The following is a 113,618-nucleotide window of genomic DNA, read 5'->3' on the forward strand; positions in this document are numbered from 1 at the left end:
CGGGCAGAACACTTGCAACCGTGGCTGCATGAGTACAACTGGCATCGTCCTCATGCAAGTCTGGGCTATAAGCCCCCCATCAGTCGTCTTCAATCTGTGAACAACCTGGTGGGTTTACACAGCTAGCTATCTCTCTTGTTTCTCAGGGCCGGATTGAATATTCGCTTGATGGAAGCCGGACTGTTCGCCAGCTTGGCCGTGGGGCGGCGGGGACGCCTGACCAGTTCGCCGCCACAGTTGGGGCAAGTCAGTTGCAGATAGTGCTCGCTGCAATCGGCGCAGAAGGTGCACTCGAAAGAGCAGATATAGGCAAGCCCGGTGTCGGCGGGCAGGTCCTTGTCACAACATTCACAGTTGGGCCTGAGTTCGAGCATGGTGGTTGGCCTCAGTGGCAGCGGAAGAAGGTGAGCGGCTCAGTCGACGATAAAGAGCCTGGCACCCTGCTCGGTGAAGGATCTATGGGGCTCGGCGTTGTCGGCCACCTGATAGCTCATACCAGGTGTCAGGGTGAAAACCCGGCCATCCTGCAGCTCTGTGTGCAGCTCCCCCTCAAGGCAGAGCAGGACGTGGCCCTTGCTGCACCAGTGATCCGCCAGGTAGCCAGCAGAATATTCCACCATCCGAACCCGCAGCGCACCAAAGGTTTGGGTATGCCAACGGGCAACGCCGGTTTCCCCCTTGTGCTCGGTCGGCGCTATATCGGCCCAGCGGGTCGTGCAAAACGGCAGATCTTTGATTTCCATCACAACTCCATTTGTCGAAAAAACGGGGATCCCAAGGACGACTCGCTTGCCCCCACAGAAGGCATCGCCATGCCAGCCGTTGACCGCGGCATCTCGGGCAAGCGGGCCCTCTCTCGAGCGTCTTATACTGCCATCAAACCCACCCCTGTGGCATGCCCCGTCTGGTATCTTGATGGGCCATTAACGCTTGAGGCTCCCCATCACCTGCATTTCGCAGCGGTGGCAGTCAAAGCGCAGGCGGAAGGTATCTTTACCCATCTTGAGCTCCAGCGGCTCGGCCTTGAGACCGGGCACCTCTTTCGGGCAGAGGTTCTGGCTGTAGCGGATGCAGTGCTTGGTGATCATCAGCACCACTTCTCCCTCCTCCTTGTTCGCCTCATAGGCGGGGGCGATGCGCTCCACCCCGTGCTCGCGGAAGAACTGCTCGGCGGCACTGTTCAGCACATTGCCAAGGTAGGAGAGGCGGTGCTGGGGATAGCTGACATCCCGCAGGGCGATGCGCCGCTCGGGCCTCTGGTAGCTGGCAAGACGAGCCTCTTCCAGCGCGGCTATGCCGTCCCGACGAAGACCGTTGAGCATCGACGCGGCGATGAATAGCGGGTAAGTGAATGCCAACTCAATCTTGCGCGCCACAAACAAGGTATTGCCGAGCTTGCCAAGCTGGTCGCGCGCTTGTTGCAGCGCCCACTCCGGATTGTCGGCAAGCTGTTTGTCGCAGGGAAGCCGGACGGTGGCGCTGATGCCCTGCTCATCGGTGAGATCGAGCCGGATCCCTTCGTCGCACTCAGAGAGCTGCATATCGACCCGGATACGGCGATCCGCGCTCGCCTTCTCCAGCATCTTGCTGAACGCCTGATCGTGATTGCGGTAGATTTCTGTGCCCACTTTCAGACCAGGAATGGACTCGGAGAAGAGTAACTGCTTACGTCCTGCTCTCTCTTCCACCTTGTTGAGGCGCATACCCACCAGCTCCTTGTTCGGCTTGAAGAAGCCGAGACCGTCGCCGTTGTTGAGAGTGACCTGCTTGCCGTCTATCTCGATACCGTCACGAGTCACCTTGGTGACTCGCCCCAGCGGCTCGCCCACGTATTTCGGACTTTGGGTGGAATCGATCCCCTGTTGGCGACCATGGAGGAAATAGTCGGTAGCGCCACGGTTGAAGCTCTTTTTCGGATCCGGCTCGAAGCTGTAGCTGCAACGACCCGCCGAGGCGGCCACCAGATCGGAGCGGCTATCGAGAATGGCGTCGAGCTTCTTGCGATACCAGGCGGTGACGTTCTTGACATAATCGAGCCCCTTGAGGCGCCCCTCAATCTTGAAGGAGCGAATGCCTGCCGCGATCAGCGCCTCCAGATTGTCGGTCTGATCCATGTCCTTGAGCGACAACAGGTGACTGTCGGCCACCAGCACTTCCCCATCGGGCTTTTGCAGCGAACAGGGCAGCCGGCAGAGCTGGGCACACTCGCCACGATTGGCGCTGCGGCCGGTGCGGGCATGGCTGATATTGCACTGGCCGCTGTAAGAGACACAGAGCGCGCCGTGGATAAAGAACTCCAGCTGTACATTGGTCGCTGCGCTTATCTCGCGGATCTGCGCAAGGGACAGTTCGCGCGCCAACACCACCTGAGAGAAGCCCACATCCTGCAGAAACTTCACCTTCTGTGGCGTTCGGTTGTCGGTCTGGGTACTGGCATGGAGCGCTATGGGCGGCAGATCGAGCGCCAGCAGCCCCATGTCCTGCACGATAAGTGCATCGGCCCCCGCTTGGTAGATCTGGTGGGTCAGGCGCCGGGCCTGCTCCAGTTCGTGATCGTGCAGCAAGGTGTTGAAGGCGACAAAGACCTGGGCGCCGAAACGGTGGGCATGGCGCGCCAGCACTTCGATATCATCGAGGGAGTTGCCCGCCGCGCTGCGGGCACCAAAGGCAGGGCCGCCTATATAGACGGCATCGGCGCCATGGTTGATCGCTTCGATGCCGTAGGCGAGATTCTTGGCCGGAGCCAGCAGTTCTAGGCGCTTCGGTGTGTGGTGATGAGTCTGTGGATGCATGGTCTCTGAATCTATCGGCAGACAGAAAATGCCCGTCACTCTAGGCCAGTCACCCTGGATTTGCCTTGATCCCGCTTAAGATCACCGCGAAATACAGGATTGAACGTCTGGCGCTCGCAGTACCGCCTGTGGAGCCGGGAATTCGTTCAGCGGCCCTGCCCTCATGGCACGAGCCGCTGACAAGCGAACCTCAGAGCACCACTTTGAGCGCCAGCCCCAGCAGCACCAGACCACTCACCTTGTCGATGACAACGGACTTGGCCTTGAGCCAGGCCAGCACTGGGCCGCGAGAGAGTACCAGCGCCACCAGCACGTACCAGACAGCATCTATGCCGCCTGCGGTGAGCATCATGATCCCCCCCTCGTTCCAGCCAGTGTCGGCCCGCACAAACTGGCTGAACAGGGCGATAAAGAAGATGGCGAGCTGGGGGTTGAGAAAGGCCACCATAAAGCCTTCGAATGCCCCCTGACGGCCACGCAGTTGATGAACCACCTCCTCGGTCTTGGCACTGACGGGCTTGGCAAGCAACGCCTTGATGCCGAGCCAGGCGAGAAACGCGGCGCCGCCGTAGCGGATCAGATCAAACAGCAGCGGCGTCTGGGTGATCAACACCGACAGCCCCAGCGCAGTAATGAGCGCATAGATCCCCACCCCAATGCCGTGACCGAGGGCGGTCGCCACCCCGTGCCCCTGCCCACCCTGCACAGTGTTGCGAATGATCAACGCCAGACTCGGCCCCGGGCTGATGGCCCCCATTACACAGATCGCGGCCAGTGCCAGCCAACTCGTCAATTCCATACCCTTTCCTTGTCTGCACGCTGAATGTAAATACCTGGGCTCAGGGTAAGGGGCAGCTTGTTATGCCAGAAGTGAAAGTTGTGAATAGATTCCATAGCCAATGGCTATAGTCTGGTACAACTGACTGGGCTAGCGGGCACGAACCAGCAGCTTGCGGCTCTCGGCAATGGTGCGCTGCAGGTGCTCCCGCAAGAAGGGGTAAGCCAGCTCGCGAAACCACTTGTGGGCAGGATCCTGATGATGGCGCTGATGCCACAGCAGATGATACTGCTGGGATCGAGTCGCAAATGGCAGATCCTGAAAGGTGAGCCCGTGCTCGCGGGAGAGCTGCCAGGCAATATGGGCAGGCGTCGTCATCAGGCAATCGGTGCGCAGCAACACCTCCACCGCAGCCTGAAAGAAAGGTACACGGGCAAACCAGCGCCGAAGCAGCCCCTGCGGCGCCAGCACCTGCTCTACCGGGCTGTCCTTGTCTCCGCCGCCACTCACCTGCAGATGGGGCCAGGCGAGATACTCATCCAGGCCTAGAGGATTGCCCGCCAACGGGTGGTGGCTGCCCATCAACACCACCAGCCGATCTTCTCCCTGATGCAGACCACGGATCTGCTCCGGCACCAGATCCGTGATAGTGGAAACCAGATCCAGCTCGGATTGCCACAACTGTGGCAGCTGGCGCTTGTCCCACAGACTGTATTCCAGCGCAGCCAGGGGCGCTTCCCTGGCCAGCGCCGCACAGATATCCGGCAGAATATGCTGGGCCACGTAATCGGACGAGGCGAGTCTGAATACCCGCTCGCAGCGGCCAGGGTCAAACCCGGGCGCCTCATAGAGCCGCTCCAGTGCACAGAGGGAGTCAGACAGCTGAGCCGCCAGCGTCTCGGCCCTGGGCGTCAGCAACCAGCGTTGCCCTTCACGCACCAGCAGTTCATCACCAAACTCGTTGCGCAACTGGCCGAGCTGCTTGCTGATGGAAGGCTGGCTCAGGTGCAGCAGCTCCGCCGCCCGGCTGATGTTGCGGGTCTCCAGCAACACCTTGAGGGTCGGCAACAGGTTGAGATTGGCTTTGTGCAAGGGGTGACCCCATCCATGGTGGAAAGCCCTATCTTAGGGCAGAGGCGTCTTTCGTTTTAAGCAAAATTTCCCGCTATTTTCGGCCACAGACGCCACCTGTCGAGCCGCCTTGCAGCCAGATGACCACTCAGGTAACCCTTCAGATAACGATGACCACAAGATGACAGTGGTTGTCTCGTGCGGCATAATTGCGCGATTTTCCGCCCGCGGGCGATCCACTTTGAGAAGCGGTAACAAGATGAAATACGCCAATATCACCGGTTGGGGCAAATGTCTGCCTCCCTCTGTGCTGACCAACGATGACCTCAGCACCATCATGGATACGTCGGATGAGTGGATCTATCCGCGTACCGGTATCAAGGCCCGCCGGATCTCCCATGTCAGCACCTCGGATCTCGCCACCCTGGCCGGTCGCCGCGCCCTCGCCTGTGCCGGTCTCGACGCCAGCGATCTCGATGGCATCATACTGGCCACAGCCACCCCGGATAATCTGCTGCCGAGCGCCGCCTCTGCGGTGCAGAAGAAGCTCGGCGCCGTCAACGCCGCCGTGTTCGACCTCAACGCCGCCTGTACCGGTTTCGTCTACTCCCTCTCCGTCGCCACCTCTCTGGTACAAACCGGCATGATGAAGAAGGTGCTGGTGATCGGCGCCGAGCGCCTGACCTATCTGCTGGACTGGGCACGCCGGGACACTGCCGTGCTGTTTGGCGATGGCGCAGGTGCCGTAGTGATCGAAGCAAGCGAGCAGGAGTGCGGCCTTATCGCCAACAAGCTCGGCTGTGACAGCGAAGCGCGGGAAATACTGCACGTCCCGAACTTTGGTACCGATCGAGTGCGTTTTGCCGATGTCGATGGCCTCTTCACCTTCAACTTCGAAGGACCAGAGATCTTCAAACGCGCCGTGCGCGGCATGGGAGAAGCTACCAGCTCAGTGCTGGCTCAAGCTGGCATAGACCCTGAACAGGTCGATCTCATAGTGCCGCACCAGGCCAACATCCGCATCATCGAGACTCTGGCCAAGCGCATGAATGCCCCCATGGAAAAGGTGATGGTCAACATCGAAAACTACGGCAATACCTCCGCCGCTACCGTGCCCATCGCCCTGTGCGAAGCGCTGGAGCAAGGCCGCGTCAAGCCGAACTCCTATCTGCTCACCGCCGCCTTCGGTGCCGGTCTGACCTGGGGCGCCGCCATCATCAAATGGGGCGATCGCGTCACTCCTGTCGGCCAATGCGATGCCGAACTGCCCCCATGCGACAAGAGTGCGCTGGAGCTGATTGCCCACGCCGTCGAAGGCTGCCAGAAGGCCCACGCCAACCAGGCCTGATCCTCATCGGGAGCCTGATCATCAGGCTCCTCTCTTCTCCCTTTACCACCTTCCCACTCGTTAGATCATCACCACGCTACCGCATCCATATTCCAGTTTTCTCAGTACTCCCCCCCGAATAAGACCAATTCGCAACCAAGTACTTTTTTTGCGCTAACCTTACTGAGCCATTTGTAACTATGGGTTCAGGCGCAGCTCATCCTTCTTGTCACCAGCGGGAGAGCGGCGGGTTCCCATCTCAACTCACGTGCAGGGATGAGTTCGCGTATGACAGATCACAAGACGGCAGAGACCACTGCATTCTGGGACCCGGTGAGCTGGGCATCTTGCCTGGGCATAGGCCTGCTCAGCACCCTCTTGCTGGTGCTGGCCGGCAGCCCCCTGCCTTATCTGCTTGCCAACGGCGCGCTGGCGCTGGGCGCCGCCGTGTGGAACTCACACCACTATCACAACAAGCAGGAGTCAGGACCCCACGAAGAGGAGCAGGCTCATACCTGGTCAGCAGCCCAGCTCAACCACTCCATCATCGGACTCGAGCAGGTGTGTGAAAAGGCCGTCCCCATCTGGTCACAACAGATTGAAAACTCTCGGCTGCAAACCGAAGAGGCCATGATCGATTTGACCCAGCGCTTTGCGGGGCTCACCACCAAACTGGAAGAGGCAGTAGCCGCCTCACACGATGCTGCCGGGGATCTGGGGGGGGCAAAGTCGGCAGGCATGGCCGCCGTACTCGCCGAGAGTCAGGCCCAGCTCAATCAGGTGCTCACCATCATGCATTCGGCGCAGGCCAATCGCGACGCCATGCTGGCAGAGATCAAGACCCTTACCGCCTACACCATAGAACTCAATACCATGGCGCTCGACGTGGCCAAAATAGCCTCCCAGACCAACTTGCTGGCGCTCAATGCCGCCATCGAAGCCGCGCGGGCTGGTGAGGCAGGTCGTGGTTTTGCCGTGGTGGCCGACGAAGTTCGCACCCTCTCACGCCTCTCCAGCGAGACGGCCCAAAAGATGACGGACAAGGTCGACACCATCAACACAGGTATCGGCCGCGCCTTCCAGATAGCAGAAAGCGCCGCCGCACGAGACCAAGCCGCGGTCAGCGACTCTGAACGCGCCATCGAGCAAGTACTGGAGCGCTTTCGTATGGCTACCACCAGCCTGTCGGAATCAGCCGTCTTGCTGCAGAGCGAGAGCGCAGGGATCCACAGGGAGATCTCCGATGTCATAGTGTCGTTACAGTTCCAGGATAGGGTCAGTCAAATACTCAACCACGTACGCCAGAACATGGACAGTCTCTATGACCACCTGGTTTCTTCCCGCAACCGGCCCCATCAATCCGGCCCCCTCCAGATCGATGCAGACAGCTGGCTGGCTGAGATGGAGCTCTCCTATGCCACCGATGAACAACGCAATATTCACCACGGCCGCCGCCAAGCCACTGTGGTCAACGCATCCAGCAATACAGACGTCACTTTTTTCTAGGAGAAAACTATGCCCAAAACAGTCCTGATCGTGGATGACTCGGCAACTATTCGCCAAGTGGTCGGCATGACACTCAAGGGAGCCGGATACGAGGTGATGGAAGCCTGCGATGGCAAGGATGCCCTCAGAAAACTCGACGGCAAGAAGATCAATCTCATCATCAGTGACGTCAACATGCCGAACATGGACGGCATCAGCTTCGTCAAGGAGGCCAAGAAACTGGCCAGCTACAAGTTCACCCCCGTCATCATGCTGACCACTGAATCCCAGGACAGCAAGAAGCAGGAGGGGCAAGCAGCCGGGGCCAAAGCCTGGGTGGTCAAGCCGTTCCAGCCAGACCAGATGCTGGCGGCTGTCGCCAAGCTCATCATGCCCTGAGCCTGGAGGCGACCATGCCGCTGCACATAGAGACGGGTGAGCACAAAACCCTGGTCAAAGTATCGGGGGAGATGACCATCTATACCGCCGCCGAACTCAAACAGGCGCTCACACCCCTGCTCTACCGCCAGCAGGCGCTGGAGCTGGATCTTTCTGGGGTATCCGAGATGGATAGCGCCGGACTGCAACTGCTGCTGGCCGCCAAGAAAACGATGCAGCAAGGGGGTTATCCGCTGCATCTGGTCATGCACAGCCATGCGGTGCTTGATGCGCTGGAGCTGTGCCAGCTGGCTGCTTTCTTTGGCGATCCCACCCTTATTCCCCGCGCAGATCACGCCTAGGCAGTCCCAGTGACAAGGAGGCATTCGTGAGCATCAATCTTGATCAGGCCCTGCAAACCTATATAGCCGAGGCACGCGAACTGCTGGAAGAGATGGAATCTTCCCTGCTGGCCCTGGAAAACGACCCGGAGAACAGCGAGCTGATCGGTGCCATCTTTCGGGCGGCACATACCATCAAGGGCTCCGCTGGCCTGTTCGGCTTGCAGCCCATCGTCAGCTTTACCCACATAGTCGAGGATCTGCTCGATCAGGTGCGCAATCAGCAACTAGGGATCACGACTGCGCTCATCAAGGATCTGCTGGAGAGCCGGGATCATATCGAGCGACTGGTCTATCTGGTTGCAGAGCTAGGGTCGGCGCCAGGGGACGATGAACTGGCGCAAGACGCTCAGCTGAGGCTTAATTTGGCTCGGCATCAAACTGCCAGCCAGAGCCAGCTGCCGGAGCGCACTGCGTCAACCCCCCCGGACCCGGTCAGCAAGGAGGAGGGGCACACCAGCGCCACTTCCCTGTGGCACATCTCCCTGCGCTTTGGCCCGGATGTGCTGCGTAACGGCATGGATCCCACCTCATTTTTGCGTTATCTCGGCACCATGGGCACCCTCTGCGCCATCGAAACCCTCCACGATGCCCTGCCCGACTGGGAACATTTTGATCCGGAAACCTGCTACCTCGGCTATGAACTCGATGTCGATACCCAGGCTGACAAGAGCACCCTGAGCGATGTGTTTGAATTCGTACGTGACGACTGCCGCATCACCATATTACCCCCGCATAGCAAGATTGCTGAATACATAGACCTCATCAATGAATTGCCGGAAGACAACGACATGCTGGGGCAACTGCTGGTCAAGACAGGAGCGTTGACGGCAAGCGAACTGGCTCTGGGCCTGCAAACTCAGCATGACGACCAGCGAACAGAGAACAGCAAGCTGGGAGAGATACTGGTCGCTCAGGGTGCAGTCGACGGAGTCGTGGTGGACGCGGCGCTCAAGAAACAGAACCAGAACAAGGAGAACAAAAACAAGGAGGGACGCTACGTTCGGGTACACGCCGACAAACTGGATGAGCTGATCAATCTGGTCGGCGAACTGGTGGTCGCCAGCTCGGGGGCCAGCCTGCTGGCACAGCGCTCGCGGGACAGCCAGCTGCAGGAGGCCAACTCCACCATCGCCATGCTGGTTGAAGAGATCCGGGACGGGGCCTTGCACCTGCGCATGGTGCCCATCGGCGACACCTTCAACCGCTTCCAGCGGGTCGTGCGGGATGTCAGTCACGAGCTGAACAAGGACATTGCGCTGGTCATCACGGGCGGAGATACCGAGCTCGACAAGTCAGTGGTGGAAAAAATAGGCGATCCCCTGATGCATCTGGTTCGCAACTCCATGGATCACGGCATAGAGTCGGCCGAGCAGCGCCTCGCAGCCGGCAAACCGGCAAGAGGCACCTTGACCCTCAACGCCTATCACGACTCCGGCAGCATCGTCATCGAGATCCTGGACGACGGTGCCGGACTCAACAAGGCAAGGATCCTGCAAAAGGCGCAGGAGCGGGGGCTGGTGACCGCCGGCACAACATTGACGGATCAGGAGATCTATCAGCTCATCTTCGAGGCTGGCTTCTCAACCGCCGAGGCCGTTACCAACCTCTCGGGCCGGGGCGTCGGGATGGACGTGGTCAAACGCAACATCACGGCCCTGCGCGGCAGCGTCGAGCTGGACAGCAAGCCGGGACAAGGCACCCGGGTTCAAATCAGACTGCCACTGACTTTGGCCATCATCGACGGCTTCCTGGTTCGAGTCAGCACCACCCATTACGTCATCCCGCTCGACATGGTGATCGAATGCGTGGAGCTGACCCAGAGTGCACTGGCTGACACCCAGGGACGCAACTACATCAATCTGCGTGGCGAGGTGCTGCCATTTGTCCGGCTTCAGCACTACTTCGACGTCGAGGGGGCAAGAGGACGCAGGGAAAACATCGTCGTCGTCAGTCACGGCGGCAAGAAGTCCGGGCTGGTGGTCGACGAGCTGCTGGGGGAGTTCCAGACCGTCATCAAGCCGCTCGGCAAGCTGTTTCAACGCCTGCAGGGAATCAGTGGCTCCACCATTTTGGGGGGGGGCGAGGTCGCCCTGATCCTGGACATCCCCTCCCTCATTCAACATGCCATCGATCAGGAGCTGGGTCAGCTGAGCCAGTACGCCATTCCTCGCATGCAAACCCAACCAAGAGCCAATTAACGCCAGGAGCCAGTCATGTTCAAAAACTCCACCATTAAAATGCGCCTCACCATCTTGCTCTGCCTGTTATGCGTGCTGCTGCTGGCGGTGGGCGGGCTGGGACTTTACAACATGCAGAGCAGCAATCAGGGCCTGCAGAGGGTGTATAACGACCGGGTGGTGCCGCTCAAGCAGTTGAAAACCATCTCCGACAATTACGCCGTTGCCATCATAGACAACGTCAACAAGGCCAATGCGGGTCTCACCAGTGCCGAAGAGGCGCTGCAACATATCCAGCAGGCCCAGCAGCAGATCAAGCAGGAGTGGCAGCACTATCAGTCCACCGAATTAACGGGTGCAGAACAGAAACTGTCAGCAGAGGCGGGCAACCTGTTCAGCGCGGCGGATCGCGATATCGCCCAGCTGGAGCAATTTCTTTCGACCCAACGCGGTGTCATCACAGGTACGCTCAATGACTTTGACGGCAAACTTTATGGCTCCATCGACCCCATCGGCAACAAGATAACCGAGCTGGTCAACCTGCAACTGGATGTCGCCAAATCCGAATATGAGCAGGCCCAATCCTGGTATGACACCATGCTGCTCACCATGATGGGGGTGATAACAGCAGGCATAGTGGCAGCGGCCTGGTTTGGCATCGTCCTCATCCGCAGCATTATTGCCCCCATCAATCAGGCGCTGCAGGTAGCCAACCACCTGGCAGAAGGCAATCTGGATGTCACCATCACCATTGGTGCCCATGATGAAGCAGGCCAACTGCTGATGGCCATGCAGAACATGGTCAACAAGCTGACCTCTCTCATCAATGACATTGAAACCCTGGTCACAGCGGCCGTCGAGAAGGGGGATTTCAGCTACAAGATAGCGCTGGACAACCGGCAGGGGTACATCAAGCGCCTGTCCGAATTGCTGAACCAGTTGTCCAATGTTACTGACACCAGCCTCAAGGATGTGATGCGCATCGCCACCGCCCTGTCTCAGGGAGACCTGACCCAGAAAATTGAGCAACCCTACCCGGGCATTTTTGGTCAGACCAAGGATGGCCTCAACAGCACCATAGACGCCTTGACCGCCATTATTGAAGAGGTGCGCAACGCCGCCGACAACCTCACCAACGCCTCCAATCAGGTCAGTACCACGGCCCAATCCCTGAGCCAGGCCACCAGCGAACAGGCCGCAAGCGTCGAGGAGACCAGCGCCTCCATCGAACAGATGAGTGCCAGCATCAACCAGAATACCGACAACGCCAAGGTCACTGACAACATGGCGAGCGGCGCCGTGCTTGAAGCCACCGAAGGGGGTCGCTCGGTACAACAAACCGTGGCGGCAATGCAACAGATCGCCCGCAAGGTGAGCATCATCGATGACATCGCCTACCAGACCAATCTGCTGGCACTCAATGCCGCCATTGAGGCTGCACGGGCCGGTGAACACGGCAAGGGATTTGCCGTGGTGGCCGCCGAGGTGCGTAAACTGGCCGAACGCAGCCAGATAGCGGCGCAGGAGATAGGCGAGCTTTCTTCCAGCAGCGTCGATACCGCGGAAAAGGCAGGTAGCCTGCTCGACAAGATAGTGCCTTCCATTCGCAAGACATCCGATCTGGTGCAGGAGATCAATGCGGCATCCGGCGAACAGGCCAGCGCCGCCAACCAGATCAGCATGGCCATGAGTCAACTTAACCAGGTGACCCAGCAGAACGCGGCCAGCAGCGAAGAACTCGCCGCCACCGCCGAGGAGATGAGCTCCCAGGCCAACGAGCTGCAGCAAACCATGGATTTCTTCTCGCTGGCAAACCTGGCCAAGCCCTCAAAGCCGAGTGACAACTCGCATAGAGGCTCGGCCCCCAGAGGCAAGTTTGTCATGCCTGCCCAACACCCGCTGCACGGCAACACGGCGCCGCAACCCCTGGTTGACGAAGCCGACTTTGTCCGCTTTTAATCGGAGAGACCCATGAGCATGTCAACCGAAGTGGCCGCGCCCCCCAGCACACTGGCCCATGACAATCAGGGCGACGCCCAATACCTGACATTCCTGATCAATGGCGAGATGTTTGCCATCAATATTCTCGGGGTCAAAGAGATCATCGAGTACGGCAACATCACTCCTATCCCCATGATGCCAAGCTTCATCCGGGGCGTGATCAACCTCAGGGGAGCTGTGGTATCAGTGGTGGATCTCAATGCCCGCTTTGGCAACGCACCCTCCAGCATCACTCGCCGCAGCTGCATCGTCATCATCGAAGGAATACACCCGGATGACTCGGAGCATGGCAATCAGGACATAGGCGTCGTGGTGGATTCGGTATCTGAGGTGCTGACCATTCCCTGCGACAAGATAGAGCCGCCCCCCAGCTTCGGAGCTCACATCCGGGCCGACTTCATCAGCGGCATGGGCAAGGTGAATGGAAAGTTCGTCATTCTCATCAATACCGAGAAGGTGCTCTCCATCGACGAAATGGCACAACTCAGCGAACTGACCCAGCAGCAGGAACGGCAGTTGGAGCACAGAGTGCAAACCCCTTAAGCAGGGTATTAAAAACAGCAAGGGTGACGCTCACACCACACAGCAATGGCATGTCGCACAAGGATAAGGCTCATGACTCAATCATTCTTTGGCAATCTCTTCGGCAACGGCAGCGCGCATGCCTTGCTGCAAACAGAACTGACCCAGCTGATAGGCGCCACACGCACCCTGCAGCAAGGGATAGCGCAGGGTGACCTGCCAACCCAGCTTGAACCGGGCACACTCAGCGGCCCACTGCGGGAGCTCTGTCAGGAGTTCAATGCCGTGATCACGCTGCTGGGGCAGCGGCTCAGCAGCAGCCTCACTACCATCAGTGACAATCAGGCGCGCTATGACGAGAACCTGCGAGTACGCAAGGCGCTGGATGGCGCCTCGACCAATGTGATGATCGCCGATAACAACCTCGACATCGTCTACATGAATGAAGCCGTGCTCGCCATGCTGGGGCAGGCGGAATCCGACATCCGCAAGGATCTGCCCAACTTCGACACCAGACAACTGATGGGCAAGAACATAGATACCTTTCACAAGGATCCGTCCCACCAGCGCAGCATGCTGGCCAAGCTGGACAAGACATACCGCGCGCAGATCTCGGTCGGTGGCCGCATCTTCTCCCTCATTGCCAACCCTGTCTTCAACGACAGCGGGGAGCGACTCGGTTCAGTGGTGGAGTGGGCCGACCGGACCAAGGAGATCGCCATCGAAAACGAGGTGAAAGCGGCAAACACTGCGGCCAAGCTCGCCGCCGCCGAAAGCCTGCGGGTCAAGAAGGCGCTCGATGGTGCCAGCACCAACGTGATGATTGCCGACACAGACCTCAACATCATCTATATGAACGAGTCAGTCAGGGCAATGCTGAGCGAGGCCGAATCAGACATTAAAAAAGAGCTCTACAGCTTCAACTCCGCCACCCTGATGGGTGCCAACATCGACAGCTTCCACAAAAATCCCGGCCATCAACGCAGCATGCTGGCCAAGCTGAACAACACCTACCAAACCCAGATACTGCTCGGCGGGCGCACCTTCTCCCTCATCGCCAACCCTGTGTTTGGGGACGATGGCGAGCGGTTGGGATCCGTGGTCGAGTGGTCGGATCGCACCAAAGAGGTCTCTATCGAGCGGGAAATGTCGGAGATAGTGCAGGCAGTGATCAAGGGCGAGCTGCACCGCCGCATGGACCTGACCGGCAAGAGCGGCTTCTTCCAGACACTGGGGGAAGGCATCAATCATATTGCCGAGGTAATAGACACCAGCCTCAACGACGTCATCAGGGTGGTGCAATGCCTGGCCAGGGGCGACCTGACCCAGACGATCGAGGCCGACTATCCCGGTGTGTTCGGCACCACCAAGGACTCCCTCAATCAGACCATAGTCTCGCTGACCAACATAGTCACAGAGGTAAGAGGGGCTTCTGACAACCTCTCCAGCGCCTCTGAGCAAGTCAGCGCCACCGCCCAATCCATCAGCCAGTCGAGCAGCGAGCAGGCATCCAGCATGGAGCAGACCAGCGCCTCCATAGAGCAGATGAGTGCCAGCATCAACCAGAACACAGACAACGCCCAGATCACGGATGGCATGGCCAGCAAGGCCGCCAAGGAGGCGATGGAAGGGGGTGAAGCGGTCAAGCTCACGGTCGATGCCATGAAGCAGATCGCCAAGCGGATCGGCATCATAGATGACATCGCGTACCAGACTAATCTGCTGGCCCTCAACGCCGCCATCGAGGCGGCGCGGGCAGGAGATCATGGCAAAGGCTTTGCGGTGGTTGCCGCCGAGGTACGCAAGCTGGCGGAGCGCAGTCAGGTAGCCGCCCAGGAGATAGGCGAGCTGGCTTCCAGCAGCGTCGACATGGCGGAGAAAGCGGGTCGCCTGCTCGACCAGATGGTGCCCTCCATCAACAAGACCTCGGATCTGGTGCAGGAGATCAGCGCCGCCTCCGCCGAACAATCCACCGGCGTCAGCCAGATCAACATCGCCATGAATCAGCTAAGTCAGGTGACTCAGCAAAATGCCTCCTGCAGCGAGGAGCTGGCCGCCACCGCAGAGGAGATGAGCAGCCAGGCCGAGCAACTGCAACTGGCCATGGAGTTCTTCACCCTGGAGCAACACAAAAGCGGCGCGAGTCAGAAAGCCGCGCCCCCCCGTGCTGCTACGCGAGGACGATTCGTGACTGACGGCAATGGGCAGGATGGATTCGGTACCTCCCCTCGCCCCCGCAACGATGGGGATTTTGTCCGGTTTTAATCGAGGGGCCGGGTGAGCATGGCTCCCCCGACCCAACCCTATCGCCACAGGGAGCCCGACCGTGTATCAGACCCAGTTGCATGATGATGAATTTGCGCAGTTTCAACGCTGGATCCACCAGACGGCGGGCATTGATCTGTCACCGGCCAAGAAAGCCCTGGTCGCCAGCCGGCTGTCAAAACGGCTCTGCCACTATGAGCTGGAGAGCTATGGTGACTATTTCAGCCTGATCATGAACCAGAGGGGGGCCGAGCTGCAGGTCGCGCTGGATCTGCTCACCACCAACGAGACCTACTTTTTCAGGGAGCCAAAGCACTTCGAGTTTCTCAGCGAGAAGGTACTGGCACGACTGCCAAAAGAGAGGGGGGTGAGAGTCTGGAGCGCGGCCAGCTCATCGGGCGAAGAGCCTTACAGCCTGGCCATGACCCTGGCCGAGACATTGAGCCAGGGCAATTGGGAAGTCATCGCCTCGGATATTTCGACCAGGGTGCTGGAACAGGCGAGAGCGGGGCAATATCCCATGGAACGAGCCCACAATATTCCGCTCTCCTTCCTGATGAAGTACTGCCTGAAGGGCGTGGGGTTTCAGGAGGGAACCTTCATCATCGATCGCAAGCTCAGGGACAAGGTACAGTTTCGCCACATCAATCTGAATCAGGAGCTGCCCGACATCGGCATGTTCGACATCATTCTGATCCGCAATGTGATGATCTATTTCAACCGGGACACCAAGGGACAAGTGCTGCAGCGTCTGGTGCCGCGCTTGAAGAAGGGGGGCTACCTCATCGTCAGCCATGCGGAAAGCCTGAACGGCCTGCCCCACGGCTTGCAACTGGTATCGCCGTCCATCTATTTGAAACCATAAGGGTTTCAGAATGAAAGAGATCATGCTGCAACCAGGAGAGTTCTTTTTTGGCCAGGATGACACCATCATTCGCACCCATCTGGGCTCCTGTGTCGCCATTACCATGTGGCATCCGGAGCAGAAACGGGGTGGCATGTGCCACTACATGCTGCCAAGCCGGGCTCGCAGCGATGACCCACTGGATGGCCGCTATGCCGATGAAGCAATCCAGTTATTTATCAATGAAATAAGCAAGTACCCCGCCCCCATTCACGACTATGAGGTCAAACTGTTCGGCGGCGGCAACATGTTTATCGAACAGCAGACATTCACCACCATGAATGTGGCCATCAAGAACATCAAGGCAGCCTGGCAACTGACGCAGCACCTGGGCCTGACCATCAAGGCCCATCATCTCGGACATGCAGGACACAGAAGCCTGATCTTTGAACTGGCCAGCGGCAATGTCTGGGTTCGTCATCATCGGCTGCCACATCGTTAAGGGAACGGGAATGAAACAGATCAAGGTCATGCTGGTGGACGACTCCGCCGTGGTCAGGCAGGTGTTACAGGCCATTCTCGAACAGGAGCCGGATATCAAGGTGATAGCCACCGCCTCGGATCCGCTGTTTGCACTGGAAAAACTGAAAAAAGAGTGGCCCGACGTGATAGTGCTGGACGTGGAGATGCCACGCATGGATGGCATCACCTTCCTCACCAAGATCATGGCCGAACACCCTACCCCGGTAGTTATCTGCTCGTCCCTGACAGAGAAAGGCGCGGAAACCACGCTGCAGGCCATGGCCGCCGGTGCGGTGGACATCATCACCAAGCCCACGGTCGGCCTCAAAAGCTTCTTGCAGGAGTCGGCACAAGCCTTGGCCATGGCGGTGCGCGCAGCCGCCCAAGCCAATGTCAAACGGCTGGGCAAGGCGCCCCCGTTGATCGTGGCGGCCAAACTCAGCGCCGATGCCATCATGCCGCCAGCCAGCCAGCATGCCATGGCCCAGACCACGGAGCGGATCGTGGCGATCGGTACCTCCACCGGCGGTACCCAGGCACTGGAAGCCGTGCTGACGAACCTGCCACGGGTCTGTCCCGGCATCGTCATAGTGCAGCACATGCCGGAGAAGTTCACCGCCTCCTTTGCTGAGCGGCTCAACAGCCTTTGCCAGATCGAGGTGAGAGAGGCCAAAAGCAACGACAGGGTCATTCCGGGTCTGGCACTCATAGCCCCCGGCGGCAAGCACATGCTGCTCAAGCGCAGCGGCGCCTATTATCACGTCGATGTCATGGATGGCCCCCTCATCAACCGCCATCGCCCCTCGGTGGACGTACTGTTTCGCTCGGTCGCCAAGTTTGCCGGCGGCAATGCCACCGGCATCATAATGACGGGCATGGGAGATGACGGCGCTCGCGGGTTACGGGAAATGCTTGAGGCGGGGGCCAATACCTTCGCCCAGGATGAGGCATCCTGCGTGGTGTTCGGCATGCCCAAGGAGGCCATCAAGCTCGGGGCCGCCCGTCACATACTGCCGCTGCAGGATATTCACCACGCCATAGTGGGTCGATAAAGCGCGCGTTCAGCCACTTGCGAAGTGTGCCCGGCCTGCCGGGCACAACTGTTTCAGGCGGGCATGTCGTCGAGCAGGGCAAACAGCCGGTCGATCTCGGCCGACGTGTTGTAGTGCATGCAACCTATCCGCAAGACCCCCTCGCTCACCCCCAACTGTTCCACCAGCGCCAGCGCATAGAAGTGGCCGGCCCAGCTACAGACCTGATGCTGACCGAGAAATTCCGCCATCTCGACCGGCGTATGGCGGTTAGAGGTGAGGGCGAAGGTGGGGGTGCGCCCCTGGCTGTCATTGATGCCATGCAGGGTAAACCAGGGGCGCTCGGCCAGCTTGGCCAGCAGGTGGGCGCTGAGCTGTTGCTCATGGGCGTGGCTGCGGGCAAATGCCAGATCGAGACGGGCCTCCAGATCATGTTCGGCCGCATCCAGCCCGGAGAGGGAAGCCAGATACCCGATGGTGGCCTCGACTCCGGCCAGCGCTTCCCAGCTCTGGGTGCCGGTTTCCCACTTGCCGGGTGCCACATTCTTCGCAGGCTCCACCTTGTAAGGGGTGAAATGCTCCAGATGGCGGTGCTTGCCATACAGGATACCAAGGTGCGGACCGAAGAACTTGTAGGCGGAGCAGCCGAGAAAGTCACAATCCCAGGCCTGCACGTCGATGCGCTCGTGAGGGGCAAAATGAACAGCGTCCACATAGAGCAGCGCCCCGACCCCGTGCACGGCATCGGCGATGCGAGGGATATCGACCAGAGTACCCGTCGTATTGGAAGCCGCCGTCACCGCGACCAACCGTGTCTTGGGGCACAACAGGCTGAGCAGATGCCCGTAGTCGAGCCCGCCGTTCGCCACATCCACCCGCACCTGATGCACAACAACACCGCGATCAGCCGCCGCCTGCTGCCAGCTTGACACATTGGAGTAGTGATCCAGCCCGCTGACGATGATCTCGTCCCCCACCTGCCACTCCCGTGACAGAGCGCGGCTGACCGCAAACGTCAGGGTGGTGAAGTTGGCGCCAAAGACGATCTCCTCGGCTCTGTCAGCCCCAAGCAGGGTCGCCACTGCCTCTCTGGCTCGCTGCGCCTGCTGCTCCGTGGCTCGGGCCGAGAAAAAAGGCCCCCCCAGATTGGCGTTGAAGCGGCCGAGATAGTCAGTCATGGCGGTGAGCACGGAGTGAGGCACCTGGGCGCCGCCCGGGCCGTCAAAGAAGATGGGGGTCTTGCCATCAACCAGTTGATTGAGGGCGGGAAACTGGCCGCGCAACACGGCAATATCGAGAGGCTGCATAGAAGAGTCCACAGTCCATGTTAACAGTTGAATAACATGGTGAGAGTAAAATGGCGCAGCAGCAATGTCCATCTTTGAACCGGTCAGCCATCACAGTTACATGATGAGGCCATATTTTCAGTATAAAATGCTGGCAAGCTCTCCATGGCATGCTTCTCCATCAAGGCTGGGACGCGCGGGCGACTCGCCGCTTTCATGCCGGTAATCAGCGTAGAAGTCGTTGATAAGGATGAAAAATGAGCGAAAGATATCAAAAAATGACCGACTCGCACTTTTTTGTCGCCAGATATCACCAGAAGGGGTTCACAAAGCTGCCGGATCTGATAGTATGCGCCTCGCACTTGGGGAGGGGTTCCCGAGCGGCCAAAGGGATCAGACTGTAAATCTGACGGCTCTGCCTTCGAAGGTTCGAATCCTTCTCCCTCCACCATTCAAGTGCAAATTGTAGTGACAATCAGGAAATATCCCGTGGAGGGGTTCCCGAGCGGCCAAAGGGATCAGACTGTAAATCTGACGGCTCTGCCTTCGAAGGTTCGAATCCTTCTCCCTCCACCATTTTCCCGATTGCAATGGCTGAATAACCTATGCTTTACCCCTGTGGAGGGGTTCCCGAGCGGCCAAAGGGATCAGACTGTAAATCTGACGGCTCTGCCTTCGAAGGTTCGAATCCTTCTCCCTCCACCATCATTTAGAAGACCCGGCCTGGTGCCGGGTTTTTGCTTTTTAAAATTGCATCCATTTGACACTGTCAGATCTGACAATTGCATCATCCGCTACTTTTAGAAACAGTAGCCTTCATACCTTTCAGGGACATAGCGCGCCATGTTTGAGATTTGGGATGAAACAGGACAAGCAAGCGGCTTGACGCTGCCACAGCTGCAACAGCGGCTGGTCAGCTATCAGGGCGATGTCATGGTGCGCTACACCAACCGCATCGGCCTGCCGACTACGCTATTCCTGACCATAGCCAAGGGTCAGGCCTACCAGCGCTTCAAGGCGAATAAACCCCTGCTCGACTGGTCGTGGCTGGCGCAAGCAGTGCATCCGGATGTCATCCGTGAGCCCCGGTTCTCCTATCTCAGCTCAGTCTCTTCCTGATCCCTCTTCTTGGGGACTGGCAAGCAGCAGAGTAACTCATCGACTATCTGCTGCAACACAGCCCTGAACCCGGCCAATTCGGCCCCACACCGCTCGGCCCCCTCCTTGCGGATCTTCTCCTCCAGATGCCAGGCCTGCTGCGCCAAGTCATCTACCATCATCATGGAGATGGTGCCGGCCTGACGGTGCACCCAGTTAGCCAGCCCCTTGTCGTCGTCATGTACCAAAGCAAGGGATTGTTCCAGCTCCTGGCGAAATAGCGTCATCATCTGGTCAAAAGGCTCTCCAACGCCGAAAAACGTCTGCAGGGATGTCATATCAAGCAGTTTGGGGACGGACAATATGTGCCACTTCATCAATATCTGGCGAAGCCCGTCCAGCAGCACGGGTTTGCCCAGCACATCATTCATGCCTGCCGCCAGGCAGCGCTGCGCCTGCTCCGGCATCACATTGGCCGTCATGGCGATGATGGGGAGCCGCGCCAGTCCCTCGACAGTGCGCACCTGGCGGGTAAAGTCGTAGCCATCCATCACCGGCATCTGGCAATCACACAGGATCAGGTCGTAACTGTGCTGTGCCAGCATGGCGAGCGCCTGCTGGCCATTCTCGGCCAGATCGCACACCAGATTGAGCTGCTTGAGCTGGCGCTGCACCAATACCTGATTAAGATGATGATCCTCGACCACCAGCAGCCGGTATGGCAAAGGCCGGGAAGTTGGCTCCACGGGAATATGGTCGGGCAGCAGTTGCTCACCCCGTCCCAGCTGCCGATAGCACACCTCACGCACCGCTTGCCAGGTCAAGGGATTGCTGTTGAGCCAGTAACGCCCTTCACGCAACTGATAACCCAGCGCATTGCTCAGTGGGGCAACAGAGATGCAGGGCTCAGAGAGATCCGCCCCATCGGCAAATAGCAAGTCGACCCCCTGCCGTTCATCGCTTGTCTGCACGCCCAACGACAGCAGGTGCAGGCGCAAGGTATGGCGCAGCTTGCCATCCTCCAGTGCCATAAAGGCACGCAACCCCATGAGGGTGGAGTCATATTCACGACGCTGCTCAAGGGGCAAGGTGACCGAGAGCCCGATGAAAGTCCCAAGCCCGGGCGCGCTTTCCAGCCTGAGCTCTCCCCCCATCAATTCGGCCAGGGTATGACTGATGCTAAGACCAAGCCCGGTCCCGCCATAACTGCGGGTGGTGGCGCCATCTGCCTGCTCAAAGGCGTTGAAAATACGGGCCTGCGCCTCGGTACTCATGCCGATGCCGGTATCCTGCACCCCGATCAGCAACCGCTGCTCCCCGTCTGTTTGCGCCTCCAGCTTGATGGAGAGTTCGATAAAGCCGCGCTCGGTGAACTTGATGGCATTGCTGACCAGGTTGAACAACACCTGCTTGAGTCGCAGCACATCCCCAGTGAAGCGGGCGCCCACCTCATCATCGACACGCAGGTAACACTGCAGCCCCTTGCGTTGTACCTCAGTGCTGATCATGGTCAGCACACTGTCGATCAATTCGCGCAGTAAAAAAGAGCTCGGCGCCAGCGCCATCTTGCCCACATCCAGCTTGGAGTAATCCAGCACATTGCCGATCAGTTGCAACAGTCCCTCGGCCCCCTGGTTGATGATGGCAACCATCTGCCGCTGCTCCAGGTCGAGCGACGTAAAACTTAGCTGCTCCGCCATGCCGACGATGCTGTTCATGGGGGTACGGATCTCATGGCTCATGGTGGCCAAAAATTCAGCCTTCTTGCTGGCCGCATGCTCGGCGATCTCCTTGGCCCGCGCCAGAGCCTCCTCCACCTGACGGCGGTGCAGGATCTCCTGGCGCAAACGCCAGTAGGCGATGGAGAGTGCGAGAATAAACAAGGTGACACCCGTGCCAACGGGGATCAGGGTTTGTATCAGCTTTTGCCACGGGATCCCTTCGCTGTAGTTCACCGCCAGCCAGGTATTGCGGATCTGCTGCTTCTCCTTGTCACTCATGCTGACAAGGACCCGATTGATCAGCGGCAGCAGGGGAGCATAGATGTCACGCACTGCAACAGCCAGTTCATCCTTGAAGGGGGTGGGCGCCACTATATGCAGGCTATCGTCGAACTGCTTATTGATAAGGCGCGACACTACCACCAGATTGCCTATATAAGCATCCCCTGACCCTGCGGCTACCATGGCCAGACCGGCTTCAGGGCCCGAGACTACGCTAACCCTGATATCGGGAATGCGATTCTTTAGCTCGGCAACGAGCATGCTGTCGGTCACGATCAGATGCTTGCCTGCCAGTTCGGCAAGGCCGCCCACTGTACTGTTGCCACGGGCCATGGCGATGATCACTGGGAAGGCGGTAATGGGCTGACTTATTTCCCAACCAACCATGCGTTGGCTGATACGGGTTGGAATAATGGTCAAGTCCACCTCCTGATGCAGCAATGCCTGCAGCAGCTCGGGCCAACGTTGATCAGTGCGGTAGCGATAGGCTAGACCCAGCTTTTCCTTGAACAGCGCAAGATAGTCACCGATAAGACCGCTCACCTTGCCACTGTTATCCGTGTAAGAAAAAGGCTCCCAGCTCTGAATAAAACCTAATTGCAACGGAGGAAGTCGAGAGAGCCACTCACGCTCATCGGGCCGCAGCAAAAAAGCGCTATGCCCCAAGAAACTCAGGCTGTTATCCCCCAACCAGCGCTGCTCCAGAACACTGCGATCTTCCACACTCAATGCCTGAATAGCAGTGTCAAACCGGACCCCCAGCCTGGGCTTCCGCTTGCTGATCCCCAGATGCAAGCTCTCCATCAGCAAAGGGGACTGGGCCACCACTGCCAATTCGGGGTGCCGGGCAATAAATTGATTGGCAACATGCAGGTTGCCAATATAGGCATCGGCCTGCTTGTCAAGCACAGCCTGCATGGCAGAACTGGAGTCCTGAAACAGAATACGAGAGACATCGGGATAATGGAGACGGACCAACTTTTCGGTCAGAAAACCGGCTTCAATAGCAATCCTGGATTGACTTAAGGCACTGACATCCTGAAAAAAAGAGGTGTCATGGCGTACCACGACCACAGTCGGTGACGAATAATAAGGGCGTGTGTATGAAATACATTCCCGTTCTTCCGAGCGAAAGGCATCCAGTAAAATATCGACTTCACCTTTGCAACTGGCCGCATATAACCGGTTCCAGTCGGGGTATGCTTTCCACTCAATCTGGTAGTCAAGGTTCTTGGCCAAGATGGTCATCAATTCGGCGCTAAAGCCGCTGCCATTATGGCCATCCCACTGTTGATACGGCCCCCAGCCGCCCACCAACAACCCGACTTTGATAGTGGGTAAGGCGACTTTGCTTTCAGCAAGAAGAGGTTGACTTAATATACTGATATTAAATACCAATATGACGACCATGCATCGAAATATCACCACGAGAGGACACCTCATCGTGACAACCCAGAAGGAAATGACATCATATTAACGCTCGAAAAAATGCGGTGCGCAAAGTAGTATAGAAATGAGATGTTTGATAGTTTAAATATTATTCGCTGTTTTATATGGGGCTCACCTATGTCTTTCAAGATCATTCTTGCCGACGACCACCCACTCATACTGACCGGGATCCGCAGCCTTATTGCACATAACCAACCTGGTTGCGAGATTGTTGCCGAGGCGCATCAAGTCTCCGAACTATTAAACACATTGCAGCAACATAGCTGTGATCTGTTGATCACCGATTTCAGCATGCCAGGGGATGAGCGCAGCGATGGCTTGACCATGATCCAGCAATTGAAACGAGATTATCCCACCCTGCCTATTATCGTGCTGACCCAGATCCATAATGCCGGTATCTTGCAGTCGCTGCTCCAGCTAGGAGTGAGCGGTGTCCTGCTCAAAAAAGCAGTGATCAGTGAATTGTCCGATGCCATCCGCCAGATATTATCCGGCCACAGCTATATCGGCAGTTCGGTGAAAACCCTACTGGCCGAAGCCGGGCTGGATCATCACACCACCTCGATTCAACTCACCCCCAAGGAGAGCGAAGTTGTGCGTTTATTGGCCAGCGGCATGTCCGTCACCCAGGTGGCCGAGTACCTGCATCGCAGCGTCAAGACCATCAGCACCCAGAAAAAGAGCGCCATGTTGAGATTGGGCATTACCAGTGACAGTGGCCTGTTTTTTTATGCTAATAAGCACGGTCTTTGTTAAATACTTCAGTTATAAACAGGCTCTATCATAGCATCCATGATGATAGTTACATTTCCTTTATATGTACTCCCAGGATAATTCATCATATTCTTCACTTTATCTTTATCAATTTTAAAAGAGAATAACCCATTGGAGATTGGTTCATTTTTTTCAAAATTTTTCTTCACTGTCGGACTCAATAACACATTGCCTTTTGCACTCTTTTTATAAATAGACATAGAGACCAAACTGGCATTTTTGTCACTCTTTATCTGACACGAGTCATCGACAGTGCTCAGGTATTGACACTCCAGCTTAATCCAGTATGGAATACTGCTCGTAATCTGAACAGGCATCACTCCGCTTAAAGACGGCGTTTTATCTCCATGGCGCCATCCTCCATCAGGCTGTAAAATAACTTTACTTCCAGTAGGAGGAAAAACAACTTTCAGATGATTTCTAACCACTAATGAAAATTCTAAGTCAACAACTGTTGGAGAGCGGTACGTTGAGCTGGTAAAATCAATATCCTTAGTTGATCCAACACTTAAACTTAGTCTTCCTTTATACGTTCCATTACTAATGGAACCGATATTGACTGGCATAAGTTTATACCCAATATAAAATTTCCTTATTTTCCCAACATGAGGAGCTGGATATTGAGACCATAGGGAAAAATCACGACTAAAGCATACACCGCCTCTTTTCTGAGCACTTGCGTCAATTGCATAAAAAAGAGTATCTGTTCTATCCCCTTCAAGTGATAAAATGTAATCAACAAGTTTGCAATTTGAGTTTACATCTGCAGCTGCAGTTTCATTATTTATAAAATAAAATCGATTATCAATACTATACCCAGTATGGGTCATAGAAAACTGCATGGTTACGGGAAGGCCATTCTCATTGAATAACTGAACTGTTTTTTCACCGGGAAAACTGTGATAAAAAATACGTTCCCACCAAGTTCCCTGCTTTGCTAAAGGCCGATCGATATCTGAATCAATTGCAATGACTCGGGAGAGATTGTCATTGCAAAATACAGACAATGGTAGTGGTTTGCATGGATCAGTGATTCTGAACTCATTCTCACCCGGATTTTTTAACGACTGCGCATACTCAGCATTTACTTTTATGACTACAGCCTGTGCGAAGGAAAATGGCATTAACACTGCTATCAAACAAATAAATTTAATCATGGTTTAACGAGCTCAATATGGTTTCAGGCTGTTGGCAGGATAGATCACCCAGCAGAATCACTTCTTGTTGCGAAGGCTTTTTCTCGATGTTAACCGGCAGCTCACATTTCAATAACCCATCCATCTCCATTCTCAGCATGGGATTATGCTCGCTCATCTCCACCGCAAAGAAGCCATCGGCCTCGCTGACGGTGCGGCCCGCATGGTTGACCACCATGGCCCCCTTCAGTGGCGTCCCCTGCCCATCCAGCAGGCGGCCTATCACTGTCACTGTCTTCATCACCCGGACCTGGTGATAGGCCACGCCGCCCTTGTTGAGGTGATAGGGCAAGACGTTGGGACGAATGGTCATGGAAGGGGCATTCTGCCAGGCCATATCCAGCTGCACGGCACCACTGCGATAGGCGGTGACGGGCACCAGATTACGACCTGGCCGCAACTTGATATTGCCCCCCTGATCGTCATCGGCGCGCAGGGTCAGCTCGGGTATATCGGACTCCACATCCACTATCATGCCCGCCTCGTGTCCTTGTGACTGGCCTGTCATGATCAGGCGGCCCTCATCGCCAAACGCCAGAGTACTGTCAAGGTTGATCCCCCCGCTCAGGGCCCGGTTATAGGAAGACGACTGCAGGTGAGCGTCACCGCTGACCAAGGCCCCCTGAAACCTGGCGTAGCCCGCCGTGCCGACACCGTAGCTGTCGGTGGTCAGGTTGGCCCCCACACTCTGCAGGGCACCCCACTCCAGCAACTGCTGGTAACTGAGGGAGGCATTGCGCTCCTGCCCGCCGGAGCGGGAGGTCCGGCTGCCGATGCCGATGGCCAGCAGGCTGCGGTCTCCCCCCAGGTTCATGCTCAGGGAGAGCATGCCCCCCCTGTCCCTCGCATTATCGGTACTGATGCTGCCCGGGCGGTCAAACACCGTCAGGTTCCAGCTCACCGTCTGGCCAAGCAGATCACCGTTGTAGCGCCAGCCCAGATCGGCCCCCAGCCCGCGCCCCACCTGATGAGCCAGATAGAGGTTGGCGGAGTGGCGCTCATCGAGCCGCTGCTGCAACGACAGGTTGCTCTGCTTGAGGTCGCGGCTCTCCCCGGCGGCTTGCCCCTGCTGGCGCTGCTGCTGATGGCTCAGCACCAGACTGCCCTCGCCATAGTGATACAAGGCCTGCATATCGAAACCGCTGCCCAGCGCCTGTGTCGCCATCAGGTTGCCAAACAGCCGCCACTGATCATTCAGGCTCCAGTCGGCCGAGAGGCCATGCTGCCAGCGCTGGTCGATATACTGGCTGGAAGCCCCGACGATCACCGAGGCGGTGAGCAGATGGTTGAGCATGACGCCGCTGCTCAGGGGCCGGACCGTCTCCTCTTCCCAGTTGCTGAACAAGCGGGTCTGCTGGCCCACAAACAGGTTGAAGCGCCAGCTTTCATCCGGGTTTTGCCAGTTCATCGGCTTGTAGATCATCTCTCTGCGCCGCTCGGTCACCTGACCATCTTCCAGCACCCGCAACTCCACCTCGTAGATGCCGGCGGGCAGCACCTTGGTGTCGAGGGCCTGCAAGCCCGAGATCACCTGCTGCGAGTTGATGAGCTGCCCGTCCCGATAGATCTCCACCATGCCGGGCCGGCTCGGAGTGACATAGAGCGGCGTCGTACTGGCCTGGCCCTGCTCTATCAGCAGGGTGTCAGAGTCCCCCAGCATGACCCCCAGCACGGTCGGGGTTCCGCCGCCAAACAGGGTGGGTTGGCGTACCAACCCCTGGGCATAGGGCGAGAAGTAGCCCAGCCGGTAGAAACGCCCCTCTCCCTCACGCTCGGCATAAAGTTGCTGCACATGGTGCTGCGCCGCCTGCCCGTTGCCGGACTGACTCACTTCCCCCTCCAGCAGCGGGGTCCACTGGCCTATGCTGCCCTGGGCCATCAGGTTGTAACGGCCACTGCGCTGCTCCCCTTCCCCCTGGGTCAGGTTCAACTGGTGGCGCAGCAGGGCGCCATAGCTGCCGGTTGTGGGCAGACTGTAATAGCGGCTAGCGTGCAGTCCCTTTTCGGCACCCGCCGTCAGCACGGACAACTGGGAGTTTTCCAGACTGTACTCCAGCGCCAACACCTGGTCAGCGCACCGATTCTGGCAAGGGCCCAGCAGATGAGGCTCACTCAACACCTCGCTCCAGCGCTGGCGGTCCCGTTCTTCCAGCTCGCTCTCGTGGCTGTCGGTCAGGGCCAGCAGTTGCACGCTGGTGTCTTTGCCCAGCACTATCTCGCCTTCCCCCAACAGTTGCCCATCCACCAGGATGCGCACCGCCAGCGGGACGCCGAAGAAGTGATCGGCAAAACCATCAGGCAAATCTTTCGCTTGCTGCAGCAGATCAAGGGGTTGTGTGGTTCGCCCTCCCGTGGCCCAGGCAGGTACGCACAACACAACCAGGATCAGCAGGAAAGAGAAATACGGCACGACCTGTCTCACTCTTCTAAACGCAGACGAAAAGGCTCCCCGTGACGGGGAGCCTCCACCAATCGGCTTATGCACCGCCTTTGGGGGCTTCCGATTCAAATATCATGTTCACCACCCCCTGGTAGTTGCCTGGCTTGTAGCCGGCGACCGGGGCATCCGCCGGGATCACTTCCAACCCCAGCAATTTGCCGGTCTTGGCATCATCGGCCTTCATTACTTCCGCCGAGGTGGTCCCCAGAGTGACGCCACCAATCTTGACGGTCAGGGGGATGTTGTCATTGCCGCTGGCCATCACGGCCGGGTTGGTCAGATAACCTGTGATGGCACCTACGGTGCTCTTGGCATCCAGCTGCTTGCTCAGCTTGTCCAGTTTCTTGGTATAAGGGTTGTAGGCCAGCTTCTGCGGCGTACTCATCCAGTTGTCCCCGCCGGTCGGCTGTACATAGAAAGCCTCGGTCGGGATCTGGGCAGTCACAGTGACCTGATGCTCAATACGTTCCGCCGCCATCAAGTTGGCCGATACCAGCATTGCCAGAGGCGCAGCTATCCATACTTTCATCACTCTCTCCTCTCTCGGATATAAGAAACATCAGTGACCAATCACCATGCTTCTGCTCTTGTCACCCTCAATCAGTTCAAACCGATAAAGGTGATCGCTCTTTTTCATCAATTGCTTTTTCATATTCGGCAATAGATGAATTTTTCCGGGTGTTGAACAGTTTTTTCCCCGTCCATCACACTCCTCAAAAAAATCCAGCACTATGGTGACATTGCCTTTATTCACGACAGTGGTCATGGTATCGGTCTTGATCAACTGGGTATCAAAGCGACTCTCTTTTGGCATCACAAAAATAATGGCGCCGAAACCGGTCAATATATTGACCCCGGCCGAGACTTGCTGTTGATTCTCCTGAACCATATTGGCATCCAGATCGAACCCGTCCTCCTGTTTTGGCAACACAGGAATAAAACGGACTCTGAAGTAACGCTCCTTGTCCCGTTCCCCCATATACAACAGCCGTGTTGCCTGCACCCCGTTGGCCGGAATAATCATGCGTGATGGGCTGGCAATCAGCGCCCGGCGTCCCTCTGTCAGCTCAGGTGACTCATGGGGTTGGCCGGCCTCATCATAAGTTATTTCGTGAATCGCCACCTTGACAAAGGCGGTAGCGTCACCCTGATTTCGAATGCGTTTTAAATAGGTGCTTTGCTGGCCTGACATATAGTCATAAAGCGTCCCTATGCTGATCTCAGCCGATGCAAACAGGTTACCGCTGAACATCAGCAGCAGGATGAGATATATTCTTTTCATTTTTATTCCAGACTGGTTTTCACATGCCGACGTTCATTTAATAAATGCCATTTATTAAAAACGGAGTCAGTTGCATATCGCTGGAGCCAGTCTAGGTAGAATGACGGGGGAAGTTAATCAGAATAGTCCTATATTGACTACGCAAAATCACGCCAATTATCAGACTATTCCTACGGTGTTTTGATCTTTCCCTCCTGTATTATGCGCAGCCATATCCGTCTATCAGGTGAGTGCCATGTTTGCGTTCAAAGAAGAGTATCCGATGAGTGACATGGCAACCGTGGCGGTGGCCGAGGTGGCTGTGCCCTTTTATCAGCCGATCATAGGTCGCGACCGTCAGGTCAAGGGTTATGAAGTTCTGGCCCGACGTTGGGATCCACAACGTCAGAGCTATCAGGGCATCGACTTTCTCTCCCTCAGCCAGGATGAGTCCCTGCATGTGGATATCGTCATGCTCAGGGCCATCATGCGCGATCTGCCTACCCTGGCGAAGAGCGGGCCCTATGCCCTCTCCATCAACCTCAACCCCATGCTGTGCAGCCCGACCTATCAGAATCTCTTGCTGCTGGTGCTGCTCCAGGCGAGCAAGGCAGGGATCGAGATCTGGTTCGAGGTGCTTGAACACGCGCCACTGCACAGCCAGCACAGAGCCTTGATCGAAGTGCTGCGGGATCATGGCGCCCATATCGCCTGCGATGATTTCGGCACTCTGGAATGCAACTTCCAGCGGGTGATGGCGCTGCCCTACGAGATCATCAAGCTGGATCGCTCCCTGTTGCTGCAGGCGGCGCGCACGCCCCATGCCCTCAAGATGTTGACCGGTCTGGTGGAATACCTGCAGCGACTCGGCATGAAGGTGGTGTGTGAAGGGGTGGAAACCCTGACCCATATCGAGGTCGCCAACCGACTCGGCTGCGATTATCAGCAGGGCTACGCCTACGCCATGCCCTCCCCCCTCTCCCGCTGGGCCTGATCGGACCCACAGATTCATTGCGACTCGCACTGGCATCAGCTACCTGCCAAATTGCATGATGGCGTGGGGGCGAGTACAATCTCGCACCCCGTATATCAGGTGCATCCCCTGTGATCCTGCATAATGATGTACGCCATCGGGTAGTTGTGGCGCGAGCGCCGTCTCGCACCACGGCTCAACCAATCCGGCGCCATCAGGTGGCGTCGTCCTGATTTGCAATCAGATACTAAGAGTCCAACATGTTCAGACCAGAATTGCTCTCCCCCGCCGGGACCCTCAAGAATATGCGTTACGCCTATGCCTATGGCGCCGACGCCGTCTATGCGGGCCAGCCACGCTACAGCCTGCGGGTGCGCAACAACGAATTCGATCACGAGAATCTGCAGCTCGGCATCAACGAGGCCCACGCATTGGGCAAGCAGTTCTATGTGGTGGCCAACATCCAGCCCCACAACTCCAAGCTCAAGACCTTCATCCGCGACATGCGTCCCGTGGTGGAGATGAAGCCGGATGCGCTGATCATGTCAGATCCGGGCCTCATCATGATGATGCGCGAAGCCTTCCCGGAGATGCCCATTCACCTCTCGGTGCAGGCCAACGCGGTCAACTGGGCGACGGTGAAGTTTTGGCATCAGATGGGCCTGACCCGTGCCATCCTGTCGCGCGAGCTGTCGCTGGACGAGATCGAAGAGATCCGCATGCAGGTGCCGGAGATGGAGCTGGAAGTCTTCGTCCACGGTGCCCTCTGCATGGCCTACTCAGGCCGCTGTCTGCTGTCCGGTTACATCAACAAACGCGACCCCAACCAGGGCACCTGCACCAACTCCTGCCGCTGGGAGTACAAGGTGCACGAGGGCAAGGAAGATGACGTGGGCCAGATAGTCCACCGCCAGGAGCCCATCGCAGTGCGCCCGGACAACACCCTGGGGCTCGGCAAGCCGAGCGATGCGCTGGTGCTGCTGGAAGAGTCCAACCGTCCCGGTGAATACATGACGGCGTTCGAGGACGAGCACGGCACCTACATCATGAATTCCAAGGACCTGCGCGCCGTCGAGCACGTCGAGCGCCTGACCAAGATGGGCGTGCATTCGCTCAAAATTGAAGGCCGTACCAAATCCTTCTACTACTGCGCCCGCACCGCCCAGGTCTATCGCAAGGCCATTGACGACGCAGTCGCCGGTCGTCCGTTCGATCCGACCCTGATGGGCACCCTCGAGAATCTGGCCCACCGTGGCTACACCGAGGGCTTCCTGCGCCGTCACAACCACAGCGAGTACCAGAACTACGATTACGGCTACTCGGTTTCCGACACCCAGCAGTTCGTCGGCGAGATCACCGGTCGCCAGGGCGACATGGTGGAAGTGGAAGTGAAGAACAAGTTCCTGGTGGGCAACAGCCTGGAGCTGATGACGCCGCAGGGCAACGTCAGCTTCAATCTGGAGCAGATGCAGAACCGCAAGGGCGAGCTCATCGACACGGCGCCGGGCAACGGCCACGTTGTCTATGTGCCCGTCCCCAAAGAGATCGACATCAACTACGGCATATTGCTGCGCAACCTCGGCGATCGCCAGGACACCCGTCAGCCGCACTCGGCGGCCTGATATGTCTCTGCTCATCACCGACAAGTGCATCAACTGCGACATGTGCGATCCCGAGTGTCCGAACCAGGCCATCAGTCTGGGTGAGGAGATCTACGAGATAGACCCCAGTCGCTGCACCGAGTGCGTCGGTCACTATGAGAAGCCGACCTGTATCAGCGTCTGCCCCATCGATTGCATCATCTGGGATCCCGCCCATGTGGAGACAGAGGAGCAATTGCTGGAGAAGTTTGTAAGGATGCACCGGCAGTAGCGTCTGCGTCTCACAGACTGCATCATCCGGGATCCCGCCCACGTGGAAACCGAAGATCAGTTGCTGGAGAAGTTTGTCAGGATGCACAGGCAGTAAAACTCCTGCAGACAGTCGTAATAAAGCCCCGCATGCGGGGCTTTATTACGTTTGGTGCTGGCCGAGCCTAGACGTATTCCATGAAGACCCGGGAAGTAAGCTTGGTGATGAGCTCGTAGGGGATGGTGCCAATCTCGTCGGCGACCCGTTCCACCGGCAGCCCCTCACCCCAGAGCACGGCTTCGTCACCGGACTTGTCGGTAGCGCCCGGCCCCAGATCCACTGTGGTCATGTCCATGGAAACGCGGCCCACCAGCGGCACTATGCGGCCATTGACCAGCACTGAGGTGCCGTTGGGCGCCATGCGCGGATAGCCATCGCCGTAGCCGATGGCGATGACGCCGAGCCGGGTATCCCGGTCCGACACCCAGTTTGCGCCATAGCCCACCGGCTCGCCCGCCTTGTGATCTCGCACCGCAATGAGCTGGGTCTTGAGGGTCATCACAGGCTGCAAGTCGTAATCCTCCGCCACCGTATTGGGGAAGGGGGATACGCCGTACAGGATGACGCCGGGGCGCACCCAGTCGCAGTGGGAGTCTGGCCAGGCCAGAATACCCGCCGAGTTCGCCATGGCCCGCTCGCCCAGGAGCGGTGCCGTGAGGCGACTGAACAAGTCGATCTGTTCGCGGGTGGCCGATTGTTCAAGTTCATCTGAGCGGCTGAAGTGGGTCATGATGTTGAACGGCTGCACCACGTTCTTGCACTTGGCGAGACGCGCGATAAAGGCGGGCATCTCATCGCTGCGCACCCCGAGCCGGTGCATGCCGGTGTCGAGCTTGAGCCAGGCCACCACGGGAGCCGGCAGTTCGGCCTGCTCCAGCGCTTCGAGCTGCTCCCAGGTGTGCACCGCCGTTTGCAAATTGTTGGCCGCCAGCACTGGCAGATCGGCGCTCGAGAAGAAGCCTTCCAGCAGCACTATGGGTTTGACCACGGCGCAGGAACGCAGCATCAGCGCCTCTTCGATGCGGGCCACTGCGTAGGCATCCGCATCCACCAGGGTACGGGCGACCGGCAGCAGGCCATGACCATAGGCGTTGGCCTTGACCACGGCGATGATCTTGCAATCGGGGGCGTGCCGTTTGACCACGGCGAGGTTGTGGCGCAGGGCCGCTGTATTGATTTGGGCAATAGCCGCTTTCATCTGTTTTCCCTTACGAGGGCATGATGGCGCGTGAATGCACCAGGCACCGTGTGGTGTCAGCCCTTAATTGTCATCATCGAAGGCCGGACCGGCATAATTGTCGAACCGGGAAAACTGTGTCCTAGATCTGGGGGGACCCAGGCACCGATATGGGTGCGCAGACCGACCCCTGCTTAGTAATCATCATCAAACGCCGGACCGGCGTAATTATCGAACCGGGAGAACTGCCCCTGGAAAGTGAGTCGCACTCTTCCGATGGGGCCATTACGCTGCTTGCCGATGATGATCTCGGCAATCCCCTTGTCGGGACTGTCATCGTGATACACCTCATCACGGTAGATAAACATGATCAAATCCGCATCCTGCTCGATGGAGCCGGACTCCCGCAGATCCGAGTTGACCGGGCGCTTGTCCGCACGCTGTTCCAGGCTTCGGTTTAGCTGGGAGAGCGCCACCACAGGGCACTGCAACTCTTTTGCCAGCGCCTTGAGGGAGCGGGAGATTTCACCTATCTCCAGGGTCCGGTTGTCGGAGAGCGCGGGCACTCGCATCAGCTGCAGGTAGTCGATCATGATCATGGAGAGGCCGCCGTGCTCACGGGCGATACGGCGCGCGCGGGAGCGCACGTCGGTCGGGGTGAGGCCGGAGGCGTCATCGATATACATCTTGCCCTTCTCGAGCAGCAATCCCATGGTGGAGGAGAGGCGTGCCCAATCCTCGTCGTCAAGCTGACCGGTACGCACCTTGGTCTGGTCGATGCGCCCGACCGAGGCGAGCATACGCATGATGATCTGCTCGGAGGGCATCTCCAGCGAGAAGATGAGTACCGGTTTCTCGGCGGTGAGTGCCGCGTGCTCGCACAGGTTCATGGCAAAGGTGGTCTTGCCCATGGAGGGACGGGCCGCCACGATAATCAGATCCGAGCGCTGCAGACCGGCGGTCATCTTGTCCAGATCCCCATAACCGCTCGACACCCCGGTCACCCCGTTGTGGGGGGTCTTGAACAGCTCTTCAATCTTGTCGACCGTCTGCTCGAGGATCAGCTTGAGCGGCTGCGGCCCCTCGTTGGCACTGGTACGCTGTTCGGCGATCTGGAACACCTTGCTCTCGGCCAGATCGAGCAGATCGCCCGAGGTGCGCCCCTGCGGCTCGTAGCCTGCTTCGACTATCTCGTTGGCGACCGAGATCATCTCCCGCACGACCGCCCGCTCACGCACTATCTCGGCGTAGGCATTGATGTTGGCGGCACTCGGGGTGTTCTTGGCGATCTCCACCAGATAGGCGAAACCACCGGACTCCTCCAGCTGCTCCGAGCGCTCCAGCTCCTCTTGCAGCGTGATGAGATCGATAGGATTGCCCGCATTGGAGAGGCGGGTCATAGCCTGGAAGATCAGCCGGTGAGGGCGGCTGTAGAAATCCTTGTCGATCACCCGTTCGGCAACCCGATCCCAGGCCTCGTTATCCAGCATCAGGCCGCCCAGTACGGACTGTTCGGCCTCAAAAGAGTGGGGAGGAACTTTCAGCTGTTGTGTCTTGGCGTCTTTTTTCGCCGTCACTTGCTCTGCCATACACATAAAAACCGCAGCGGGAAGGGGACGGGAATTTTACAAAAGAAACCCCGCCATCGCGAGTGCTAATGCACGCTATTCACTTCTGTCTGACACAAGCGCCCTCCTGATGGTCAATGGCGCCGCTTGCTGATGAAATATGCCGCTGTCTCATACCATGATGAAGGGCCAGACCAGGGTCTGATCCTGCTGCTTGGCTCTCGTTTTGTTGCGCAGCTTGCGCTCCTTGCGGCTCGGTCGTCGATTTTTCATTGCCATTCTCTCCTCTGATTGCCCCGGAATGGGGTGTAATCTGTTCATGAATAATTCATGCCAACGATGTTAATCATAGCCGCAAGCTGCACTACAACGAGGGACAGGCAGCCTGTCATGCACCTCGCTGAGCTTGCTAAAGCAGACCATGTCCCCATCCACTGATGAGAGTGAAAAGAGTCAAAATGAAAAAGATGCTGACCCTGTTTGCCGTGATCCTGGCCATTGGCCTGGGGGCACCCATTGCCGAGGCCAAGAAATTTGGCGGCGGTAAATCCTTTGGCAAGAGCTACAAAACAGCTCCGGCTCAACCGGCGGCCAAACCCGTCGACACCAAGAACCCGGCGGTCGGGGCTCAGGCCGCACCGAAGAAAGGCGGCATGATGGGCGGCCTGCTCGGCGGCCTGCTGGCCGGTGGTCTGTTCGCTTACCTGCTGGGTAGCGGCGCCTTCGAAGGTCTGCAAGGCATGGACATGCTGCTGATCGCGCTGCTGGCGTTGGGCGCCGTCTTCCTGTTCCGCGCCATGCGCAAGAGCAAGGCCCCCTCGCCTCAACCACAGACGGCCTACGCCGGCTATCAGCCGCCATCGGCTGCGCCGCAGCAGTTCGAACAGAGCAGCAGTGCGCCGCAAGCGACCGGCTTTGCCGACAGCGACGTGCCGTTCCGTCTGCCGCCAGGTTTTGACATGAACAGTTTCCTGTCCGGTGCACGCGATCACTATCGCACTCTGCAAGAAGCCTGGAACGCAAACGACTTGGAAAAAGTGCGTGAGTATGTGAGCCCTGAGTTGTTCGAACAGCTCAAAGCCGAACGCGCAGAGCTGACCGGCGAGCAGCATACCGAAGTCATGTATGTGGATACCCAGCTGGTGCGTGCCGACTACGGCAGCGACTGGGCCCAGGTCAGCGTACGCTTCAGCGGCCGTTACATGGACCGTCAGGAGCAGGTCGAGGAAGACATCAAAGAGGTGTGGCACCTCGAGCGTAACCTGGCCAAGGACAATGCACCCTGGCACATTGTCGGTATCGAGCAGCTGTAAACGCTCTTTATCCTGCGAAGACTACAGAGGCGGCCCAAGGCCGCCTCTGTTATTTTTAACTCCCTGCGTGCCCTCTCCAACCCCCTCCCCTGCAAGTCCAGCCACAGCCCCTCAATATGGTCGCTATGAGAATGGTTCGTGATTGTGTAGTATGACCGCCCTTTTTTTGTTCAATTTCCGTTCACCGAGGCGTGGTTCATGGCTCTCTCTTTTCTGCGTAGCGGCAACATGCCTCGTTTGCTGGCCAGCCTGCTGTGCTGCGCAACCCTGATCCTGGTTTCCCTCGCCACTCTCTATTGGCAGACCTGGTCCATGACCCGCCAGCAGGCGCAAAATGCCGCCGAGCGTGCCATGGTGCAGATAGACAGCGCCCTCTACCACTCTACCCAGGCGGCCCGGGCCGCACTGCCGCTGGTGGGCCGCCCCTGTCACGAGGTTGCCCGCGAGCTGAGAGTACTGGTTGCCACCTCCCCCTATGTACGCTCGGTCAACCTCTCACGCCATGGTCGCCTCTACTGCTCTTCCATCTTCGACGAGATCAACCTGAAAGATGAGCTGCAAAACGGCCAGCACCAGCAGCTCAAGCTCAAAGCCGTCACCCGGCTCGGACTCAAGCCCTCGCTGCTGTTCTATCGCCTGAGCGAAGGCGATCATGGGGTAGTGGTTGCCATCAACCCCTACCACCTGAGCAAACCGCTGCAATGGCGACTTGGCGGGCCCAACAGCTGGGTGCAGATAGGTGAGCAGTGGCTCGATATCAAAGGCCGGATCCACAACGGTATCGCCCCTGTTTTTCGGGGGTTCAACTACCCGCTCAGTTCGACGGTATTCGGCTACAGCCTCAATCAGGGATTCCCGCTGGAAGCCGTGTTGCTGCTCACGCTGAAAAAGCAGAGCACCGTCATCATCTTGATCCTGACTCTGGGCGGGCTGGCCGGCCTTGCCACCTATCGCTGGTGGAGCCATATCTCCACCCCGACCCAGGAGCTCAAGCGCGCCATCATCAAGCAGGAGTTCATTCCCTACCTGCAACCCATCGTTTACAGCAAGAGCGGTCAGCTCCATGGCTGCGAGGTGCTGATGCGCTGGCAGCACCATCGTCAGGGGTTGATCCGGCCGGATCTCTTCATCCCGCTGGCGGAGGAGAGCGGCCTCATCATACTGATGACCCAGACCCTGATGCAGCAGGTTCGTCTGGAGTTTGCCCCCCATGTGGCGCAACTGCCGCCCAGCTTTCACTTCGGTTTCAACATCTGTGCCCAGCACTGCCAAGAGATGAGCCTGATCGACGACTGCCGCCGATTCCTGGCTGCCTTCGCCAGCAATCCGGTCACGCTGGTGCTGGAGCTGACCGAGCGGGAACTGATCACCCCCTGCCAACTGACCGACCAGCTATTCGGCGAGCTGCGCCAGATGGGGGTCAAGATAGGTCTGGACGACTTTGGCACAGGCCACTCCAGCCTCACCTATCTGCAACAGTTTCACGTGGACTACCTCAAGATCGACCAGAGCTTCGTCGCCATGATAGGCACCAATGCCCTCTCTCGTCATATTCTTGACAGCACCATCAGTCTGGCCACCCGGCTGGGACTGGAAACCGTCGCCGAAGGGGTCGAAACCCAGGAGCAGGCTGACTTCCTGACAGAGCGCAACGTCAACTACCTGCAAGGCTACCTCTATGGCCGTCCGCTCACCCCGGCCCAGTTCCTGCGGCTGCTGCCCGCCCCGGTGCCGGAGCAGACAGACCCCTATCAAGCGGCATGATCCCTCAGCGACGCTCGGGTGCCGATGCAACAATGTGAAACTTGTCATTAGTCTGTGGCAATGGCGTTAAACAATCTGGCAAACGTTTGTTTGCTTTATTAATGTGCAGTAGCTCAAAGGAATCAGCTCTCTTTATTTCCAATTACTGCTTTTTGCCTAGAATCGCCACACTCCTGTCATACAGGAACGATATACAGGACAATAACAACAAGAGGATTATTACCAATGAAGAAGACGTTACTGGCCGTCACCGTCTCTATTACTCTGCTCGGGCTGACCGCCTGCAATTCAGAAAACAGCAGCAAGGAGCATATTCCGCTGGATCTGACCATTGCCCATATCAATGATACCCACGCCCACCTCGACCCGACCGAAAATGCGCTGGCCATCCAGCCCACCGGCCAGGAGCTGTTCAAATTCTACGCCAAACTGGGCGGCTATCCCCGTCTGAAGTTCAAGCTGGACGAGCTGCGCAGCCAGGCCGCCAATGAAGGCCGCAACTTTATGGTGCTCAACGGTGGTGATGCCTTCCAGGGCACTCTCTACTTCACCCAGTTCAAGGGGGAAGAGGAGTCTCGCCTGCTCTCCGACATGGGTATCGATGCCATGGTGCTGGGCAACCACGAATTTGATTTGGGCAATCAGGCCATTAAAGATTTCGTCTCACGGGTGAATTTCCCTGTATTGGCTTCCAACATGGTGAAATCCAGTAGCGCCACTCTGAAAGACAGTGAAAATATTCATGAATATGTCATTAAAGAAATAAATGGCGAGAGCGTGGGTATTTTCGGGCTGGTGCTGGAAAATATGCATGATATCTCTTCACCGGATACCGATACCCAATTCCTGCCGATGATTGAAACCGCCCAGAAAATGGTCGACACCCTCAAGTCAAAAGGCGCCAACAAGATCATCATGGTCACCCATATCGGTTTGCAAAATGACCAGGCCGTCGCCAAGGCGGTCAACGGTATCGACCTGATTGTCGGCGGTCACTCCCAGACCTTCCTCGGCGACATCAACGAGATCAACACCATAGGCTACACGGCCCACAACCAGAATCCGGACGACGACAACACCTATGCCCAGCTGGTCGGCAATCCGGACGGTGGCAAGACCTGTATCGTGCAGGCCGGTGAATGGGCCAAAGGCTATGGCCTGGTCAACGTCTCCCTGAGCAAGGAAGGCCAGATCACCAAGTGTGAGGGGCGCAATACCCTGATGACGGGCGACGATTTCACCAAGGACGTGGCCAAGAAGAAAGAGCCCCTGAGCGGCAGCGAGCAGACCAATGTGGTCGACTTCATTACCAAGTCACCCGTCATCGAAATCGTGCCGGAGAACACCGCCATGCGCGATGTGATCGACACAGAGTACAAACCGGCCGTGGCCGAGCTCGAGGCCAAGATCATCGCCGAGGTGCCGACCAAGTTGCCCCATGTGCGCGTGCCGGCCACCCCGGATGGCGCGGGTCTGATCGATCCTCTGGTAGCCGAATCCCTCTACTGGAAGCTCAACAAACTCAATACCAAGGTCGACTTCACCATCCAGAACGCCGGTGGTGTGCGCGCCGATGTGAACGCGGGCCCGCTCTCCGTCGGTTACGTGATGGGCACCTTGCTGCCGTTTGGCAACAAGATCGCTGCCTTCAACCTCAAGGGTAAGGACGTGCGCGCCACCCTGGAGTACGCTGTTGACTATTCCATCGGCCACGAGACGGGGATTGGTGCCTCCAGTGGTGCTTTCCCGTACGTCGGCCACCTGAGCTACACCTATGACGGCAAACTGGCCAAGGGTTCCCGCATCACCAAGCTGGAGCTGCTGGACGCCAATGGCCAGTGGCAGCCGCTGGACGACGACAAGGTGTACCGTGTCGGTGCCAACACCTATATCGCCTCCGGCAAGGATGGCTACAACGGCCTGCTCAAGCGCGAAGAGCTGCCCAACAAGGGTGACTATGTCGATTCCGGCGTCGGTGAGAACGAGATGTTCATGGAGTATGCCGAGTCCCAGGGTACCCTCAATCCGCTGCCCTATGCGACCGTGACCTACTTCAAGCCCTGATCAGGCTCACACGCTATTGCAACGGCGCCTGAGGGCGCCGTTTTTATGGCATACTCCCCGCCCATCGATGCCGAGGAGAATGTTTGATGGCCAAATACGACAAGATTTCCCCCGAGACCCAGCAAGAGGCGCAGAAAATTGCTCGCGCCAACCAGAAGCCGGGACAGACCAAAGAACAGACCCAGCTGATCGCCCAGGGGATCCAGAAAGGCATAGACGAATACAAGAAGCAGATGAAGGCGCGGGCTCGCGAGGCCAGTCGCCAGAAGAAGTTGCAAACCAAGGCAAAACAGCAGCCGCAAGCCGGACATGAGGAGGAGGGCGACATTGAGCTTGTCGAGGTCTCCCGCCAGCATCCTCTGCCCTGGATCCTGTTGCTGCTGAGCTGGGTTGGCTTTGCCGCTGCCTGGCTAGGGTTGCACTGAGCGCGCAAACCTTTACCTGGGATCCTCTTCACAGGCTGGGGGCAGCATGCTGGTCATCTTCCCTTCCGACTGATTAAATCCCGCCTCTTGTCGTCTGGAGACTTGCCATGAACCCGGCCCCCTTCTATCTGCTTGCACCCCTGGTGCTGTTTATCGTGACCCTGGTGCTCTATCGCATCTCTCCGCTGCGAGCCGTCGCCGCTGGCAGTGCACGCTGGTTTATCCTGCCCGCCTTCACTCTGTTCATCCTGCTCATAGTGATCAACGGCGCCGCCGATCCCGCCCTGCGCAGCCCGACCTTTCACTGGCTGATGCCCGGGCTTGGTTTTGCCCTGACCCTGTTTCCGGCCCTGCCCAAGGCGCTGGTGCCGCGTCTGGCCATCAAGGAAGGTGCCTTCGCCGCCCTCGGCCTGATGCTGATGAGCCTTGCCATGGTTTACTGACCGGCTGGCCGCTGGCGTTGACATGACTCAAGGGGCGCTCTGTGACGGGCGTCCCTTGTACAAACAATGGCCCGTAGGCATATTGGTGACAATATCACCGGCAAGGAGGCCAGATGGACAAGTCACCCGATTTCATGGCGCAGTGGAATTATCAGGATCCCGCCGCCAGTGCCCTGCGTTTTCATGCACTTCTTCCCGAGGCGCGTGCTGCTGCCGACCTGCAACTCGAGCTGGAGTTGCTGACCCAGATCGCCCGCACCCATTCCCTGCTGCGCCAGTTTGCCGAGGCCCACCAGCTGCTCGACGAGATAGAACCCCGCCTCACCGATGCCACCCCGCGAGCCCGCCTTCGCGCCCTGCTGGAGCGCGGCCGCACCTTCAACTCCGCCGGCGACAAAGCCACAGCCAGAACCCTGTTCGAACAAGCCTGGCAGTGGGGGCTCAAGAGCAAGGAGCGCTATCTGGCCATCGATGCCGCACACATGATAGCCATAGCCGCGCCACTGGAGGAACAGAGCCGCTGGCATCAGCTGGCCATGGAGCTGGCGGAACGCAGTCAGGATGAAAAGGTGCGCGGTTGGCTCGCCAGCCTCTACAACAATCAGGGCTGGACCCTGTTCGAGCTGGGACGCTTTGATGAAGCCAGAGTATTCCAGCAAAAGTGTCTGGCCTGGCACGAACAACATAACAATACGGCCAAGGCCTTCATCGCCCGCTGGAGTCTGGCGCGATTGACCCGGGCACAGGGGTTGCACGAGCAGGCGCTGGCCGAGCTGAAACAGCTGCAGGAGGAGATGGCAGAGGCCGGCGAGCCGGAGGATGGCTATCTGTTCGAGGAGCTGGGGGAGAATGCATTGGTGCTGGACGATCCGGCTGCGCCCGAATACTTCTCCCGCGCCTGGTTTCTGCTGTCACAGGATCGCTGGTTCAAGGCCAACGAGGCGGAGCGACTGGCCAGACTCAAGCAGCTGGCCAAGCTCTAGCAAACAGCCTCTAACAAAGCAGCAGGGCGGCCAGTTGGCCGCCCTGCGCACAAGCTCATCTGCCCAAGATGACGGATGCCATCCCGACACCTGCTTCAGACCAGGCTCGTCTCTTCCCAGCCCTGCTTTTTGCGATAGATGGTGGAGGGACTGATCTCCAGCAGTGCCGCTGCCTTGGGGATATTGCCGTCACAGCTGGCGATAGCCTGCTCTATGGTCTCTTTTTCCACCAGCCAGAGCGGGCGTATCGGCGCGTTGAAAGAAGGCAAGGTGGCACTGCCAGCCGCGGCCAGCGGCGCTGTTGCGGCCAGCATGCTACCCCGACTGCCATTCAGCGGCGGTGGCAAGATGTCAGGACTCACCAGCTCTCTGTCGTTGAGCACCACTATGTTGCGCACCACGTTTTGCAGCTCGCGCACGTTGCCAGGCCAGGGGTAATCGAGCAGCACCCGCGCCGCCTCCACATCGAAATCCTTGAAGCGCTTGTTCTCTTCCTTTGCGTAGCTCTGCAACAGGTTACGCGCCAGCAGCAGTATATCCTCGCCACGCTCGCGCAGCGGTGGCAGGCTCAGCGGGATCACGTGCAGGCGGTAGTAAAGATCTTCACGAAAACGCCCCGCCTTCACCTCCACCAGCGGATCCCGGTTGGTGGCGCAGACGAAGCGCACATCCACCGTCTCCAGCTTGCCGCTGCCGACCCGTTGCAGGGTGCCGGTCTGGATGAAGCGCAGCAGCTTGCTCTGCAGGTCGAGATCCATCTCGCAGATCTCGTCCAGGAACAGGGTACCGCCATCAGCCAGACTGGCCGCCCCCTTGCGATCCCCCTGGGCGCCGGTGAAGGAGCCCTTGACGTGACCGAAGATCTCGCTCTCCATCAGGTCATGGGGAATGGCGGCGCAGTTGAGCGCTATGAAGGGTTGCTCGCTGCGGGGGCTGCACTGGTGAATGGCCTCTGCGCATACCTCCTTGCCGGTGCCGCTCTCCCCCGTGATGAAGACGGTCGCCTTGCTTGGCGCCGCGCTCTCTATGATGCGATAGACGGCTTGCATCGGCATGGAGGCACCGATAAAGCCGGCGAACGAGCTGCGTTCGAAATTTTCCCGATACTGGGCCACCAGCGAACTCAGTTGCTGATGTTTCAGGGCATTGCGGGCAGTGGCACAGAGCCGCTTGCCATCGAACGGTTTGGTCAGGAAGTCGAAGGCACCGAGGCGCATCGCCTCCACCGCCACATCCACGGAGCCGTGGGCGGTGATCACCACCACGGAACAGGGCAGCTGCTGTTCGGTGATCTGCTGTAAAATGTCCATGCCGGACATGTCGGGCAGTTCAAGGTCGAGCAGTACCACAGGTGGCGGGCTGGTCAGCAGCTGCGCCAACGCCTGCTGACCACAATCGGCCAACAGCACCTCATAGCCATCCTGGGCTAGATACTGTTCATAAACCACCGCCAGACTGCGGGTATCTTCCACCAACAGGACTCGAGGTTTGCTTTCAGCCACGGGAGCCATCCTTGCGATTGATTTCGTTGTCTATTTCAGGTCTTGCCCGCCATGTTACCACAGCTGGCGCGGCCTCTCTTTTATCCCGCCATTCGCAGGGAGATACAAGTAAAAACGGCTCCCTAAGGAGCCGTTTTTTTCAACGATGGGCGCTTACTTCTTGGCGTTGTCGCCATCAGCAGCCGGCTTCTCAATCGCCAGCAGCTCAACATCGAACACCAGCACGGCATTGGCCGGGATGGAACCTGCACCGTGCTCGCCATAAGCCAGCTTGGACGGCAGGAAGAACTTGAACTTGGAACCGACCGGCATCAGCTGCACGCCTTCGGTCCAGCCAGGGATAACCTGGTTGAGCGGGAAGGTAGCGGGCTCACCGCGATCAACGGAGCTGTCGAACTTGGTGCCGTCGGTCAGGGTACCTGTATAGTGAACCTTGACGATGTCAGTGGCTTTAGGCTTGGCGCCGTCACCCATCTTCTCGACCAGATACTGCAGACCTGATTCGGTGCTCTTCACACCTTCTTTCTTGGCGTTGGCAGTCAGGTACTCTTCACCCTTCTTCTGGTTATCCACGGCATCCTTGTCAGCCTTGGCCTTGGTCAACTCGTTGATCTTGGCATCGTACTGCTGCAGAACCTTCTGGATCTCCTCGTCAGTCATGCTGGCTTCTTTACCCAGACCATCGGTCACCCCCTTGAGGATGACGCTGTTGTCCAGTTTGATGCCGAGTTCCTGCTGACGTTCCAGGGTATTGGCGATATAACGACCCATGGAGAGGCCAATTGCATAGCCGGATTGCTCTTCAAAGCTCTTGGCATCAGCCTTGGGGGCCTCTGCCGGCTTGCTGGCTTCTGCCTTGACCTCTGCGTTGTTCGCAGCCGGCTTCTCATCTTTTTGGCAAGCAGTCAGACTCACGGCAACCGCCGCAGCCAACAGGGACACCTTCAGAAAATTGTTCATCAGTTTCTCCAAAACTCTAAATACCGCTCTCGGTTCCTTCGTGAAATGAGAGGTTTATCGTGATAAGCGCTTTATACTAACGCCGTGATCGCAGGTAACGAAAGCATGAGACAGGAAAAATGATAAAAAGTGCCATTTATCTCATCGGTATTTGTCTGATACTGACCGGTTGCGAGCAGAGCTCCCAGCCGGGCCAGCAAGTCATCCTCGACAGCCAGGGACTGATGAGTGCGGACCTTGCCAGTGACGGCAAACAGGCCGTCGTCTCCAGTCTGGACCAGGGCACAGTCGTGTGGGACCTGGAACAGGGCAAGGAGCGCTGGCGCTGGCGTCAGTCCGACAATCCGGACAATGTCCCCATAGTGACCCGTTTCTCGGCAGACAACAGTCATGCGGTGACCGCTACCCTGGATACCTTCGCCATCTGGCGCCTGCAAGATGGCCAGTCCCAAGGCTACTATTCGCTACCTGAATCCAAACTGAGAGACATAGCGCTGTCGGCCAATGGTCGCCAGGTGCTGATCGGGCGTGAAGATGGCAAGGCGGAGGTGGTCGATACCCAGAGCGGCCGCCGGCTGCAATTTCTCGGCCACACCGAGCAGGTCAATACGGTGGATCTCTCCGCCAATGGTCGCTACGCCCTCACCGGCGGCAACGACTACAGCGCCTATCTGTGGGATACCCGCTCAGGTCAGGTGGTATGGCGTTTCAACCACGCCGGTCGGGTGGTAATGGCAAGGCTCGATCCCCAGGGCCGTTTCGCCTTCACAGCCGACAGCCGTCAGGCCAGCATCTGGGATCTCAAGACAGGCAAGGAGGTGAGCCGCTTGCAGTTCGCGCACCGCTTCGAGGTCTACACCAGTGCCCGCTTCGCCAACGACGGCAAATGGCTCATCACGGGCGCCCCCTCCCGCCAGCTCTCCCTGTGGCAGGTGAGCGATGGCACCCAGCTGCAAAGCTGGCGCGTCTCGCCCCATCCCAAGGTGAAACCGCCGAGTGCAGTGGTCTACGGCGTGGCTTTGCGCGACAATAGCCACCTTGTCAGCGCCAGCTCCAGTGGTCTGGCCGAAATCTGGACTATCAAGTAAGGACCTAAAGGCCCATGAGTCAGCAACTTAACGATCGCATCGAAACCCTGGAAAGCCGTCTCGCCTTTGCCGAATACACGGTGGAACAGCTCAACGACGAGGTCACCACCCAGGGCCGTGAGCTGGATCGACTCAAGCACCAGATCCAGCTGCTGGTAGATAAACTGCAAAGCGTACAACCTAGCCAGATTGCCAGCATGGCCGAAGAGACGCCGCCCCCGCACTACTGAGCGGTTGTCTCTGCACCATAGAAAAACCCGCGATAAACGCGGGTTTTTTTATCGGGCCAAGCCCGGGGCACAGATCAGTGCTGGTGACCCTTGCCACCGCAACCGCCGCCGCCACAGCAACCGCCATGACCCTGCTCATCGCCGTGGTCATGACCGTGATCGTGACCATGGCCACCACCGCAGCAACCACCGTGCTCATGGCCGTGATCGTGGTCATGGTCGTGACCATGATCGTGACCGCAACCACCGGCACCGTGAACATGGCCGTGAGCCAGCTCTTCGGCAGTGGCAGCACGGACGTCCTTGATCTCGACCTTGAAGCCCAGGGTCACGCCAGCCAGCGGATGGTTGCCATCCACCTTGACGAACGCTTCGGACACTTCAATGACGGTAACCGGACGGTGACCATCGTCAGTCTCGGCCACAAAAGTATCCCCTTCAGACACTTCCATGCCGTCAAACAACTCGCCAGGTACTTCTTGCACCAGGGTTTCGTCGTATTCGCCATAGGCCTGGCTCGGTGCCAGAGTAAGGTCGAACGCCTCGCCCACGCTACGGCCTTCCAGCTCGGCTTCGAGGCCGGAGACCAGATAACGGGTACCGTGCAGATACACCAGAGGCTCTTTACCGACAGTGGTGTCGATGACTTCACCATGTTCGTCAGTGACTGTGTATTCCAGCGTAACCACGCTCAGGGGAGCTACTTTCATGTCAGGGATCCTGCGGATAGAAAAAAACGGGCTCAGAATACCTCAAAAAGGTGGCCAAGCATATGGTCGGACCCCCTGCGTCATGATGAAAAAGTCATCACTGCGAAACGGGATGAGCCTGACTTACGCCCCTTTTCTGGTACTGCTGATAACCTCACTCGGGACGAAACACCCCTATGACCTGTTCGGTCTCTCGGGTTAGCTTGTCCACCTCGGCCTGCGTCTGCACCTGGGTATCCCCGCAGTCGACACAGGTCACCTTCTCGACTCCATGCTCCATATACAGCATCATGGTGTCCATTTTGCCGCATGCTGGGCACACAGCGCCGGCAATGAAGCGTTTTTTACGTCTGGTTTCCATTTTTGTTACCTCCAGGCAGCATCATATCAGGGTTTTTACATGCATCACGCCATCGAATGTCAGCATTTTTCCTCCCCTCACCTGCAGGTTGGCGGCCGCAAACGCGCGCCACTGGGCCAGTTGCTGCGAATAACCCGGGGCGGGGCGCTGCTGCGACTCGGCCAGCATGAATTGCTGCTGACAGCGGGCAACAGTTTCTGGCTCTGCGCCGATGCCCTCGCCGCCTTCAGCCCGCTGGCAGGCTGCCATTATGATTTGCTGACTTGTTCCCCGCGGGTTGCCCAACCTGCACAGGCAGGCTGGTTGCACCCGACACAGCTACTTGATGCCCTGTTCGACAGCCTGACTCAGTGGCAACGCCCACGCGACTGGCAAGGGGCCTATGGTTATCGCCTACAGGTGATGCTCGACGAGCTTCAGTCCTGCCCGCTCGCGCAGCATGGTGACCAGATGCTGCAAGGCGCCTGGCGGGCACTGGCAGGCCAGCAAACGGGCAGTGACGCCGCCTGGCAGGCGTGCCTCTCCCAGCGAGGCATGACAGATCCGGGCCTAGCGGCCGATGCCCTGAGCGCCCAGTGGCAGCTGCTGCAAGCTGTGCGCCTGCTCAAAAGCGGCAGCAAACGGGAACAGGTGATAGCCAAGCTCGGCTACCGGGACGAAGAGGCTCTCGCCCAAGCGTGTCAGCACTGGCTTGGCGCCAGCCTGGACCAGCAAGTACCCGCCTGATCGCCCCTGATTGCCATGACCCGCACAGACACGCCATAGGGTCAGCAAGGTGAATAAATGGGTGAAATGAGTCCAGTTTTACGGCGCGCGGTCGCTAATAACGGGAGGGCCATTTCGCCTATAATCCTTTATGCTAGGGGCCTGAATTGACTGATACCGTTTTGACTCACAGGACATCTGCCATGAAAAGCAAGGCCAACCAATCCCAGGGCATGTTGCTGTTTCATCTCTCGGCCAAACAATCCTTTGCCATCGGCACCCTCAAGGTGAAGGAGATAGTGCCTTACACCCAGCTCACGGCCATGCCGCACTCGCACCCGACCGTGCTCGGCGCCGCCAGCATGCGGGGCACCACAATCCCGGTAATCGACATGGCCATGGCGGTGGGTTATCGCCCTATCAGCAAGGAGGAAATGCCGAGCTGCTTCATCATCATCACCGACTGTCGCCGTACCCTGGTGGGCTTTTTGGTGCGCGGCATCGACAGGATCACCGAGTGCAACTGGCGCGATATCGAGTCCCCTCCCGCGGCTCTCGGCCATAACGTGTTCGTGACCGGGGTGACCCGGGTCAACGACCAGCTGATCCAGTTGCTGGATGTGGAACTGATACTGTCACGGGTCTACCCGGACGACCCCAGCCACCTCTATCCGGTGCTGACCGATGTGCAGCGGGAGCGGATCAAGCCGATGCGGATCCTGCTGGTGGATGACTCCTCCGTCGCCCGCCGCCAGCTGACGGCCGCCCTCGACTACATCAATATTCCCTACGAAGTCTGCACCAACGGCAAGGATGCGCTGGCCCTGATGCAGGCTCGCGCCAGCCAGAAGACCCCCATAGATATCCTGGTGAGCGACATAGAGATGCCGGGACTCGACGGCTATGAACTGGCCTTCGAGGTGCAAAGCGATGCGACGCTGGCGGGTGCCTACATCATCCTGCACACCTCGCTCTCCAGCGAGATCAGCGTGGAACGGGCCCATCAGGTGGGTGCCCACGAGGCGCTGACCAAGTTTGAGGCCAACGAAATGGTCCAGGCCATGTTGCGCGGTGCCGAGCACCACGACAGCCTGCTGGCCTGACCCAAATCGGCGAGAAGCAGCCCTTCTCGCCGTGCTTTTCATTGCCCTGATTCCTGTTTCGGACCCCATCATGCTCATAGAGAGTCACTTCCATGCCCCCTGGTGGGCGCGCAATCCCCATCTGCAAACCATATTGCCAAAGTGGTTGCGACGAGCCCCCGCCCGTTTCGTGCCTGAACGTTTTGAACTGACAGACGGGGACTTCGTCGATCTCGCCTGGAGCGGTGACATCAGCCAGGGGGAGCGGCCACTGATAGTGCTGTTTCACGGCCTGGAGGGGAGCATCCACTCCCACTATGCCAAAGGGTTGTTTGCCCATCTGCAGCGCCAGGGGGACGAGGCGGTACTGATGCATTTTCGCGGCTGCAGCGGCGAACCCAACCGCCTGCTGCAGGCCTATCACTCCGGTGCCATCGAGGATGCACAGGCGCTGATCGCCGAGCTGGGGCGGCGTTTTCCCGGCAAGCCGATGATCGCCATCGGCTATTCACTGGGGGGCAACATGCTGGTCAATCTGCTGGCGAGGGCCTGCCCGAAGGAATTGAAGGCAGCCGTGGTGATCTCGGCACCGCTACAGCTCGACAGCTGCGCCGATCGGGTCAATCAGGGATTCTCGCGGGTGTACCAAAACTATCTGCTGCGCACCATACGCCATAACCTGCAAAGCAAGATCCGTCGCCAGGCCGAGGCGGGCAAACGCTGGCAGCCCCAGCAGGTACAAGCGATTACTACCCTGCGCGACTTCGACGAGCAGGTCACGGCCCCCCTGCACGGCTTTGCCAGTGCGGACCACTATTACCAGAGCTGCTCGGGTCTGGGGCTACTGGCACGCATCCCCATTCCTACCCTGGTGATCCATGCCGCCGACGATCCCTTCATGACAGATGCCGTGATCCCGCGGCCGGAGCAACTCTCACCCATGGTGCGTTACGAGTTGAGCCGGCGGGGAGGCCATGTGGGCTTCCTGCACGGCACGCCCTGGCGGCCCCGCTTCTGGCTGGAGGAGCGCATCAGCCAATGGTTGCAGGAGCAGACTCAGGGGGCTATCAGGTAGCCGTTGCGGCCCGTTTCCTTGACCCGATAGAGCGCCTCGTCAGCTCGTGCCAGCATGTCGGCAACCGACTCATCTTCACGCCACAAGGCAATGCCCTGACTCACAGTCACATTGGGGGAGACCTCTGACTGCGCATGGGGAATGGCGCGGGCCGCCAGGGCGGCGGAGATCCGCCTGGCAATGTATGCGGCGAGCAGGGCATCGGCGCCGGGCAGCAGGATCACGAACTCCTCCCCACCATAGCGAGCCACGACATAGACCCGCTGTCGCACCGCCTCACGCAGGCAATCCGCCACCGCAATCAGGCAGTTATCCCCTTGCAGGTGACCGTAGTGGTCATTGAAGCGTTTGAAGAAATCCACATCCAGCAGCAGGATGGCAAAGTCACCATGCTGCTGGCGCACCTCGGCCAGGATCTGCTCGCTGACCCTGGTAAAATGGCGCCGATTGGCCAAGCCGGTCAAGGGATCCTGTTTGGCCATGCCATCGAGCTGACGGGCCAGCGCCAGATTCTCGTGTTCCCGAGAGACCGCCAGCACGAACCAGCCGTTCAGCATGCGCCGCCCTGTCTCCAGCAGTATGACGAGGCAGCCTACCGCCAGTCCGTGCACTATGGGAAACGGCACCCTGACAAACAGGGCTTCCAGCAACAGAAAGAGCAAGGGCGGAACGCTGAAACAGTAAAACAGCCGCGCCTCGCAATAGAGGGCGATCAGTGCTGTCATCAGCAGCAAGCTGATAAGGTCAAACGCCAGACTGAAGCCCCCCCTCAGCTCAACCAGAGCGATGGCATAGCCAAACAGTGCCCAGGCAAGGCCCCACAACAGCGCCCCGACGCACAAGCAGGGCCGCCAGAGCGCCAGCGGCTGCCTCGACAACCAGCGCCAGCACAGGGGAAACAACAGGCAGGCCAGGGTCATCAGGGTAAGCTGCATCTCATAACGCCAGGGCAGTATGCGGGCAACCACCAGATGGGCATCCTGATAGACATAGAAACGGGCAAGCAGGAACAGGAGTGCCAGCTGGTTGACGGCCCAGAACCAGAACAACCCCTTGCTCAGAGCGTGGCGGCGCGATTCGCACAGATGGTGATCAAAGCGAGTGGAGAGGCGACGTTGTTCATCAGTCAGCATGGTCACACCCGCTTGCAGCCCGATAAACTCCTTGCGCTTGCTGACAACCGATAGACAATATCCACACGTTCGTAACTGAAGATGACCCCATGATTATCCCCTGGCAAGACTTGGACTCCGATACCCTCAACAACCTGCTCGAACACTTCGTCCTGCGGGAAGGCACCGAGTACGGTGAGCATGACGTCAGCCTGGCTGACAAGGTCGACGAGGTCAGACAGCAGTTGAAGCAAGGTCTGGCCGTGATCGTCTACAGCGAACTGCACGAGAGCATCAACATAGTGTCAAAAGCGACCTTCAGCAGCGCACCGATGGACGATATACCGGAATAGCCAGGTGATTGCCATCCCAATCTGGGCCTTGCCAGCGCAACTGGCATGATGGCGCAACAAACCTGACAGTTCCCGCCCGGGGTCAGGCCTTTATACTGGATATAAAAATGGCCCGCCGAATCATCGACAGGCCATTTGGGGCAAAGCATGTGCCTGAGCAGAGGGATCTATTCAGCGATCAAGGCTCAATTCTGAATGAATAAAGCACCACTCTGGATCACACCGAATAAAAATAGATGTCATTCACACTAATATAAGTGGATGCACATGTTTCCCGCCGAGGCGGAAAATCCCTATCGTAAATACAATAAATAAAAAGAGAATCTCATCACAATATTACCTAAATATGACAAGAAAATTCTCCCATATCAACACAGGACTCATGTCAACGCACCCATCCCCTATTTCGTTACCGACTCGCCACGACCAATGCCGTAGTAGTGAAAACCATGCTCCTTCATGCGACCCGGATCAAACAGGTTGCGACCATCCACGATCAGCGGCCATGTCAGCGCCTGCTTGATGGCGACGAAGTTGGGGGCCTTGAAGTGGTTCCACTCGGTGCAGATCACCAGGGCATCCGCACCGAACAGGGCGGCCTCCTTGGTGCCCATCAGCCGCAGCTTGTCACAGTTGCCATAGAGGTGCTGGGCCTCCTGCATAGCCTCGGGATCATAGGCCTGCACGGTCGCACCCGCATGCCACAACGCCTCCATCAGGGCCCGGCTCGGCGCCTCGCGCATGTCATCGGTATTGGGCTTGAACGCCAGCCCCCACAGGGCGATGGTCTTGCCCGCCAACGAGTCGCCCTGAGCGCTGAAGAAACCGGACAACAGCTCGTAGAGCCGCGACTTTTGCTGCTCATTGACCCGTTCCACCGCCCGGATCAGCGGCGTGTCATATTGCAGTTCCTGGGCCGTTGCCAGCAAGGCTTTGACATCCTTGGGAAAACAGGAGCCGCCATAGCCACAACCAGGGTAGATGAACTGATAGCCGATTCGCTGATCAGACCCTATCCCCTGGCGCACCATCTCGATGTCGGCACCGACTCGCTCGGCAAGCCCGGCCATCTCGTTGATGAAGCTTATTTTGGTAGCCAGCATACAGTTGGCAGCGTACTTGGTCAGCTCGGCGCTGCGCACATCCATGAACAGGATCCTGTCATGGTTACGGTTGAACGGTTCGTAAAGCTCGCGCATCAGCTGGCGGGAGGCTTCGTTGCTGGTGCCGACCACGATGCGATCCGGCCGCAGGCAATCCTGAATGGCGGAGCCCTCTTTCAGAAATTCGGGGTTGGAGACCACATCGAAGGCAAAGGAAACATCTCGCTGCTGCAAGATGGCATTCACCCTGGCCGTCACCTTGTCGGCGGTGCCCACCGGCACGGTCGACTTGTTGACTATGACGACGGGGGTATCGCGATGCAGGGCTATGGTTTCGGCCACCGTCAGCACATGACTGAGGTCGGCGGAACCATCTTCCCCGGGCGGCGTACCGACCGCCAGAAATTGCACCTCGCCGTGTTTGACGGCCAGCACGGCATCCGTGGTAAACACCAGGGCACCGCTCTTGATATTGCGCTGAAGCAGGGCTTCCAGCCCGGGTTCATAGATGGGAACCTGGCCGGCCATCAATTCAGCCACCTTCTGTTCATCGACATCGACACAGATAACCTGGTGGCCAACATCGGCCAGTACTGTGGCCTGGACCAAGCCCACGTAGCCACTTCCAAATACAGTAATATTCATATTGATACAACCAAAATGTCAGAGATGATGTAATTTGGAAAAACAAGAATCTGGGGGGTTATAAATATTTACCACATTACATAAGATGACAGCATGAGTTAATTGTTACCAGCTGTTTCTGGCCCATTGCAGGCCCGCTTTTATATACGATATGTTGAGCATCATTTTTAGGGCTGCCCCACCTGCTGGGCACTGATTAATATTCATTATTGGATCGCTTATGCAAGATTTTCTGCCATTTTCGAGGCCCGCCATCGGCGACGCCGAGATAAGTGCTGTCTGTGAGGTGCTGAAATCGGGCTGGATCACTACCGGTCCGAAGAATCACGAGCTGGAACAGCAATTCTGTGACACATACGGCTGCCAGCATGCGGTTGCGCTCTGCTCTGCCACCGCCGGCATGCACGTCACCCTGATGGCGCTGGGGATAGGCCCGGGGGATGAGGTGATCACCCCGTCACAGACCTGGGTGTCCACCATCAACATCATCACCCTGCTCGGCGCCGAACCTGTTTTCGTCGACGTGGACAGAGACACACTGATGACCAGCGCAGAGCTGATAGCGCCGCTCATCACCGCCAAGACCAAAGCCATCATACCGGTCCACTACGCCGGTGCCCCCGTCGATCTTGACCCTATCCTCGACCTGGCACGCCAGCACGGTATCCCCGTCATCGAAGATGCGGCCCACGCGGTCGGCACTCGCTATCGGGAGCGCTGGATTGGCGCCACCGGCACCGCCATCTTCTCCTTCCATGCCATCAAGAACCTGACCTGCGCCGAAGGGGGCATGCTGGTGACCGATGACAAGGCGCTGGCAGACAAGGCCCGCATGCTGAAGTTTCACGGGCTGGGGGTGGATGCCTTCGATCGCATGAGCCTGGGCCGCAAGCCGCAGGCGGAAGTGATCACCCCGGGCTTCAAGTACAACCTGGCCGACATCAACGCCGCCATCGCCCTGGTGCAGCTGGCGCGCCTGCCCGAGCTCAATGCCAGACGCGCCGAGCTGGTGGCCCGCTATCAGGAAAAACTGGCCGGCCTGCCGCTGATGCCGCTCGCCGTGCCCGCCTACTCACATCTGCACGCCTGGCACCTGTTCATGGTGCGGGTCGACCCCGAGCGCTGCGGTCTGGACCGGGATCGGCTGATGCAGGCGCTGCAGGAGCGCGGCATAGGCACAGGGCTGCACTTTAGAGCCGCCCACACCCAGAAGTACTACCGCGAGCGCTACCCGACCCTCAGCCTGCCCCATACCGAGTGGAACTCCTCACGCCTGTGCACCCTGCCACTCTTCCCGGACATGACGCTGGCCGACGTTGACCGCGTGGTCGCGGCCCTTATCGACATATTGGAGTAACGACACGTGAACAACACAGACATCAAGCTGGTTTCGGTGATCATCCCCGTCTACAACGAGGAGGCCAGCCTGCCCGTGCTGCTGAGCCGGGTCACGGCCGCCTGCGAGCTCCTGCCACAGGATTACGAGGTGATCCTGATCGATGACGGCAGCCACGACGGCTCCACCGAGATCATCAGCGAGGCCGCCGCCAAAGACGGCAGCAAGCTGGTCGGGGTGTTGCTCAATCGCAACTATGGCCAACATGCCGCCATCATGGCCGGCTTCGAGACCGCCAAGGGGGATCTGGTGATCACCCTGGATGCGGATCTGCAGAACCCGCCGGAAGAGATACCCCGGCTGGTGGAGGCCGCCATGCAGGGCTATGACGTGGTGGGCACTGTGCGTCGCAATCGCCAGGACTCCTGGTTTCGCAAAACGGCGTCCAAACTCATCAACAAGTCGGTGCAAAAGGCCACCGGCGTGCACATGAGCGACTACGGCTGCATGCTGCGGGCCTACCGCCGCCACATCATAGACGCCATGCTCTGCTGCCAGGAGCGCAGTACCTTCATCCCCATCCTGGCCAACAGCTTCGCCCGGCGCACCATAGAGCTGGAAGTCGGCCATGCCGAGCGGGCTCATGGCGAATCCAAATACGGCCTGATGCACCTCATCAACCTGATGTACGACCTGGTCACCTGCATGACCACCACCCCGTTGCGTCTGCTCAGCATCGTCGGCAGCGTGGTGGCGGGCATAGGTTTTACCTTCTCCATCCTGCTGATCCTGATGCGCTTCGTGATGGGCGCAGATTGGGCTGCCGATGGCGTCTTCACGCTCTTTGCCATTCTCTTCACCTTCGTCGGCGTACAGCTGCTGGGCATGGGTCTGCTGGGGGAATACATAGGCCGCATGTACACAGACGTGCGCGCCCGTCCCCGCTACTTCATCCATCAGGTCGTGCGTACCGCCTCCACTCCTTCGCAACAGGAAGCTGAATAATGAAAGTTGTCGTCTTTGCTTACCATGATATCGGTTGTACCGGTATCGAGTCCCTGCTCGAGGCAGGTTACGAGATCCAGGCCGTCTTCACCCATGCGGACGACCCCAGCGAAAATCGCTTCTTCGGCTCGGTAGCCCAGCTCTGCGCCGAGCACGATCTGCCGGTCTACTCCCCCGAGGATGTCAATCACCCGCTCTGGGTCGAGCGCATCAAGGAGCTGGCACCTCAGGCCCTCTTCTCTTTTTATTACCGCAACATGCTCAAGCAGGCGATCCTGGATATCCCGACCGCCGGCGCCTTCAACCTCCATGGCTCCCTGCTGCCGGCCTATCGCGGCCGCGCGCCCATCAACTGGTGCCTGGTCAATGGTGAAACCCAGACTGGCATCACACTGCATCAGATGACAGTACGGCCCGATGCCGGTGACATGGTCGCCCAACAGGCCGTCGAGATAAACGATGCCGACACGGCGCTGACTCTGCATGGCAAGGTACGCCTCGCCGCCAAAACCTTGCTCGATGTCGAGCTGCCAAAATTACTGGCAGGCAAGATCACCCTGACGCAACAAGATGAGTCCAAGGCCAGCTATTATGGCCGCCGTACCCCGGCTGATGGCGAGCTGCACTGGGATAACCCGGCCAACACACTCTACAACCTGGTCCGTGCCGTCACCCAGCCCTATCCGGGCGCCTTCAGCTACGCCGGTGATCGCAAGCTGACGGTGTGGAAGGCAACCCACATAGCCCAGGATAGCGACATGCTGCCCGGCACCATTCTCAGCCAGGATCCGCTGCGCATCGCCTGTGGTGAAGGCGTATTGGAAATAGTGGCCGGTCAGGCGGAAGGGGGACTCTATGTGCGCGGCGCCCAGCTCGCCCGTGAACTGGGCCTGGTAGCAGGCATGCGACTCGGCCCCAAGGCCAGCAGTGCCCTGCGCAAAGAGCGATTGACCCGGGTGCTGATCCTCGGGGTCAACGGCTTCATCGGCAACCACCTGACCGAGCGTCTGCTTATGGACGGCCGTTACGAGGTCTATGGGCTGGATATCGGCGCCAGCGCGCTCGAGCGCTTCATTGACCACCCCAACTTCCATTTCGTGGAAGGGGACATCAGCATCCACACAGAGTGGATCGAGTATCACATCAAGAAATGCGACGTGATCCTGCCGCTGGTGGCCATCGCCACCCCCATCGAGTACACCCGCAACCCGCTGCGCGTGTTCGAGCTCGATTTTGAAGAGAACCTCAAGATCGTCCGCTACTGCGTGAAGTACAACAAGCGCATCATATTCCCCTCCACCTCCGAGGTGTATGGGATGTGCGACGATCACAGCTTCGATGAAGACGAGTCCCGCCTCATCGTCGGTCCCATCCACAAGCAGCGCTGGATCTACTCCGTCTCCAAGCAGCTGCTGGATCGGGTGATCTGGGCCTATGGCAAGAAAGAGGGGCTCAATTTCACACTGTTCCGCCCCTTCAACTGGATGGGACCGCGCCTCGACAGCCTGGACTCAGCACGCATCGGCAGCTCCCGCGCCATCACCCAGCTGATCCTGAATCTGGTGGACGGCACCCCGATCCAGCTGGTGGATGGCGGCGCCCAGAAACGCTGCTTCACCGACATAGAGGACGGCATCGAGGCCCTGTTCCGCATCATAGAGAACAAGGGCAACCGCTGTGATGGCCAGATCATCAACATCGGCAGCCCGGACAACGAAGCCAGCATCCTCCAGATGGCCGAAGTGCTGCTCGGCAAGTTCGAGGCACACCCGCTGCGCCACCACTTCCCGCCGTTTGCTGGCTTCAAGATGGTGGAGAGCAAGTCCTTCTACGGTGACGGCTATCAGGATGTCTCCCACCGCCGTCCCAGCATCAAGAATGCCCGCCGCCTGCTCGACTGGGAACCGACCATCGAAATGGAAGAGACCATCGGCAAGACCCTGGACTTCTTCCTGCAAGGGGCGGTCAGCACGGGAGTCGAGCATGATTGATGTGGGTCTGCGGATCGACGTTGATACCTTCAGGGGGACCCGTGACGGGGTTCCCCGCTTGCTGCAAACCCTCGACCGGCATCAGATCAAGGCCAGCTTCTTCTTCTCCGTGGGCCCCGACAACATGGGGCGCCACCTGTGGCGCCTGCTCAAGCCCCGCTTCCTGCTCAAGATGCTGCGCTCCAACGCGGCATCCCTCTATGGGCTGGATATTCTGCTGGCCGGCACCGCCTGGCCCGGCAAGTCCATCGGCAAGCAGCTGGGTTCCCTGATGCGCGATACCGACAGCGCCCGCCACGAGGTGGGCCTGCACGCCTGGGATCACCACGGCTGGCAGGCCAATACGGGTCGCTGGGATGAAGCGACGCTTATTCATCAGACAAGGCTGGGGGTGGATGCCCTCAACCGGATCCTGGGACGGGAGGTGGACTGCTCCGCCGCCGCCGGCTGGCGGGCAGACCCGCTCACCACCCAGGCCAAGGAACATTTCGGCTTTCGCTACAACAGCGACTGTCGCGGCAGCGGCCTGTTTCGGCCCCTGCTGCAGGACGGGCGGCTCGGTACGCCGCAGATCCCGGTCAATCTGCCCACCTTCGATGAAGTGGTCGGCCCCGAGGTGACGGCGGCGCAGTTCAACGCTTTCATCTTGGACAGGCTCAGCACCCCGCCGCAGGTGGCGCCTCACGTCTACACCATTCACGCCGAGGTGGAAGGCATCGTCATGGCGGAGCAGTTCGATGCCCTGCTGAGCGAAGCCAGGGAGCGCGGCATCCGCTTTGTGCCGCTGGGGGATCTGTTACCATCCGACCCTAGTCAGCTGGGCGCCGGGCGGCTGGTGCGCGGCACCCTGCCTGGGCGAGAGGGATGGCTTGGCTGCAAGGCCGATGTCTAGACCCTTACTCACATCGCGGACGTCATGATGCGCCATTGCGCTCACCACATAATGCTACAGAGGATGTCATGAAGTTGACCAAGTGGGCCCTGCCCCTGTTCTTTCTCTTGTTTTACCTGCTGCCCCTCGACCAGCGGCCGCTTTGGAGCCCCGACGAGAACCGTTACGCCGAGATAAGCCGGGAGATGGTGAGCACGGGGGATTGGGTCGTGCCCCACTTCCTGGGCTTGCGCTACTTCGAGAAGCCCATCGCCGGCTACTGGTTCAACAGCATCAGCCAGCAGCTGTTCGGTGACACCAACTTCGCCGTGCGCTTCGCCTCGGCCGCCGCCACAGGCCTGAGCGCCCTGCTGATCTTCTGGTTCGCGCTGCAGCTTTGGCAGTGCCGGCGCAAGGCCTTCCTGGCCAGCCTCATCTATCTGTCGCTGTTGATCGTCTACGGCATAGGTACCTACAGCGTGCTCGATGCCATGGTCACCCTCTGGCTCAACGCGGCCATGGTCAGCTTCTACATCATCCGCAAGGAGGGATCGCTGCGCAGCCGGATCGGCGGCTATCTGCTGTTCGGCCTGGCCTGCGGCATGGGCTTTCTCACCAAGGGCTTCATCGCCCTGGCGGTGCCCGTCATCGTCATAGTGCCCTACGTCCTCTATCAGCGCCGCCTGCTCGAGCTGGTGCGCTTCGGGCCGCTGGCCATCCTGAGCGCGGTCCTGCTGACCGCCCCCTGGGCCATCGCCGTGCACCTGCGCGAGCCCGACTACTGGCACTACTTCTTCTGGGTCGAACACATACAGCGCTTCGCGGCGGATAACGCCCAGCACAAGGCGCCTTTCTGGTACTACCTACCCATGGGGCTGCTCGGCACCCTGCCCTGGCTGGGCCTGCTGCCCGGCGCACTGCGCAAGGGCTGGCAGGATCGCAAAATAAGTCCTGAGACCCTCTATCTGCTGGCCTGGGTCATCTTGCCGTTCCTCTTCTTCAGCGTTGCCAAGGGCAAGCTGCTCACCTATATCCTGCCCTGCTTTGCTCCCTTGGCCATGCTGCTGGCCGCCAGCGCCGTCGACCTGCTCAAGGAAGGTAAAGAGCGAGCTTTCAGGGTCAACGCCTGGCTGAACGGCCTGTTCGGCCTCATTTGCCTGGCGGTGCTCGCCGTGCTGGCCTTCTCCCCCAGCCACGCCGTCTACGGCGAAGAGGATCATGGGGCGCTGGCGGTGGCCATGGTCATCTTCGCCGGCTGGGCCCTGCTCGGTTTCATCCAGTTGAAGGATGTCAGCCGCCGCTGGACCCTGAGCGCGCTCTGCCCTATGGTGCTGGCGGTGGGTCTGCCCTGGGCGCTGCCGCAATCCCTGATCGACTCCAAGCTGCCGGAGCGCTTCATCGAGGCCAACCAGGCCGTGCTGATGCAGTCCAGCACCCTGCTGGCCAACGATGTGGGGCTGGCGTCCTCCCTCGCCTGGGAAACCCGGCGCAGCGAAATAACGCTATTCGACAGCAAGGGCGAGGTGCATTACGGTCTCGGCTACCCGGATGCCGAGGGGCGCTACGTGGCACGCGCCGACTTCCCTGCTTTGCTGGCAGAGGCGCGTAAAAAAGGTCAGGTGGCCCTGTTGATGAAGACGGATCGGGACGGCAACACGGGCCCCGTGCCCCCCGCCGACGAGACGATAGTGAGTCATCGGCTGACCCTGCTGATCTATCACGGGGCCCAATGATGGACATACTGCTGCTGCTGCTGGTGTGCCTGCTGACCTGCGGCGGCCAGATGCTGCAAAAGCAGGCTGTCATCAGCTGGCAGCGTCAACCCTGCAGCCACTGGCAGAAGCTGCTGTCGCCCTGGCTCATCGCCAGCGTGGCGGCCCTCGGCAGCGGTATGCTGCTCTGGATCTACCTGCTGCAACGGCTGCCGCTGAGCATGGCCTACCCCATGCTCAGCATCAACCTGGTGCTGGTGCTGATTGGCTCGCGGCTGTTCTTTCACGAGCAGATCAGCTACCACAACTGGCTGGGGGCCGGCGCCATCATCATTGGCGCCCTCTTGCTGGGAGGCTTGCTATGAGAGGTGACAATACCGGGGCTGGCAAAGCACCTACGGTGACGGGGAGGCCGGCGATCAAGGGCTATCTCTATGTGCTGGGCAGCATACTGCTGGTGACCCTCGCCCAGCTCGCCATGAAATGGGGAGTCATGCAGTTGCCAGCCTGGCAGGCCAGCCTCGATATCATGCTGGCTCACCCGGTGCCGCTGCTGGTCATCACAGCCGGAGTGGGCTGCTATGCCCTGTCGCTGCTCTGCTGGTTGGCGGCGCTGCACTTCACCCCGCTCAATATCGCCTACCCCCTGCTCAGCACCAGCTATGCGCTGGTCTACCTGCTGGCGGTCACCATACCGAGCTTTGCCGAACCGCTGGAGCCGGGCAAGGCGGTGGGAGTGATCTTCATCCTGCTGGGGGCCGTGCTGGTAGGGATAAAACCGGTGGGCAGGAAGCGCAACGCCCATTAACTCATCACGGTTTGGCTCGCTATCCTCACCGTGCAAGGGCTGCTTCGTCAGCCCTTTTCTTATGATGCGGATCCCTCTGCTCACCCGGCTCATCTCCCCTTCGTCGCTGCGCGTCAGGGAACAAGTGTCACGCCAGTGAACCAGTCGGGCGGCGGTACTGACAAGCGGCGTACTTGACCGCACTCGGAACATGCCTTTATAACGGAACTCCCAAGGAAGAGAGAATTCTATGTCGGCCAAGCATCCCATCATTGCAGTCACCGGTTCGTCCGGTGCCGGCACCTCCACCTCCACCAACGCCTTTCGCTCCATGTTTCATCAGCTTGGTTACAAAGCGGCCGTGGTGGAAGGGGACAGTTTTCATCGCTACACCCGACCGGAAATGGACGTGGCGATCCGCAAGGCGCGCGAGCAGGGGCGCCACATCAGCTATTTCGGCCCCGAGGCCAACGACTTCGCGCTGCTGGAGTCCTTCTTCCAGGAGTACGGCCAGAACGGCAGCGGCCAGTATCGGCGCTATCTGCACAGCTTCGACGAGGCGGTCCCTTTCAATCAGATGCCGGGTACCTTCACCCCCTGGCAAAATCTGCCGAGCGAGACCGATCTGCTGTTTTACGAGGGGCTGCACGGCGGCGTGGTCACAGATGACCACAATGTGGCGCGTCACGTGGACTTTCTCATCGGCGTGGTGCCCATCGTCAACCTGGAGTGGATCCAGAAACTCATCCGCGATACCTCGGAGCGGGGGCATTCGCGCGAGGCGGTCACCGACTCCATAGTCCGCTCCATGGATGACTACATCAACTTCATCACTCCGCAGTTTTCCCGCACCCATATCAACTTCCAGCGGGTGCCGACCGTGGATACCTCCAACCCCTTCAGTGCCAAGGTGATCCCGAGTCTGGACGAGAGTATGCTGGTGATCCGGTTTCGTGGCATCAAGCAGGTGGACTTCCCTTACCTGTTGTCGATGATCGATGGCTCCTTCATCTCACGGATGAACACTATCGTGGTTCCGGGTGGCAAGATGGGCTTCGCGATGGAGCTGATCCTGCGCCCGCTGATCCAGCAACTGCTCGAAACTGGCAAGATCACTTAAGCCAAGGAGCTTATGATGCGGTTAGCGTTTATCTCTGTGGTATTGGCCGCCCTGCTGGGCGGTTGCAGCAGCGGCCCGGCCGCTCCGACCCTGGAGTCGGGCACCATGGTGGTGCGACCGGCTGCGAGCTGGCCGTTTGGTGCGACGCCGCGCTACGCGCTGGCCGAGCAGTTCCAGTATGCGGGTGAGAGTGCCGAGGGCTGGCTGGTGCCGGTTCAGCAGGCGGTCAATCAGGAGCTGGGCAGCAAGGGCTGGCAGAGCGTGCCCCTCGATGAAGCGGATCTCTGGGTCGCCATCGGTGTCGCTGGCAGCAAGGACTTGAGCGATGGCGAGATCTTCGCCCGCCTCGGCATGACCCCGGGGCTGCAAGCCAAAGTGGGGGCACGCAAGGGCACCCTGGCCATAGTCCTGCTCGACCGGCGTACCCAGCAGGCGGTGTGGAGCAGTGCCATCCAGCTCGCCAGTGACGTCGCCATCCCCGACGAATCACGCCGCCAGCTGAGCCAGCAACTGGCCGGCCAGATGCTGGACTCCCTGCCCGCCCGCTAGCACGGGTCTTTTCCCCTTGAAACAAAACGGCCTGCGAGAGCAGGCCGTTGTGATCACACCATGACGATTACTTGCGCTGACAGGTCAGCAGGGTCACATCTTTCTGACTGAGGATGGCCTGTTTCTCCTGATTCCAGAAGGTGGTGACACCATCGGAATACTTGGCGCCAGACTCCGCTTCTACCCGGCCCAGCTTGTGATACACACCGGCGTACGGGAACTGCACCATGTCGGCCTGAGCATCATAGGTAATGGCCAACAACTCTTCCCCACACTGGTACTGGCTGTACTGGTACTGGGTCGGCTGGGGCATGCTGCAGGCCGCCAGCCCCAGCAGGGGAAGTAACACTATCAAGTTTTTCATTGCACTTTCCTTATGTCATGGCGTTATCGACGGGACAAATCACAGCTATCAGGCTTCAAGAATTTGATAACTATGGGTAATTTCTACCGCTTTTTCCAACATCAGGGAGACGGAACAATACTTTTCCATCGACAGGTCCACCGCACGGGCCACCTGCTTCTCGGCCAGCCCCTTGCCGGTGACCACAAAGTTGAGGTGGATCTTCTCGAACACCCGCGGCACCGACTCCACACGCTGCCCTTCCAGTTCCACATGGCAGGCGGTCACGGATTGACGTGCCTTCTCCAAAATGGAGACAACGTCGATCGAGCTGCAGCCACCCACCGCCAGCAGGATCATCTCCATCGGGCTGGCACCTTCGCCGGGGTTGGCGCCGTCCAGGGTCACCTGATGACCGGACTCACTCTCGCCGACAAACTTCATGCCTTCCACCCAGCTGACCTTGGCTTTCATCTCACATTTCCTCTTAATGACGACATATCTGACTGACATAGCATACCCCAGACGGCGCCCAATCGGCATATGTGAGCCATTTTCGCGAACTTCGGTGCTAACTAGATCAAAATCAACATCTGATGCCCCCAAGTTCCCTAAAATGGCGCAGATAGCACAGCAGGCATCAAGGGGATCTGGCAAAAGCCCTCAAAGCCTTGTCAGCACAGACAAAGGCTCTTATCCTACTGCGACTAATACAAGGAATGGCAAGGTTGGCAGCTTGCCCGGACGCACGAGTCCATAAAAAGACACTACAGAGGAATTCTCATGGTCATTGGCAAACCGCAAAGCGATCCCACCCTGGAATGGTTCTTGTCGCACTGCCACATTCATAAGTATCCCGCCAAGAGCACCCTGATCCATGCGGGTGAGAAAGCGGAGACCCTCTACTACATCGTCAAGGGCACTGTGGCCGTCTTGATCAAGGACGATGAAGGCAAGGAGATGATCCTCTCCTATCTGAACCAGGGCGACTTCCTGGGCGAGATGGGCATGTTCGAGGAGAGCGAGAATCCAGAGCGTTCCGCCTGGGTGCGCGCCAAGGGCTCCTGTGAAGTAGCCGAGATCTCTTACAAGAAGTTCCGTCAGCTGATCCAGGTCAACCCGGACATACTGATGCGTCTCTCCGGCCAGATGGCGACCCGACTGCAGCACACCAGTCAGAAAGTCGGCAACCTGGCCTTCCTGGACGTGACAGGCCGGATCGCCCAGACCCTGCTCAATCTGGCCAAACAGCCGGACGCCATGACCCACCCGGATGGCATGCAGATCAAGATCACCCGTCAGGAGATTGGCCAGATTGTCGGCTGCTCCCGTGAAACCGTTGGCCGGATCCTCAAGATGCTCGAAGAGCAGGAGCTGATCTCCGCCCACGGCAAGACCATAGTGGTGTTTGGTACCCGCTGACAGGGTTCCCTGACGGCTCAGCACAGAGCCGTTGGATAAAAAAGGCTGCCACGGCAGCCTTTTCTGATCGTCTCCCCTATAATCGCGAACGCCCTTCCCCAGCCTCAATCAAGCGAGTGTGTATGCATCTTCAATGTCCCGTTTGCCGCAGCCCCCTGCATCTTCACGAAGCATCCCGCGGGGTCTATTGCGACAACAAGCACCATTTCGATCCGGCCCCGGAAGGGTATCTGGATCTCATTCCCGGCAAGAAGAATCCCAAGGACAGCGACAGCCGCGCCCTGATGCGCGCCAAGCGCCACTTCCTGGAACAGGGCCATCAGGCGCCGCTGGTAGACGCCATGGCGGCCTTGCTCGCCCCCCTCGGTGCCCATGAACTGATCCACCTCGGCTGCGGCGAAGGTTACTACTGCCGTGCCCTGGCCGAACGCCTGCCCGAATGGCAATTTGGCGGATTCGATCTGGCCAAAAACGCCATCTTCGCCGCCAACAAGGTACAGCCTGAAGCTCAGTTCATCATCGCCGATCCGGCTCGTGCCCCGCTGCAACCGGGCACGGCCCAGGTGCTGCTGGTCAATGATCTCAAGGTCAAGACAGAGCTGCTGGTCAGCTGGCTGGCACCGGGTGGTTACCTGCTTTACCTGCAGCCAGGCCCGCGCCACCAGTGGCAGCTGAGAGTCAGCCTCAACCCTGTCAGCATGGAGCACCCCCTCAGCTGGCCAGCCCTCGGCGGCCTCAACCCCGTGGGTCAGGAGCGTTGCCAGTTCACCATGACCATGGATCAGAGCCTGCGCAGCTTCATTCTGGAAACCAGCCGACTCGGCTGGCGGGCCAGCGCGGAGCAGCGTCACGCCTTTACCCAGCAGGGACCGGATGAACTGGAGCAGGATCTGCTGTTGAGCCTGTGGCAAAAGCCGCTCTGATTGCGCTCATTCCCATGAAAAAAGGCCCTGACGGGCCTTTTTTATTATTGAACGAATACAGACGTCACAGCTTGATCCAGGCATCCCCCCAGGCCGTGCCCTTGCCAGGCTCATAGGCCCAGGCCGCGCCAGCACACCAGCCGGTATAGGGGTGGGGCTTGCACTGGTAGTTACCTCCCAGATTGCTTACCTTGTCCCCCGCCTTGTAGGCCGTCCCTGCCTTGTAAGGGGGGTTGCCATCCGGCGGCGTAGTACCGCCACTGCCCTTGATCAGGATCTCGTGGGTCGCACTGCGACTGAGCCCCTGCTCGTCGGTTACCTTGAGCACGAAACCGTAGCGGGTGTCGCTGACCGGCGTGGCAGGCAGGGCGGTGCTCAGGGTGGACTGGGTCAGATCCGAGGCGCTGGCCCCGGCGGGCAGGGTCCAGGCGTAGCTGAGCGGCTTGCCTTCCGGATCGCTCGAACCCTGGCCGGAGAGCAGCACTGTCGCACCGCCCAGCGCCTCGCTCGGGCCGCTGATATTGGCCACCGGTGGCAGGTTGGTGCCACCGCCGTTGTCCTCGATCACCACCTCGGGGAAGAAGTGCTGCACGCACTGGCTGTAGTCCCGCGCCTTGAACGCGCTAAAGCGGGTCTGGTAACCCACCAGCTTGCAGGCGTAGCTCTTGCCGCCATTGGGATTGCCCGGCACATAGCTCCAGTCATTCTCCCAATAGATGGGCAGGGCACCGGCGCCCGCCTCGTCAAAGTACTTCATATTCTTGCAACCAAGCACCTCGTCTGCCGGCACAGGCACCCCCAGATACTGGGCCTGGGCCTGGTAGTAGGTGATGCGGTTCTGGGACTGGGCGTGTTCGGCCGTGCCACCGCACTCCACGCCGCCGTTGATGATCTGGGTGGTCACCCCGAAGCCCGGCACCAGACCATTCTGCCTGTCGTGGTCATTGGGCTGCCAGGTGCCGTCGATCACGTGCAGCATGGAGGGCTTGGGCGGCTGCGGATAGACGAAGAAGAAGACGGCACTGGCCAGGTTGAGCCAGGTGTCCGCCACTTTTTCCGGGTTGTCCAGCAGGGTACGCACTGTGCCGAACATGGCCTCGGAGAAGGGGCCGTAGTTGTAGTTGTAAGAGAGCTGCTTGGCGCCACGACCGAAGTAGCTCTTGAACTCGCCGTTCTCGAACTTGCCGCATGGCCACTGCTGACCCTGCCACACATCCGGCCGACACTCAGCGTTGTAGCCGCCGCGCATCTGCTCGGTCCAGCCCATCTCCCGCACCCAGACCAGGCCCTGGCGCCACTCGGGCTCGGGTCGCCAACTCTCGTGACCGCCGGTCTCCTGAGCGAAGTGGGCAAACATGGTGGCCAGCGACTTGCGGCAGATGGCCTCGGCATTGCGACCGTCGCTGTAATCACCGCAAAAAGCCGGGAACTTGGCCACCGCCTGCAAAAAACCGCGATAGGTGTATTCCGGGGCCCGCAGCGGGAACAGGAAGTTGAACTGGGACTCGCTGATCACCCCCTCGACCCGCTTGACGTTGGCAGGGTTGAGCGGCAACCCGGGGGCCACCGCCTCGACCACGGCATTGTCGCGGGTCGCGATGGAGGCCTTGACTGCCGCCATGGCCGGGAAGTCGGTGAGCGCTTTCTCCTTGGCATCCAGCTCGCTCTGGCTCAGGTAGACGGGCGTGCCTTCGGTGGCACCGCTGCCCCCCTCCACCGGAGGCGTGATGCCAGCGCCGTCATCGGGCGGGGTCGCCTCGCCGTCACCCATCAGGGCCCACGGAGAGTCCCATTCATTGGCCCCTTGTACCCCCGGGCTCTGGCCCGGATTGGCGTACCACTTGGCTTCATAGATCTTGCCGTTGAAACTGACCTGGCTGCCGCCACTGTAACCCTGATTGATGTCATACAGGGCGGCGGCCCACAGCTGACCGCTCAGACAGAGTCCGGCCAGCAGGCTGGCCACAGAGGACTTTCTCATCATCATCCTTACCTCTTGCTAGATAAAAGGCGGGGCTTGGCCCCCGCCTGTGGTACCTCGCATTGCGCGAGGAAAATGCGTCTCAGCGTGTCAACGGCATGCCGTTGACCGTGTAGCCGAGACCGGCCGGTGCCGGCGTGAGCAGAGCGTCACTCTGCACCTGATTGCGGCACAGCACGCTGGCGCTGCGCGGCTCGCTGGCAGTGGGCACGTTGACATGGAACTTGTTCATCACGCTGGCGCTCAGGCGGTGGTTGGCCAATCTGAAACGCAACAGCCCATCACGGGTCTCCACCTGCAATTGGCAATCCCCCGTCCCGAGCCGCTCGCTGTCATCGCCATAGGTAAAACCATAAGCACCGTGCAAGGCCGGATAGAGGTAACCGGGCAGCTGCCTCTGCGGATCGTAGTAACCGACCAGGGTCGTCACCGGCCCCCCGAAGGCGTCAGGTTTGCGCTCCACCGCCAGGTCCGCCAGCGGCCCCTCGTTCCAGCGTGCACCGTCCGAGGTGTAACTCTTCTTGAAGCCACGGGAGACGGTGATCTGCTGACCGTTGATGAAGAGGGTACTGTTGTAGCCAGCGTCGTGATCGACAGTGACGATGCGGCCACGATTGACCGCCGAGGCCAACGGCAGCTGGATGTTGCGGGTCCAGTTGCCATCCCACATGGTCACCTTGACCAGATCGTACTCGGCCAGCAGGGCGGCCAGTTTCACTTCCCCCAGATCACTCACGGGTGCCGTGATCTGCTCGGAAAGGTCGACCTTGTGACGGTAGGGCTCCATTTTGGCGCGGCTCTCGTTCCACTTGCTGAAACCCGTGGCGGAACTGGCATCAAACACCGCCTTGCTCTCGAGGAAGCGCTGGATGATGGCCGCCGAGTTGGGGGTGTAGAGCGTAAAACGGTTGAAACCGGAGAGCGGCGCACCGCCAGCCATCGCATCGAGACCAAAGGTGCGGCTGTGGAAGGGCGCCTGACACTGGCCATCCAGACAGGTGCTCTGGCCGCTGCGGGTTGCGAAGAAGTTGGGAATGAAGCGGTTCTTGTCGCCATCCCAGCCCCAGGTGGCATTGTTCTGGTCGGCGCTGCGATGCACAGAGCCGGCAAAGCCCCCCACATAGTGACCAAGGCCGTAGTTGTGACCCACCTCGTGGCTGAACTCGTTGCCAAGAGAATCGTCGAGCGTGACTATGCCGCCCCCGCCGGAGCCGCCATGTACCTTCACCCCGTTGGCGTACTTGCCGCGACTGTTGTGGGCAGCCAGCTGGGCCACTACATAGGGGTGGCTGCTCTCCCCTTCACCCGCTGTGCTGTTGATGCCGTAGTTGGCATTGTCGATGCCGTGGGAGATGAGCTCCTTGCCGATGCGCTGGCGCATGGTGCCGTCGTGCCAGCCCCCTTCGCTCGGATCAAAGTCGGTGAGCAGGGTGCCATCCGGCAGCATCACCTCGGGCAGCGACAGGGGGGCATATTGACTCACGATGAGACGGCTGGCAGGTATGGTCTGGAAGTACTCCCGATGCGCTTCGGGATCCTTGGCAAAGGCAAACTGGTTGCGCGGTGTGGTCAGCATGCCGATGTCGATGGTGTGGATCAGCAGCTCCCCCGGTGCCCCCACCTTGAGGCCCGTCAGCTCGCCGTGGAGCTGGTTATGACTGAACCACAAGCTGAGTCCAGGTACTATCCACTTGGAGGGCAGTACCCCGCTCCAGGCATCGCTGGCGTAGGTGATGCCGTTATTTTCCAGCTCACCGTCACGGATCCACTGACCGCGCACAAATTTGAATTGCTGGCTCTGACCGCGGGAGAGTGTCACCTGACGACCACTGAAAGTGACAGTCGAGTCGTAGCCGGCATTGGAAGCGAGGCGCACCATCTTGCCTTCCAGCGCCGCATCCGTCGGCAAATAAACGTTGCGCACCCAGCGCCCGTCTGCGGTCTGGATGGACACAAGCGCATGGACTCGCAACTTGCTCAGCAGGAAGGCGCCGGCCGGATCACCCAGCTTTGCCAGTTCGCTGCTGCTGTTGATGACGCCTGTGGTGCCGGGGCCCGGGGTGAAATCGACCCCCTCTTCGGGGGAACCCTCCAGGTAGTAAGCGGTTTTGGGTAGTTTAGAGGGTGGGTTGAGTCCCATTGAGCCGAGCAACTTACCCGTCCCATCATAGGCCATCACCACCATGGGAGCTGTGCTGTCGGCTTGCATCGGTCTGACCAGCAACAGGCTCTTGCGCAGGGCGGTGAGACGGGGCTGATTGTCCCCCTCACGAGGATGGGCCGGCAGGATCTGGCTCTGGGCAAACTGCACCCTGGCCGCCAAGGATCCTTGCAAGTCATTCTGTGGGGTTGTGCCGTCGAATACCAGGGCAGGGACTGCCTGAGTGGCGGCCAGCAGAGAACCGCTTGCCAGCACTGCGGTGATCAGGCTGGCAATACGGGTAGTGTGTATGGTCATCATGACGCTCGCTGTTGTGGTGGGAAAAAGAAGGGGCATGCCAAGCATGCCCCGGTTGGTTCACAGAAAGGCTAGTTGACAGAAAGGTTAATTACAGGTGGCAGCGCCCAGGTCTTGCCAGACGTCGTGCTGGCCGGGCTCATTGCCACGGGTCCAGTACTGGGCCTTCCACTGATGGCCGTTGTGGGTGGTCAGGTCACCTGCGTTGTAGGCCACACCGGCATCCCAGCCCAGCTGCACCAGGCTTGTCAGCTTCCACTGATCGGCGTTGCGACTCGGCTCATTGCCCTGGGTCCAGTACTTGGCCTGCCACACCAGCTGGTTGTGGCTCACCTTCTCGCCACCGTTGTAGGTAGTCGCGGCTTTCCAGGCCGGCCAGTTGGCCGCATCCGGATCGGTAGCCCCACACTCGCCTCCCCCGCTGACCGGGGTCACGGTGAGACGGGTCTTGCCCTGGGCATCCAGCACGCCGTCGGTCACTGTGACAGTGAGGTCGTAGCCGGTCGCCTCGGTCACGCTGGGACCGGTAACCACCAAAGTGCTGCTGTTCTGACCACTGGCGGTCAGGCCTGCCGGCACGCTCCACTGATAGCTGAGGGTGTCACCGTTGGGATCGGTGGCGTTGGCAGTGATGCTCACCTGCTTGCCTGCCTCTACCGAGACCTTGTCCTGCACCGTCACCACAGGTGGCAGATTGGGTTGCGGCGCCTTGTTGGTCACCACTACCTGATCCTTGGCACTGAGGTTGTGGTCGTCGGTCACCGTCAGTTCGAACACCAGATTCACGTCCTGGCTGACCGCATCGACGCTCACCTTGGCCTTGGCCTGGTTGGCATCGCTCAGAGTCGCCTTGGGACCCGATACCTGAGTCCAGCTGTAGTTCAGCACGGCCCCTTCCGGATCGCGGGAGGAGGAACCGTCCAGCACCAGCTCTGCCGGGCCCGTCACGGCAAGATCATTGCCAGCGTTGGCAACCGGCGGCTTGTTGACCGGCGGTGTGCTATCGCCGTGGCCCAGCCCCTCGTGCATGGCGTTGAGAATGTCGCCGTTGTCGGCGTCGATTTCCCAGGCAAACAGGCCGCCGAGCTGGTTGGCCAGCACATACTGTCCCTTGGCCTTGACCGAACGGTCGTCATCGAAGGTGATGAGCTCACCGGTGGATGCCTTGAACACATAGGGTGCCTCGGCCACTTCGTCATAGCTGTACTGCCAGTCACCGGCCATCTTGCCCTTGGCGATGCCACGGTAGTCGATGACCCCCTTCTCCCAGATCCCTTCCGCTTCGGTGCCCGCTATGGGGCCGGTGGCGGTGCCGGTGAAGGGATTGTTGCCCTGATAACCGCTGACGCCGGTCCAGCCACGGCCATACATGGCCGCGCCAACCACTACTTTGCCCGGTTCGACGCCCTGACCCAGCAGTGCCTTCACCCCCTTGTCCGTGGTGTAGCGGGTATCGGGATCCCAGCTAGCGTCATACAAGGCGGTCTGGTGACCCAGCTCGGTGTTGGTCCAGGCGCCGTTGAAGTCGTAGCTCATCAGGAAGATGTGATTCATGTATTGCTGGGCGGCGCGGTAATCCACCTTGGCAATCTTGTCATCGCCGGCGCTGATGGCGGAGGTGAGCTCGTAGGTGCGGCCCGTCTCTGCACTCAGCTCGTCGAGCATGGCGCGCAGCTCCTTCATCAAGAGCACATAGGTCTCGCCATCGGAGGCATTGCCAAGATCCGGGTTGGCTCCCTGGCCACCCGGGAACTCCCAGTCGATGTCCACCCCGTCGAAGAATTTCCAGGTTTGCAGGTACTCTTTCACCGAGGCGACGAAGGTGTCGCGCTTGGTCTTGTCACCAAAGAAGAAGAAGGGGTCGGAGAGGGTCCAGCCGCCGATGGAGGGGAGAATCTTCAGGTCAGGATAGGCCTGTTTGAGCGCCATCAGGTTGCCGAAGTTGCCCTTGTAGGGCTCGTCATAGGCGGTGAGATTGCCCTGCCCCATCTGGATGGCAGCCCAGGGATCGTGGATGGAGACCTTGAAGTCCTCCCGCCCGGCGCAGGAGCGTTGCAGCGCCTCGAAACTGCCGGAGATGGACTTGAGACTGTCGTTGATGCCATTGCCGCCACAGATGGGGGTAAAGCCGTAAAGAATGTGAGTCAGGTTCTGGGCCGGGACCTTGTCCACGGTGAACTTGCGGCCATAGACGCCCCACTCCACATAGTAGGCCCCCACCACCTTGCCGGATTTGTTGGCGTAAGGTTTGTTGTTCTCCTGCAACGGTGCCTTGAGCGGCACCAGATGGCTGCCATCGGTGTCGGCCACCAGAATTTCTTTCTTGTCGGAGAGGGTGCAACCATCGGCATTGCACAGGGCCACCTGCATCTGGTAGCGGCCCCCCTTGGTCACCTTGAAGTTGGCGGTGCCGGAGGCTGACGCGGCGCCGGACCACACCTCCTGGCCATCGAGCAGCACCTTGGCCGTCTGGCCAACGTCACCGGACCAGAGGTTCCAGCTCACGCTGACCGGCGCGCCATCGGCATGTACCTTGACCAGTTTGTTGTAGGAGGTGGCGGCTTGATCGACTTCGACGATGGCGAACTTGGTTTCGCCCCATCCGATGGTGGGTTTGCCGGGGGCGGCAGCGAAGGCGGAGGAGGCACACAGACCCCCGACCAACAACGCCAGTACTGAGGGTTTTGGACTTAACATAGTTGAATATCCTTATTTCGTTCTTGGAATTAACAACGAAAAAGGCAACGCCAACCAGACAGGTAACGCAGACAACATCGCGCCATGGCTTGGCCCATGGACGAAACAACCTGTGGTGGCCCCGCTATCTTAGGTACTGCTGACCCTTAGACCGGAAGCTTTGCGTCCCGGACTTTCGTCCGGTTTGCCTTTTGCACAACTTGATTTGCGACAAAAAATAATCGCCGGTTGAATATAAGGAGTTAAACGAGGAAGGGCAAACCCCTGGCAGGTTATTAATAAGCCACTTTTTATCGGAAAATAGCCCCAAACGAGAAGAAAAGACGCTTTGTTGTGTAAGAAAGCGCCGATCTTGACGTCTCGGGGCTGAGATTAAAAATCAGACGAATTACTTGTTTCGTGATCATCATCAAGTTTGGCAGGCCGCAATATGCTGTTCATCAGCGCACGCAACTTGAGCGGTTTGACCGGTTTGCTGATGTAGCCGTAGCCGTGTTCACGGATCTGCGCCTGCAACTCGCTCTTGCGATCCGCACTGATGATGATGCCGCCAATGTCGTTGCCATGGGCGAGGCGCAGCATGTGCAGGGCCTGCAACCCTGTCTTGCCGTCATCCAGGTGGTAATCGGAGAGCACCAGCTGCGGCAGGAAACCGCCGGCGATGAGATCCTCCGCCTGAGCCTGGCTCTGGGCACACACCACCTCGCAGCCCCAACGCCCCAGCAGGGAGTGCATGGCGATGAGAATATCGCCCTCGTTGTCGATGCAAAGCACCCGAACCCCTTCCAGTTGGCTATCCCGCAGGGCGGGTGCCGCCACTTGCGTCGTTGCGACAGGGCGGGTCGCCAGATTGAGGGTGATGGCAAACACGGATCCCGCCCCCGGCCAGCTGCGCAGGGTCAGGTTGTGGCCCAGCACCAGGGCGATGCCGCGGGCGATGGCGAGCCCCAGACCCAACCCCTGCTCCTTGGCGGTGCGGGAGTGATCGAGGCGGGAAAACTCGTCGAAAATCGCCTCCTGCTTGTCGAGCGGTATGCCGGGACCGTTGTCCCACACCTCGATGCGCACCTTGTCCCCCAGACGGCGACAACCGAGCAGCACACGGCCGCCCGGGTTGTAGCGAAACGCATTGGTGAGGAAGTTTTGCAACACTCGTCGCAGCAAACGCACGTCGCTGTAAACCGCGAGCCGACTCTCCACCACCGAGAACTGAATGCCCCCCGCCTGGGCCAGCACCCCGAACTCCGCCTTGAGGTTGTCGAACACGTCGTGCAGGGCGAAATCGAGCTTTTTGGCCTTGAACTTGCCCGCCTCGAGCCGCGAGATGTCGAGCAGATCCGTGATGAGATCCTCGGTCGCCCCCAGCGCATCGTCGATGTGACGGGCGATGCGGGCCGTCTCATCCCGGGGGGGCAGCATCTCCAGCAGGGAAGAAGTAAACAGCTTGGCCGCATTGAGGGGCTGGGTCAGATCGTGGCTCACCGCCGCCAGGAAGCGGCTCTTGGAGTGGTTGGCCCGCTCCACCTGCTGGTTCACCAGCAGCAGTTGGCGGTTGAGCTCCGACAGCTCGTGGGTACGCTCGGCCACCCGCGCCTCCAGGTGTTCGTTGGCTTCCCGCAGCACCCGTTCGGCGTCGCGAAACGGGGTGATGTCGGTAAAGGTCATGACGAAACCGCCGGCCGGCATGGGGTTGCCCTGCATCTCGATCACCCGGCCATCGGGTCGCTCCCGCGCCGAAATATGAGGGCTGCCACGCTGCATGAAGGCCACCCGCCGCGCCACCTGGGCCTCGATATCTCCCGGGCCGCACAACCCCTGCTCGGCGTTGTAGCGGATGATCTCCTCGATGGATCGCCCCATCTGGATGAGGCCGGGCGGGTAGTGGAACAGCTCTATGTAGCGCCGGTTCCAGGCCACCAGCTTGAGCTCTCTGTCCACCACGGAAATCCCCTGCCCCATGTGCTCTATGGCCCCCTGCAGCAGGCCGCGGTTGAAGCGAAACACGTCGGAGGCCTCGTCCACTATGGTGGCGATCTCTTCGAGCTGCATGTTGCGCCCCTGCAGGGCCGAGGCCAGCACCAGCCGGGCGGACGAGGTACCGAACACCCCAGCCAGCAGCCGCTCCGTATGGGCGATAAGCTCAGCCGAGGCCTGCATCTGGGGCGCCAAAGTGCCGCCCCGCTCGCCGGCGAAGCGACCGAAGGCCCGCTTGACCCGGCTAGAACCGACGAAGCGGGCCGCCAGCATCTCCAGCTCCTTGACCGAGACCCGCGCCTGATAGAGGGCCGCCGTATCCCGGCTCGGCTTGCCGACAAAGTTGGCCGCCTGCAGCCGCTCGCTCACCGCCGCCCGCGACAGCAGGGATCCCGCCACATAGCCGAGCAGGTTGAGCAAGAGGCTCAGGAAGATGCACCAGGCTCCCAGACTCAGATCGCGAAACGCGGGCCAGTCCGGCGGTGCCAGCAACGCCTCCAGCGGCGAGCCGGCCAGCAGGCCGCTCTCCGCCAGCAGGGTGACAAACCAGAGGCTGACCCCGAGGGCGAGGCCGAGATAGACCCCCTTGCGGTTGCCGTGCCGCCAGTAGAGGCCGAGCAGCAGAGCCGGCGCGAACTGGGCCACGGCGCCGAACGACAGATAGCCGATACGCGACAGACTGGTGAGATCCCCAAGCCAGAGGTAGAGCCCCCAGGCCGCCAGCAGGATCAACAGGATGGCGCCCCGGCGTACCTGCAGCAGCAGTCGCACCAGCCGCTCGTCCCGCCCCTGCTGCCAGAAGCGGCGCAGCAGCACAGGCAGCACCAGATCGTTGCTGACCATGATGGCCAGGGCGATGGTGGAGACGATCACCATGCCAGTGGCCGCCGAAGTACCGCCGAGAAACGCCAGCATCGCCATGCCGTCGAAACCGAGCGACATGGGCAGGCTGATCACATAGGTATCGGATGCCATGCCGGCCCCCACCCACTGCTTGCCCGCCAGCGCCAGCGGCCAGATGAAGAGTCCCATCAGGAACAGGTAGAGCGGGAACAGCCAGCGCGCCCAGTGCAGATCCTGGCCCTGGTTGTTCTCCACCACTGTCACGTGAAACTGGCGTGGCAGGCAGATGACAGCGCACATGGCGACCAGGGTGTAGATGGCAAGCTCCAGCAGGCTGCCCGGCGTCACCGCCACCACGGCATCGAGAAAGTCGCTGGCCACCAGAGTACGGGCCTGACTCGGCTTGCTGAGGATAAGCCAGAGTGCAAAGCCCCCCACCGCCATGAAGGCGAGCAGCTTGACCACGGATTCGAAGGCGATGGCCACCACCATGCCTCTGTGGTGCTCGGTGGCGTCCAGGTGGCGGGTACCGAACAGTATGCTGAACAGGGCCAGCAGCAGGGTGACCCCCAGTGCCAGCTCGGCCGTGTTGCCGGTCGGTCCCGCTGGCACCGAGTTGGCCATCAGCAGATCCAGCCCGGTGACGATCGCTTTGAGCTGCAACACCAGATAGGGCAGCACCCCTATGATGGCAACCAGACTTATCAGCATGGCGAGACGCTGGGACTTGCCATAGCGGGCGGCGATGAAGTCGGCGATGGAGGTGATGTGCTCGCGCTTGGCCACCAGTATGAGGCGGGCCAGCAGGCGCCAGCCGAACAGAAACACCAGCATGGGACCCAGATAGATGGGCACCGGCGACCAGGGGGATTCGCTGGCCTGACCGACGGTGCCGAAGAAGGTCCAGGAGGTGCAGTAGACCGCCAGCGACAGGCTGTAGAGCAGGGGTTGCCCCTTGAGACGGCGGCGCTTGCTCTTGTCAGCCACATAGGCGATCAGAAACAGCAGCCCCAGATAGGCGAGCGACAACCCGATCAGCAGCCATCCCTGGTGCATCTGTAACCTCTTGTCCATGTTGAATATTTAAGCGCGGCAGCTGCCAGTCTAGAGAGGTGCCCGGAAAATGTCATCTCCTTCTTGCCAGTCAATCCTTATCGTTTTTCAATAAAAAACCCTTGACGCAATATCGAAAAACGATAAACATTGGCGTCGAGTTATCGATAAACAGTAAGCAAATGCCGCCTTGTGCGGCCCATGGCGTCTATCACGAGGTATAGGATGAAATACAACAAGCTCGAACGCATGAGCAGCCTGATCGAATGGATCCTGCTGTTCGCCCTGCTGGCCACCCCGATCATGACGGTGCTGGGTACCTGGTCCCATCTGCTCGGCGGCAGCGACTACCTGCAGGATCAGCTGATCAATGCGCTGGCTCTGGAGGGTGACAAGGTGCTCAACGGCGTGCCGCTGACCATGGGGGAGGCTACCGCCGTCCAACAGGCAGCCCCCACCCCCTCGCTCAGCGACTATCCGCTTGACCTGGGCACGCGCCTGCTGGCTACCCTGGTCATGCTGCTGCCGGATCTGGTGTTCATGCTGATCCTGTGGCAACTGCACCAGCTGTTTCGCGGCTATCGGCACGCCATGCTGTTCACCTTCAGCCAGATCCGCCGCTACCGGCTGATCGGCCTGCTGCTATGCGCCAGCTTCGTCACCAAGATCATCACGACCCCGCTGCTGGACACAGTGCTCACCCTGCCAGGCCCCGAGCTGCACGGCACTATCAACATAGGCTCATCGGACTTCCAGTTGCTGCTGGCCGGCTTGATTGTCTCGGCACTGGCCCTGGTGATGCGCGAGGCCAAACAGCTGGCCGACGAACAACAACTGACGGTGTGAGGATCCCATGCCCATCATAATCCGGCTCGACGCCCTGCTGGCCGAGCGCAAGATGACAGCCCGTGAACTGGCCCAGCGGGTCGACATCACAGAGGCCAACCTCTCCATCCTCAAGAACGGTCATGCCAAAGCGGTCCGCTTCTCCACCCTGGAAGCCATCTGCCGCGAGCTGGGCTGCCAGCCGGGCGACCTGCTGGGCTATGAGCAAGCGCGCTAACCCGCAGGAACGACGCCATGACCCTTCCACCCGTCATCCAGAGTCTGTTGCTGCTCCCCTTCTGGGGAGCAGCCGTCGAGGCCCCGCCCGGCCCAGGCTATCAGCTCATGGCCAGCGCCAAACCCGACACCCTGCTGATCCGCTTCACCCCGGAAGGGGCACAACCTTTCACTCTTCTGCCTGCCCGTACCTTGCGCGGCACACCACAACAGGGGTTGCCTGCTCTTACCTGTCTGGAGAGCGGCGCCAGGGTCAAGCCGGGCCAGCCCATCCGGTGCCGCGAGCTGAGCTGGCAGGTGACGCTCAAGCCTGTGCCTGCTACCGGGGCCGATGCCTCTGCCCAGCAGAGCCTCTACTTTCCGCAAGGCGGCTGGCTGGTCACCGAATGGGGGAATTTCCCGCGCCAGCAGGGTGCACAACCGGGTCAGGTGTGTCTGCCGGATGGCCGGTGCCACCCCATGCCCCGCATGGACGAGCCGCCACTGATCCTGCCCTTCGCCCTGCCAGCGACAACCCAGTCTCGGCAGGGAGCACGTCTGCAGATCCATCACGATGGGGTGGCCGGGGCGCTGAATATCGCCAGCCTGCAAAAGAAGCTGGAGGCCATCATCGATTACCTCGCCTTTCAGCTCGATGCCCCGCCCCCACGCCAGCCCTGGCAACTGGTGTGGCTGGCGCGCGACATCAGTACCCACTCGCTGGGAGGCGCCGCCGGTGCCGGGGCTTTTGTCGCCAACTATCCGGTCAGCGACACCCAGCCCACCGCCGATGCCCCACTGCGTCTGCTGCGCACCAGTGCCCACGAGGCGGTGCACATGCTCGACACCCGGGCCAGACCGACCTGGGTCGCCGAGAGCCTGGCGGAGTACCTTGCCATCAAGTCGCTGCACCGCTTCCGTCTGGACACCACCACGGCCGCCGACGAGCTGGTGCAGCGCGAAGACCGTCTGCCCCATGCCAAGACAGGCCTCTATCGGGCCAGTGATGCGGTCAAGGCGGGAGATCTCTCCTACTATCCCCTTTTCTACGTGAAAGGGAGCGCCTTCTGGGAGGCACTGGACCTGGCCCTGCAACGCCATCACCGTACCCTGTCGGCACTTTTGCCGCATCTCTCCTGGCAAGAGGATGGTCGCTTCGATGCAGCCTCCAGCACCTTGCTGGCGGGCACCCTGGGTGCCGAAGTCTGGCATTCCCTGATCCGCCGCTATCTGAGCGAGCCAGCGTGAGGCGAGAGACATGCAAAAAGGGGAGCACATGCTCCCCTTCACTTTGTCTGGCACCTTCATGTTCGGCCAAGACATTGTCGGCCAAGATCAGGCGGAGGCCGCCTCGCCAGGGCGCAGCCGCAGGAAGAAAACGGGCACCACCACCAGCACCATGATGAAGAAGATGCCGCCACCGAGAGTCTCGAACAGCAGGCCAGAGAGTGTCATCAGGGCGGCCACCGTCATGCCGAGACCGAGCGCCGCGTAGAGTGCCTGGGTGGGGATCAGCTGCTCCGTCGGCAACTGACGGGTCATGAAGCGCACGGCGCCGAGATGACTGACGCAGAAGGTGACCGCATGAAGCAATTGGCCCGCCACCAGCACCACCATATCGGTGGAAGCGCCGAGCAGGCTCCAGCGCACCACGCACCCGATCGCCCCCACCAGAAACAGGCTCTGGGCGCCGAACCGGTTGAGAAAGCGCTTGTCGGCGGCGAACATGCCGATCTCCGCCACCACCCCCAGCGCCCACAGATAGCCTATGGTGGTACCGCTGTAACCCGCTGCCTTCCAGTGCATGGCACTGAAACCGTAGTAGGCGGCATGGCTGCCCTGCAGCAGGGCCGAGATCAACAGAAAGCGGCGCACCGAAGGGGACTTGAGGGTATCGAGCAGGGAGGCTTTCGCCCGCTCTCCCTGAATGTCGCGGGGCGCCGGATACAGCGGCAACCAGCTGAGCAACAGCATGAGCAGCAATCCCGCCACCATGGTATGCAGCACCCAGTCGCTGCCAAAATTCCCCACCAGCGATCCCACCAGAGTAGATGCAACGATGAAAGCGAACGAGCCACACAGCCGCACCTTGCCGTAATCGAGATGGGCCTGCACCACCATGCGGGTAGCCAGTGCCTCCCCCACCGGCATCAGTGTCGGGTAGATGAAATTCGCCACCAGGGTCAGGCCCACCAGCCACCAGAGGTTATGGCTCAGATAAAAGCCGAGGAAAGCCAGCAGACTCAGCAGACAGAGCAGCCGGGTGATGGGCAGCAGGTGCCCCGCCCCCTTGATCTGCCCCATCACCAACAGGTTGCCAGCGAAGCGGATCGCCATCCCGGCTCCCAGCAACAGACCTATCATCTCGGCGCTCACGCCGATCCCCTCCAGCCAGAGCGACCAGAACGGCAGATAGGCACCATAGACGAAGTAGAAGGCGCCAAAGAACAGGGCTAACCAGGAGAAGGCGGGCATAGATCCTCGACAGCGGGAAGAAGGGGCACAAATGATAACCGATTTGCAGGGGAGGATCCTGCGATCCCGAGGGGAAGCAAAAATGAAAAACATCAATAAAATTGAACTATTGCCACAAGAGTGGAGTCTATTGAGTAACACCACCTCCTGGTTAGTGTTGCAATCTTTCCACCCGCTTCTGGCGGGTTTCTTTTTTTAGTGGTCATGGGCCGGTTTCAGCCCACTAAAAAGGGGCCTTGCGGCCCCTGAGTCATAAGATGTGCGTGCTGCTCACCGGCATTAGAAGACGTACTTGACCCGTGCGCTCAGGTTGCGGCCCGGCTCTGTCTTGTTGCTGGTGTTGGCGGTAGCGCTCTGCCCAGTGATGTTCTCGTAGCTGACATACTCCTTGTCAAACAGGTTGAAGACACCGACGTTGAGCTGCAGATCCTGTATGGGCTTGAACTGGGCGTAGAGATCCACCACACCCCAGCCAGCGCTCTTGATGTTGTCGTTGCCTCTGGCATCCTTGCCCACCTTGTCCATGTCATCGGCAAAGCGCAGCGCCGTGTTGATGTTCCAGTTCGCCTGTTCCAGACGCACACCCACACTGCCGTTGAGCGGGCTCAGGCTGTTGATGTAGTTGCCATCCCCATCCTTGCCTTCGATGTAAGCCAGGTTGCCCCAGACGTTGACCAGGTCATTCAACCAGTAGTCAGCCTTGGCCTCGACCCCCTTGGTGGTCGCCTTGTCCAGGTTCTGGTACTGATAAAGGGCGGTGCGACCCTCGGTGCCGACCTGGGCCAGCTCGATGAAGTCGTCAAACTTGTTGTAGAAAGTCGCCACTTCGTAGCTGAAGCCGCCCGCATCGCCGCGTACCCCCAAATCGATGCCGTCGCTGCTCTCGGGCTTGAGGTTCGCATTCGGCTCGATGCGATAGCCATACGCTTGGTGGTTTAAAGTCGAGAAGGCGTTGTCATACATGGGGGTCTTGTAGCCATGGCTGTACTGGGCGAACAGATTGGCCGCCTCGTGTGCCTTGAACACCAGCCCCAGCTTGGGCGAGAACTCCCCTTCGGAGAACTTCTTGAGGTTTTCGCCCGTGTAGGCGGGATCCTGATCCGGGGTCATACGGTAGTAGTCGTAGCGAACACCCGGCGTCAGTACCCAGCGCTCGCCAAACTTCAGCTCGTCGAAGGCCCACAGGGCACCGTGTTCCGTGGTCGTGGACGGGAAGCTCAGCTCGCTGTAGCCAACGAAATCACCCGGCGTGGTCGGCGCCTTGAAACGGGTGCGCTCGTTGTCGGTATGCTCATACTCCAGGCCCCAGGCGAGGCGCTGGCTGGCCAGTGCCTTGCTGAATTTCACCTGGGCCCCCAGGCTCTCTTGCTCGAAGCCGTTGCTGTCCAGCGAGTTCTTGGTCACATAGGGGTTGCCCGGTCTGACCGGATACTTGGAAGAGGCGTACTGATCCAGGGTCTGCTTGGTGCGGGCATAGTAGACCTTGCTGTCGATGCGATCGACCCAGGGCGCGTTCAGGGCGATGCCGTGATCCAGCATCAGGGAGAGGTTGTCCGTGTCCTTGTCGGTGATCGGCTGATTGAAGACGGAGCCTGCCTTGGTGAGATCGACGGCATCCGGATCCTGCCCTTCGTTGAAGTAGTCGACGGTCAGTTTCAGGAATTGATCGTCGCTCAGGTTCCACTGGCTCTTGAACAGCACGGCCTGGCTGACGATGTCGAACTCCTTCTTGTCGCCATCGTAGTTCTGGGTCACGCCGCCGTCACGCCAGGTGTAGCGCAGCAGGTTCTCGAACTCGCCGCTGCGCAGGGCCCCGGTAAAACCGGCCATGTTCTGATGGTTGCTGGAGGCGTAACCGCTGGTCACGTCCAGGTAGCTGTCGCGGCCCCGGAGGAAATCGCTGGCATCCTTGGTGGTGATGGCGATGACGCCGCCCAGGGCATCTGAGCCGTAGGCCGCCGACGCAGGCCCCTTGACCACTTCTATCTGCTTGATCATGTCGGTGTCGAAGTAGCTCTGGCCGACCCCGCCGTTCTTGTAGGCATCGTTCTGGCGCACACCGTCACGCACCATCTTGACCCGGTTTTCACCCATGCCACGGATGACGAAGGTCTGGGCATCACCAGCACCGCCTATCGCAGTCACGCCCGGCTCGTAACGGAACAGGTCGGCAACGTTGCTCACCGCCTGCTCTTCAATCTGCCTGGCCGTGATCACAGTGATGGGACCGGAAACATCTTCCAGTTTTTGCTCCATCCGTGAGCCGCTGACGACCATGACTTCATCTGCTTTCTTGTCCGCCGCGAAGACCGGGGAAGCGAGGCCGGCCGCCACGGCAAGGGCAACCAGCGAGAGGGTGTTATTGTGCGCCACTGTGAATCCTTATTGAGAACTGTTATCAAACAGCTGGCATATTACTTAGCTCGCAACAAAGATCAACAATAAAAGGAATCATTCTCATTTTCTTTTGTCATAGTTAGGTTCTACACTATTCCCCTCTGTTTTCCAGCTCGCCATGCTGTCATCGTATGGCTCCGGCTCTTCTTCGTTGTGAGATACCATGACCCGACTACTGCCCCTGCTCACCCTTCCCCTGCTGCTGGCCGCCTGCGCCACACCGCCCGGTAACGATGCCGGCACCCTCTACCACTATCAGCTCAGCGCAGGCCAGTCCGATGCAGGCCAAGGTGAGCTGACGCTGACACAGGCGGTGGATCGGGTGGCGGATGCCGACATAGTGCTGGTGGGCGAGCTGCATACCCATACTGCCATACACCTGCTGCAGGCCCGTCTGCTGGCGGGGCTGGAAGAAGCATCCAGGGCCGATGGTCGTGCCCTTGTGCTCTCCATGGAGCAGTTCAGCCGTGCCGATCAAGCCGTGGTGGATGCCTATCTGGCCGGGCGCATAGGTGAGGCGGCCCTCATTCGCGATGGCAACGCCTGGCCCAACTACCAGAGCGACTATCGCCCGCTGGTGGAATTTGCCAAACAGCACCATCTGCCGGTCATCGCAGCCAACGCCCCCAAGCCGCTGGTGAGCTGTGTCGGTCAGGAGGGGCCACAGTGGCTCGACAAGCTCCCCGCCAACCGCCGCAGTCAGCTTGCCCGCGAGCTGACGCTCACCGACGATGGCTATCGCCAGAAATTCATGGCCTCGCTCCACCACGGTGATGCCGACGGCAATGCCCGCCGCTTCGCCGCCCAGACCAGCTGGGATGACACCATGGCCGAGAGCATGGTCGATTATCTCAAGCAGCATCCCGGCCGGCGCATCATGCACATCGCCGGCAACTTCCACGTCGAGGGGGGCCTGGGGCTCGCCAGCCGCATCGCCAGTCGCAACCCTGAGCTCAAAGTCGCGCTGGTGGTGCCAGAGACTCTATCGCAGACGAATGCGCAGATCCCCGCCGGGCAAGTGGCCGATATACGGGCCCGGATCACACCTCTGCCAGAACGCTGGCTAAATGCAGATGAAATGAAGCAAGATATGGGCGCACTGCATCAATCCCGAAGCCGTGACTGCAGCCAATGGCTGCAACCCTGAAAATCGCCTAAGGATTCCATATGGATGTGTTACTGGTCATCGACATGCAACAAGGGCTGTTTGCTCATCCCCGCCATCAGGACGCGCAGGTCATTGCCAATATCAATCGCTTGGCAGACAGCGTGCGGGCCAATCAGGGCCGTGTCATCTATGTGCAGCACGACGCACCGGGTTCTGAACTGGAACCCGGCAGTGCAGCCTGGCAGCTCCACGCCGATTTGATCCCGGCGCGCAGCGACAGCAGGGTGAGCAAGACCGCCTGCGACAGCTTCCTCGATACAGAGCTCGGCTTTCTGCTGGCGGAACAGGCAGTGGATCGCCTGCTGATCTGCGGCTGTGCCACCGATTTTTGCGTCGACACCACGCTGCGCAGCGCCGCCGCCCGGGGATTTGACGTATTCGCGGTGACGGATGCCCACACCACGGCGGATCGTCCTCACCTGAGTGCGGAAAAAATCATCGAGCATCACCACTGGATGTGGGAGCACCTGAGCCTGCCAAAGGGCAGAACCGTGACCCTGCTCACGACGGATGCGTTGCTCGAAGCCACCCAGCCCGAGCTGGCGTGTTAATCTGCCAGCCTTGAAGTGATCACCGGATTGGAGTCTTGTGTGCGTCTACTGTCTGCCGTTGCATTCATGCTGTTGTTACCGGCAATTTCTGCCTGCTCCGGTTTGCCGGGGCGTCAGCCGGATGGCCCAGCCCCCCTGTTTAGAACCCAGATCAACGAAGAGGGGAGCAAGCGTTTCACGTTTGAAGCCGCACCGTTCGACACCCTGCCTACCCGGCTGGAGGAGAACGACGGCAATCGCCTGAGTCGCAGCAAGAGTCTGCTGGAACGGCGTGAAGCTCTGCAGGATGCACAGTTGACCCAGACCCTGGCCGAACGGAAGTATTGCCACAATGGCTATATCATCCTCAGCCAGACCTCCTGGAAGATCCGGGGCGAGTGCAACGAGACGGCCAGCCAGGCCGATCGCGATGCCTTCCCCAACAAGGCTTCCTGGCAGGACTAGCTCTCTGGCGTGACACGCAATAAAAAACGGGCAGCCTGGGCTGCCCGTTTTTTATTGCAAAGGCCTGTCGTCAGACTGGCGCATCGGCCGGGCTGGTCAGCTCGGCACCGTTGTCGACCCGTTTGTGCCCTTCCACCAGATGCACGAAATCCACCAGCTCGTCACCTGAGACGCGAAATGCCTGGCCAAAGCCTTTGACGAACAAACCCTGCTCAGGTTTGAGGCGAAACAGCACGAAATCCTTGAGATTGGACAGCCCTTTGACTATCTCGCCAAAACGCCCTTCCAGCGCGGCAATCGCCTGACTCCAGCGCACGTCGTCACGAGCCACTACTTCGGCCAGTGCATCAAAGGTGAGACGCTTGCGGGCGAACAGCTCACGGGCACCTGTCTCGTCCTCGATCAGCATCAGCGATACCTTGGGTACCTGTTGCAGGTTGCGGGCGTGACGGGCGATTTCAGAGATGAGCACATAGTAGCCATCTTCCTGCAGCACGAAGGGGGCATAGCTGGCATTGGGGTTGCCTTCGCTGTCCACCGTCGCCAGTTGCAGGGTGCGGCAACCGTCGCGAAACTCGCGGATCTCCGGTTGCAGACGATTCTGCAGACGCTCCTGACGTTCACTCATGCTTTTACTTCCTCTTGGTACTGGTGGCGCAAGGCCATGAAACGCTCCACCTGGGCAGGCAACAGCTTGCGCTGCTCATCACGTCCCAGATAGACCTTGAAAATACAGCGGCCGCTGTGGCCGAAGAACTGGAAAGAGTGGCCTTCTTTACCCATAAACAGCTTGCTGACCAAGGCAATGCCGACCACGTTGTCGAGCTTGAGATGGCCGTGCATCTCGCCGTCACGCCCCATCAGGTTGTAGTAGCCACGGGCATTCTTGCCTCTGGGGAAGGGTGCCTTCACCTCAAAAATGGAGCCATCGGATTCGACGATGGTAGTCACCTGACCCCAGTCTGCCAGATCCGCCAGCAGGGCTTCAGCCTGCTCGGCGGGGACCAGGGTCACCAGCTCGTCGGGCAGGTGGCGCACCACCTCCCACTCGCTGACCACCAGCTGAGTGGCAATGCTGGAGGGATGGGCGCTGGGATCTTGCTCCAGCAGCTCATGAATGCGTTGTGCAATGCTCATCGGTTCTCCCTGGGGATGCGTTCTGCATCCCTCTTCTGTCATGGCGAATACTGTAATAAAGCGCCCAAACCAATGCAATTGATAATCGCTTTCATTCTCAGTGCATTTTTTTCACCGACTTGATATTCTCGGCGCAAACCCAACTTCATTCACCCTTCGGAGGTTAGCATGGGCCGTCGTTTTGCCCTCGCACTCACCCTGCTGAGCTGCTCAGCTCTTTCCCTGCCAGCAAGCTCGCAGGAACGTATCGTCAGCATAGGTCCTGCCACCACAGAGCTCATTCTGGCGCTGGGCGGTGAACAAAGCCTTATCGCCACCGACATCAGCAGCGTTGAACCGAAAAATCTGCCCAGGGTCGGTTATCACCGTGCCCTCTCCGCCGAGGGGATCCTCAGTCTGGCGCCGACTCGCCTGATCGGCAGCGACGAGATGGGCCCGGCACCGGCGCTGGATCAACTGCGCCGTGCAGGCGTAGCAGTGAGTGTGCTGGAGACGGCACCGACCCTGGCCAACCTCAACCAGCGTATCGATACCCTGGCCAAGCTGCTCAATGACCCGGCCGCCGGGGCGGCACTCAAGGCCGAGATCCAGACCCAGACCGATCAGCTGGCCGCGCAGGCTAAACAGAACAAGCCGCTCAAGGTCGCCTTCCTGCTGCTGCACAAGGGGCAACCCACCAGCATAGCTGGCGGCAACACCACCGCCAGCGCCCTGCTCACCCTGGCGGGCGGCATCAATCCGGTAGACCAGCTGAGCGACTACAAACCCGTCTCTGCCGAAGCCCTGATCAAGCTGCAGCCGGACCTGGTGCTGGTGAGCGGCCGCGACTGGCAACAATATCAGGATCCACAAACCGTGCTGGCACAGGTGCCCGCGCTCGCAGCGACGCCGGCAGGTAAGAATCGAGCCATCCACGCCATCGACGGCCACGCCCTGCAAGGGGGTCTCAGTCTCACCTCGCTGCAACAGGCGAACCAGATCGCCAAGTGGATCAAGCTGGGCTCATGATGCGCCTGCCACTGCCCTGGTTGCTTTGCCTCACCAGCGCCGCGCTGGCACTGCTGCTGGTCGGATCCCTGGCGACCGGCCCCATGGCGCTCTCCCTCGGCGAGAGTCTGCGCGCCCTGTTTGCCGGTCAAGAAAGTGGCATTGAAGCCCACAAGCTGCTGATCGTGCAGGAGATCCGCCTGCCCCGTACCCTGCTCTGTATCGCGGTGGGCGGCATTCTCGGCCTCTGTGGCGCCGTCATGCAGGGGCTGTTTCGCAATCCGCTGGCCGATCCCGGCATCATTGGCGTCTCCGGCGGGGCCGCCCTCGGTGCCGCGCTGGCCATAGTGCTGCTGGCCCCTCTCGGCGGCCAGCAGTGGCAAAGCCTGCTCGGCATCGGTCTGCTGCCTCTGCTCGCCTTCCTCGGCGGGGCGCTCACCACCACGCTGGTATATTTGCTCGGCACCCGGGAAGGTGGCACCTCCGTCACCGTCATGTTGCTGGCCGGTGTGGCCATCACGGCACTTTCCGGCGCAGTGATCGGCCTGCTCACCTACCTGGCCGACGATCAGATGCTGCGCAACCTGAGTCTGTGGCAGATGGGCACACTGGCGGCAGGCAAACCGGTGGACGTGGCACTGGCACTGGCTACCCTGATCACCCTGCTGCTGCTGTTCATGCGCGATGCCAATCCCCTCAACGCTCTGTTGCTGGGTGAAGGGGAAGCCCGTCATCTGGGAGTGAATGTGCAATCCCTCAAGCGGCGCCTCATCTTGCTCACCGCCGCTGGGGTCGGTGTCGCCGTCGCCGTGGCGGGCATGATCGGCTTCGTCGGTCTGGTGGTCCCCCATCTGGTGCGACTGCTGGCCGGGCCCAACCATGTCAGACTGTTGCCGCTTTCAGCTTTGCTCGGCGCCGCCCTGCTGCTGGGCGCCGACATGCTGGCTCGCACCCTGATGGCGCCAGCCGAGTTGCCGGTGGGCATCATTACTGCCCTGCTGGGCGCTCCCTTCTTTATCTGGCTGCTGGTCAAGGGCCGCCGGACGCTTTAACCGGAGGTCTCACCTTGTCAATATCATCCCCTCTGCTGCGCTGCCACCAGCTCAGCCTCACCCGTGGTGGCCGCCCCATCCTGGACAGACTCGACCTCACACTGCAAGGCGGCACGCTCACCGCCCTGCTGGGCCCAAACGGCGCAGGCAAGAGCTCACTGCTCAAATGCCTGACCGGCGAGCTGGAGTACGAAGGGGAAATCAATCTGTTTGACCGGGAGCGGCAAGCCTGGGCCAGCAGAGAGCTGGCCCACCGCGTCGGCGTGCTGCCGCAGAGCTCGTCTCTCAACTTTCCGTTTCTGTGCGAAGAGGTGGTCGCCATGGGGCGCCTGCCCCACACTGAGCCCGGCAGCCGACGGGACGAGATAGTGCGGGCCGCCATGACCCACGCCGGGGTCGATCACCTGGCCAGACGTCTCTATCCCGGCCTATCCGGGGGGGAGCGACAGCGGGTGCAGTTTGCCAGAGTGCTGGCCCAGATCTGGCAAGCACCGGACGATCCCCAGCAGGCGCGCCTGTTGTTGCTGGACGAACCCACCTCGGCGCTCGACCTCAAATATCAGCACCAGCTGCTCACCATGGCTCGTGCCCTGGCTGCCCGCAACACGGCCGTACTGGTGGTGCTGCACGACCTCAATCTGGCGGCGCGCTACGCCGATCGACTGGTGATGCTGGATCAGGGCAGGCTGCTGGCTGATGGCACCCCGGCCGAGGTACTGACCCCGGCCTTGATCGACCGCCTCTATGATTATCCCGCTCAGGTGATCCATCACCCTGAGACAGGCCTGCCCATGGTGGTGTGAGAGGGGTCGGGATCCTGGATAGCAAAAGAGCGCCATCAGGCGCTCTTTTTGATTGTGAGAGAAGTTCTGGCTCACGCTATCTGATAACGGCCCGGCTTGTGTCGTTGAACGTCAACACCCGATACGGATATCGGATGAGTGCAATATCGGGTTCTCACGCTATCTGATAGCGGCCCGGCTTGTGATTGAGTGTCAACACCAGGTTACAGATGATGGCCGCCACTACCGAGAGGGCCAGGATCCAGGGCTGCACCACGAAGCAGGAGGCAACGACTATGGTGCAGTCCAGCCCCATTTGCAGCTTGCCGGCGCGGATGCCAAAGCGGTCCTGAATAAACAGCGCCAATATGTTGAAGCCACCCAGGCTGGATTTGTGGCGGAACATGATGAGCAGCCCCATGCCAATCAGGGTGCCACCGATCAGGGCAGCATAGACGGGCTCAATCTTGCCTATCTGCAGCACGGCGTTGAGGTGATCCGTCATGAAGGAGACAGCCGCCACCGAGACGAAGGTGTTGAGGGTGAAGCGCGGCCCCATCCTCAGCCAGGCCAGGGCGTAGAACGGCAGATTGATACCGAAGAACAGCAGGCCGAAGCTCAGGCCCGTCACCTGTTGCAGCAAGAGCGCCAGCCCGGCGGTACCGCCGGTGAGCAGGCCAACCTGATGAAACAGGAAGATACCGAGAGAAACGAAACCGGCTGCCGTCAGCAGGGCGAGTACATCTTCATAAAACGGGTGCACAGAAGCGTGCGGGTCCGCAGAGCCCGGGGTGTTGTCCATAACCTGTATCCAATAGCGAAGTGAAAAGAGTGTTTTTGCCGCAGTGGCGGACGCGAGCCCTGTCCGCAGGGCTTCGTTATGGGGTCCAGTCTATTTTTTGCGACCATGATCACAATAGCTCCGGGAAACGCCCCGTTTTGGTGCCTGTCATTCTCCATTGACAGGCCGTGCACCAAGATGCAGCATGCCGCGCCTGACGAGCTCCGCCATCGCCCGCCATGTCGCCGGAACGACGTGGCGCTGGCGTGCGCGCTCTGGTACAAAGCCCACAGCCATTTTCCAGTCCCCGTTCAGGACCAGAGACCCCCAATGATCAGCACAGGACAACACTCATGAAGTATCTGGTGACAGGCGCCGCTGGCTTTATCGGCTTTCACGTGGCCAAACGGCTATGCGAGGCAGGCCATCAGGTGGTGGGGCTGGATAATCTGAACGACTACTACGAGGTAAGCCTGAAACAGGCGCGACTGGCCCGGCTGCTCCCCTTTCCTCATTTTCGCTTCGAACAGCGGGAACTAGCAGATCGGGATGCCATGGCAAACCTGTTCACCAACGGCCAGTTCGAGCGGGTGATCCACCTGGGCGCCCAGGCGGGGGTACGTCACTCACTGGAAAATCCGTTCGCCTATGCCGACAGCAATCTCACCGGCATGCTGACTGTACTGGAAGGGTGCCGCCAGCACGGCATAAACCATCTGATCTACGCCTCCTCCAGCTCTGTCTATGGCCTGAGCGATCTGATGCCCTTCTGTGCCGAACAGCGGGTAGATCACCCCGTCTCTCTCTATGCCGCCACCAAGAAGAGTGGCGAACTGATGGCCCACTCCTACTCTGCGATCTATGGTCTGCCTACCACAGGCCTGCGCTTTTTCACCGTCTATGGCCCCTGGGGTCGCCCCGACATGGCCATCGCCAAGTTCACCCGCGCCATCCTGGCGGGCGAGCCCATCGATGTGTACAACCACGGGGATCTCAGCCGCGACTTTACCTACATAGACGACATAGTGGACGGCATACTCGCCATCGCCGAGCTGCCGCCCCGCGCCAATCCGCACTGGCACGCCAGTCAGGACAGCCAGGCCGAGAGCGCTGCCCCCTATCACATCCTCAACATAGGCAACGGCCGGCCGGTGCGGCTGCTCGATTTTATCGAGGCGCTGGAGCAGGCGCTGGACAAGCCCGCCATCAAGCGGATGCTGCCCATGCAGGCTGGCGACATGCACGCCACCTGGGCCGACAGCGAGCCCCTTCACACCCTCACGGGTACCCGCCCCGCCACCCCGCTCAGGCAGGGAGTCGCCGAGTTTGTGCGCTGGTATCTTGACTATTACCGGCCGGGGTGAGCCCCCCGGCGACATGAACGTGCAATCCTGACTAAATAGTGCGGCGTGGAACATGAGTCATCACAGGTTTCCCCCATCGCAAGCCACTTTTGCTACCCCTTGTGATGGGACTGTCCCTTCCAATGCCCACCGGCATCCCACACGGGCCTGTATTTGCCATTGGTTCCATACCATTTTGATCTCTGGGCAGGTGGCGTCATAACAACAGGATCCACTGGATTAATGGCAGATCGGGCCATGTTCCCCTATATCTTCTGTACCCCAACAGGAGAGAATCCATGGCGAGCCTCAGCGAAAACAGGCTGTTTTTGCTGCTTTTTTTATCGCTGTTGCTGGCCGGTACTGTGCAGGCTGCAGCGCAAAGCAGGGATTTCAGACAAGCCCCCAAGGCGCTCACTGCCCTGAAAAAGGGTCAGGTGGCGCAGAGCCAGGGTAATTTGACCCAAGCCATTCACTTCTATTGTGCCGCCGCCACGACGGGCAACCCGGAAGGCTATTTTCGCATCGGTCGCCTGCTTGCCACCGGCCCGGGCTCGGTGCGCAACCCCAAGATGGCCAACGCCTACCTCGCCATGGCAATGCGCCTTGGCAATCAGCAAGCCGCCCGCTACTACAATGCCCGCATCGGCAACGCCATCATGGGGGATCAGTGTGGCGCCGGCGTCGGCGGGGGAGCAGGCAGTTACTTTGCCGAGATCCCCAATACCCCTTTCAATCTGGATGCCTACCTGGCCCGCCAGTCACCAACCAAACAGAAACTGGCCGCCATGTTGCGCCACGCCGCCAAACACCACAGCCTCGATGAGCGGCTGGTGCTGGCCATCGCCATTGCCGAATCCAACCTCAACAGCCGCGCCGTCTCCCCCAAGAATGCCCAGGGGCTGATGCAGCTCATACCGGAAACCCAACAGCGCTTCGGCGTGACTCGCCCCTTCGATCCGGCACAGAACATCAAGGGTGGCGTGACCTATCTCAAGTGGCTGGATCGCCGGTTTGATGGCAACTGGGTACTGATGTCGGCAGCCTACAACGCAGGAGAGAGAGCGGTGGAACAGTACGGCGGCATCCCCCCCTATCAGGAGACCCAACAATATGTGCGGCGAGTGCTCTACTTCGCCGGTCACAAGGGGAAGTAACCCTCACCCGTTCATGCCCGATCTGGAAATAGACGTCGGTCCCCTTCCCAACCCTCGGCCGGCAACAAGAGCCATACAAAACCCAGCATCTCGCTCGCAGCCAGCAAAAATGTTGCCCGGCAAGGCTGGTCGGCGACGAACAGCCAAATATGGCGGCTTTGGCACAAAAAGAGCCCTCATCATGCCAGGCGTGCCCCCAGCGCACAGCCGGATGTGACGGCTGCGGCAAAGAGGGCTACAAGCCGGGCCCTGCCTTTGCCCCCCTTCCCCCATTGGTTTACAATCGGAGCGTTTTTTGGAACCGGGTTGACGGCGTGTCGACCTGGCCCCACCACGACATCAGTCTGTTAGTGCCAAGACATTAACCTGCTGAATAGGAAGAGAATTAGCCAATGGCTCAATTTATTTACACCATGAACCGGGTCGGCAAGGTAGTGCCGCCCAAGCGTCATATCCTCAAGAACATCTCCTTGAGCTTCTTCCCGGGCGCCAAGATAGGCGTACTGGGCCTGAACGGTGCCGGTAAGTCCACCCTGCTGCGCATCATGGCCGGCATAGATACCGAGATCGAAGGGGAAGCCCGTCCACAGCCCGGCATCAAGATCGGCTACCTGCCCCAGGAGCCCAAACTGGATCCGGAGCAGACAGTCCGTGAAGCGGTCGAAGAGGCGGTAGGTGACGTCAAGCGCGCCATGGCTCGCCTCGACGAGGTCTATGCGGCCTACGCCGATCCGGATGCGGATTTTGACAAGCTGGCCCGCGAACAGGGCGAGCTGGAAGCCATCATTCAGGCCCAGGGTGGCCACAACATGGAAAACCAGCTGGAGCGCGCGGCCGATGCCCTGCGTCTGCCGGCCTGGGACGCCAAGATCCAGCACCTCTCCGGTGGTGAGCGCCGCCGTGTGGCGCTGTGCCGTCTGCTGCTGGAAAAGCCGGACATGCTGCTGCTGGACGAGCCGACCAACCACCTGGATGCGGAATCCGTGGCCTGGCTGGAGCGCTTCCTGCACGACTACGAAGGCACAGTCGTGGCCATCACCCACGACCGCTACTTCCTCGACAACGTGGCAGGCTGGATCCTGGAACTGGACCGCGGCGAAGGTATCCCGTGGGAAGGCAACTACTCCTCCTGGCTGGAGCAGAAAGATGCCCGTCTGGCGCAGGAGGCCAGCTCAGAAGCGGCTCGTCGCAAGTCCATCGAGAAAGAGCTGGAGTGGGTTCGTCAAAACCCGAAAGGTCGTCAGGCCAAGTCCAAGGCCCGTATGGCTCGCTTCGAAGAGCTCAACACCAACGACTACCAGAAGCGCAACGAGACCAACGAGCTGTTCATTCCGCCCGGACCCCGCCTCGGCGACAAGGTGCTGGAAGTGGCGAACCTGCGCAAATCCTACGGTGATCGGGTGCTGATCGACGATCTGTCGTTTGCCATTCCGAAGGGAGCCATCGTCGGCATCATAGGTCCGAACGGTGCCGGTAAGTCGACCCTGTTCCGCATGATGTCGGGTCAGGAGCAGCCGGATTCCGGCACCATCACCCTGGGCGAAACCGTGGTGCTGGCCTCTGTGGATCAGTTCCGCGACAGCATGGATGACAAGAAGACGGTGTTCGAAGAGGTCGCTGACGGTCAGGACATACTGCGCATCGGCAACTACGAGTTCCCGAGCCGCGCCTATATCGGCCGCTTCAACTTCAAGGGCGCCGATCAGCAGAAGCGGGTCGGCGAGCTCTCCGGTGGTGAGCGTGGCCGTCTGCATCTGGCCAAGCTGCTGCAGACCGGCGGCAACGTGCTGCTGCTGGATGAACCTACCAACGATCTAGACATCGAAACTCTGCGCGCCCTCGAGAACGCCCTGCTGGAGTTCCCGGGTTGTGCCATGGTCATCTCCCACGATCGCTGGTTCCTCGACCGCATCGCCACTCACATCCTGGACTACCAGGACGAGGGCAATATTGCCTTCTTCGAAGGCAACTTTACCGAATACGAAGAGTGGAAGAAGAAGACCTACGGCGCCGAGGCAATCCAGCCCCACCGCGCAAAATACAAACGCATCACCAAATAAGGGTGACGGCGTCACAAGGGGAGCTTCAGCTCCCCTTTCTATTGCCTTTTGGCATACAATCCAAGACGGATGCCTTTGCATGGATGTATCGAAATGACGACCCAGACCCCCACAGAGAAGAAACTCACCATCCAGATCCGGGTTGAACCCGGCTGCCTCGGGCCGGATGGCAAAGAACACATCGAGACCTTCTGTGTCGCCGCCGCCAAGATCTTCGCCGCCATCTATCCTGAGCTGGTGAGCTGGGTGCTGATCCCGCGCTATGACAAGCAGTTGCCGGAGCAGGAGTTCTTCATCGAGGGGCGTAAGTTGACCGAGGAGCAGGCCAGTCTGTTCCTGCGTCGTGTCGGTAGGGAGCTGGGGGAAGTACAGGACAAACTCGACTCCGTCCTGGCCCAGCTGGTGGAGCGTTACTTCAAGACACTTTAAGTCCCTTCTTCCCGAAAAAAGGTTCTCTATCGAGGACCTTTTTTATTGCTCAAAAAGAAAACGTTTGAATTTTTGCTCTATTCATTGATCCGCTTCGCAGATCCGGGGTTTGTAAACGCCGCCGCCTGTGTGAAAATGTGCGCGCTGTCACGGTATCAGGACAAGTCTGGTCACTTAGCCACCAGAAAAACAGCCCCCTTGCCCACTCATGGATGGGGTGCCGACTCTCCTGCTGCTTATTTCACGTCACCTATTGGAATCCAACATGAACCAACAACACCAAGCTGCCAATCAGGCCGCCGGGCAAGGATTGCTTGAGCGCCTGTTTGCCCTGCAAGGCCATGGCACTACCGCCCGCACCGAGGTCATCGCCGGGATCACCACCTTCCTGACCATGGTCTATATCGTGTTCGTCAACCCGCAGATCCTCTCTGCGGCGGGCATGGACACCCAGGCCGTGTTCGTCACTACCTGCCTCATCGCTGGCATCGGAAGCATACTGATGGGCCTGTTGGCCAATCTGCCCATCGCCCTGGCCCCGGCCATGGGACTGAACGCCTTCTTCGCCTTCGTAGTGGTGGCCGGCATGGGCTATTCCTGGCAAGTCGGCATGGGCACCATTTTCTGGGGCGCCATGGGTCTGCTGATCCTCACCCTGCTGCGGGTTCGTTACTGGCTGATCGCCAATATCCCGCTCACCCTGCGGGTCGGCATCACAGCCGGTATCGGTCTGCTCATCGCCCTGCTCGGCCTGCACAACGCAGGTATCGTAGTGGCGAGCCCGGCCACCATGGTGACGGTGGGCGATCTCACCTCCCTGCCCTGCCTGCTGGGGCTGCTCGGTTTCTTCCTGATCTGTATCTTCTCAGCCCGCGGCGTTCACTCCGCCGTGCTGATCGCCATAGTGGTGACCACCACCCTGGGCTGGCTGTTTGGTGATGTGACCTTCAAGGGCTTCGTCTCCATGCCCCCTAGCATAGAGCCGGTGTTTGGCCAGCTGGATTTGATGGGGTCGCTCGACATCAGCCTGGCGGGGATCATCTTCTCCTTCATGCTGGTCAACCTGTTCGACTCTTCCGGCACCCTGATCGGCGTCACCAACCGCGCCAAGCTGGCGGACGACAAGGGTCACTTCCCGCGCATGAAGCAGGCGCTTCTGGTGGATAGCGTGAGCTCGGTCGGCGGCGCCTTCATGGGTACCTCCTCGGTCACCGCCTTTATCGAGAGCAGCTCCGGCGTCGCCGTCGGTGGCCGCACCGGCCTGACCGCCATCGTGGTCGGCCTGCTGTTCCTGCTGGCGATCTTCTTCTCCCCCGTCGCGGCCATGGTGCCTGCCTATGCCGCCGCCGGCGCCCTCATCTATGTCGGCGTGCTGATGTGCTCCGAGCTGACCCGGGTGAAGTGGGAAGACCTGACCGAAGCTGTACCGGCCTTCATGACAGCTGTCATGATGCCGTTCAGTTTCTCCATCACGGAGGGGATCGCCATCGGCTTTATCTCCTACTGCGTGATGAAGGCAGGCACAGGCCGCTGGCGCGAGATCAACCCCTGCGTCTTGGTGGTCGCCCTGCTGTTCGTGCTCAAGTTCGTCTGGGTCGACAGCCACTAAACCTGACTTTCGCAAACAAAAATGCCCGTCATCGACGGGCATTTTTTATGGCGAACAGATAGCGGCACTCAACGGATGCCGCGGGCCTCGCGGATCCACTCCCAGGCCTGCTGGATCTCCTGGGTCTTCTCCTTCGCCATCTCCATCATCTCAGGTGGCAGCCCCTTGGCGGCCAACTTGTCGGGGTGATGCTTGCTCATCTCCTTGCGGTAGGCGCGCTTGATGTCCTGATCACTGTCGCTCTCGCTCACCCCGAGCAACTGGTAGGCATCCTTGAGGCGATCCGCTGACGGCGCCTCTTGCCGATACTGCTGCCCGCCGTGCTCACCGCCCTGATACTGGCCGCCATGCGCCCGATTGAAGAAGTTCATCTGCGCTTCGGCCATCGCCAGGATGCGGGCCAGCTCGATGCGGCTGAAGCCCAGCTCATCGGCGATGGTATGCAAAATGGCGCGCTCGTCGGCCTCGACCTTGCCATCGGCAAAGGCTGCCTGCAGTTGCACCTCCAGGAAGAAGCGCAGTATGTCCCGCTGCCCCAGGCTGGCACGACGGAACTCGGCCAAGGTTTCCCGCAACGGGAACTCGGCCTCCTTGCCCAGACGGAACGACTCCTGGGCGCGCGCTCGCTGATCCCCCACCAGTCGCATCCGATCCATCAGGTTGGAGGCAACCCGGATCTCCTGCTCTGTTACCTGGCCATTCGCCTTGGCGATATGGCCCATGACGGCGAAAGTGGCATGGAAAAATACCGCCTGTTGTTGCTGGCTGGGGCCACGCTGAAACGCGCCCCGAATACCCATGCCCCGATCGAAACGATGGCCGATCCAGAGACCAAGCAGGGCACCAAAGATGTTGCCGAGCAGAAAACCGAAGAAGGCGCCCAGCACCTTACCCCAAATACGCATGGTTCAAGACCTCGTGATGTTAATGAGTGCGCTGTTGCAGCTGATCATCCAGCTCGCGCAGCCTCTCTGTGGTGCCAATGTCGCGCCACTCGCCGGCCAGCATGGCGCCACCGACCCGGCCTTGCGCCATCCAGTCGCGCAGCAGGGGGGCCAGCTTACGCGCCCCCGACGGCAAATCGGCAAAGGCGGCGGGGTCATAGAGCCCGACACCGCTGAAGGTGAAGGCTGGCGCATCCTGCACCCGACCGGCGTGAAGCGAGAAATCCCCATGAGGATGCTGGGGCGGGTTGGGTACCAGCCAGAGATGGGCCAGATCCGACCCCAGTGGCTGGTTGACCAGGGTGCGATAGTCCAGACTGAGCCAGGTATCGCCGTTGATCACCAGAAACGGATCGGCGCCAAGCAGGGGCAGCGCCTGCACTATGCCACCGGCGGTTTCCAGCGCACTCGCCTCTGCCGACCAGTGAATGCTGACCCCGAACGCACTGCCGTCACCGAGCGCTTCCACCAGCTTGTGGCCGAGCCAGGCGTGGTTGATCACCAGTTCAGTCACTCCGGCGGCCTTGAGCTTTTCGATATGGTGTACTATGAGCGGCTTGCCCCCTGCCGCCAGCAGCGGCTTGGGCAAGGTGTCAGTGAGCGGGCGCATCCGCTCGCCACGGCCGGCAGCCAGGATCATCGCCTTCATACCGGGGCTCCGGCCACTCGGGCCAGCCCGGGCAACACCACTTGCTGCAACCAGGCACCGAAGCGGGCCAGCTCCGGATAGCTGGCGCCATGTTGCTGGCACACATCCACCACATAGCCCAGGGTGCGGGGAATGTCCTTGAGGTAACCGGACTTGCCATCCCTGTGATAGAGGCGGGTGAAGAGACCCGCCGCCTTCAGGTGACGCTGCATGCCGGTCAGGTCGGCATGACGACGGAAACTGGCATAGTCGAGCCCGCCAAGCAGACCCACCTGCTGCAGCGTATCGAAGCCATGGCGCATGCCCTGCTCGATCACATCGTCGGGCCAGCGCACGTAACAGTCTTTCAGCAGGGAGACGAGGTCATAGCTGAGGGGGCCTATCACCATGTCTTGAAAATCGATGATGGCCAATTCGCTGCCGTTTGGAGTATCACCACCACAGACCATCAGGTTGCGGCTGTGAAAGTCACGGTGCATCACCCCCTGGGGCTGAGCCAGATTGCTGGCGGTAAGGCAGGCAAACATATCATCCAGCAGCTGTTGTTCTGACTCGCTCAGGGCCAGTTGCAGATGATGGCCCAGCAACCACTCGGGGAAAATACTGTTTTCACGGGCCATGAAGGCAGCGTCGAAGGGCTCCAGCGCCAGTGCTACCGCCCCCAGTCTGGGTAGCAAGGCGATGGCTTTGCCATACCAGGCCAGCACATTTTGTGCATCCAGACAGCTGATTAGCTGGGTATCCCCCAGATCTGTCACAGCCAGCAGGCCATCATCATAGTCCACCCCCTTTACCTCGGGCGCCAGCAGCCCCATGGCATGCAAAGCAGAGGCATTGCGGACAAACTCATGATTTTTTTCGGTTTTTGGATTGGCATCCACCCATACCAGGCCACCACCACGGTAGTAGCGGCGAAAACTGGCGTCACCGGAAATCAGGGTCAACTCAAGGTTGGCATCACCGGAAATCCGGCGAGCCCATTGCAATAGCAGGGAATCGCGATCGTACATAAGTCGGGGACCGAATTGGAAAGCAGCACTTGGCTGTTAGCCCTGGCCGCAATAATGCTTTATCATTGCCGGCTAACATAAAGCAATGACATGCAATGTCAACTCGATGAATCCTGTCGTAAAATGCATGTCTTGAATCAGCCGTATCTACCACGGATTGCGCGAGTCTTTCACATGACAAAATGGACACTGGGGTACTCATATCCCATCGCCCTGACCATCAGCCTTATCCCAGCCCTGACCCCGGCCATAGTGCAGGCGGCTCCGCTGACGCCGCCACCCGCCACCGGGATCCTGGACGGGCTCTGCTATGACTATGTACCCAAGGTAGAGAAACTGGCCCCCGGAAAGGATGCCAACGCCCAACCTGTCGAAGTGGATGCCGATCGGCTAGAGGCCAAGCAGGGCGGTACCGCCGTCTATCAGGGCGATGTCAAAGTTCGCCAGGGTGTGCGCAAATTTGACTCGGATTATGCCGAGCTTGATCAGAAAAGCCGGGATGTCATCGCCATCGGCAACATCTATTACAACGATGGTCAGATCACTGTCACCAGTGACAAGACCCTGAAATCCAACCTGGATACCAAGAACTCCGAGCTGGAAGAGGGCAAATACCAGGTTCATGGCTCACCGGTACGCGGCTCTGCCGACCGGGTCACCATGACCAACAACAACCAGAACATCACCCTGGAAGGGGCTCAGTACACCACCTGCCCACCTGGCCAGGAAGTGTGGACCCTGAAAGCGGGCAGCATCGACATCGATCAGACAGAGGTGTTCGGGGAAGCCTGGAACGCCAGCCTCTGGCTCTACGACTATCCGGTGTTCTATTTCCCGTATATCAACTTCCCCATCAAGGATGAGCGCAAAACCGGCCTGCTCTACCCGGGTTATACCCAGAGCTCCAAGAACGGCATGGACATCACCCAGCCGTTCTACTGGAACATAGCGCCCAACTACGATGCCACCATCACTTCCCGTTTCATGGACAGACGGGGCCTGATGGAGCAGGTAGAGTTCCGCTATATGCCGGATCCGGCCCATGTCGGCAGCCTCTATTTCGAAAATCTGGCAGACGACAAACAGTATGATGAAACCCCCAGCCTGAACGAAAAGCTGTCTGACGGGCATCGCTATCTGCTCAATGCGCGCCACACCTCGCGGTTTGCCGACAATGCCATGCGGGTGTCGATCGACTACACCAAGGTCCGGAATCGGGATTACAACTACTTCAACGACTTCTCCCCCAAGGTGGGCACCCAGGTCGAGAACCAGTTGCAGCAATCCCTGATGGCCGGCTACTTCCAGCAAAACTGGAACCTCAACACAGAGGTGCGGACCTACCAGATACTGCTGGCAAGTGCCCAGCAGCCTCACGAGCTGATGCCACGGATCAACCACAACTACTACCATCAGGGCAACTGGTACGATCTGGCCTGGAATACCGAAGTCACCCGGTTCGGTTACAACAACACCCAGGCCTCAGCGCAAAACCTGGGGGATGCCTATACCGGCACCCGGGTCTACACGGCGCCGACCCTGACCATGCCGCTCATCGACGAGGCAGGCTATTACCTCGACAGCCAGTACAAGCTGATGTACACCCGTTACGATCAGGAAGTGCCGGACAACATGAGCTCCACCTTCACCAAGCGGTTCACTCCTGAAGGTGCGAGCGGCGTCACTCTGGATGAGGGCATCATCACCCGGACACTGCCTTCCTTCCGCCTCAAGGGCGGCATGACCTTCGAACGCAACCAGGACTGGTTTGGTGGTAACGCCAATCAAACCCTGGAGCCCGAGTTCCAGTACCTCTATGTGCCCTACAAGGATCAGGACAACATAGGTGTCTACGACTCCACCACCATGCGTCAGGACTACTACAGCCTGTTCAGCGACCGCCGTTATGCCGGTCTGGATCGCATCAGCGACTCAAATCGCGTGTCGGTGGGCGTCACCAGCCGAGTCTATGATGATGCTGGCGATGAACGAATTCGACTGGCCGTTGCCCAAGCCTTCGACTTTGTTGCCCCCAGGGTCAAGCTCTACCCCAGCGAGTCACTGGCGACCAACACCCGCTCCCCGCTCTCGTTTGAGGGGGATGCCAAGATCAACGAGCAGTGGTTTGCCCATGCCGGTGCGCAATATGATATGGATCAGAGCGAGATCAGCTCTGCCAACAGCGCACTCGAGTATCGCCGCGAGAAGCTGATCAGCCAGCTGAACTACCGCTTTGTGCGCAATGCCAACTACGACCTGTCGAACACCAACCAGGTCGCCGACATCAATCAGGTCGGCATGCTGTTGACAACACCGCTCAATGATCAGTGGCACCTCTACGGTGGCTACTATCGCGACCTCGATCAGGGGGTGAATGTGGATCGCAAGGTGGGCCTGAAATATGACTCCTGCTGCTGGAGCATCAACTTCAACCTGGAGTGGGTCAATACACCGGATAACGTGACCATGCGTCCGACTTCGGAGCGCAGCCTGGGCATTCAGTTTGAAATGAAAGGATTGGGTAGCGTGGGTACCGGCTCCAAGGGCACCTCCCTGGATACCGAAGCACTGCCTTACATTCGTCCGTTTAACCTGCGAGACCAATAACCGGTCTGGCAAACGCCTTGAGAGATGGATATGAAGAAGACGTTGATTTCCCTGCTGACTGCAGGCCTGTTCGGAGCCATGAGTCAGGGTGCCTTCGCCGCCCCCGAGCTGATGGACAAGGTGCTTGCCGTGGTCAACAAGGACGTGGTGCTGGCCAGCCAGCAGGAAGCCCTGGTACAGAAAGTCAAAAGCTCTGCCCAGGAGAGCGGTCAGTCCCTGCCCGATGATGCCACCCTGCGCAAGCAGGCGCTGGATCGCCTGATCCAGGAGAGCCTGCAACTGCAACTGGCGGATCGCCAGGGCCTCAAGATCAGCGACACCCAGCTGGAGCAAGCCATCCAGAGCATAGCCGCCGACAACAAGATGACCCTGGATCAGCTGCGTGCCCAACTGGCCCGCGAAGGCCTGACCTATGCCCAGTATCGGGAAGAGGTGCGCCGCGAGATCCTGATGAACGAGGTGCGCCGCAACCAGGTGCGCCGTCGCATCAACATCTCCGATCAGGAGGTCAAGCAGGTGGTGGATATCCTCGCCAAGCAGGGCCAGCAGCAGCAACAGTACCATGTCGGCCATATCCAGATTGCCCTGCCGGACAACCCGAGCGCCGAGCAGCTCAACGCCGCCAAGAGCAAGATAGAGCGCATCCTGGCTGCCCTGAAACAGGGCGCCGACTTCCGCAAGCTGGCCATTGCCGAGAGTAATGGTCCCAAGGCACTGGAAGGGGGCGACTGGGGCTGGATGAGCCCGCAAGAGATGCCGACCCTGATGGCCGAAGCGGTGCAAGGTGCTGCCAAGGGTGACATAGTGGGCCCGCTGCGCTCTGGCGCCGGTCTGCACATCGTCAAGGTGTTCGATGCCAAGGGTCAGCAGCAGGTGCTGCAGACCGAGGTGAAAGCACGCCACATACTGATCAAGCCTTCCATCATCCTCAGCGAAGAGAAAGCCAAGGGCATGCTGGATGGCATACTGCACGACATCAAGAGCGGCAAGGCGACCTTCGCCAGTCTGGCGGAAAAATACTCCGAAGATCCGGGCTCTGCGGTGCAGGGCGGCGAGCTGGGCTGGTCTGATCCCAACGTCTATGTGCCGGAGTTCCGCGACATGGTAAACCGCCTCAAGCCGGGTGAGCTGAGCGCCCCCTTCCGTACTACCCACGGCTGGCACATAGTGCAGCTGGAAGATCGTCGCAGCCAGGATGCCACCAGCAAGGCCCAGGAGCAGCGTGCCTATCAGCTCATTTTCAACCGCCGCTTCACCGAAGAGTCTCAGGCGTGGCTGGATGAGCTGCGTGATGAGGCCTACATCCAGATCGAAGGCGCCGGCAGCTGATGAGCTGTCGTCGTCTCGCCATTACGCCGGGTGAGCCCGCCGGAATAGGCCCGGATCTGGTGCTGCAGATAGCCCAGCAGGATTGGCCCCACCAGCTGGTGGTGATCGCCGATCCCGCCCTGCTGCTCGAACGGGCCACCCTGCTGGGGCTGCCCATCAAGCTGCAACCCTATAATGCCGAGGCCCCTGCCGAGCCGCAGCGGGCAGGTACCCTGACCCTCTGTCCAGTCAGCCTCGGCGCCCCCGTGGTGCCGGGTGAGCTGAACGAGGGCAACGGCGCCTATGTGCTGGCCACTCTGCAGCGCGCCTGTGACGGCAACCTCAGCGGCGAATTTTCCGCCGTGGTGACCGGGCCTGTGCACAAGGGGATCATCAATCAGGCGGGCGTGTCATTCAGTGGTCATACCGAGTTCTTCGCCCAGCAGTCGGGCACCGCCGACGTGGTGATGCTGCTGGCGACCGAAGGCTTGCGGGTGGCGCTGGCGACCACCCATATACCGCTCGCCTACGTGGCCATGGCCATCACGGAGGATCGGCTCGGCAAGGTGATCCGCATTCTGGATGCGGATCTCAAAACCAAGTTTGGCATCGCCAAGCCCCGGATTTACGTCTGCGGCCTCAATCCCCACGCCGGGGAAGGGGGCCATCTCGGCCGTGAAGAGATTGACGTGATCGAACCCGCCCTGGCCAGCTTGCGCCAGGAGGGGATCGATCTGGTCGGCCCGCTGCCGGCCGATACCCTGTTCCAGGACAAATACCTCAAGGATGCGGATGCGGTACTCGCCATGTACCACGACCAGGGGCTGCCCGTGCTCAAATACAAGGGGTTCGGCAGTTCGGTCAATATCACCCTTGGACTTCCTTTCATCCGCACTTCGGTGGATCACGGCACTGCGCTGGATCTGGCAGGCAAGAGCCTGGCGGACCCGGGCAGTCTGATCACCGCGATTAACCACGCCATCAAGATGGTAGAGAAAAAAAGATATGAGCAGTAAGGTGCAGAGCAACAAGGTGCACATGGGTCATACGGCCCGTAAGCGTTTCGGTCAGAACTTCTTGCATGACCGCTATGTGATCGATCAGATCGTGGCCGCCATCAATCCGCAGCCGGGTCAGAATCTGGTGGAGATAGGCCCGGGCCTCGCAGCCCTGACCGAACCGGTCGCCTCCCAGATGGACAAGATGACAGTGGTCGAGCTGGACCGGGACTTGGCCGCGCGCCTGCGCGAGCACCCGACCCTCAAGGACAAGCTGACCGTGATCGAGGCCGATGCCATGCGCTTCGACTTCGGCACTCTGATGGGGGAAGGCAAGGGGCCGCTGCGCATCTTCGGCAACCTGCCCTACAACATCTCCACCCCGCTCATCTTCCACCTGTGCGATTTTGCCGACCGGGTAGAAGACATGCACTTCATGCTGCAAAAAGAAGTGGTATTGCGGATGTCTGCCGGCCCGGGCAGCAAGGCCTATGGCCGCCTGAGCGTCATGGTGCAGTACTACTGCCAGGTGATCCCCGTGCTGGAAGTGGGCCCTGGCGCCTTCAAACCGGCACCGAAAGTGGATTCAGCCGTGGTCCGTCTGGTGCCGCACAAGAACCCGACCATAGTCGCCAAAGACATCCGCTGCCTGAGCCGCGTCTGTACCGAAGGCTTTGGTCAGCGCCGCAAGACCATCCGCAACAGCTTCGCCAACTTCATCACGGACGCTCAGCTGACCGAGCTTGGTATCGATGGCAACCTGCGCCCGGAGAATCTCTCCCTGGAGCAGTTCGTCATGATCGCCAACTGGCTGGCGGATCAACAACAGGCCTGATCCCGTGGCATACCCGCATATCGTTATCCGCCCATACCCCCGTTATGTGGCGGATACCCAGGACCCTTACCAGTTCCACTATCTGATCGAGATCGAGAATCTGGGGCCGGGGCCGGCGCAGCTGCTGCACCGGCGCTGGCTCATCACGGATGCCAACGGCAAGATGCTGGAAGTCGAAGGCCCCGGCGTGGTCGGGGAGCTGCCCGTGATTGCCGAAGGGGAGACCTTTCGCTATCAGAGCGGCGTGCCACTCGACACCCCCTTTGGGGTGATGGAAGGGAGCTATACCCTGCAAGATGAGTCAGGGCAGCCGTTCGAGGCGCCCATAGCGCCTTTTACCCTGGCCGTCCCAAACATTATTAACTGAGGTTTCATGGCGAACTGTTTTGTTGGCGATATCCAGGGCTGTTATGACGACTTGCGTCGTCTGCTGGATCTCGCAAAGTTCGATCCAGCCAAGGACGTGCTCTGGCTCTGCGGCGACCTGGTCGCCCGCGGCCCGGACTCCCTGAAGACACTGCGCTACGTCAAGTCGCTGGGCCAGCGGGCCGTCACAGTGCTCGGCAACCACGACCTTCACCTACTGGCGGTCGCCGATGGCGTTGCGCCGCTCAAGAAGAAAGACAAGCTGCAAGCCCTGATGGAAGCGCCGGATCGGGACGAGCTGCTGACGTGGTTGCGCCATCGCCCCCTGCTGGCGGAGCACCCGGATCTGCCCATCATGATGGTGCATGCCGGTATCTCCCCCGCCTGGGACGCCCGAATGGCACGCAACTGTGCCCGCGAAGTGGAGAGTCAGCTGCGCGGCGATCAGTACAGCTGGTTGTTGCACAACATGTATGGCGATCTGCCCGATGGCTGGAGTGAAGATCTGGCAGGTATCGAGCGTTACCGCTACATCATCAACACCTTCACCCGGATGCGCTTCTGCTATTTCGATGGCCGACTCGAGTTCAAGTGCAAGAAAGGCCCCACAGAGTCTACTCCCGGCCTGCGCCCCTGGTTCGAGCAGCGCGAGCACCATATGGATGACCCCATACTGGTGTTCGGCCACTGGGCGGCCCTGATGGGCAATACAGGCAGGAACGACATCAAGGCGCTCGACACCGGCTGCGTGTGGGGCAACAGTCTCACCCTGTGGCGTTATGAAGACGATGCCCTGATAGCGACGCCCTGCCCCACTCACGCCAAGTGATGGTTAAGGGCTGCGCCTGAGCGACGAGAGCCTCACTCTGTGGTGTTACGAAGACGATGCCCTGATCGCTACCCCTTGCCCCACTCATGCCAAGTAAGGGGAAAGAGTGGTGAGAACCCCACTCTGTCGCGTTACACAAGAACAAAGCCCGGCAAGTTGCCGGGCTTTGTTCTATTCGCACCAATAACTTACAACTTGCGCCCCAGTCGTTTCTCGATCTGGCGTCGCTCCCATTCCGGACCAAACAGCTTGAAGGGCTGGAACAGGTTGATGGCATGGGAGATCAACCCCAGGCCCCACCCCAGCGCCGGCCACCAGGCCCAGATATAGTCCGGGTTGCTGAGGTAGTTGATGACAAACAGCCCGCAGATTACCAGCACATAGCTGAAAATGTGGTAGTAGAAGCCTTTGAGCCCCTCCACATACCCCATGGCGGCCCGCTCCTCTGCCGACACCTGCACCCTGTCCTGACCCATAGTTTCATTCCCTCTCATCTCGCGCTCCTGTTGTTGTGTCCCATCCAGTTGAGCCACATCAAGTTCAAAGACGGAGGCCAGGGCCTTGAGAGATTCCAGTCCGGGCTGCTGACCCTGTTCGATCCGCTGTATGGTGCGAACACTCAAGCCAGTCAGGGTCGCCAACTGATCCTGTGACCAACCCCGTTGCAATCTCAACTTCCTGACGATCATCATGAGCTCCTTGTGGTGGTAGACAGGGCCAGCATAGGGCCAGCGCGAAGAAAGGTGACACGACAGATGGCCGACACCAACCTGACTATTGTTTAAAATCAATAAATTAGATGTAAGCCTGGATCAGGAAACCGGTCGTTCGCCCAGATGCTGGACGAACCGCAGCAGATAACCGTCGGGGTCCTGTACCAGAAACTCCCGCTGACCCGAGCTCATATTTCCCACTGGATACCAGGATTCACGCAGTGGCCGATAGAGAGCCACCCCGGCCAGCGCCAGCCGAGCGAGCAGGGGCTGGATGTCGGTCAGCTCCATCTGCAAATTTATACCGCGTCCCAGCGGAGGCTCCAGCACACCGGTCAGCCATCCTGCCGGATGGATCTGTTCCAGCATCAACTGTACCTGTTGCTGCTCCAGATAGGCGAAGGGGGGATAGTCGCGCTGATAGCGCACAGCAAACCCCAATAGCCCGGTATAGAAAGGCAAGGAAGCTGCCAGGCTGGTCACAGACAGCTCGGGCACCATGGGGTTCCAGTAGACCTCACCCATGGATCACAGGCTCTGCATCAGCTCGGCCGCGATCTCGAACGAGCGCAGCCGCGCACCCTGATCGACGATGGGGCCGTTGAACATCAGCTCATCGGCACCCGTCTCGGCCAGCAGCGCCTTGAGTCCGTGACGCACCTGATCGCGATCTCCCACCAGTGAGCGGGCCAGGGTCTGCTCCATCGCCATCAGCTCACGGGGTGACCACTCTTCCCCCAGCTCGGCCACAGGTGCGGGCAGCTTGCCAGCGTCACCCCGGTAGAGACGCAGGAACTGTTGCTGCACAGTGGTGAACTGGAAACGGGCCTCCCGCTCGCTGTCGGCGGCGATCATGTTGATGCAGACCACGGCATAGGGCTTGGGCCAGCGCACCGAGGGGCGGTACTGGGCGCGGTAGATCTCCAGCGCCTGCAACAACAGACCGGGAGCAAAGTGGGAGGCAAAACCAAACGGCAACCCCATAGAAGCGGCAAGCTGGGCACTGTAAAGGCTGGAACCCAGCAGCCAGATGGGCAGATGCAGCCCCTGGCCCGGCACGGCCTGTACCGCCCCTGTCTCGTCACCGAAATAACTCATCAACTCGCGCACATCCGCCGGAAACTCATCCACGTCGCCGCTGCGCTGACGTCGAAGTGCCTGCATGGTGCGCTGATCCGTGCCGGGGGCACGACCCAGTCCAAGATCGATGCGATCAGGGTAAAGCGAAGCCAGGGTGCCAAACTGCTCGGCAATCACCAGCGGTGCATGGTTCGGCAGCATGATGCCGCCGGCGCCCAGTCGCAGGGTCTTGGTGCCCCCCGCCAGATGACCGATCAGCACAGCGGTGGCAGCACTGGCGATGCCCGGCATGTTGTGATGCTCCGCCAGCCAGTAACGCTGATACCCCCAGCGCTCGGCATGCTGGGCCAGGTCCAGCGAACGGCGAAACGACTCGGCCGGGTGGGAGCCTTCGGGCACGGGGACCAGATCGAGCACTGAATAGGGGATGGCAGACATGGGTCACTCCATTGATTTACAGACCAGTAACAAGGGAGGCAATGTAGCACGGGATACCTGAACGAATCACGCGCCAGTCCAACGAATTGACCCTGGCTCTTTGCTGGCAACCGATAATCTAAATCACCGCACCTCCTGAGTTCCCTTAGCCTCCTGCCTTGCCAGGGGTGCTGATGGCGCTATGCCAGCCCGGGCTGAGCGTCAAGTGACAATATCCACAGTTACCCGGTCTGACCGCAAGCGCTAGCATGCTGTGGCTCGTTGTCTGGTTGTGAGCCCAACCTACCCCCTCTTTTTGCAGGAGAATACAGGCATGAATGCAATCACAGACACCAAGACCGGCCTCTTCCTCGCCTCTTTCGAGATCGGCAAATCCATGCCGGGGGCACAGCTACTGCACCTGAACCTGGCAGTCTATACGCCAGGGGAGACAGTCAATGGCGTCGCCCATCTGACCCAGGCAACCAATCCACCGCTCGACATGGCCTCCGAACTGAAAGGCCAATACACCTATATGTGCGTCATGCCCAAGCAGTGCCATATCCTGGTGACTGCGCAGGGCTACCCCATTATCAAATGGCCACAGAGCGGCGGGATCGGGCCGGTGATCCAGCCCAACTTCGAGCTGCGCATGGTGCTCGGGGAAGACTGGAAATCAGGCACGGCCAACTACAAATATCAGGACAATCATCAGGTGTGGCACGAGGTGAAAGACGCCCCCGTCACCCTGGTGCCCGCCGCAGTACTGGCTTGACCCCCTCAAGACGGCCCCGATGGGGCCGTCACGTTTATGCCATATCCTGATATATCTGAACGGGTTATTGTGTTTTCTGCCATCCTGTTGGCACACTGATAGTTGATCGTCTCTGCAATCGCCCGTGTGACAAGGATGTGTCCATGACAAGTGCCAGGCCAGGTCGTAAACCCTTCTATGTGCATATCGCCACCCTTTTCATCCTGCTGTTTACCCTGCTGGGCAGCGCCCTTATCGCGTTGCAATTCCAGCAAGTGGCACGACAGGGACTGGAGTATGAGCGGCAAAATTTCCTGCAATACCGGGAGCAGCTCGCCCTCGCCCTTCAATTGAACGAGCGGCCGGCCCGCATGTCCCTCAGCCTGCTGCGCAGTGGTCAGCTGGCGGCCATGAACAGTCTGGATGCCCGGCTCGGCTACCTGCCACAACTGGCAGAGGTGCTGGCCAACAGCCCCAGTTATGGTGCCGTCTATGCCGGCTACGCGGATGGTGACTTCTTCCTGGTGCGCAAGTTGACCGAGCGGGCCCGAGCCCAACTGGACAGGGTCCCAGCGGCCAGCACCTTGCTGGTGCAGAGCCTGCACCAGGGCAAGGGGGAGTTTCTCTACTTCGACCAGCGGCTGACCCTGCTCGAGCGCCGGGCCATGCCTCAATACCAGTTTGATCCCCGCAGCCGCGACTGGTACAAGCAGGCACGCTGGCGTTCAGGCATCGCCACCACCCATCCCTATCTCTTCTTTACCACCAAGGAGCCAGGCATGACACTGGCGGTGGAAAGCGACAACAGAAGGGCAGTGATCGGGTTGGATACCAGCGTCGAGGGACTGTCGGCCCTGATCGGTGAACTGCGGTTGCCAGAGCAGAGTCAGGTGGTTCTGTTCGACGAATACGCCACTCTGCTTGCCACGGATCCCAAACAGCTTCCCAGCTTCGAGCAACTGAGCCAGCTGCCCCTGCTGTCAGTGCTGTCCCATCCCGTGCTGACCCAGCTGCAGCAACAGGTCACCAGCCAACCCGCCTTGCTGAGCAGCCCGGTGGAGCTGAATCTGACCGCCGCCGATCAGAGTGACTGGCTGGTCAATCTCTCTCCCCTCGGTGAGGGATCCCCCTTTTATATCGCCTTGCTGGTCTCGGCCGACCTGCTCTACCAGCAGGCTCGCAACGAAGCGCTGATCAACCTCGGCTGGGCACTGGCAGGTTTGCTGCTGCTGTTGCCGGTGATCTGGCTGGTCTCCCGCCGCACCGCGACCCCCCTGCTGGCCCTGACTCAAGAGGCGGAGCGGATCCAGCACTTCGACTTCGGCGAGAGCCGGGTGCCGGAATCGGCGATCCGCGAGATCGACGATCTGGCCCGTACCATGTCCGGCATGCGACTGACCCTGGGCAACTTCATGAACATGGGCCGGGCACTGGCGGCGGAACACCGCTTCGACTCCCTGCTCAGTCGCATACTGCACGAGACCATAGCCGCCGTACAGGCCGAGGGGGGCTGCCTCTACCTGGCGCAAGAGCAGAGCATGGTGGCCGTCCAGGCGCTCTGGCGGCAACAGCCTCTGCCTGCCGACCAGGCCCCCTGGCAGGAGGCGCTGCTCGGCAAGCTGGCTCATGGCGAGCGGCTCACTCTGGCCATCGACGAACGGGGCTGGCAGCAACATCTGGCGAGCTGGGGTCCCTTCCCCGGCCCTTGCCAGCTTGTCGCCGAGCCACTGTGCAATCATCGACAGGAGCTGATCGGCTGCCTGCTGTTGATCCTGCCCGGCTGCTCTGCCCGCGAACTGGCCTCGCGCATCAGCCTGATCGAGGCGCTGGCAGGCACGTCTGCTTCCGCCATCGAGAACCAGCGCCTGCTGGAGGAGCAGAAACAGCTGCTGGAGTCCTTCATCGAGCTGATGGCAGGGGCCATCGATGCCAAGAGTCCCTACACGGGTGGCCACTGCCAGCGGGTACCCGAGCTGACCCGGATGCTGACCGAAGCGGCCTGTGCCCAGCAGCAGGGCCCCTTCGCCGACTTTCGACTCAATGAAGAGGAGTGGGAGGCCATTCACATCGCGAGCTGGCTGCACGACTGCGGCAAGGTCACCACGCCGGAGTTTGTGGTCGACAAGGCCACCAAGCTGGAGACTATCTACGATCGGATCCACGAGATCCGTACCCGCTTCGAAGTGCTCAAACGCGACGCCTATATCGAGGTGCTGGCGGCCCGTCTGCCGGCGTCAGAACGGGAAGCGGCAAGAGCGGAGGTGGCGCCACGCTGGAGTACCCTGGATCAGGAGTTCGCCTTCGTCGCCGAGTGCAACCTGGGCGGGGAATGGATGGCACCGGAGAAGCTGACACGGCTCGATGCCATCGCCAACCGCACCTGGTTGCGCACCCTGGACGACAGGCTCGGCATCAGCCGGGAGGAACTCAAGCTGCACCAGAACGAACCGGCCCCCCATTTGCCCTGTATCGAGCCACTGCTGGCTGACAAGACAGTCCACCTCATACCCCGCCCCGTCCACGACAGCCTGGATGAGCGCAATCCCTGGGGCTTCAAGGTCAGGGTGCCAACCTATCTCTACAACCGTGGAGAACGGTACAACCTGGCCATCGGCCGCGGCACCCTCACAGAAGAGGAGCGCTACAAGATCAACGAGCACATCATCCAGACCATCCGCATGCTGGAGCGGCTCCCCTTCCCACGCCATTTGCGCAATGTGCCCGAGATCGCCGGTGGACATCATGAGCGCATGGACGGCAAGGGTTACCCCCGCCAGTTGCTGGGGCAACAGATGAGCATCCCGGCCCGCATCATGGCCATCGCCGACATCTTCGAGGCGCTGACCGCCAGCGATCGCCCCTACAAGTCGGGCAAGACGGTGGCTCAATCCCTGGCCATCATGCAGAACATGGTGCGTGAGCAGCACATAGACCCGGCGCTGTTTGCCCTGTTCGTCAGCAGTGGTATCTGGCGCGACTATGCCGAGCGTTTCCTGGCGCCGGAACAGCTGGACCAGGTGGATGAAGAGGCTCTGCTGGCCACACAGGCATAGACAGGGTTCATATTTTCTTACATTTGTATGCTGGTTTGGGCAGGCACGCTTGGTTATAACTGTGCCCTACAGCGAAGGGGGAGCAAAAGACTCCCCCTCACTCTTTATCACACCACATGGTTCAGGTTATTTATGTCAAAACATCTCATCATGCTGGGCGCGCTGGCGCTGTCCGGCTGCGCCCTGTTGTCGCCACCCCCGCCCACCGTTACCCCTGTCCATCTGGCCGATGCCAGCCAGCGGGGTTTCTATATCGAGTGCAGCAGCATGACGGCCTGCTTCCAGCAGGCCAACCAGACCTGCCCCCAGGGCTACAAGGAGACGGATCGTCGTCAGCAGACGCTCTACTCCACCCAGTACACAACGGGCAGCTATGACGAAGAGAAGAAGATCTACAAGGCGGGCACACCCCACCGCATCGCCAATACTGTCCATTCGTTGACCATTCAGTGCCCAAAGGATGTGAGCATCACGCCGCGCTAGCAGCCTGCTGGCAACAACGAACAAAGGGCCCGAGGGCCCTTTTCTCATCGCGGTAACACCACCTCAGCGCGTCGCCTCGGCATGCTGGCGGGCCAGCTCGCGGGTCATGGCCTCCCGCATCTTGAACTTCTGCAGCTTGCCTGTCACCGTCATGGGGTACTCCTCCACGAAACGTATGTATCTTGGCACCTTGAAGTAGGCGATGCGGGCCGAGAGGAAGTGCTTGATCTCCTCCTCGCTGACCATCTGATCCGGCCTCAGCTTGACCCAGGCACAGACCTCCTCCCCGTAACGCTCGCTGTCGACACCGAACACGGCGGCATCCTGCACCGCAGGATGATCGTAGAGCCGATCCTCTATCTCGCGGGGATAGATGTTCTCGCCACCGCGGATGATCAGTTCCTTGCTGCGCCCCACTATCTGCACATAGCCCTCTTCATCCATGATGCCGATATCACCCGAATGCAACCAGCCTTCATCATCTATGGTTTCCGCCGTCTTGACCGGGTCCTGCCAGTAACCCTGCATCACTCCCTTGCTGCGGCAGCAGATCTCACCCCGCTCGCCAATGGGCACCAATTCGCCGCTCGGGTCAATCAGCTTGATCTCGGTGTGGTCAAGGGCGCGGCCCACAGTGGTGACCCGCTTGTCCAGCGGCGCATCGATGGCGGTCATGTGATTGATGGGGCTGCACTCGGTCTGACCATAGGCGATGGTCACCTCTGTCATGTGCATCAGGGTCTGCACCTTGCGCATCAAGGGCTCGGGGCAAATCGCCCCGGCCATGATGCCGGTACGCAGGGAGGAGAGATCAAACTCAGCAAAGCCGGGCAGCTCCAGCTCGGCGATGAACATGGTCGGCACACCATGCAAGGCGGTGCAGCGCTCCTCGCTCACCGTCTGCAGGGTCGCCACAGGATCGAACGCTTCCGATGGAAACAGGGCGCAGGCCCCCACACTGATGCACACCAGATTGCCAAGCACCATGCCAAAACAATGATAGAGCGGCACGGGTATGCAGAGCCTGTCCTGCTCGCTGAACGCCATGCCCCGCGCCACCTGCCGGCCGTTGTTGAGTATGTTGCCATGGCTCAGGGTCGCGCCCTTGGGGCTGCCCGTGGTACCCGAGGTGAACTGGATGTTGATGGCATCATCCGGTTTGAGGGTAGCCACCACCCGGGCAAGCCAGGCCGGATCCTGCGCATCCCCCAGGGCCTGCACGGCGCTGAAGTTCAGCATACCCGGCGTTTGCGCCTCCCCGAGCCGGATCACCATTTCCAGGCTCTGCAAGCGGGCGCTGACCAGCTGCCCCGGCGGCGAGCTTGCAAGCTCGGGGGCCAGCTCATTGAGCATGGCGAGATAGTCGCTTCCCTTGAAGGCACTGGCACAGATGAGGGCGCGGCAACCCACATTATTGATGGCAAACTCCAGCTCGTAGTTGCGATAGGCTGGGTTGATGCAGACCATGATGGCGCCGATGCGGGCCGTGGCGAACTGCACCAGGCACCACTCTATGTTGTTTGGCGACCAGATGCCGACCCTGTCCCCCGGCTGGATGCCTAGCGCCAGCAAGCCCAGTGCCAGCCTGTCTATCTGGATGAGGTATTCACGGTAGCTCCAGCGGATCTGCTGGTGACGCACTACAACGGCGGGACGGTCGGGGAAACGTTCGGCTATCTCTTGCAGATATTCGCCAATGGTCTGGTAAAGCAAGGGCTGGTCGCAAGGACCGGTCCGGTAGCTGAGCAGTGAGGTCATGGGGTGACTCCTGGCCACGTTCGATTTGAATTGCCTACTGCTCGGCTGGCACGCTTTTTTCAGCTTGTTACGTTAATGTAAAAACCATCCATTAAAAAGACTCACTTTGGTCTAATACTCACCATAAAAAACGGCCAACCCAAGTTGACCGTTTTAGATCCCAGACTCTTGCCTTAGAACAGCAGATGCGCCACACCGGCAATGACCGGCAGGGTCACCAGGGTGCGCAGCAGGAAGATGACAAACAGCTCCCACAGCTTGACCGGGATCTTGCTGCCCAGCAGCAGGGCGCCCACTTCCGACATATAGATGAGCTGGGTGACCGACATGGCGGCAATCACGAAGCGGGTGATGTCGCTCTCTATGGTCGAGGCCAGCACGGCCGGGATGAACATGTCGGCAAAACCGACCATGATGGTCCTGGAGGCGGCCTCGGCCTCCGGCAGTTGCAGCAGCTCCAGCAAGGGAACAAATGGCGCACCCAGCCAGTTGAAGATGGGGGTATGCTCGGCCAGCATCAGGGCACAGGTGCCGATCGCCATCACCACCGGCAACACGCCAAACACCATGTCCAGCGCATTCTTCACCCCTTCCCGCGCGACCGCACCAAGATCGGTGACACTCTCCGCCTTGGTCAGTGCACGCTCATAGCCATAGCTCATCACGCTGTGCTGATGGGGCACTG

Annotated in this window: 101 protein-coding genes, 3 tRNA genes, 1 pseudogene and 1 riboswitch (1 of these 106 running past the window's edge); of the genes and pseudogenes, 67 read left to right on the forward strand and 38 right to left on the reverse strand. The window is 59.7% G+C overall.

Going from position 1 to position 113,618, the window contains the following annotated elements; genetic code table 11:
* The coding region (locus tag GWQ29_RS12880) for an integrase core domain-containing protein (protein WP_265421721.1) at positions 1 to 126 on the forward strand (126 nt) is incomplete at its 5' end.
* On the opposite strand, the gene GWQ29_RS12885 is transcribed toward GWQ29_RS12880, so the two are convergent.
* The 5 genes from GWQ29_RS12885 to GWQ29_RS12905 all read right to left on the reverse strand — a co-directional run bounded on the left by GWQ29_RS12885 (position 123) and on the right by GWQ29_RS12905 (position 4,662).
* A complete protein-coding gene (locus GWQ29_RS12885) occupies positions 123 to 374 on the reverse strand; it encodes a DUF1272 domain-containing protein (RefSeq protein ID WP_058393546.1) in 252 nt (83 codons plus the stop codon). The two genes, GWQ29_RS12880 and GWQ29_RS12885, sit on opposite strands and share 4 nt — an antisense overlap.
* 39 nt (positions 375 to 413) lie before the next feature.
* Complete coding sequence (locus GWQ29_RS12890; protein ID WP_275909071.1) at positions 414 to 743, reverse strand: DHCW motif cupin fold protein; 330 nt, start codon at positions 741 to 743, stop codon at positions 414 to 416.
* 180 nt (positions 744 to 923) lie between these two features.
* Entirely contained in the window at positions 924 to 2,792 is a 1,869-nt protein-coding gene (locus GWQ29_RS12895) for a U32 family peptidase (RefSeq protein ID WP_275919584.1), read from the reverse strand.
* A 190-nt stretch (positions 2,793 to 2,982) separates the two neighbouring features.
* Positions 2,983 to 3,591, reverse strand: coding sequence for a LysE family translocator (locus GWQ29_RS12900; RefSeq protein ID WP_265456280.1), 609 nt, complete (start codon positions 3,589 to 3,591; stop codon positions 2,983 to 2,985).
* A 129-nt stretch (positions 3,592 to 3,720) separates the two neighbouring features.
* Positions 3,721 to 4,662: a LysR family transcriptional regulator gene (locus tag GWQ29_RS12905; RefSeq protein WP_005311863.1), complete on the reverse strand. Its 942-nt coding sequence runs from the start codon at positions 4,660 to 4,662 to the stop codon at positions 3,721 to 3,723.
* Between the two features lie 238 nt (positions 4,663 to 4,900).
* Between GWQ29_RS12905 and GWQ29_RS12910 the strand changes: the two genes are divergently transcribed.
* The 11 genes from GWQ29_RS12910 (at position 4,901) to GWQ29_RS12960 (ending at position 17,618) form a co-directional block, all read left to right on the forward strand.
* Entirely contained in the window at positions 4,901 to 5,989 is a 1,089-nt protein-coding gene (locus GWQ29_RS12910; protein WP_021140512.1) for a ketoacyl-ACP synthase III, read from the forward strand.
* Positions 5,990 to 6,256: 267 nt separating this feature from the next.
* Positions 6,257 to 7,474 carry a methyl-accepting chemotaxis protein gene (locus tag GWQ29_RS12915; protein WP_275919585.1) on the forward strand — a complete coding sequence of 406 codons (1,218 nt, stop codon included), beginning with the start codon at positions 6,257 to 6,259 and terminating at the stop codon, positions 7,472 to 7,474.
* Between the two features lie 9 nt (positions 7,475 to 7,483).
* On the forward strand, positions 7,484 to 7,852 hold the full coding sequence (locus GWQ29_RS12920) for a response regulator (protein ID WP_021140510.1): 369 nt from the start codon (positions 7,484 to 7,486) through the stop codon (positions 7,850 to 7,852).
* Between the two features lie 14 nt (positions 7,853 to 7,866).
* On the forward strand, positions 7,867 to 8,193 hold the full coding sequence (locus tag GWQ29_RS12925) for an STAS domain-containing protein (RefSeq protein ID WP_265422128.1): 327 nt from the start codon (positions 7,867 to 7,869) through the stop codon (positions 8,191 to 8,193).
* Positions 8,194 to 8,219: 26 nt separating this feature from the next.
* Positions 8,220 to 10,433 (forward strand): chemotaxis protein CheA, encoded by a 2,214-nt coding sequence (locus tag GWQ29_RS12930; RefSeq protein ID WP_275919586.1) that lies wholly within the window; start codon positions 8,220 to 8,222, stop codon positions 10,431 to 10,433.
* 15 nt (positions 10,434 to 10,448) lie between these two features.
* Complete coding sequence (locus GWQ29_RS12935) at positions 10,449 to 12,371, forward strand: methyl-accepting chemotaxis protein (protein ID WP_111589501.1); 1,923 nt, start codon at positions 10,449 to 10,451, stop codon at positions 12,369 to 12,371.
* Positions 12,372 to 12,383: 12 nt separating this feature from the next.
* Positions 12,384 to 12,956 carry a chemotaxis protein CheW gene (locus GWQ29_RS12940; protein WP_275919587.1) on the forward strand — a complete coding sequence of 191 codons (573 nt, stop codon included), beginning with the start codon at positions 12,384 to 12,386 and terminating at the stop codon, positions 12,954 to 12,956.
* 72 nt (positions 12,957 to 13,028) lie between these two features.
* Complete coding sequence (locus GWQ29_RS12945; protein ID WP_111589500.1) at positions 13,029 to 15,200, forward strand: methyl-accepting chemotaxis protein; 2,172 nt, start codon at positions 13,029 to 13,031, stop codon at positions 15,198 to 15,200.
* Between the two features lie 61 nt (positions 15,201 to 15,261).
* A complete protein-coding gene (locus tag GWQ29_RS12950) occupies positions 15,262 to 16,065 on the forward strand; it encodes a protein-glutamate O-methyltransferase CheR (RefSeq protein ID WP_021140865.1) in 804 nt (267 codons plus the stop codon).
* Between the two features lie 10 nt (positions 16,066 to 16,075).
* Entirely contained in the window at positions 16,076 to 16,546 is a 471-nt protein-coding gene (cheD, locus tag GWQ29_RS12955) for a chemoreceptor glutamine deamidase CheD (protein ID WP_275919588.1), read from the forward strand.
* A gap of 10 nt (positions 16,547 to 16,556) precedes the next feature.
* A complete protein-coding gene (locus GWQ29_RS12960) occupies positions 16,557 to 17,618 on the forward strand; it encodes a chemotaxis response regulator protein-glutamate methylesterase (protein ID WP_058393557.1) in 1,062 nt (353 codons plus the stop codon).
* A gap of 53 nt (positions 17,619 to 17,671) precedes the next feature.
* Here GWQ29_RS12960 and GWQ29_RS12965 read toward each other — a convergent pair whose 3' ends face one another.
* Positions 17,672 to 18,904, reverse strand: a complete 1,233-nt coding sequence (locus GWQ29_RS12965) for a cysteine desulfurase-like protein (RefSeq protein WP_275919589.1) — start codon at positions 18,902 to 18,904, stop codon at positions 17,672 to 17,674.
* A 345-nt stretch (positions 18,905 to 19,249) separates the two neighbouring features.
* Here GWQ29_RS12965 and GWQ29_RS12970 point away from each other — a divergent pair.
* The 4 genes from GWQ29_RS12970 to GWQ29_RS12985 all read left to right on the forward strand — a co-directional run bounded on the left by GWQ29_RS12970 (position 19,250) and on the right by GWQ29_RS12985 (position 20,002).
* Positions 19,250 to 19,334: transfer RNA gene (locus GWQ29_RS12970), tRNA-Tyr, on the forward strand.
* Positions 19,335 to 19,374: 40 nt separating this feature from the next.
* A tRNA-Tyr gene (locus GWQ29_RS12975) sits at positions 19,375 to 19,459 on the forward strand.
* A 44-nt stretch (positions 19,460 to 19,503) separates the two neighbouring features.
* Positions 19,504 to 19,588: transfer RNA gene (locus GWQ29_RS12980), tRNA-Tyr, on the forward strand.
* Positions 19,589 to 19,726: 138 nt separating this feature from the next.
* Positions 19,727 to 20,002, forward strand: coding sequence for a hypothetical protein (locus GWQ29_RS12985; protein ID WP_059169778.1), 276 nt, complete (start codon positions 19,727 to 19,729; stop codon positions 20,000 to 20,002).
* Here the strand turns inward: GWQ29_RS12985 and GWQ29_RS12990 are convergent.
* Entirely contained in the window at positions 19,978 to 23,427 is a 3,450-nt protein-coding gene (locus GWQ29_RS12990) for a transporter substrate-binding domain-containing protein (RefSeq protein WP_275919590.1), read from the reverse strand. The genes GWQ29_RS12985 and GWQ29_RS12990 overlap by 25 nt on opposite strands.
* A gap of 123 nt (positions 23,428 to 23,550) precedes the next feature.
* Between GWQ29_RS12990 and GWQ29_RS12995 the strand changes: the two genes are divergently transcribed.
* Positions 23,551 to 24,189, forward strand: coding sequence for a response regulator (locus GWQ29_RS12995; RefSeq protein WP_275919591.1), 639 nt, complete (start codon positions 23,551 to 23,553; stop codon positions 24,187 to 24,189).
* A 5-nt stretch (positions 24,190 to 24,194) separates the two neighbouring features.
* Here the strand turns inward: GWQ29_RS12995 and GWQ29_RS13000 are convergent, their stop codons facing one another.
* The 4 genes from GWQ29_RS13000 to GWQ29_RS13015 form a co-directional block, all read right to left on the reverse strand.
* Positions 24,195 to 25,364: a hypothetical protein gene (locus tag GWQ29_RS13000; protein WP_275919592.1), complete on the reverse strand. Its 1,170-nt coding sequence runs from the start codon at positions 25,362 to 25,364 to the stop codon at positions 24,195 to 24,197.
* On the reverse strand, positions 25,357 to 27,813 hold the full coding sequence (locus tag GWQ29_RS13005) for a fimbrial biogenesis outer membrane usher protein (protein ID WP_275919593.1): 2,457 nt from the start codon (positions 27,811 to 27,813) through the stop codon (positions 25,357 to 25,359). Before GWQ29_RS13005 ends, GWQ29_RS13000 begins: the two co-directional genes overlap by 8 nt.
* Positions 27,814 to 27,880: 67 nt before the next feature.
* On the reverse strand, positions 27,881 to 28,372 hold the full coding sequence (locus GWQ29_RS13010; RefSeq protein ID WP_033136553.1) for a CS1 type fimbrial major subunit: 492 nt from the start codon (positions 28,370 to 28,372) through the stop codon (positions 27,881 to 27,883).
* 30 nt (positions 28,373 to 28,402) lie between these two features.
* A complete protein-coding gene (locus GWQ29_RS13015) occupies positions 28,403 to 29,125 on the reverse strand; it encodes a hypothetical protein (protein WP_275919594.1) in 723 nt (240 codons plus the stop codon).
* A gap of 235 nt (positions 29,126 to 29,360) precedes the next feature.
* On the opposite strand from GWQ29_RS13015, the gene GWQ29_RS13020 reads away from it, so the two are divergent.
* The 4 genes and pseudogenes from GWQ29_RS13020 to GWQ29_RS13035 all read left to right on the forward strand — a co-directional run.
* Positions 29,361 to 30,098: an EAL domain-containing protein gene (locus GWQ29_RS13020; RefSeq protein WP_131731300.1), complete on the forward strand. Its 738-nt coding sequence runs from the start codon at positions 29,361 to 29,363 to the stop codon at positions 30,096 to 30,098.
* 239 nt (positions 30,099 to 30,337) lie between these two features.
* Positions 30,338 to 31,699 carry a tRNA 5-hydroxyuridine modification protein YegQ gene (yegQ, locus tag GWQ29_RS13025; RefSeq protein ID WP_021140913.1) on the forward strand — a complete coding sequence of 454 codons (1,362 nt, stop codon included), beginning with the start codon at positions 30,338 to 30,340 and terminating at the stop codon, positions 31,697 to 31,699.
* A gap of 1 nt (position 31,700) precedes the next feature.
* The gene (locus GWQ29_RS13030; protein ID WP_021140912.1) at positions 31,701 to 31,949 is read left to right on the forward strand and encodes a YfhL family 4Fe-4S dicluster ferredoxin; all 249 of its coding nucleotides are present in this window, start codon (positions 31,701 to 31,703) and stop codon (positions 31,947 to 31,949) included.
* Positions 31,950 to 31,964: 15 nt separating this feature from the next.
* A pseudogene (locus tag GWQ29_RS13035) lies at positions 31,965 to 32,045 on the forward strand (ferredoxin); the annotation flags it as partial.
* Between the two features lie 67 nt (positions 32,046 to 32,112).
* On the opposite strand, the gene alr reads toward GWQ29_RS13035, so the two are convergent.
* Complete coding sequence (gene alr, locus GWQ29_RS13040) at positions 32,113 to 33,186, reverse strand: alanine racemase (protein WP_275919595.1); 1,074 nt, start codon at positions 33,184 to 33,186, stop codon at positions 32,113 to 32,115.
* A gap of 173 nt (positions 33,187 to 33,359) precedes the next feature.
* A complete protein-coding gene (gene dnaB, locus GWQ29_RS13045) occupies positions 33,360 to 34,754 on the reverse strand; it encodes a replicative DNA helicase (protein WP_021140911.1) in 1,395 nt (464 codons plus the stop codon).
* A gap of 437 nt (positions 34,755 to 35,191) precedes the next feature.
* On the opposite strand from dnaB, the gene GWQ29_RS13050 reads away from it, so the two are divergent.
* The 6 genes from GWQ29_RS13050 (at position 35,192) to GWQ29_RS13075 (ending at position 41,725) form a co-directional block, all read left to right on the forward strand.
* The gene (locus tag GWQ29_RS13050) at positions 35,192 to 36,046 is read left to right on the forward strand and encodes a TIM44-like domain-containing protein (protein ID WP_021140910.1); all 855 of its coding nucleotides are present in this window, start codon (positions 35,192 to 35,194) and stop codon (positions 36,044 to 36,046) included.
* A 198-nt stretch (positions 36,047 to 36,244) separates the two neighbouring features.
* Positions 36,245 to 37,810, forward strand: coding sequence for an EAL domain-containing protein (locus tag GWQ29_RS13055; protein WP_159165702.1), 1,566 nt, complete (start codon positions 36,245 to 36,247; stop codon positions 37,808 to 37,810).
* 225 nt (positions 37,811 to 38,035) lie between these two features.
* Positions 38,036 to 39,874 (forward strand): 5'-nucleotidase C-terminal domain-containing protein, encoded by a 1,839-nt coding sequence (locus GWQ29_RS13060; protein ID WP_113721962.1) that lies wholly within the window; start codon positions 38,036 to 38,038, stop codon positions 39,872 to 39,874.
* A gap of 86 nt (positions 39,875 to 39,960) precedes the next feature.
* Positions 39,961 to 40,299, forward strand: a complete 339-nt coding sequence (locus GWQ29_RS13065; RefSeq protein ID WP_021140907.1) for a DUF2956 domain-containing protein — start codon at positions 39,961 to 39,963, stop codon at positions 40,297 to 40,299.
* Positions 40,300 to 40,406: 107 nt separating this feature from the next.
* Positions 40,407 to 40,742: a hypothetical protein gene (locus GWQ29_RS13070; protein ID WP_265422142.1), complete on the forward strand. Its 336-nt coding sequence runs from the start codon at positions 40,407 to 40,409 to the stop codon at positions 40,740 to 40,742.
* A 113-nt stretch (positions 40,743 to 40,855) separates the two neighbouring features.
* Positions 40,856 to 41,725 (forward strand): tetratricopeptide repeat protein, encoded by an 870-nt coding sequence (locus tag GWQ29_RS13075; RefSeq protein WP_275919596.1) that lies wholly within the window; start codon positions 40,856 to 40,858, stop codon positions 41,723 to 41,725.
* Between the two features lie 95 nt (positions 41,726 to 41,820).
* Here the strand turns inward: GWQ29_RS13075 and GWQ29_RS13080 are convergent, their stop codons facing one another.
* Together GWQ29_RS13080 and fkpA are read right to left on the reverse strand one after the other, a co-directional pair.
* On the reverse strand, positions 41,821 to 43,227 hold the full coding sequence (locus GWQ29_RS13080; RefSeq protein WP_159165698.1) for a sigma-54 dependent transcriptional regulator: 1,407 nt from the start codon (positions 43,225 to 43,227) through the stop codon (positions 41,821 to 41,823).
* Positions 43,228 to 43,380: 153 nt separating this feature from the next.
* Positions 43,381 to 44,187, reverse strand: coding sequence for an FKBP-type peptidyl-prolyl cis-trans isomerase (gene fkpA, locus GWQ29_RS13085; RefSeq protein ID WP_011899028.1), 807 nt, complete (start codon positions 44,185 to 44,187; stop codon positions 43,381 to 43,383).
* Between the two features lie 119 nt (positions 44,188 to 44,306).
* Here fkpA and GWQ29_RS13090 point away from each other — a divergent pair, with 119 nt between their 5' ends.
* Together GWQ29_RS13090 and GWQ29_RS13095 are read left to right on the forward strand one after the other, a co-directional pair.
* The gene (locus tag GWQ29_RS13090) at positions 44,307 to 45,275 is read left to right on the forward strand and encodes a hypothetical protein (protein WP_275919597.1); all 969 of its coding nucleotides are present in this window, start codon (positions 44,307 to 44,309) and stop codon (positions 45,273 to 45,275) included.
* A gap of 14 nt (positions 45,276 to 45,289) precedes the next feature.
* The gene (locus GWQ29_RS13095; RefSeq protein WP_005311800.1) at positions 45,290 to 45,505 is read left to right on the forward strand and encodes a SlyX family protein; all 216 of its coding nucleotides are present in this window, start codon (positions 45,290 to 45,292) and stop codon (positions 45,503 to 45,505) included.
* Between the two features lie 74 nt (positions 45,506 to 45,579).
* On the opposite strand, the gene GWQ29_RS13100 is transcribed toward GWQ29_RS13095, so the two are convergent.
* Positions 45,580 to 46,215 carry a peptidylprolyl isomerase gene (locus tag GWQ29_RS13100; RefSeq protein ID WP_021138314.1) on the reverse strand — a complete coding sequence of 212 codons (636 nt, stop codon included), beginning with the start codon at positions 46,213 to 46,215 and terminating at the stop codon, positions 45,580 to 45,582.
* A 154-nt stretch (positions 46,216 to 46,369) separates the two neighbouring features.
* On the reverse strand, positions 46,370 to 46,576 hold the full coding sequence (locus GWQ29_RS13105) for a YheV family putative zinc ribbon protein (RefSeq protein ID WP_034523471.1): 207 nt from the start codon (positions 46,574 to 46,576) through the stop codon (positions 46,370 to 46,372).
* 39 nt (positions 46,577 to 46,615) lie between these two features.
* On the opposite strand from GWQ29_RS13105, the gene GWQ29_RS13110 reads away from it, so the two are divergent.
* The 3 genes from GWQ29_RS13110 (at position 46,616) to GWQ29_RS13120 (ending at position 49,438) form a co-directional block, all read left to right on the forward strand.
* The gene (locus GWQ29_RS13110) at positions 46,616 to 47,302 is read left to right on the forward strand and encodes a hypothetical protein (RefSeq protein ID WP_275919598.1); all 687 of its coding nucleotides are present in this window, start codon (positions 46,616 to 46,618) and stop codon (positions 47,300 to 47,302) included.
* A gap of 182 nt (positions 47,303 to 47,484) precedes the next feature.
* Positions 47,485 to 48,384, forward strand: a complete 900-nt coding sequence (locus GWQ29_RS13115) for a chemotaxis protein (protein WP_275919599.1) — start codon at positions 47,485 to 47,487, stop codon at positions 48,382 to 48,384.
* A 70-nt stretch (positions 48,385 to 48,454) separates the two neighbouring features.
* The gene (locus GWQ29_RS13120; RefSeq protein WP_275919600.1) at positions 48,455 to 49,438 is read left to right on the forward strand and encodes a hydrolase; all 984 of its coding nucleotides are present in this window, start codon (positions 48,455 to 48,457) and stop codon (positions 49,436 to 49,438) included.
* On the opposite strand, the gene GWQ29_RS13125 is transcribed toward GWQ29_RS13120, so the two are convergent.
* Positions 49,420 to 50,571, reverse strand: coding sequence for a membrane-associated sensor domain-containing protein (locus tag GWQ29_RS13125; RefSeq protein WP_275919601.1), 1,152 nt, complete (start codon positions 50,569 to 50,571; stop codon positions 49,420 to 49,422). The two genes, GWQ29_RS13120 and GWQ29_RS13125, sit on opposite strands and share 19 nt — an antisense overlap.
* A gap of 89 nt (positions 50,572 to 50,660) precedes the next feature.
* Here GWQ29_RS13125 and GWQ29_RS13130 point away from each other — a divergent pair, with 89 nt between their 5' ends.
* Positions 50,661 to 50,903, forward strand: a complete 243-nt coding sequence (locus GWQ29_RS13130) for a YheU family protein (protein ID WP_021138320.1) — start codon at positions 50,661 to 50,663, stop codon at positions 50,901 to 50,903.
* Positions 50,904 to 51,304: 401 nt separating this feature from the next.
* On the opposite strand, the gene GWQ29_RS13135 is transcribed toward GWQ29_RS13130, so the two are convergent.
* A complete protein-coding gene (locus tag GWQ29_RS13135; RefSeq protein WP_275919602.1) occupies positions 51,305 to 52,651 on the reverse strand; it encodes a UDP-glucose/GDP-mannose dehydrogenase family protein in 1,347 nt (448 codons plus the stop codon).
* A 220-nt stretch (positions 52,652 to 52,871) separates the two neighbouring features.
* Here GWQ29_RS13135 and arnB point away from each other — a divergent pair, with 220 nt between their 5' ends.
* The 9 genes from arnB (at position 52,872) to GWQ29_RS13180 (ending at position 62,022) form a co-directional block, all read left to right on the forward strand.
* Positions 52,872 to 54,008: a UDP-4-amino-4-deoxy-L-arabinose aminotransferase gene (gene arnB, locus GWQ29_RS13140; protein ID WP_265462350.1), complete on the forward strand. Its 1,137-nt coding sequence runs from the start codon at positions 52,872 to 52,874 to the stop codon at positions 54,006 to 54,008.
* A 6-nt stretch (positions 54,009 to 54,014) separates the two neighbouring features.
* Positions 54,015 to 54,992, forward strand: a complete 978-nt coding sequence (gene arnC / locus GWQ29_RS13145) for an undecaprenyl-phosphate 4-deoxy-4-formamido-L-arabinose transferase (protein ID WP_265462351.1) — start codon at positions 54,015 to 54,017, stop codon at positions 54,990 to 54,992.
* Complete coding sequence (gene arnA, locus GWQ29_RS13150) at positions 54,992 to 56,983, forward strand: bifunctional UDP-4-amino-4-deoxy-L-arabinose formyltransferase/UDP-glucuronic acid oxidase ArnA (RefSeq protein WP_265422150.1); 1,992 nt, start codon at positions 54,992 to 54,994, stop codon at positions 56,981 to 56,983. Before arnC ends, arnA begins: the two co-directional genes overlap by 1 nt.
* Positions 56,976 to 57,875, forward strand: coding sequence for a 4-deoxy-4-formamido-L-arabinose-phosphoundecaprenol deformylase (gene arnD / locus GWQ29_RS13155; protein WP_275919603.1), 900 nt, complete (start codon positions 56,976 to 56,978; stop codon positions 57,873 to 57,875). The genes arnA and arnD overlap by 8 nt, the downstream gene beginning before the upstream one ends.
* Before the next feature lie 68 nt (positions 57,876 to 57,943).
* Positions 57,944 to 59,587, forward strand: coding sequence for a lipid IV(A) 4-amino-4-deoxy-L-arabinosyltransferase (gene arnT / locus GWQ29_RS13160; protein WP_275919604.1), 1,644 nt, complete (start codon positions 57,944 to 57,946; stop codon positions 59,585 to 59,587).
* The gene (locus GWQ29_RS13165; RefSeq protein WP_275909474.1) at positions 59,587 to 59,931 is read left to right on the forward strand and encodes an EamA family transporter; all 345 of its coding nucleotides are present in this window, start codon (positions 59,587 to 59,589) and stop codon (positions 59,929 to 59,931) included. The genes arnT and GWQ29_RS13165 overlap by 1 nt, the downstream gene beginning before the upstream one ends.
* Positions 59,928 to 60,374: a 4-amino-4-deoxy-L-arabinose-phosphoundecaprenol flippase subunit ArnF gene (gene arnF, locus GWQ29_RS13170; protein WP_275909427.1), complete on the forward strand. Its 447-nt coding sequence runs from the start codon at positions 59,928 to 59,930 to the stop codon at positions 60,372 to 60,374. The genes GWQ29_RS13165 and arnF overlap by 4 nt, the downstream gene beginning before the upstream one ends.
* Before the next feature lie 229 nt (positions 60,375 to 60,603).
* Positions 60,604 to 61,473, forward strand: coding sequence for a phosphoribulokinase (locus GWQ29_RS13175; protein ID WP_005311770.1), 870 nt, complete (start codon positions 60,604 to 60,606; stop codon positions 61,471 to 61,473).
* Between the two features lie 15 nt (positions 61,474 to 61,488).
* Positions 61,489 to 62,022, forward strand: coding sequence for a DUF4136 domain-containing protein (locus tag GWQ29_RS13180; protein ID WP_021138329.1), 534 nt, complete (start codon positions 61,489 to 61,491; stop codon positions 62,020 to 62,022).
* A 67-nt stretch (positions 62,023 to 62,089) separates the two neighbouring features.
* Here GWQ29_RS13180 and GWQ29_RS13185 read toward each other — a convergent pair whose 3' ends face one another.
* Complete coding sequence (locus GWQ29_RS13185; RefSeq protein WP_021138330.1) at positions 62,090 to 62,386, reverse strand: MliC family protein; 297 nt, start codon at positions 62,384 to 62,386, stop codon at positions 62,090 to 62,092.
* A gap of 48 nt (positions 62,387 to 62,434) precedes the next feature.
* Complete coding sequence (locus GWQ29_RS13190) at positions 62,435 to 62,839, reverse strand: OsmC family protein (protein WP_005311765.1); 405 nt, start codon at positions 62,837 to 62,839, stop codon at positions 62,435 to 62,437.
* A gap of 309 nt (positions 62,840 to 63,148) precedes the next feature.
* On the opposite strand from GWQ29_RS13190, the gene crp reads away from it, so the two are divergent.
* Both crp and GWQ29_RS13200 read left to right on the forward strand, forming a co-directional pair.
* Complete coding sequence (crp, locus tag GWQ29_RS13195; RefSeq protein ID WP_005311762.1) at positions 63,149 to 63,787, forward strand: cAMP-activated global transcriptional regulator CRP; 639 nt, start codon at positions 63,149 to 63,151, stop codon at positions 63,785 to 63,787.
* A gap of 122 nt (positions 63,788 to 63,909) precedes the next feature.
* Complete coding sequence (locus tag GWQ29_RS13200) at positions 63,910 to 64,710, forward strand: putative RNA methyltransferase (protein ID WP_021138331.1); 801 nt, start codon at positions 63,910 to 63,912, stop codon at positions 64,708 to 64,710.
* Positions 64,711 to 64,774: 64 nt separating this feature from the next.
* On the opposite strand, the gene GWQ29_RS13205 is transcribed toward GWQ29_RS13200, so the two are convergent.
* The 4 genes from GWQ29_RS13205 to GWQ29_RS13220 form a co-directional block, all read right to left on the reverse strand.
* Positions 64,775 to 66,691, reverse strand: coding sequence for a glycoside hydrolase family 19 protein (locus GWQ29_RS13205; protein ID WP_275919605.1), 1,917 nt, complete (start codon positions 66,689 to 66,691; stop codon positions 64,775 to 64,777).
* A gap of 82 nt (positions 66,692 to 66,773) precedes the next feature.
* Positions 66,774 to 69,149: a M66 family metalloprotease gene (locus GWQ29_RS13210; RefSeq protein ID WP_275919606.1), complete on the reverse strand. Its 2,376-nt coding sequence runs from the start codon at positions 69,147 to 69,149 to the stop codon at positions 66,774 to 66,776.
* Between the two features lie 87 nt (positions 69,150 to 69,236).
* Positions 69,237 to 71,846, reverse strand: a complete 2,610-nt coding sequence (locus tag GWQ29_RS13215) for a glycosyl hydrolase family 18 protein (RefSeq protein WP_275919607.1) — start codon at positions 71,844 to 71,846, stop codon at positions 69,237 to 69,239.
* Between the two features lie 111 nt (positions 71,847 to 71,957).
* Positions 71,958 to 72,045, reverse strand: a riboswitch (cyclic di-GMP riboswitch).
* Between the two features lie 173 nt (positions 72,046 to 72,218).
* Positions 72,219 to 75,719 carry a PAS domain-containing hybrid sensor histidine kinase/response regulator gene (locus tag GWQ29_RS13220; RefSeq protein WP_275919608.1) on the reverse strand — a complete coding sequence of 1,167 codons (3,501 nt, stop codon included), beginning with the start codon at positions 75,717 to 75,719 and terminating at the stop codon, positions 72,219 to 72,221.
* Positions 75,720 to 75,941: 222 nt separating this feature from the next.
* Here GWQ29_RS13220 and GWQ29_RS13225 point away from each other — a divergent pair, with 222 nt between their 5' ends.
* Genes GWQ29_RS13225 through GWQ29_RS13235 form a run of 3 tightly spaced genes read left to right on the forward strand, consistent with a single transcriptional unit; the run spans position 75,942 to position 78,005 of the window.
* On the forward strand, positions 75,942 to 76,562 hold the full coding sequence (locus tag GWQ29_RS13225; protein WP_265453129.1) for a DUF2975 domain-containing protein: 621 nt from the start codon (positions 75,942 to 75,944) through the stop codon (positions 76,560 to 76,562).
* A gap of 7 nt (positions 76,563 to 76,569) precedes the next feature.
* Positions 76,570 to 76,779 (forward strand): helix-turn-helix transcriptional regulator, encoded by a 210-nt coding sequence (locus tag GWQ29_RS13230; RefSeq protein ID WP_042035054.1) that lies wholly within the window; start codon positions 76,570 to 76,572, stop codon positions 76,777 to 76,779.
* A 17-nt stretch (positions 76,780 to 76,796) separates the two neighbouring features.
* A complete protein-coding gene (locus tag GWQ29_RS13235; RefSeq protein WP_275919609.1) occupies positions 76,797 to 78,005 on the forward strand; it encodes a hypothetical protein in 1,209 nt (402 codons plus the stop codon).
* A gap of 87 nt (positions 78,006 to 78,092) precedes the next feature.
* Here the strand turns inward: GWQ29_RS13235 and GWQ29_RS13240 are convergent, their stop codons facing one another.
* Together GWQ29_RS13240 and GWQ29_RS13245 are read right to left on the reverse strand one after the other, a co-directional pair.
* Entirely contained in the window at positions 78,093 to 79,232 is a 1,140-nt protein-coding gene (locus GWQ29_RS13240) for a 3-phenylpropionate MFS transporter (protein WP_275919610.1), read from the reverse strand.
* A 279-nt stretch (positions 79,233 to 79,511) separates the two neighbouring features.
* Complete coding sequence (locus GWQ29_RS13245; RefSeq protein WP_275919611.1) at positions 79,512 to 81,605, reverse strand: TonB-dependent hemoglobin/transferrin/lactoferrin family receptor; 2,094 nt, start codon at positions 81,603 to 81,605, stop codon at positions 79,512 to 79,514.
* 187 nt (positions 81,606 to 81,792) lie between these two features.
* Between GWQ29_RS13245 and GWQ29_RS13250 the strand changes: the two genes are divergently transcribed.
* The 3 genes from GWQ29_RS13250 to GWQ29_RS13260 are packed head-to-tail and all read left to right on the forward strand — an operon-like array spanning position 81,793 to position 83,792.
* A complete protein-coding gene (locus GWQ29_RS13250) occupies positions 81,793 to 82,776 on the forward strand; it encodes a ChaN family lipoprotein (RefSeq protein WP_275919612.1) in 984 nt (327 codons plus the stop codon).
* 20 nt (positions 82,777 to 82,796) lie between these two features.
* Complete coding sequence (locus GWQ29_RS13255) at positions 82,797 to 83,348, forward strand: cysteine hydrolase family protein (protein WP_005311738.1); 552 nt, start codon at positions 82,797 to 82,799, stop codon at positions 83,346 to 83,348.
* A gap of 39 nt (positions 83,349 to 83,387) precedes the next feature.
* On the forward strand, positions 83,388 to 83,792 hold the full coding sequence (locus tag GWQ29_RS13260) for a hypothetical protein (RefSeq protein ID WP_005311736.1): 405 nt from the start codon (positions 83,388 to 83,390) through the stop codon (positions 83,790 to 83,792).
* A 70-nt stretch (positions 83,793 to 83,862) separates the two neighbouring features.
* Here the strand turns inward: GWQ29_RS13260 and hutZ are convergent, their stop codons facing one another.
* Together hutZ and hutX are read right to left on the reverse strand one after the other, a co-directional pair.
* Positions 83,863 to 84,420: a heme utilization protein HutZ gene (gene hutZ, locus GWQ29_RS13265; RefSeq protein WP_005311733.1), complete on the reverse strand. Its 558-nt coding sequence runs from the start codon at positions 84,418 to 84,420 to the stop codon at positions 83,863 to 83,865.
* A complete protein-coding gene (gene hutX / locus GWQ29_RS13270) occupies positions 84,417 to 84,929 on the reverse strand; it encodes a heme utilization cystosolic carrier protein HutX (RefSeq protein ID WP_275919613.1) in 513 nt (170 codons plus the stop codon). The genes hutZ and hutX overlap by 4 nt, the downstream gene beginning before the upstream one ends.
* Positions 84,930 to 85,097: 168 nt before the next feature.
* On the opposite strand from hutX, the gene GWQ29_RS13275 reads away from it, so the two are divergent.
* Genes GWQ29_RS13275 through GWQ29_RS13285 form a run of 3 tightly spaced genes read left to right on the forward strand, consistent with a single transcriptional unit; the run spans position 85,098 to position 87,771 of the window.
* Positions 85,098 to 85,937 (forward strand): ABC transporter substrate-binding protein, encoded by an 840-nt coding sequence (locus GWQ29_RS13275; protein ID WP_275919614.1) that lies wholly within the window; start codon positions 85,098 to 85,100, stop codon positions 85,935 to 85,937.
* Complete coding sequence (locus GWQ29_RS13280; RefSeq protein ID WP_275919615.1) at positions 85,934 to 86,968, forward strand: iron ABC transporter permease; 1,035 nt, start codon at positions 85,934 to 85,936, stop codon at positions 86,966 to 86,968. The genes GWQ29_RS13275 and GWQ29_RS13280 overlap by 4 nt, the downstream gene beginning before the upstream one ends.
* A 14-nt stretch (positions 86,969 to 86,982) precedes the next feature.
* Positions 86,983 to 87,771, forward strand: coding sequence for a heme ABC transporter ATP-binding protein (locus GWQ29_RS13285; protein WP_275919616.1), 789 nt, complete (start codon positions 86,983 to 86,985; stop codon positions 87,769 to 87,771).
* Between the two features lie 154 nt (positions 87,772 to 87,925).
* Here GWQ29_RS13285 and GWQ29_RS13290 read toward each other — a convergent pair whose 3' ends face one another.
* A complete protein-coding gene (locus GWQ29_RS13290; RefSeq protein ID WP_219598437.1) occupies positions 87,926 to 88,552 on the reverse strand; it encodes a YitT family protein in 627 nt (208 codons plus the stop codon).
* Between the two features lie 332 nt (positions 88,553 to 88,884).
* On the opposite strand from GWQ29_RS13290, the gene GWQ29_RS13295 reads away from it, so the two are divergent.
* The 5 genes from GWQ29_RS13295 to GWQ29_RS13315 all read left to right on the forward strand — a co-directional run bounded on the left by GWQ29_RS13295 (position 88,885) and on the right by GWQ29_RS13315 (position 95,129).
* The gene (locus tag GWQ29_RS13295) at positions 88,885 to 89,895 is read left to right on the forward strand and encodes an NAD-dependent epimerase (RefSeq protein ID WP_219598436.1); all 1,011 of its coding nucleotides are present in this window, start codon (positions 88,885 to 88,887) and stop codon (positions 89,893 to 89,895) included.
* Positions 89,896 to 90,173: 278 nt separating this feature from the next.
* Positions 90,174 to 91,031: a lytic transglycosylase domain-containing protein gene (locus GWQ29_RS13300; RefSeq protein WP_275909441.1), complete on the forward strand. Its 858-nt coding sequence runs from the start codon at positions 90,174 to 90,176 to the stop codon at positions 91,029 to 91,031.
* 392 nt (positions 91,032 to 91,423) lie between these two features.
* On the forward strand, positions 91,424 to 93,091 hold the full coding sequence (gene ettA, locus GWQ29_RS13305; protein ID WP_017412471.1) for an energy-dependent translational throttle protein EttA: 1,668 nt from the start codon (positions 91,424 to 91,426) through the stop codon (positions 93,089 to 93,091).
* Positions 93,092 to 93,184: 93 nt separating this feature from the next.
* Positions 93,185 to 93,520 (forward strand): hypothetical protein, encoded by a 336-nt coding sequence (locus GWQ29_RS13310; protein ID WP_087756393.1) that lies wholly within the window; start codon positions 93,185 to 93,187, stop codon positions 93,518 to 93,520.
* A 265-nt stretch (positions 93,521 to 93,785) separates the two neighbouring features.
* Positions 93,786 to 95,129, forward strand: coding sequence for an NCS2 family permease (locus GWQ29_RS13315; RefSeq protein ID WP_042467256.1), 1,344 nt, complete (start codon positions 93,786 to 93,788; stop codon positions 95,127 to 95,129).
* A gap of 68 nt (positions 95,130 to 95,197) precedes the next feature.
* Here GWQ29_RS13315 and djlA read toward each other — a convergent pair whose 3' ends face one another.
* The 3 genes from djlA to GWQ29_RS13330 are packed head-to-tail and all read right to left on the reverse strand — an operon-like array spanning position 95,198 to position 97,732.
* On the reverse strand, positions 95,198 to 96,034 hold the full coding sequence (djlA, locus tag GWQ29_RS13320) for a co-chaperone DjlA (RefSeq protein ID WP_058393605.1): 837 nt from the start codon (positions 96,032 to 96,034) through the stop codon (positions 95,198 to 95,200).
* Between the two features lie 19 nt (positions 96,035 to 96,053).
* Complete coding sequence (gene murU / locus GWQ29_RS13325) at positions 96,054 to 96,722, reverse strand: N-acetylmuramate alpha-1-phosphate uridylyltransferase MurU (RefSeq protein ID WP_275919617.1); 669 nt, start codon at positions 96,720 to 96,722, stop codon at positions 96,054 to 96,056.
* Positions 96,719 to 97,732 (reverse strand): phosphotransferase, encoded by a 1,014-nt coding sequence (locus tag GWQ29_RS13330; protein WP_275919618.1) that lies wholly within the window; start codon positions 97,730 to 97,732, stop codon positions 96,719 to 96,721. Before GWQ29_RS13330 ends, murU begins: the two co-directional genes overlap by 4 nt.
* Before the next feature lie 174 nt (positions 97,733 to 97,906).
* Here GWQ29_RS13330 and lptD point away from each other — a divergent pair, with 174 nt between their 5' ends.
* The 6 genes from lptD to GWQ29_RS13360 are packed head-to-tail and all read left to right on the forward strand — an operon-like array spanning position 97,907 to position 104,675.
* Positions 97,907 to 100,339, forward strand: a complete 2,433-nt coding sequence (lptD, locus tag GWQ29_RS13335) for an LPS assembly protein LptD (RefSeq protein ID WP_265433096.1) — start codon at positions 97,907 to 97,909, stop codon at positions 100,337 to 100,339.
* Between the two features lie 30 nt (positions 100,340 to 100,369).
* Positions 100,370 to 101,668, forward strand: a complete 1,299-nt coding sequence (surA, locus tag GWQ29_RS13340; RefSeq protein ID WP_125596052.1) for a peptidylprolyl isomerase SurA — start codon at positions 100,370 to 100,372, stop codon at positions 101,666 to 101,668.
* Complete coding sequence (gene pdxA, locus GWQ29_RS13345) at positions 101,668 to 102,663, forward strand: 4-hydroxythreonine-4-phosphate dehydrogenase PdxA (protein WP_275919619.1); 996 nt, start codon at positions 101,668 to 101,670, stop codon at positions 102,661 to 102,663. Before surA ends, pdxA begins: the two co-directional genes overlap by 1 nt.
* Positions 102,653 to 103,480 carry a 16S rRNA (adenine(1518)-N(6)/adenine(1519)-N(6))-dimethyltransferase RsmA gene (rsmA, locus tag GWQ29_RS13350; RefSeq protein WP_011899041.1) on the forward strand — a complete coding sequence of 276 codons (828 nt, stop codon included), beginning with the start codon at positions 102,653 to 102,655 and terminating at the stop codon, positions 103,478 to 103,480. The genes pdxA and rsmA overlap by 11 nt, the downstream gene beginning before the upstream one ends.
* A 4-nt stretch (positions 103,481 to 103,484) precedes the next feature.
* Positions 103,485 to 103,847, forward strand: a complete 363-nt coding sequence (apaG, locus tag GWQ29_RS13355; protein WP_005311700.1) for a Co2+/Mg2+ efflux protein ApaG — start codon at positions 103,485 to 103,487, stop codon at positions 103,845 to 103,847.
* Positions 103,848 to 103,853: 6 nt separating this feature from the next.
* Positions 103,854 to 104,675 carry a symmetrical bis(5'-nucleosyl)-tetraphosphatase gene (locus tag GWQ29_RS13360; protein ID WP_275919620.1) on the forward strand — a complete coding sequence of 274 codons (822 nt, stop codon included), beginning with the start codon at positions 103,854 to 103,856 and terminating at the stop codon, positions 104,673 to 104,675.
* Between the two features lie 188 nt (positions 104,676 to 104,863).
* Here the strand turns inward: GWQ29_RS13360 and GWQ29_RS13365 are convergent, their stop codons facing one another.
* From GWQ29_RS13365 to GWQ29_RS13375, 3 genes are all read right to left on the reverse strand, one after another.
* Positions 104,864 to 105,364, reverse strand: coding sequence for a 2TM domain-containing protein (locus GWQ29_RS13365; RefSeq protein ID WP_021138360.1), 501 nt, complete (start codon positions 105,362 to 105,364; stop codon positions 104,864 to 104,866).
* A 123-nt stretch (positions 105,365 to 105,487) separates the two neighbouring features.
* Positions 105,488 to 105,913: a VOC family protein gene (locus GWQ29_RS13370; RefSeq protein WP_265422172.1), complete on the reverse strand. Its 426-nt coding sequence runs from the start codon at positions 105,911 to 105,913 to the stop codon at positions 105,488 to 105,490.
* A 3-nt stretch (positions 105,914 to 105,916) separates the two neighbouring features.
* The gene (locus GWQ29_RS13375; RefSeq protein WP_131731263.1) at positions 105,917 to 106,906 is read right to left on the reverse strand and encodes a luciferase-like monooxygenase; all 990 of its coding nucleotides are present in this window, start codon (positions 106,904 to 106,906) and stop codon (positions 105,917 to 105,919) included.
* A 313-nt stretch (positions 106,907 to 107,219) separates the two neighbouring features.
* Here GWQ29_RS13375 and GWQ29_RS13380 point away from each other — a divergent pair, with 313 nt between their 5' ends.
* The 3 genes from GWQ29_RS13380 (at position 107,220) to GWQ29_RS13390 (ending at position 111,175) form a co-directional block, all read left to right on the forward strand.
* Entirely contained in the window at positions 107,220 to 107,660 is a 441-nt protein-coding gene (locus GWQ29_RS13380) for a DUF1842 domain-containing protein (RefSeq protein WP_275919621.1), read from the forward strand.
* A gap of 143 nt (positions 107,661 to 107,803) precedes the next feature.
* Positions 107,804 to 110,692, forward strand: coding sequence for an HD domain-containing phosphohydrolase (locus tag GWQ29_RS13385; protein WP_275919622.1), 2,889 nt, complete (start codon positions 107,804 to 107,806; stop codon positions 110,690 to 110,692).
* A gap of 132 nt (positions 110,693 to 110,824) precedes the next feature.
* Entirely contained in the window at positions 110,825 to 111,175 is a 351-nt protein-coding gene (locus GWQ29_RS13390; protein ID WP_005311687.1) for a hypothetical protein, read from the forward strand.
* A 63-nt stretch (positions 111,176 to 111,238) separates the two neighbouring features.
* Here the strand turns inward: GWQ29_RS13390 and GWQ29_RS13395 are convergent, their stop codons facing one another.
* On the reverse strand, positions 111,239 to 112,933 hold the full coding sequence (locus GWQ29_RS13395) for an AMP-binding protein (protein WP_265452237.1): 1,695 nt from the start codon (positions 112,931 to 112,933) through the stop codon (positions 111,239 to 111,241).
* Positions 112,934 to 113,106: 173 nt separating this feature from the next.
* Positions 113,107 to 113,618: the 3' portion of a YjiH family protein gene (locus GWQ29_RS13400; RefSeq protein ID WP_234593423.1), read on the reverse strand. It continues 859 nt past the right edge of the window; only the last 512 of its 1,371 coding nucleotides appear in the window; its start codon lies beyond the right edge, outside the window; its stop codon occupies positions 113,107 to 113,109.

The sequence above is a fragment of the Aeromonas sp. 2HA2 genome (genome assembly GCF_029237345.1).
Taxonomy (GTDB): Bacteria; Pseudomonadota; Gammaproteobacteria; order Enterobacterales; family Aeromonadaceae; genus Aeromonas; species Aeromonas salmonicida.

What these genes read in the sequence shown, in the direction of transcription:
- GWQ29_RS13125 (WP_275919601.1), bottom strand. Translation starts at nt 50,571, where the DNA reads ATGCTGACTGATGAACAACGTCGCCTCTCCACTCGCTTTGATCACCAT.
- GWQ29_RS12945 (WP_111589500.1), top strand. Translation starts at nt 13,029, where the DNA reads ATGACTCAATCATTCTTTGGCAATCTCTTCGGCAACGGCAGCGCGCAT.
- arnF (WP_275909427.1), top strand. Translation starts at nt 59,928, where the DNA reads ATGAGAGGTGACAATACCGGGGCTGGCAAAGCACCTACGGTGACGGGG.
- GWQ29_RS13185 (WP_021138330.1), bottom strand. Translation starts at nt 62,386, where the DNA reads ATGAAAAACTTGATAGTGTTACTTCCCCTGCTGGGGCTGGCGGCCTGC.
- GWQ29_RS13225 (WP_265453129.1), top strand. Translation starts at nt 75,942, where the DNA reads ATGAAATACAACAAGCTCGAACGCATGAGCAGCCTGATCGAATGGATC.
- GWQ29_RS13000 (WP_275919592.1), bottom strand. Translation starts at nt 25,364, where the DNA reads ATGATTAAATTTATTTGTTTGATAGCAGTGTTAATGCCATTTTCCTTC.
- GWQ29_RS13235 (WP_275919609.1), top strand. Translation starts at nt 76,797, where the DNA reads ATGACCCTTCCACCCGTCATCCAGAGTCTGTTGCTGCTCCCCTTCTGG.
- GWQ29_RS13175 (WP_005311770.1), top strand. Translation starts at nt 60,604, where the DNA reads ATGTCGGCCAAGCATCCCATCATTGCAGTCACCGGTTCGTCCGGTGCC.
- GWQ29_RS13360 (WP_275919620.1), top strand. Translation starts at nt 103,854, where the DNA reads ATGGCGAACTGTTTTGTTGGCGATATCCAGGGCTGTTATGACGACTTG.
- rsmA (WP_011899041.1), top strand. Translation starts at nt 102,653, where the DNA reads ATGAGCAGTAAGGTGCAGAGCAACAAGGTGCACATGGGTCATACGGCC.
- GWQ29_RS13290 (WP_219598437.1), bottom strand. Translation starts at nt 88,552, where the DNA reads ATGGACAACACCCCGGGCTCTGCGGACCCGCACGCTTCTGTGCACCCG.
- GWQ29_RS13090 (WP_275919597.1), top strand. Translation starts at nt 44,307, where the DNA reads ATGATAAAAAGTGCCATTTATCTCATCGGTATTTGTCTGATACTGACC.
- pdxA (WP_275919619.1), top strand. Translation starts at nt 101,668, where the DNA reads ATGAGCTGTCGTCGTCTCGCCATTACGCCGGGTGAGCCCGCCGGAATA.
- GWQ29_RS13135 (WP_275919602.1), bottom strand. Translation starts at nt 52,651, where the DNA reads ATGAATATTACTGTATTTGGAAGTGGCTACGTGGGCTTGGTCCAGGCC.
- GWQ29_RS12885 (WP_058393546.1), bottom strand. Translation starts at nt 374, where the DNA reads ATGCTCGAACTCAGGCCCAACTGTGAATGTTGTGACAAGGACCTGCCC.
- murU (WP_275919617.1), bottom strand. Translation starts at nt 96,722, where the DNA reads ATGAAGGCGATGATCCTGGCTGCCGGCCGTGGCGAGCGGATGCGCCCG.
- GWQ29_RS13110 (WP_275919598.1), top strand. Translation starts at nt 46,616, where the DNA reads ATGCATCACGCCATCGAATGTCAGCATTTTTCCTCCCCTCACCTGCAG.
- GWQ29_RS13315 (WP_042467256.1), top strand. Translation starts at nt 93,786, where the DNA reads ATGAACCAACAACACCAAGCTGCCAATCAGGCCGCCGGGCAAGGATTG.
- GWQ29_RS13365 (WP_021138360.1), bottom strand. Translation starts at nt 105,364, where the DNA reads ATGATCGTCAGGAAGTTGAGATTGCAACGGGGTTGGTCACAGGATCAG.
- GWQ29_RS13250 (WP_275919612.1), top strand. Translation starts at nt 81,793, where the DNA reads ATGACCCGACTACTGCCCCTGCTCACCCTTCCCCTGCTGCTGGCCGCC.
- hutZ (WP_005311733.1), bottom strand. Translation starts at nt 84,420, where the DNA reads ATGAGTGAACGTCAGGAGCGTCTGCAGAATCGTCTGCAACCGGAGATC.
- GWQ29_RS13010 (WP_033136553.1), bottom strand. Translation starts at nt 28,372, where the DNA reads ATGAAAGTATGGATAGCTGCGCCTCTGGCAATGCTGGTATCGGCCAAC.
- GWQ29_RS13130 (WP_021138320.1), top strand. Translation starts at nt 50,661, where the DNA reads ATGATTATCCCCTGGCAAGACTTGGACTCCGATACCCTCAACAACCTG.
- GWQ29_RS13295 (WP_219598436.1), top strand. Translation starts at nt 88,885, where the DNA reads ATGAAGTATCTGGTGACAGGCGCCGCTGGCTTTATCGGCTTTCACGTG.
- crp (WP_005311762.1), top strand. Translation starts at nt 63,149, where the DNA reads ATGGTCATTGGCAAACCGCAAAGCGATCCCACCCTGGAATGGTTCTTG.
- GWQ29_RS13330 (WP_275919618.1), bottom strand. Translation starts at nt 97,732, where the DNA reads ATGTACGATCGCGATTCCCTGCTATTGCAATGGGCTCGCCGGATTTCC.
- GWQ29_RS13280 (WP_275919615.1), top strand. Translation starts at nt 85,934, where the DNA reads ATGATGCGCCTGCCACTGCCCTGGTTGCTTTGCCTCACCAGCGCCGCG.
- arnD (WP_275919603.1), top strand. Translation starts at nt 56,976, where the DNA reads ATGATTGATGTGGGTCTGCGGATCGACGTTGATACCTTCAGGGGGACC.
- hutX (WP_275919613.1), bottom strand. Translation starts at nt 84,929, where the DNA reads ATGAGCATTGCACAACGCATTCATGAGCTGCTGGAGCAAGATCCCAGC.
- GWQ29_RS13055 (WP_159165702.1), top strand. Translation starts at nt 36,245, where the DNA reads ATGGCTCTCTCTTTTCTGCGTAGCGGCAACATGCCTCGTTTGCTGGCC.
- arnT (WP_275919604.1), top strand. Translation starts at nt 57,944, where the DNA reads ATGAAGTTGACCAAGTGGGCCCTGCCCCTGTTCTTTCTCTTGTTTTAC.
- GWQ29_RS13375 (WP_131731263.1), bottom strand. Translation starts at nt 106,906, where the DNA reads ATGTCTGCCATCCCCTATTCAGTGCTCGATCTGGTCCCCGTGCCCGAA.
- GWQ29_RS13205 (WP_275919605.1), bottom strand. Translation starts at nt 66,691, where the DNA reads ATGAGAAAGTCCTCTGTGGCCAGCCTGCTGGCCGGACTCTGTCTGAGC.
- GWQ29_RS13310 (WP_087756393.1), top strand. Translation starts at nt 93,185, where the DNA reads ATGACGACCCAGACCCCCACAGAGAAGAAACTCACCATCCAGATCCGG.
- GWQ29_RS13065 (WP_021140907.1), top strand. Translation starts at nt 39,961, where the DNA reads ATGGCCAAATACGACAAGATTTCCCCCGAGACCCAGCAAGAGGCGCAG.
- GWQ29_RS13095 (WP_005311800.1), top strand. Translation starts at nt 45,290, where the DNA reads ATGAGTCAGCAACTTAACGATCGCATCGAAACCCTGGAAAGCCGTCTC.
- fkpA (WP_011899028.1), bottom strand. Translation starts at nt 44,187, where the DNA reads ATGAACAATTTTCTGAAGGTGTCCCTGTTGGCTGCGGCGGTTGCCGTG.
- GWQ29_RS12910 (WP_021140512.1), top strand. Translation starts at nt 4,901, where the DNA reads ATGAAATACGCCAATATCACCGGTTGGGGCAAATGTCTGCCTCCCTCT.
- GWQ29_RS13300 (WP_275909441.1), top strand. Translation starts at nt 90,174, where the DNA reads ATGGCGAGCCTCAGCGAAAACAGGCTGTTTTTGCTGCTTTTTTTATCG.
- surA (WP_125596052.1), top strand. Translation starts at nt 100,370, where the DNA reads ATGAAGAAGACGTTGATTTCCCTGCTGACTGCAGGCCTGTTCGGAGCC.
- GWQ29_RS12965 (WP_275919589.1), bottom strand. Translation starts at nt 18,904, where the DNA reads ATGCAGCCTCTCGATATTGCCGTGTTGCGCGGCCAGTTTCCCGCCCTC.
- GWQ29_RS13050 (WP_021140910.1), top strand. Translation starts at nt 35,192, where the DNA reads ATGAAAAAGATGCTGACCCTGTTTGCCGTGATCCTGGCCATTGGCCTG.
- cheD (WP_275919588.1), top strand. Translation starts at nt 16,076, where the DNA reads ATGAAAGAGATCATGCTGCAACCAGGAGAGTTCTTTTTTGGCCAGGAT.
- GWQ29_RS13070 (WP_265422142.1), top strand. Translation starts at nt 40,407, where the DNA reads ATGAACCCGGCCCCCTTCTATCTGCTTGCACCCCTGGTGCTGTTTATC.
- GWQ29_RS12890 (WP_275909071.1), bottom strand. Translation starts at nt 743, where the DNA reads ATGGAAATCAAAGATCTGCCGTTTTGCACGACCCGCTGGGCCGATATA.
- arnB (WP_265462350.1), top strand. Translation starts at nt 52,872, where the DNA reads ATGCAAGATTTTCTGCCATTTTCGAGGCCCGCCATCGGCGACGCCGAG.
- GWQ29_RS12960 (WP_058393557.1), top strand. Translation starts at nt 16,557, where the DNA reads ATGAAACAGATCAAGGTCATGCTGGTGGACGACTCCGCCGTGGTCAGG.
- GWQ29_RS13215 (WP_275919607.1), bottom strand. Translation starts at nt 71,846, where the DNA reads ATGTTAAGTCCAAAACCCTCAGTACTGGCGTTGTTGGTCGGGGGTCTG.
- GWQ29_RS13075 (WP_275919596.1), top strand. Translation starts at nt 40,856, where the DNA reads ATGGACAAGTCACCCGATTTCATGGCGCAGTGGAATTATCAGGATCCC.
- GWQ29_RS12920 (WP_021140510.1), top strand. Translation starts at nt 7,484, where the DNA reads ATGCCCAAAACAGTCCTGATCGTGGATGACTCGGCAACTATTCGCCAA.
- GWQ29_RS13180 (WP_021138329.1), top strand. Translation starts at nt 61,489, where the DNA reads ATGCGGTTAGCGTTTATCTCTGTGGTATTGGCCGCCCTGCTGGGCGGT.
- GWQ29_RS13255 (WP_005311738.1), top strand. Translation starts at nt 82,797, where the DNA reads ATGGATGTGTTACTGGTCATCGACATGCAACAAGGGCTGTTTGCTCAT.
- GWQ29_RS13210 (WP_275919606.1), bottom strand. Translation starts at nt 69,149, where the DNA reads ATGACCATACACACTACCCGTATTGCCAGCCTGATCACCGCAGTGCTG.
- ettA (WP_017412471.1), top strand. Translation starts at nt 91,424, where the DNA reads ATGGCTCAATTTATTTACACCATGAACCGGGTCGGCAAGGTAGTGCCG.
- djlA (WP_058393605.1), bottom strand. Translation starts at nt 96,034, where the DNA reads ATGCGTATTTGGGGTAAGGTGCTGGGCGCCTTCTTCGGTTTTCTGCTC.
- GWQ29_RS12895 (WP_275919584.1), bottom strand. Translation starts at nt 2,792, where the DNA reads ATGCATCCACAGACTCATCACCACACACCGAAGCGCCTAGAACTGCTG.
- yegQ (WP_021140913.1), top strand. Translation starts at nt 30,338, where the DNA reads ATGTTCAGACCAGAATTGCTCTCCCCCGCCGGGACCCTCAAGAATATG.
- GWQ29_RS12915 (WP_275919585.1), top strand. Translation starts at nt 6,257, where the DNA reads ATGACAGATCACAAGACGGCAGAGACCACTGCATTCTGGGACCCGGTG.
- GWQ29_RS13115 (WP_275919599.1), top strand. Translation starts at nt 47,485, where the DNA reads ATGAAAAGCAAGGCCAACCAATCCCAGGGCATGTTGCTGTTTCATCTC.
- GWQ29_RS13100 (WP_021138314.1), bottom strand. Translation starts at nt 46,215, where the DNA reads ATGAAAGTAGCTCCCCTGAGCGTGGTTACGCTGGAATACACAGTCACT.
- GWQ29_RS12940 (WP_275919587.1), top strand. Translation starts at nt 12,384, where the DNA reads ATGAGCATGTCAACCGAAGTGGCCGCGCCCCCCAGCACACTGGCCCAT.
- GWQ29_RS13275 (WP_275919614.1), top strand. Translation starts at nt 85,098, where the DNA reads ATGGGCCGTCGTTTTGCCCTCGCACTCACCCTGCTGAGCTGCTCAGCT.
- GWQ29_RS12995 (WP_275919591.1), top strand. Translation starts at nt 23,551, where the DNA reads ATGTCTTTCAAGATCATTCTTGCCGACGACCACCCACTCATACTGACC.
- GWQ29_RS13200 (WP_021138331.1), top strand. Translation starts at nt 63,910, where the DNA reads ATGCATCTTCAATGTCCCGTTTGCCGCAGCCCCCTGCATCTTCACGAA.
- GWQ29_RS13120 (WP_275919600.1), top strand. Translation starts at nt 48,455, where the DNA reads ATGCTCATAGAGAGTCACTTCCATGCCCCCTGGTGGGCGCGCAATCCC.
- dnaB (WP_021140911.1), bottom strand. Translation starts at nt 34,754, where the DNA reads ATGGCAGAGCAAGTGACGGCGAAAAAAGACGCCAAGACACAACAGCTG.
- GWQ29_RS12925 (WP_265422128.1), top strand. Translation starts at nt 7,867, where the DNA reads ATGCCGCTGCACATAGAGACGGGTGAGCACAAAACCCTGGTCAAAGTA.
- arnA (WP_265422150.1), top strand. Translation starts at nt 54,992, where the DNA reads ATGAAAGTTGTCGTCTTTGCTTACCATGATATCGGTTGTACCGGTATC.
- GWQ29_RS13190 (WP_005311765.1), bottom strand. Translation starts at nt 62,839, where the DNA reads ATGAAAGCCAAGGTCAGCTGGGTGGAAGGCATGAAGTTTGTCGGCGAG.
- GWQ29_RS13370 (WP_265422172.1), bottom strand. Translation starts at nt 105,913, where the DNA reads ATGGGTGAGGTCTACTGGAACCCCATGGTGCCCGAGCTGTCTGTGACC.
- GWQ29_RS13395 (WP_265452237.1), bottom strand. Translation starts at nt 112,933, where the DNA reads ATGACCTCACTGCTCAGCTACCGGACCGGTCCTTGCGACCAGCCCTTG.
- GWQ29_RS13165 (WP_275909474.1), top strand. Translation starts at nt 59,587, where the DNA reads ATGGACATACTGCTGCTGCTGCTGGTGTGCCTGCTGACCTGCGGCGGC.
- GWQ29_RS13105 (WP_034523471.1), bottom strand. Translation starts at nt 46,576, where the DNA reads ATGGAAACCAGACGTAAAAAACGCTTCATTGCCGGCGCTGTGTGCCCA.
- GWQ29_RS13020 (WP_131731300.1), top strand. Translation starts at nt 29,361, where the DNA reads ATGTTTGCGTTCAAAGAAGAGTATCCGATGAGTGACATGGCAACCGTG.
- alr (WP_275919595.1), bottom strand. Translation starts at nt 33,186, where the DNA reads ATGAAAGCGGCTATTGCCCAAATCAATACAGCGGCCCTGCGCCACAAC.
- GWQ29_RS13230 (WP_042035054.1), top strand. Translation starts at nt 76,570, where the DNA reads ATGCCCATCATAATCCGGCTCGACGCCCTGCTGGCCGAGCGCAAGATG.
- GWQ29_RS13240 (WP_275919610.1), bottom strand. Translation starts at nt 79,232, where the DNA reads ATGCCCGCCTTCTCCTGGTTAGCCCTGTTCTTTGGCGCCTTCTACTTC.
- GWQ29_RS12935 (WP_111589501.1), top strand. Translation starts at nt 10,449, where the DNA reads ATGTTCAAAAACTCCACCATTAAAATGCGCCTCACCATCTTGCTCTGC.
- GWQ29_RS13015 (WP_275919594.1), bottom strand. Translation starts at nt 29,125, where the DNA reads ATGAAAAGAATATATCTCATCCTGCTGCTGATGTTCAGCGGTAACCTG.
- GWQ29_RS13030 (WP_021140912.1), top strand. Translation starts at nt 31,701, where the DNA reads ATGTCTCTGCTCATCACCGACAAGTGCATCAACTGCGACATGTGCGAT.
- GWQ29_RS13220 (WP_275919608.1), bottom strand. Translation starts at nt 75,719, where the DNA reads ATGCACCAGGGATGGCTGCTGATCGGGTTGTCGCTCGCCTATCTGGGG.
- GWQ29_RS12990 (WP_275919590.1), bottom strand. Translation starts at nt 23,427, where the DNA reads ATGAGGTGTCCTCTCGTGGTGATATTTCGATGCATGGTCGTCATATTG.
- GWQ29_RS12985 (WP_059169778.1), top strand. Translation starts at nt 19,727, where the DNA reads ATGTTTGAGATTTGGGATGAAACAGGACAAGCAAGCGGCTTGACGCTG.
- GWQ29_RS12900 (WP_265456280.1), bottom strand. Translation starts at nt 3,591, where the DNA reads ATGGAATTGACGAGTTGGCTGGCACTGGCCGCGATCTGTGTAATGGGG.
- GWQ29_RS13390 (WP_005311687.1), top strand. Translation starts at nt 110,825, where the DNA reads ATGTCAAAACATCTCATCATGCTGGGCGCGCTGGCGCTGTCCGGCTGC.
- lptD (WP_265433096.1), top strand. Translation starts at nt 97,907, where the DNA reads ATGACAAAATGGACACTGGGGTACTCATATCCCATCGCCCTGACCATC.
- GWQ29_RS13060 (WP_113721962.1), top strand. Translation starts at nt 38,036, where the DNA reads ATGAAGAAGACGTTACTGGCCGTCACCGTCTCTATTACTCTGCTCGGG.
- GWQ29_RS13380 (WP_275919621.1), top strand. Translation starts at nt 107,220, where the DNA reads ATGAATGCAATCACAGACACCAAGACCGGCCTCTTCCTCGCCTCTTTC.
- GWQ29_RS13385 (WP_275919622.1), top strand. Translation starts at nt 107,804, where the DNA reads ATGACAAGTGCCAGGCCAGGTCGTAAACCCTTCTATGTGCATATCGCC.